Origin of the sequence: Curtobacterium sp. MCPF17_002 (genome assembly GCF_003234115.2) — a bacterium.
GTDB lineage: Bacteria > Actinomycetota > Actinomycetes > Actinomycetales > Microbacteriaceae > Curtobacterium.
Genome location: NZ_CP126251.1, coordinates 3593699 through 3704526, shown reverse-complemented (window position 1 = coordinate 3704526; position 110828 = coordinate 3593699). Strand labels below are relative to the sequence as shown.

The window sequence follows — 110828 nt, the reverse complement described above, 5'->3', positions numbered from 1 at the left end:
GACGCCGGGCGACAGGCAGGCCCTGCCAGTGCCACGTCGTTCAGTGCACCGAGAACCCGCCGTCGACCGCGATGGACTGCCCGGTGACGTACGCCGAACCGTCCCCGGCGAGGAACACCGCAGCCGCGGCGAAGTCGGACGCGACACCGTTCCGGCCGACCAGGGTCCGCGCGGCGAGCGCCGACACCGTTGCCGGGTCGGCGCTGAGGCGCCGGTTCAGCGGCGTCTGGACGAAACCGGGGACGAGGACGTTGGAGGTGACCCCCTGCCCGGACCAGGCCTCTGCCTGGGAGCGGGCCAGTGCCTCCAGGCCCGCCTTGGAGACCCCGTACGCGCCGCTGGCCGCGAACGGGCGGTGGGCCTGCTGCGAACTGATCGAGACGATGCGGCCGTGGCCGCGTGCCGCCATGCCCGGCGCGAGTCGCTGCCCGAGGACGAACGGGGCGTCGAGGTTCACGGCCATCGTCGCGTCCCAGGTGTCCTCGTCGAGTTCGGCCATCGGCGGCCGGAGGTTGATCCCCGCGGAGTTGACGAGCACGTCGACCTGTCCCGCGGCGTCGGCGAGGGCGTGCGCGCCGGCACGTGTGGCGAGGTCCGCGACGATGCCGTCCGCGGATCCACCGGTCGCTCGGACCGACGCGACCGTCTCGTCGATCGTGGCTCGTGTGCGGGCGGCGACGAGCACGTGGGCACCCGCATCGGCGAGCGCGACGACGATGGCCTGCCCGATGCCGGAACTGCCCCCGGTCACGAGCGCGGTACGGCCGTCGAGTCCGAAGAGCTGTTGCAGCGACATCCGGCCAGGCTACCGACGCCCGTACGCTGGGACCGTGCGCGACGACCTGCTCCCCGTGCTCGCCTGCCCCGTGTGCGCCGAGCCGCTCGGTCGTACCGGCTCCGGCCAGGTCGGTTGCGCGACCGGCCACCGGTTCGACGAGGCGAAGCAGGGGCATCTGACCCTCCTGCCGGCGAAACGACGCGCGCTCACCGCCGACACCCCGGAGATGGTCGACGCGCGACTGCGGTTCCTCGGGCGCGGGCACTACGCGCCCGTCGAGCGGGCGCTCGCCGCGGTCGTCGCCGAGGCGACGGCGCCGGGCATCGTCCTCGACGTCGGTTCCGGCCCGGGCACGTACCTGGCCCACGCACTGGACGCAGCAGACGGGAGGCACGGGGCCGCCCCCGGCGCATCAGCCTCGGTCGACGGCGACGCGGATCCACGGCTCGGGGTCGCGTTGGACCTGTCGGCCGTCGCGATCCGGCGGGCTGCACGGGCCCACGAGCGTGCCGGTGCGGTCGTCGGGGACGTGACCGAGCGCCTCCCGGTCGTCGACGGCGCCGCAGCCGTCGTGCTCGACGTCTTCGCGCCGCGCAACCAGACGGAGTACGCCCGGGTGCTGCACCCGGACGGTGTGCTCGTCGTGGTGACCCCGCGGACCGGCCACCTGGCGGAGCTGGCGGCGGCGACGATCACGGTGGACCCGGAGAAGGAGCGACGCCTGCGCGACTCGTTGACGCCGGCGTTCGTGCTGCGGAGCTCGGACGACCTCACGTGGACGATGGACCTGTCCGCCGAGGACGTCCACGACGTCGTGCACATGGGTCCGAGCCACCACCACGTCGACGCGGACACGGTGTTCGCGCCCGCCGCGGTCACCGCTGCCGTGACGGTCAGCACCTGGACGCCCGCGCGCTGACTAGGCTCGTTCCCATGCGGGTCCGGGGGTTCGTGGCGGTGAGCCTGAAGCTGGTGTTCGGCATCGGCGCGCTGGCCGGCTGCTCGTACTCGTCGAGTGGTGGGGACCGCGGCGGATGTGTCCCGCGCATGACGGCAGCTCCCCGGACGGTGCACCCGGGCGACCGGGTGACGGTGTCCTCGTCGGACGTCTGCGACGTGCCCGTCCCGGACGGCGGGTGGGTGGTCACGGCGCGACAGCCGCTCGAGGACGGCCGCCAGGTGAGCGCGCGGACGGACGAGGCGCTCGACGGGTCCTGGTCGGTGACGGTGGACAGGTTCGAGGACAGCCGCTCGAGGACGGCCGCCAGGTGAGCGCGCGGACGGACGAGGCGCTCGACGGGTCCTGGTCGGTGACGGTGACGCTCCCGGTGGACTTCCCACCGGGCGAGGTCTCGTTCGGCATCGAGAACTGGGACTACTCGACCTGCGCCGACGGCGGGAGCTGCGCCGGACCGTTGGGGGGCTTCACGGTCGAGGCGATGCCGACGGCGATGCCGACGGCGATGCCGACGGCGATGCCGACGGCGATGCCGACGGCGTCGCCCTCGCCCTAGGCTCTGGTGCCCATGAGTGTGATCGCTGACCGGCTCGCCGCACAGCCGACCCTGACGACCGACCGGCTGACGCTCGTGCAGCTCGGGCCGGACCACCTCGACGAGACCATGGCCGCGCTCGGCGACCACGACGCGATGCGCCTCACCGGCACGCGCGGCACGTTCACCCGGGAGCAGGTCCGAGCCCACCTCGATCGGCTGCCCGGCGCCGAGGACCGCGCGGACTTCGCGATCGCGGACGCCGACGGCACGTACCTCGGCGAGGTCGTCCTCAACGAACTCGAGGAGGACGACCTCGCGGTGAACTACCGGATCGCCCTCGCCGGGCCCTCGCTGCGGGGGCACGGCTACGGCACCGAGGCCGGGCGCGCGGTGGTCGACTGGGCCTTCGACGAGGTCGGGCTGCACCGGATCTCACTCGAGGTCTACGCGTTCAACCCCGTCGCACGGCGCTCGTACGAGAAGATCGGCTTCGTCGTCGAGGGCCGTGCGCGTGACGCCCTGCGCTGGGGTGGCGCGTGGATCGATGCCGTGCGGATGGCGATGCTCGACAGCGATCCCCGGCCGCGCTGACACGGGCGCCGAGTCGCGGCGGCCTGGAGCTGACCTACCCCTGCGGCGCGGCTTCCTCCTGCGGTGCTGCTTCCTCCTGGGGCGCTGCGACGTCGAGCGCCCAGATGACGCCGAACCGGTCGCGGAGCTGGCCGGCGAGCGGCGCCCACGCCGACGGTGCCAGCGGCTGCCGGATCTCGGCGCCCTCGGACAGCGCCGCCCAGTACCGCTCGACCTCGGCCGTGTCGTCCCCGTGCACGTACAGGTAGAAGGCGTTCGCACCCTGGTCGTGGGGCTGCCCCGGCCAGACGTCGAAGGCCATCACGCGGAGGCCGGCGTCGGTGGCGACCTGGCCCCAGACGATGCGGTCGGCCCAGGCCGGGTCGTCCGAGGCGCCCATCTGCCCGTAGGTCATGGCGGCGACCTGCCCGCCGAACGCGGCGGCGTAGAAGTCGAGGGCCTCGCGGGCCTGTCCGTCGAAGTTGATGTGTGTGGTCGTCTCGATGCTCATGGGTCGAGCATGTCGAGCGATGCGGTCAGATCCTGTCCGCTTCTCGGACGATACTGATCGACATGGCCGGACCGTCCTCGCGCATGCTCGCCCTGCTCTCACTGCTGCAGGTGCACCGCGACTGGCCCGGCGACGAGCTCGCCGGACGGCTCGACGTCAGCCCCCGCACGGTGCGACGCGACGTGGACCGCCTGCGTGCACTCGGCTACCGGGTCGAGTCACTCCGCGGCCCGGCCGGCGGGTACCGACTCGCGGCGGGTTCCGACCTGCCGCCGCTGCTCTTCGACGACGACCAGGCGGTCGCCATCGGTCTGGCGCTCGCCGTTGCCCCGGCATCCGGAGCGGACATCGCCGAGTCCGCCGCACGGGCACTCGCGACGGTCCGGCAGGTCATGCCAGCGCGGCTCCGTGCGCGGATCGACGCCGTGCAGGCCGTCACGACGACCGGACCGACTCGCACCGACCCGGACGTGCTCGTGGCGGTGGCCGAAGCCGTGCACCTCGGCGAGGTCCTGCGCTTCGGGTACGGGGTCGACGACGCGTCCCGCCATGTGGAGCCGCACGCCATCGTCGCCCGGAACGGCCGCTGGTACCTCCTCGACTGGGACCTCGACCGACAGGACTGGCGCACCCACCGGATCGACCGCATCACCCCGAGGACGCGGACGCGTGTGCGGTTCGCGCCCCGGCCGATCCCGGGCGGTGACGCTGCGACGTTCGTGTCCGCCCGCTTCAAGGGGTCCGACCGGGACGACGTGTGGCCCTGCGTCGGGACCGCGGTGCTCGATGCGCAGGCGGCGACGGTCGCCCCGTACCTCCCACCGGAGGCGGAGCTCGAGGACCTCGGGTCCGGCCGGTGCCGGGCGACACTCGGCTCCTGGTCGTGGGCGGGACTCGCGGCGCGGTTCGCCGGGTTCGCGGCGGACTTCACAGTCGAGGGCCCCGAGGACCTCCGCCAGGCGACGCTCGCCCTGGCCGAGCGGCTGCGGGGAGCGGGAGTCCGTTAGCAGGGCGCATGCGTCCGGCAGGGCGGCGTCAGGGAACCGTTAGGAGCGGCCTGGAGGCGCGGCGCAGGATCCACCATCGGCTCGGCACCACAAGTGGTGCCGGTCCGCGTCGCCCGGCGCGGACACCGCAGATCCTTCTGGAGTTCCTCGTGTTCGACGTCTTCGTCGTCGCCGGTGTCCTCGCCGTGTTCGGCGTGGTGGCACTGATCGCCAAGGGGGTGGAACGGCTGTGATCGGCATCACCATCGCGGCCGCCGTCCTCGGCATCGCAGCAGTCGTGTACCTCGTCTGGGCGCTCGTGCGTCCCGAGCGGTTCTGATGGGGGCCGCAGACGTCTGGGCGGGCATCGTCCAGGTCGCCACCGTCGTCCTGCTCCTCGTCGTCGCCTACCGTCCGGTGGGCGACTGGATGGCGCACGTGTTCACGCCCGTCCGGCACAACCGGGTCGAGCGCGGCGTGTACCGGCTCATCGGCGTCGACCCCGACGCCGAGCAGTCGTGGCCCGCGTACCTCCGCGGCGTGCTGCTGTTCAGCGTTGTCGGGCTCCTCGTCGTCTACCTGCTGCAGCGGATCCAGGTCGTGCTGCCGGGTGACCTCGGGCTGCCGGGGGTCGGACCGTCGTTGGCGTTCAACACGGCGGCCTCGTTCGTGACGAACACGAACTGGCAGTCGTACTCGCCCGAGGTCACGCTGGGCTACAGCGTGCAGATGGCGGGCCTGGCGGTGCAGAACTTCCTGTCCGCCGCCGTCGGCCTGGCCGTCGCCGTGGCACTCGTCCGCGGGTTCGCCCGCCGGCGCACCGGCACGCTCGGCAACATCTGGGTGGACGTCGTCCGGGGGACCGGTCGGCTGCTCCTGCCCGGGGCGTTCGTCTTCGCGATCGTCCTCGTCGCCGGCGGTGTGATCCAGTCGTGGGGCGCCGGTACGGACGTCACCACGCTGGTCGGCGGGACGCAGCACATCCCGGACGGGTTCGTCGCCTCGCAGGAGGCCATCAAGGAACTCGGCACGAACGGCGGCGGGTACTTCAACGTCAACTCGGCGCACCCGTTCGAGAACCCGCAGGCGTGGACGAACCTCGTCGAGGTCTTCCTCATGCTCGTCATCCCGTTCTCACTGCCGCGCACCTTCGGCCGGCTCGTCGACGACGACCGCCAGGGCTACGCGATCCTCGCCGTGATGGGGGCGATCTTCCTCGTGTCGCTCTCGGTGATGTCCATCGCCGAACTCGGAGCGGGCGGTGTCGCCACCCACGCTGCAGGGGCCGCGATGGAGGGCAAGGAGGTCCGCTTCGGGATCCTCGGCACGACGCTCTTCGGCACCACCTCGACCGCGACCTCCACCGGCGCCGTGAACGGGATGTTCGACAGCTTCACCCCGATCGGCGGGATGATGGCGCTCGTCAACATGATGCTCGGCGAGATCTCGCCCGGCGGCGTCGGCTCCGGGCTCTACGGGATGCTCGTGCTCGCCGTCATCACGGTCTTCATCGGCGGCCTGCTGGTCGGCCGGACGCCGGAGTACCTCGGCAAGAAGATCCGTGCCCGCGAGATGACCTTCGCGTCGCTCTACGTCCTCGTCACGCCGACGCTCGCCCTGCTCGGCACCGGCCTGTCCCTCCTCATCCCCGGCGTCCGGGAGCAGGTCCTCGGCACGTCGATCTTCAACCCGGGCAACCACGGGCTGTCCGAGCTGCTCTACGCGTTCACCTCCGGCGCGAACAACAACGGCTCGGCGTTCGGCGGACTGACGGCGAACACGACGTGGATGAACTCCGCGCTCGGCGTCGTCATGCTGCTCGGCCGGTTCGTGCCGATGGTGTTCGTCCTGGCGCTCGCCGGGTCCCTCGCGTCGCAGGACCGGGTCCCGGAGACGGTCGGCACGCTGCCGACCCACCGACCGCTGTTCGTGGTGCTGCTCGGCGGCGTCGCGATCGTCGTCACCGCTCTCACCTACTTCCCGGTGCTCGCACTGGGTCCGCTCGCAGAAGCCCTCGCCCGATGAAAGCCGACACCATGACCACCGCGACCTCCGCGCACGAGGCGACCACCGCCTCCAGGCCGGCCACACGCTCGTCCGCATTCGGGCCCCGTCAACTGGTGGCGGGCCTCCCGGGCGCCCTCCGCAAACTCGATCCGCGACTCATGTGGCGGAACCCGGTGATGTTCATCGTCGAGATCGGGGCCGCGCTCACCACGGCGACCGCGATCGTCGAACCGTCCGTCTTCACGACCGCGATCGCGGTCTGGTTGTGGCTCACCGTCGTCTTCGCGAACCTGGCCGAGGCCGTGGCCGAGGGCCGTGGCAAGGCCCAGGCCGACACGCTGCGGAAGACCCGGTCGACGACCAGCGCGCGCCGCGTCGTGGCCTACGACGGCGCGGACCCGGCCGCGCTGTCCGCCGCGACCGAGGACATCGCGTCCGTCGACCTGGCGAAGGGCGACGTCGTCCTCGTGGTGGCCGGCGAGGTCGTCCCCGGCGACGGCGACGTGATCGACGGCATCGCGTCGATCGACGAGTCCGCCGTGACGGGGGAGTCCGCACCCGTGATCCGCGAGTCGGGCGGCGACCGGAGCGCCGTCACCGGTGGCACCCGTGTGCTCTCCGACCGGATCGTCGTCCGCATCACCTCGACGCCCGGCGAGACGTTCATCGACCGGATGATCCGCCTGGTCGAGGGCGCCGCCCGACAGAAGACGCCGAACGAGATCGCGCTGAACATCCTGCTCGCGTCGCTGTCGATCGTCTTCGTCATCGTCTGCCTGACGATGCAGCCGATCGCGGGGCTCGTCGGAGCGACCGTCAGCGTGCCCGTCCTCATCGCCCTGCTCGTCTGCCTCATCCCGACCACCATCGGCGCCCTGCTCTCCGCGATCGGCATCGCCGGCATGGACCGCCTCGTCCAGCACAACGTCCTCACGATGTCCGGGCGTGCGGTCGAGGCAGCCGGGGACATCACCACCCTGCTGCTCGACAAGACCGGCACGATCACGTACGGCAACCGCCGGGCGTCCCGCGTCGTGCCCGTTCCCGGAGTCACGGTCGACGCGCTGATGGAGGCCGCGGCGCTGTCGTCGGCCGCCGACGGCACGCCGGAGGGGCGCTCCATCGTGGAGCTCGCGGCGGCCTCGGACATCGCTCCGGGCCTGCCGTCCGGCGCCCTGGAGGTGCCGTTCACGGCGCAGACCCGGATGTCGGGCGTCGACCTGGTCGACGGCACCGAAGTCCGGAAGGGTGCCGCCGCTGCAGTGCTGGCATGGGCTGGAACCACCTCGGCCGGTGTGGCAGAGGCGATCGACGCCACCGTCGCCGAGATCTCCGACGCCGGTGGGACCCCGCTGGTGGTCGCTCGACGCTCGCCCTCGGGCGAGGCCTCCCTGCTCGGCGTCGTGCACCTCAAGGACGTCGTCAAGGACGGCATCGCCGAGCGCTTCGCCGAGCTCCGGAGCATGGGCATCCGCACCGTGATGATCACCGGCGACAACCCCCGCACCGCGGCGGCCATCGCGGCCGAGGCCGGCGTCGACGACTTCCTCGCCGAGGCCACGCCGGAGGACAAGCTCGCCCTCATCCGCAAGGAGCAGGAGGGCGGCAACCTCGTCGCGATGACCGGGGACGGCACGAACGACGCCCCGGCCCTTGCCCAGGCGGACGTCGGCGTGGCGATGAACACCGGGACGACCGCGGCGAAGGAGGCCGGCAACATGGTCGACCTCGACTCCGACCCGACGAAGCTCATCGACGTCGTCCGGATCGGGAAGCAGCTGCTCATCACCCGCGGCGCGCTCACCACCTTCTCGATCGCGAACGACATCGCCAAGTACTTCGCGATCATCCCCGCGATGTTCCAGGTGGCGTTCCCCGGGCTCGCGGCGCTCAACGTGATGGGGCTGCACAGTCCGTCGTCCGCGATCCTCAGCGCCGTCGTCTTCAACGCGCTCGTCATCGTGGCGCTCATCCCGCTGTCCCTGCGCGGCGTGCAGTACCGCGCCGCCTCGGCCTCGTCGATCCTCGGCCGCAACCTGCTCGTCTACGGGCTCGGCGGCGTCATCGTCCCCTTCATCGGCATCAAGCTCATCGACCTCGTCGTCGGTCTCATCCCGGGATTCTGATCATGTCTGTTCGCTCCTCTGTCCGTTCCGCCGGTGTGGCCGTCCGCCTCACCCTGCTCGCCACGGTGGTGCTCGGCATCGCCTACCCGCTCGCCGTCTGGGGTGTCGGGCAGGCCGCGTTCCCCGCGCAGGCATCGGGCTCGATCATCCGCTCCTCGGACGGCACGGCCGTCGGCTCCTCGCTCATCGGGCAGTCCTTCGCCGGTCGCGGCTCGGACCGCTGGTTCCAGTCACGGCCGAGTGCCGCGGGTGAGCAGGGCTACGACGCCGGTGCGTCGTCCGGCTCGAACCTCGGGCCGACCAACCCCGACCTCGTCAAGGCGGTCGAGGAGCGCCGCGCCGCCGTCGCGAAGGCGGACGGGGTGTCGCCCTCGGACGTGCCGGCGGACGCCGTGACGGCGTCGGGCTCCGGCCTCGACCCGGACATCAGCCCGGACTACGCGGAGCAGCAGGTCGCACGGGTGGCGTCGGCGCGGGGCCTGTCCGAGGCGACGGTGCGCTCGCTCGTCGCGGAGCACACCGAGTCGCGGCAGCTCGGGTTCCTGGGCGAGCCCGTCGTGAACGTCCTCGAGCTGAACCTCGCCCTGGCGAAGCGGTCCTGACCGTGCCGAGGCTGGTGCGTCTGCGCGGCGCACAACCGAAGTCGCGTCGAACCGCGGAATCGCGCGGCGCGAGTCCGCTTCGGTTGTGCACCGCGACGACACCCGCCGGACGCGAGAGGATGAGCACGTGAAGCGCGGGAAGCTGCGGGTCCTGCTCGGTGCGGCGCCCGGTGTCGGCAAGACGTTCACGATGCTCGAAGAGGGCCGTCGCCTGCTCGACGAGGGCCGCGACGTGGTCGTCGCCGTCGTGGAGACCCACGGGCGCGCCGCCACCGCGGCACTCGTGGACGGCCTCGAGGTGGTCCCGCGCCGCACGGTCACGCACCGCGGCGTGGAGCTCGACGACCTGGACCTCGACGCGGTGGTCGCCCGGGCGCCCGAGGTCGCACTGGTCGACGAGCTCGCGCACACGAACGCCCCCGACGGCCCGCACGAGAAGCGCTGGCAGGACGTCGAAGCACTGCTCGCCGCGGGCATCGACGTCATCTCGACCGTGAACGTGCAGCACATGCAGTCCCTCGGCGACGTCGTGCGCGAGATCACGGGGACCGTGCAGCGCGAGACGGTGCCGGACGCCGTGGTGCGGGCGGCCGACCAGATCGAGGTGGTGGACCTCGCGCCGGCGGCACTCCGCGAGCGGCTCTCGGACGGTGTGGTGTACCCGGCGGCGCGGATCGACGCGGCCCTGTCGAACTACTTCCGCCTCGGCAACCTCACCGCCCTGCGGGAGATCGCCCTGCTCTGGCTCGCCGACGAGGTCGACGACGCCCTGAAGGCCTACCGTGCCGAGCACGGCATCGACCACCGCTGGGAGACCCGCGAGCGCGTGCTCGTGGCGCTGACCGGCGGTCCGGAGGGCGAGACACTGCTCCGTCGCGGTGCGCGGATCGCCGCCCGGAGTGCCGGTGGTGAGCTCGCCGCGGTGCACGTCACGACGAACGACGGCCTGCGCGAGCGACACCCCGGCGCCCTCGGCAAGCAGCGCGCCCTGCTCGAGCAGCTCGGTGGGACCTACCACCAGGTGGTCGGCGACGGCGTGCCCACGACGCTCGTGCGGTTCGCGAAGTCGATCGACGCGACGCAGATCGTCATCGGGGTGAGCCGGCGCACGCGAGTGGCGGCCGCGCTCACGGGACCGGGCATCGGCAACACGGTGATCCGCGAGTCCGGGGACATCGACGTGCACGTCGTCACGCACGAGCGTGCCGGCGGCGGGTTCGCCCTGCCCAAGCTCGGCGGCAGCCTGTCGCGCGGACGCATCGTCGCCGCGTTCGTGCTCTCGGTGGTCGCCGGTCCGCTGCTGACCTGGCTGCTGTCGTTCACCACGGACCCGGACGCGATCACGGTCGACGTGCTCGCGTACCAACTGCTCGTGCTCGTCGTCGCCCTGGTCGGCGGGATGTGGCCGGCCGTGTTCGCCGCGGTGCTGTCCGGGCTGAGCCTCGACTTCTTCTTCGTCCAACCCCTGCACATGGTGACGGTGCAGCAGCCCTGGCACCTGGTCGCCCTCGTCATGTACGTCATCAGCGCGGTGCTCGTCAGCTTCGTCGTGGACCGCTCGGCCCGCCGTTCCCGGGCCGCACGCCGAGCGGCCGCCGAGTCGGGGCTCCTCGTCGGGATCGCCGGCAGCGTGCTCCGCGGCGACGACGCCCTGCAGGCGCTCCTCGACCGCACCCGGGAGGCCTTCGGCTTCGCCGGCGTCCGGATCCGCCAGGGCGACGAGGTCCCGGCCGCGTCGGGGACGTTCGGCGAGACGCCGGACGCGGCCACGCGCCTCCCGTCCGGTGCCGTCCTGGAGTTCGCGGGCGCACCCGACGACCCGACCCAGCGACGGCTGCTGCGCGTCGTCGAGCAGCAGCTCGACGCCGCCGTCGAACACCGCGAGCTCACCCGCACCGCCGTCGACGCGGAACGGATCGCGGCGGCGGACCGGGTCCGCAGTGCGATCCTCGCGGCCGTCGGCCACGACGTGCGGCGGCCGATCGCCGCCGCTTCAGCGGCTGTGCAGACGCTCCGTGCGTCCGACATCGAGCTGTCGCAGACCGACCGGGAGGCGCTGCTCGCGACCGCCGACGAGAGCTTGCGACAACTGGCGGTGCTGTTGGCAGACCTGCTGGACGTCAGCCGCGTGCAGGCCGGGGTGCTCGCGGTCACGCCCGTGGCCATCGCCCTCGAGACGGTGGTCGCCCCGGCACTCGACGAGCTCGAGCTCGGACCGGACGACGTCGACCTCGACCTTCCCGCCGAGCTGCCGCCGGTCCTCGCCGACGCCGTGCTGCTGCAGCGGGTCGTCGTGAACCTGCTCGCGAACGCCGCCCGGTACGCCCCGGACGGCACCCGGGTCCGCGTGGCCGCGAGCGCGTTCGGCGGCGGCGTCGAACTGCGCGTCGCCGACCACGGCCCCGGCATCCCCGAGGACCGCCGCGGCGAGGTCTTCCAGCCGTTCCAGCGACTCGGTGACACCGACAACGACACCGGACTCGGCCTCGGGCTGGCGCTCGCACGCGGCTTCACCGAGGGGATGGGCGGCACGATCGAGGTCGACGACACCCCCGGCGGTGGCCTCACCGTCGTGGTGCGGCTGCCGATCGCCGGGCACGTGGGAGTGGACGTCCGATGAAGGGCAGTGCTCGATGAAGGTCCTGATCGCCGACGACGACGCCCAGCTCGTCCGGGCGCTCGCCGTGACGCTCGCCGCCCGCGGCTACGACGTCGTCACCGCCCGGGACGGCCGTGCCGCGATCGACTCGGTCATCACCGAACGGCCCGACCTGGTGCTCCTCGACCTCGGGATGCCGCGGCTCGACGGCATCGGGGTGCTCGAGGGTGTCCGGGCGTGGTCGCAGGTACCCGTGCTGGTGCTGTCGGGGCGCACGGACTCGTCCGACAAGGTCGACGCCCTCGACGCCGGTGCGGACGACTACGTGACGAAGCCGTTCCAGATGGACGAGCTGCTCGCACGGCTCCGGGCACTCGGGCGTCGTCGGCAGGCCGTGGTCGACGAGGCCCCGACGATCCGGGTCGGGTCGCTCGTCGTCGACCTCGTCGCGAAGCAGGTGACCCCCGAGGAGGGCCCGGCGATCCGCCTGACGCCGACCGAGTGGCGGCTGCTCGAGGTCCTCGTCACGAACCCGGACCGGCTGATGACCCGCGAGATGCTCCTCACCGAGGTGTGGGGGCCGTCGCACGGCAACGACTCCGGGTACCTGCGGCTGTACATGGCGCAGCTCCGCCGGAAGCTGGAGCCGGACCCCGCGCACCCGCGCTACCTCGTCACCGAGTCCGGCATGGGCTACCGCTTCACGCCGGGCGGCTGACGGCGGCTGAAACTGCTGTCGTGTCGCTGTCGTGGCACTGTCATCCCCGTGTCGTGGTGCGGGCGAGCGCCGTTCCCTAGGGTTCGGGACATGAACGACATGCGGATCACGGAGCTGCGCCGACTGCGCGGCTGGACCCAGGAGCGACTTGCCGAGGAGAGCGGTGTCGCCGCGCGGACCGTGCAGCGCATCGAGGGCGGCAACGACGGGAGCCTCGAGTCGCTGTCCGCCATCGCGCGAGCCCTCGGGGTGCCGGTCCGCGACCTGTTCGCGGAGACCGACGCGGCCGTGTTGCAGCCGGAGGTCCGAGGGCACGACGAGCGTGCGGCGGTGGAGCAGGAGCGCCGCGACGCGTTCCGGCGCGCATGGCGGTACCTGTTCTCCGGCACCGGGGTCGGAGTGTCGATCCTCACCGTCGTCCTCATCAGCGCACACGTCTGGCCCGGAGTCGCCGTCCTCGTCGTCGGCGCGTACTGGGCCGGAGGAGCGCTGGTCGGCCGGTTCGTGATGTCGACGGTCATCGAGCCGTGGCTGGACCGACGGTACCCGCTCTCCCGCGCGTGGCCATCGGCCTGAGGCGTACAGGACCGTCACACTTCGGGGCACCCGCCGAGCGTCACGCCGGGCGGCTGACGGCGGCGAGCTCCGCCCGGGTGCGGGCACCGTGCTTCCGGAGCAGGTTCGCCACGTGGTACTTCACCGTGTTGAGGCTGATCCCGAGCCCGTCCGCGATCTCCCGGTTGCCGACGCCCGTCGCCACGAGCCGCAGCACGTCCTGCTCGCGCGGGGTCAGGTCCGAGGCGTCGGCCACGGCCGGGGTGCTCGGCGGCGGGTCGAGCGGGATCGTGATGTCGAGCACGGACCCCCACCCGGCCGTGGAGTCGACGTGGAGTCCGCCGTCGAGCGCGACGACCCGCTCGGCGATCGGCCGCATCGCGTCGTCGTGGGCGTCGAGCGTGCCGGCGCCGTCGTCCCGCAACTGCATGAGGAGGTTCCGGCCGTCGCAGTCCCACTGGATGCGCACCCGTCGTGCGGCGCCTTCATCGACGAGGGCGAGCACCGCCGTCCGGACGATGGCGCGGGCACTGTGCGCGACGTCGCCGGGCAGCGCGCGACCGGTCGCCGGCGGCTCGACGAACTGCACGTCGAGGTCGCCGAAGCGGACCAACGGGCGGAGGTCGGCCCGCAGTCGCGAGAAGGCACCCGTGACGGGTTCGAGGAGCGCACCGCGCTGCCGGTCCGTCACGGTCCGCAGGTCGACGAGCGCCGCCGATGCGATCTCGACCGCCTCGGCACGTGACGCGGCGTCGCCGACCCGGGGCGACCGGAGGACGGCGAGCACCGACTCCAACGTGAGCGCATGGCGGTCGGCCTGCTCGGCCACGGTCCGGACGTGGTCCGCCAGCGCGAGCCGTCCTGCGGGGTCGAGCCGCGCCTCCAGGCCGTCGTCGTCCCTGGTGTCGCTCGATGCGTCGGTCACGCGATCCACCGTACGACGCCCACCCGACCGGGTGGGGCCACCCGATCGGACGGGACTCCCGCCGTGTCGGGTAGCGGCGCGGGATGCCCGACCGGACCAGGATCGACCCCATGCCCGAAGCGCCCGTCTCCGTCACCGACGCCCTCGCCCTGATCGTCGGCGAGGCCGACGGACTCGACTCCCGTGTCCAGGGCGACACCGCCGCCGCAATCGACCTGGTCGAGCGGGCCGGACGCGTGTTCGTCCACGGTGCCGGCCGCTCCGGACTCGCCCTCCGGATGACCGCCATGCGGCTCATGCACCTCGGGCTCGACGTGCACGTCGTCGGCGAGGTGACCACACCCGCGATCCACGAGGGCGACCTCCTGCTCGTCGCGAGCGGCTCGGGGACGACGGGCAGCATCGTGCAGGCCGCACGGACGGCGACGGAGGTCGGTGCCTCGGTGCTCGCCGTGTCCACCACGGACGACTCCCCGCTGGCAGAACTCGCCACGGTGACCCTCGTGATCCCCGCCGCGACGAAGACCGACCGTTCGGGATCCGCCTCCGGCCAGTACGCCGGCAGCCGGTTCGAGCAAGCGCTCGTGCTGCTCGGCGACGCACTCTTCCACGCCCTGTGGACGCGGAGCGGGCACTCCGCGGACGACCTGTGGCCCAGCCACGCCAACCTCGAATGACAAGGAACACCATGCAGCTGCAGTTCGCCATCGACACCCTCACCACCGAAGCCGCCCTCGAACTCGCCGCCCAGGCAGCACCGAGCGTCGACGTCCTCGAGCTCGGCACCCCGCTCATCAAGAGCGCCGGCGTCTCCGCGATCACCGCCATCAAGGAGGCGCACCCGGACAAGACGGTGTTCGCCGACCTCAAGACGATGGACGCCGGCGAGCTCGAGGCCGACATGGCCTTCGCCGCCGGTGCCGACCTGGTGACCGTGCTCGGCGTCGCCGGGGACTCGACCATCGTCGGGGCCGTCGCCGCCGCCGAGAAGCACGGCAAGGGCGTCGTCGTCGACCTCATCGGTGTCGCCGACAAGCCCGCCCGTGCCCGCGAGGTCGTCGCCCTCGGCGCCGTGTTCGTCGAGGTGCACGCCGGCCTCGACGAGCAGGCGGAGGACGGGTTCACGTTCGAGACGCTGCTCGAGGCCGGGAAGGCCTCCGGGGTGCCGTTCTCCATCGCGGGTGGCGTGAAGGCGTCGTCGATCGCGGCGGTGCAGGCCTCCGGTGCGATCGTCGCCGTGGCCGGCAGTGCGATCTACAGCGCGTCCGACGTCGCCGCTGCGGCCGCCGAGCTGCGCGCTGCGATCACGGAGCCTGCGGCGGTCTGAGGCCGGGCGCCGCGCTCTTGGTGAGCAGAAATGGTCGGGTGCCCTGGCGGCACTCGACCATTTCTGCTCACGAACGCACGGTGGCGTCCCCACGAACGAGCGGTAGCGTCGAGACGTGACGATCGAGCTGCGCCGCGTGACCGCGGACGACTGGGAAGCCTGGCGCGCCGTGCGGCTCGCGGCACTCGCCGAGGCACCCACCGCGTTCGGGTCGACCCACGCCGACTGGGCCGAGGCGCCCGAGCACCGCTGGCGGACCCGGTTGTCGATCCCGGGAGCGCTCGACCTGGTGGCGTACGAGGACGGCGCGCGGCCCGTCGGACTCGCCACCGGCGTGCCGAACCCCGACGGCCCGGACCCCGACGGGCGGGACCACGCCGAACTCATCTCGATGTGGGTCGACCCCGCAGCACGGGGGCGGGGCATCGCACGGTCGCTCATCACCGCGATCGCCGACTGGGCCGCAGCTTCGGGAGCGTCAGCCCTGGAGCTCTCCGTGATGCCGGACAACGCCCACGCCCGCCGCACCTACGAACGCGCCGGCTTCACCGTGGCCGACACCCTCGGCGACGCTCTGCCGGACGGTCGCCACGAGGTCGTCATGCGCCGAGACCTCACCCCAGGACGCACGGCCGACGTGCCGCAGGAAGCAGGACGACCGTGAACCGTGCACTCCGCTGGACCGCGTGGGTCGTCGCCGTGATCGTGCTGCTCGCCGTGGTGTTCCTCGTGTGGGCGAACATCGTCATGCAGGGCACACGGAGCGCAGCGCTGCAGGTCTGGCGCGACGACCGGGTGGCGGTCCGTGACGCGGGGGACTCCGTGGTGATGACCCCGACCGGCTCCGCGAACGGCAAGGGCATCGTCTTCATCCCGGGTGCGAAGGTCGATGCGTACGCCTACATGGCGACGTTCCGGCAGGTGGTCGCGTCCGGCACGACCGTGGTCATCACGAAGCCGACGCTGCACCTCGCGTTCTTCGACACGCGTGGGCTGTCGACCTTCGAGGCGCACGCCCCGTCGGTCGCCACGTGGGCGGTCGGCGGGCACTCGCTCGGCGGGGTGCGAGCGTGCCAGCTCGCGCAGGACGCCGACGGGCTCCTGCTGCTGGGCAGCTACTGCGCGAACGACATCCGACGCTCGTACATCGACGTGCTGAGCGTGTCGGGTTCGCGGGACGGCCTCTCGACGCCGGTCAAGGTCGCGGCTGCCCGGCACCTCCTGCCGACGACCGCGACGATGACCGAGATCGAGGGCGCGAACCACGCCGACTTCGGGGCCTACGGCGACCAGCCGGGGGACCGGACGGCGACCATCAGCCGGTCCGAGGCCCGTCAGCAGATCGGCGACGCCGTCGACGAGTGGGTGCGCGGCCTGGGCTGAGATCACGTGTGGTCGCGTGACGGGGGCGGGTCGCGCCTCCAGTCGGATCGCCGGCTTGGTCACGCGACGTGACGGCCTGGAGGCGCGACTCGCGTCCGGTCAGCGGATGACGCCCGCCTCGTGGTCGTGCCCGGATCGGCGTCCCGTGAACCGGGCGACGAAGTACAGCACGACCCCCACGGCCAGCAGGATGGCGGCGTAGAGCCAGACCTGCCCGCTCTGCTGCGTGAGCAGCAGGATGCAGGACGCGACGCCGAGCACCGGGACGAACGTCCAGACCCGGAAGTGGTCGTGCTCGACCCGGTCCTTCCGCAGCACGAGCACGGCGACGTTCGTGCTGATGAACACGAACAGCAGCAGGAGCACGACGGTCTCGGCGAGGACCCCGACGTCGCCCACCAGGGTCAGGAGCATCGCGACGACGGTCGTCGCGATGATCGCCGTCCACGGGGTCTTCCGGTTCGGCAGGACCTTGCTGAGGACGGCGGGCAGGAGCCGCTGCTCGGCCATGCCGTACGTCACGCGGCTCGACATGATCATCGTCAGGAGTGCGCCGTTGGCCACCGCGACCAGGGCGATGAGGCTGAACACCCAGTCCGGGATCGGGACGCCGGTCGCGGAGACCACGGCGAGGAGCGGGCCGCTCGACTCGGAGAGCTCCGAGGCGGGCAGGGCGATCGAGCTCGCGAGGGCGACCAGCACGTACACGACGCCGGCGGTGGCGAGGGCGCCGAACAGGGCCTTCGGGTAGACCCGGCGGGGTTCGCGGACCTCCTCCGCGATGTTCGCCGACGTCTCGAACCCGACGAACGAGTAGTAGGCGACGATGGCGGCGCTGAGGGTCGCGAGGGCGGGGTTCGCCTCGGCGGGGAACGCTCCGATCCGGGAGACGTCGCCGCCTCCGCCGCCGAGCATGACGGCGACGACCACGATGACGATCACCAGACCGGAGACCTCGATGATCGTCATCACGACGTTGCTCTTGAGCGAGTCCGAGATGCCGCGGGCGTTGAGGCACGCGATCAGTGCGAGGAAGACGATCGCGGTGGGCACCGGGGGCAGGTCGACGAACGTACCGAGGTAGTCGCCCGCGAAGGCCAACGAGAGCCCTGCGGCGCTCGTGACGCCTGCGGCCAGCATGCTGAAGCCGACGAGGAACGACACGATCGGTGCCTTGTACGCCCGCTCCGCGAACACGGCGGCACCGCCTGCCTTCGGGTACTTCGTGACGAGTTCCGCGTAGGACCCGGCGGTCAGCAGCGCCAACAGGAGCGCGAGGACGAGCGGTGCCCAGAGTGCGCCGCCGACGTCCTTCGAGAGGGTGCCCATCAGGGCGTAGATCCCGGCGCCGAGGACGTCGCCGAGGATGAAGAGGTAGAGGAGCGGGCCGGTGATCGCCTGCTTGAGCTTCGAGCCGTCGGTGCGCTGGCCCTCGGCGGCTACGGTGTCGCTGGTCATGGTGGTGCCTTCCGTCCCGGCCAGGGTGTCCGACCCTTCCTCAGAACCCTCTCAGGCCGGTGCTCGCAGGCTGTCCCCTCCACAGGGAACGTGCGTGTGAACTCTTTCCACACCTGCCGCGGCGTGCCTGAGCACCGCTCCTGGAGCGGTCCTAGACTCGTCCGGAAGGAACGCCGAAGCCCGCCCTAGGAAGGCCGCACATGACCACGCCGGACCGGCGCACCCCCGCGCGACTCGCTGACCAGCGAGCGCTCCTGTTCGACCTCGATGGTGTCCTCACCCCGACCGCCGACGTCCACATGCGCGCGTGGAGCCGGCTGTTCACGCCGTACCTGGCGGCGCACGGCGTCGCCCCGTACACGGAGCAGGACTACTTCGCCTCCATCGACGGCAAGCCGCGCTACGACGGCGTGCGGTCCCTGCTCGAGTCCCGCGGCATCGACCTGCCGCAGGGCACCCCCGACGACCCGCCCGACGCCGACACCGTGTGCGGACTCGGCAACCGGAAGAACGCCGAGTTCACCGCGGAGCTGACGGAGCACGGCGTGGAGCCGTACCCCGGCTCGCTCCGGTTCCTCGTCGCCGCGATCGACGCCGGCCTGTCCGTCGCGGTGGTCTCCAGCTCCGCGAACGCCACCCAGGTGCTGCGCACGGCGGGCATCCTCGAGCGCTTCCCGGTGGTCGTCGACGGTCTCGTCGCGCGTGAAGACGGTCTCGCCGGCAAGCCCGCACCCGACACCTACCTCGACGCCGCCGGCCGGTTCGGGCTCACCCCGGCCGAGTGCGTCGTGGTCGAGGACGCCACGAGCGGGGTCGCGGCGGGCCGGAACGGCGCCTTCGGGCTCGTCATCGGCGTCGACCGCGGTGCCGGGGCCGATGCCCTGCGCGAGCACGGCGCCGACGTCGTCGTGCGCGACCTCGACGAACTGGTCGGCGAGCTGCCCCGGCCGACCACCAGCGCGACGTAGGCCGCACGGCCGAGGCGATCCGCGCCTCCAGGCCGACCACGCGCACCCGAACGCGCGCACCCACGCACCCCACTTCCTCCCTCCCTCCCCACGGAGCAGCATGAACCCCCTCACCTCGGACCCCCTCGACCGCGTCCGGTACCCCATCGACGAGTGGGCGCTCGTCGAGACCGAGTACTCGCCCGACGAACAGGGCGTCGCGGAGACGAACTTCGCCGTCGGCAACGGGTACCTCGGCCTCCGCGGGAACCTCGACGAGGGCCGCGGCGGCGTGCAGTACGGCACGTACATCAACGGCTTCCACGAGACGTGGCCGATCCGTCACGCCGAGGACGCCTTCGGGTTCGCGAAGACCGGCCAGACGATCATCAACGCGCCCGACGCCAAGGTCATCCGGCTGTACGTCGACGACGAGCCGCTCGTCCTGGCCGAGGCGGACATCCTCCGGCACCACCGGCGGCTCGACTTCCGCGGCGGGTACCTGTTCCGCGAGACCGAGTGGTCGACGCCCTCGGGCAAGCGGGTCCTCATCCGCGCACGCCGACTGGTGTCCTTCACCGACCGGCACCTCGCCGTCATCGACTACGAGGTGACCGTGCTCGACGCGGACGCCTCGATCCTGCTGTCCAGCCAGATCCTCAACCGGCAGGACGTGCAGGACGAGTACCACGCCGGCATGCGCGCCGCCGCGAACGCCTTCGACCCGCGCAAGGCCGAGGCGTTCACCGAACGCGTGCTCGAGCCGAAGCTGAAGCGCAGCACCGGCGGTCGCTCCCTGCTCGGGTACCAGGCGGCGAGCTCCGGCATGACGATCTGCGTCGGGGTCGAGCACCACCTCGAGACCGAGAACAGCTGGGACGAGTCCTCGTCGATCGAGGACGACCTCGCGAAGCACGTCTACCGGGTGCAGGCCCGTGCCGGCAAGCCGATCCGGCTGACCAAGCACGTGGTGTACCACACGTCCCGTGGGGTGCCGGCGCGTGAACTGGCCGACCGCTGCGACCGCACCCTCGACCGGTCCCGCGCAGAATCCGTCGACGCCGTGTTCGCGCGGCAGGCCGAGTGGATGGACGACTTCTGGGCCCGCAGCGACGTCGAGATCGCCGGGCAGCCGGCGCTCCAGCAGGCGGTGCGCTGGAACCTCTTCATGCTCGCGCAGGCCACCGCCCGCACGGACGGGCACGGCATCGCGGCGAAGGGCGTCACCGGCTCGGGCTACGGCGGGCACTACTTCTGGGACATGGAGATCTACGTCCTGCCGTTCCTGTCGTACACGGCGCCGATCGTCGCCCGGAACGCGCTGCGGTTCCGCTACAACATGCTCGACGCCGCCCGTGCCCGCGCCCGTGAGCTCAACCAGCACGGCGCACTGTTCCCGTGGCGGACCATCAACGGCGAGGAGTCCAGCGCCTACTACGCGGCGGGCACGGCGCAGTACCACATCGACGCCGACATCGCCCATGCGCTGATGCAGTACGTCCGGGCCTCGGACGACCGCGAGTTCCTCAAGCGCGGTGCGATCGACATCCTCGTCGAGACCGCCCGCCTGTGGGAGGACCTCGGGTTCTGGCGCTCCAACGGCGACCAGAAGTTCCACATCGACGGCGTCACCGGTCCGGACGAGTACACGACCGTCGTCGACGACAACCTCTACACGAACGTGATGGCCCGGGCGAACCTGTGGTTCGCGGTGAACGCCTGCCGCGAGCTCGCCGCCGACGACCCGGAGGAGTACGACCGCATGGTGCGGCGCACCGGGCTGCAGGCGCAGGAGATCGCCGACTGGGAGCACGCGGCCGAGTCGATGGAGATCCCGTTCGACCCGCACCGCGGCATCCACCCGCAGGACGCGCAGTTCCTCGACAAGGAACTCTGGGACCTCGAAAACACGCCCGAGAGCAAGCGCCCACTGCTCCTGCACTACCACCCGCTGGTCATCTACCGGTTCCAGGTGCTCAAGCAGGCCGACGTCGTGCTCGCGCTGTTCCTGCAGGGGCACGAGTTCACGGCTGCCGAGAAGCGTCGCGACTTCGACTACTACGACGCGCTCACCACCGGCGACTCGACGCTCTCCGCCGTCGTGCAGTCGATCATGGCTGCCGAGGTCGGCTACCACGACCTCGCCCAGCAGTACTTCCAGACGGCGCTCTACGTCGACCTGGCGGACCTGCACGGCAACACCACGGACGGCGTGCACATCGCGTCAACGGGCGGCATCTGGGGCGGCCTCGTCAACGGGTTCGGCGGCATGCGGGACCACGGCGGTCGGATGACCTTCAACCCGCGCCTGCCGAAGGACTGGGAGCGCCTGACCTACCGCCTGACGGTGCGCGGCTCCCGGGTCCGCGTCGACGTCGAGGAGACGCAGATGACCTTCACGGTCGAGACCGGCTCCGGCTTCACGGTGTGGGTGCACAACCAGCAGTGGGACATCACCGTCGGCGAGCCGACCGTCGTCCCGCTGCCGCACCACGGGCCGCGGATGACCGGCCGCGCCCCGACGACGAGCGACATCCAGGGCACGCTCCGCGCGGACGGGTCGGTGGTCACGGCCTCCATCCCGACGATCTCCCTCGACCGCGATCTCGACGCCGACGACACCACAGCCTGACACCGTCGCGGCTGCGGCTGCGGCTGCGGCTGCGGCTGCGGGCGCGGGTGCGTCGCGGGTGCGGGTGCGGGTGCGCCGCGGGTGCGGCGTGGTGCACCTCCGAACGCATCCAGCCGAGTGCGGGCACCGTGGTGCGCCGTGCCTCTCGGGCCGATGGCGACTCTCCGGGCACGACCGTGCAACGAGAGGAGACATCATGGGCAACCGGTTCGAGGGCAAGGTCGCGATCGTCACGGGAGCGGGGTCCGGCATCGGCGAGGCCACCGCGCGGGCGTTCATCGACGAGGGCGCATCCGTCGTGCTGACGGACAGCGTGGACGAGAAGGTGCGCGCGGTGGGGGACTCCCTGCCGACCGACCGCACGGTGGTGCTGCAGGCCGACGTCGCGAGTCCCGACGACTGGGAGACGGTGGTCTCCGCGGCGGTGGACCGGTTCGACCGCGTCGACGTGCTCGTGAACAACGCAGGCACGTTCAGCTCGGGCGACATCACGGACATCAGCACGGACGAGTGGCGTCGGGTGATCGAGACCGACCTCTCCGGAGTCTTCTACGGCACCCGTGCAGCGCTGCCCTTCCTCCGTGAGACGAAGGGCTCGATCGTGAACACCTCGTCGGTCTCCGGCGAGGACGCGGACTGGCGGATGAGCCCGTACAACGCGGCCAAGGGCGGCGTGACCAACTTCACGAAGGCCGCCGCGCTCGACAACGGACAGTTCGGTGTGCGGGTGAACGCGGTCGCGCCGGGGCTCATCTGGACCGACCTCACGCAGGAGCAGGCGGAGGACGACGAGCTCAGGGAGCAGTTCGCCGAGCGGATCGCGCTCGGCCGTGGTGGCCGTTCAGAGGAGGTCGCTGCCGCGGTGCTCTTCCTGGCGAGCGACGCGGCGTCGTTCATCACGGGTGCGATCCTGCCCGTCGACGGCGGCACGACCGCGAGCAACGGGCAGCCGCCGCAGTCCTGACGTGCCGTTCAGCCAGCGACGAGCTCGACCTTGAAGCGCTCGGCGTCCTCCAGGAACGCGGCGTGGTGGTCGGGTCCGCCGGCGTTCGGGTGCCGGTCCTCGTACAGGCGGACCCAGCCGTGGTCGGGTGCCGCGTCCCACATCCGCGCGACGTCGCTGCGGTCACCGGCGTGGAAGGCGACGTGGCTCAACCCCGGCCGTCGACGGTCGTTCGCCCCGTCGAGCGGGGCGGACTCGAGCACGATGTACCCGTCGCCGAGTCGCCAGCTCCGGCCGTGGTCCCACTGCTGGAACGGCTCGTAGCCGAGCTCGCCGAGGAGCCATGCCCAGGCGGTTCCGGCCGACTCGAGGTCGGCGGTCCGGAGTTCGACGTGGTGGACGCGTCCCCGCGTCACAGGAGCTTCCGGAGCGTGTTCGCGTTCCGGGTCGTCGTCGTCCGCTTGAAGCGTGCGGCGCCGGCCCGCTTCGCGAAGACCGTGTCCGTGCTGGAGCCCTTCGGGCACGACCAGTAGACGACCCCGGAGCCGCGGGCGACCCGTTCGACGGACTCGTCGAGCTGGAGGTCGGCGAGCAGCTCGTCGAGTGCGTCCTCGTCGGAGCCGAAGAGGACGTAGTCGTGGCGGTCCTCGGCGGAGTCGAACGGGAAGCCGTCGAGGATCTCCGACAGGGTGTCGTGCGGGACGAGCACGATCCACGCGTCGTAGCCGAACCGGTCGCGGAGCGCCGACTCGATCGTCGTCTTCACGGCCGACGACGGGCCGCCGTCCGCCGTGAACACGACGTTCCCCGACGCGAGCACCGTCCGGACATCACCGAACCCGAGTTCGCGGAAGAGCGAGGCGAGCGCCGCACTCGTGATGGTGATCCCGTTGACGTTCACTCCGCGCAGCAGCGCGACCCACCTGGCCATTCCGGCACCGTACCGCGCCCGTCCGAAGGGGGCGCGCCTCCCGTCCCCCTCTTGCGTTCAAAACACGTTCTGAATACGCTCGACCCATGACGCTCCTCGCCCCGTGCCGCTCACGGCGTTCCGTGCAGTCCTCGGACCTCTCGCGCCATGCGAAGGACGTCTTCGCTGCTGCCGAGCAGGAGCCGCTCGAGGTCACGCGGCGGGATGGGAAACCGCTGGTCCTGACGACGAAGGAACGCTCCGACGACGACGAAGCGGTGCTGGAGATCGCGGCACAGTTGCTCGCGGCGGTGACGGTGAACGAGCAGCTCCCGCTGCACGATCGCCTCGCGATCCCGTACCCGTGGCTGAAGCTCCTGAGCCGAGCGGACCAGCAGCGCTTCGCGAAGGAGATCGTCGACGTTGCGCGTGGGTCGTTCTCACTCCGGCAGCCTCGCCGCCTGCTGCTCGAGATGCAGGCCTGGCGGAACTCCGCCGAAGCGATCGCCGCCGGGTGGGACTCGACCGAGCCGGACATGCTCGAGAACCCTGCTCCCGTCGAGAAGCCCTGATCGATGGCCGGGCGACGCGCAGGTGTCGCGCGCCCCGTGCGCACGCCGCACAACCGAAGTCACTCCGAACCGGACGATCGCGTGGTTCAGACGCACTTGCGTTGTGCGAAGCGCACTCCGAGCGCACAGGGAAGCGCGCAGCGAAGCGCACTCCGACGCACACCTCGGAGCAGCAGCAGCGCCGATCCGGTAGACGGGACGCATGACGAACGACGACGCCCAGGGACCGGACGACCAGCACCAGGTGCCCGAGGGGGTGTCCGAGGCGACCGTCGAGGCCCTCGGCACGCTGTCGGCCGCCGTCGAGGTCATCGAGCACGCCCGCGGTCTGCTGTACGGGTTCCACCGGCTCACCGGCACCGCTGACCTCAACCTCGGCGAGGCCGTCGAACAGCTCCGGAAGGCGGGGCACACGGAGCTCGCCGACCGGATCGACACCGAGCTGGTCGGGCGGAACGTCATCGCCGGACGGTGGACGTTCCAGGTCGTCGAGGACTACGACGACGGGTACTACGCCCTCGCGAAGGAGCTCGAGCGGACCGCGCGCGACGAACTCGTGCAGGGGCGTCGGCACCTGTTCGAGGCGGGCATGAAGGAGGACCGGCGCACCGAGGGTCGGCGTCACCACGAGGCGACGCCGAGCGACCTGCCGGACTGACCACGGGCCTCCCGGCCGACGCGGCCGACCGCGGCCCCGCGCGCCCGCCGTCGCACAACCAAGGACGGCTCGCGCCACGGAATCCCGTGGCGCGAGCCGTCTTTGGTTGTGCCGGGCCGAACCGGACCGGGCCAAACCGGACCGAGACGAGCCCGCCCGAGACGAGCCGAGCCGAACCGAGACGAGCCGAAGCGCGCCCCGCCCGAGCAAGCCTCAGCCGACGCCGAGCACGGACTCCAACGGCCCGCGCGCGAAGTAGAGCAGGAAGCCCGCGGCGACCACGTAGAGCAGCCACGACACCTGGCGCCCGCGGCCGGACAGCAGCTTGATGAGCACCCAGCTGATGAAGCCCGCCCCGATGCCGTTCGCGATCGAGTAGGTCAGCGGCATGATCACGATCGTCAGGAACGCGGGGAGCGCTGCGCCGAAGTCGGTCCAGTCGATGTCCTTCACCTGCGCGACCATGAGCGCACCGACGACGACGAGTCCGGCGGCGGCGACCTCGAGCGGGACGACCTGGGTCAGCGGCGTGAGGAACATCGACGCCAGGAACAGCAGGCCGGTGACGACCGAGGCCATGCCGGTCCGGGCGCCTTCACCGATGCCGGCGGCGGAGTCGATGAACACGGTGTTCGACGAGACCGAGGCGCCACCTCCGGCGATCGCGCCGGCACCCTCGACGACGAGCGCCGACTTCAGCCGCGGGAAGGTGCCGTCGGGGTTCGCGACGCCGGCGGCCTTGGCGAGACCGGTCATCGTGCCCATGGCGTCGAAGAAGTTCGTGAAGACGAGCGTGAAGACGAGCATCGACGCGGCGATCGGGCCGATGCGGGTGAAGGCGCCGAAGACGTCGGCGTGGCCGACGAGCGACAGGTCGGGGACGGCGAACAGCGCACTCGGCAGGCCGGGGGCGTTGAGGTTCCAGCCGGTGGGGGAGTCGACCGAGGTCGGCACCTTGAAGATCGCCTGCAGGATGATCGCGATGATGGTGGTCGCGACGATGCCGATGAGCAGCGCGCCCTTCACCTTGCGGGCCATCAGCGTGCCGATGATGACGAGACCGATGAGGAACACGATCGTCGGGAGCGCCGACACGGAGCCGTCCTCACCGAGCTGCAGCGGCGGCGAGGCGTTCTTCGTGGTGCGCACGAACCCGGAGTCGACGAGCCCGATGAAGGCGATGAACAGACCGATGCCGACGGTGATCGCGGCCTTGAGCTGCGGCGGCACCGCGGTGAAGATCATCGTCCGGATGCCGGTGAGTGCGAGGATCACGATCACGACGCCGTTGATGACGACGAGGCCCATCGCCTCCGCCCAGGTCACCTGGTGGACGACGCTCACGGCGAGGAACGAGTTGATCCCGAGCCCCGCGGCGATGCCGAACGGCAGGTTCGCGATGAGTCCCATCGCGATCGTCATGAGACCGGCGACGAGTCCGGTGGCCGCGGCGACCTGCGCGTTCTGCAGCCAGCCGCCGAGGACGTCCTGCGGCGCCTGGTCCTGGCTGAACCCGCCGAGGATGAGCGGGTTGAGGATGACGATGTAGGCCATCGTCACGAAGGAGACGAGACCACCGCGGACCTCGCGGGGAATCGTCGACCCGCGGTGCGTGATCGAGAAGAAACGGTCGAGGCCGGTCGCGAAGCGGTTCCGGGGTGTGGTGTCGGTCTGCGGGGCGCTCACCGATGAAGTTTAAAGGACGCTGGGTTTCCGGCGTGTCACAGCGGTCCCGCAGGCGTCGGCCTGGAGGCGCGACTCGCCTGATCGGGGGACATCACGCCGTGTGCGCGCTCCCGTTCGCGGGCCGTGGCTGGTGTTGGATGGTCGGGTGACGTCACGCATGGACCGTGCCCGCGTCGAGGCCGCCGTGCGCGAACTCCTGCTGGGCATCGGTGAGGACCCGGACCGGCCCGAACTCGAGCGCACCCCCTCCCGGGTCGCCGACGCGTACGCGGAGTTCTTCGCCGGGATCGGCACGGACGCGGTCGAGATCGCCCGCGCCGGCACCGTGCACGCCGAGGACGGCGACCGCGGGCAGCTCGTCATCGTGCGCGACGTCCGCTTCCGGTCGGTGTGCGAGCACCACCTGCTGCCCTTCACCGGCGTCGCGCACATGGCGTATGCCCCGGGCGACCGGTTGATCGGGCTCGGGACCCTGTCCCGGGTGCTCGACACCGTCGCATCGCGTCCGCAGCTGCAGGAACGGCTCGGGGAGCAGGTCGCGGCGACGATCGCCGAGGGGCTCGGAGCGGCCGGTGTCCTCGTGGTGCTCGACGCGCAGCACCAGTGCGTGACGACCCGCGGTGAGCGGCAGACGGCGTCGACGACCGTGACCGTGGCGGCGACCGGCACCCTGGCGGACGCCGCCGGACGTGCCGAGGCGATCGCCCTCATCGGCGCAGGAGCCGCAGCCGCAGCCAGCGCCGGGTCGGCACCCGACGCGGCCCCGTCCGCCGGAGCCGACCACGAGGCGGACGCATGACGACCGAACGAGCGGAGCGCCGCCTCCAGGCCCCGACGACACCCGGCTGGGTGGTGCCGGACCTGCGCGACCCGGTCCGCACCATCGGCCGACGCACGTTCGACTTCGACCACCGCATCGCGGTGATGGCCATCGTGAACCGCACCCCGGACTCGTTCCACGACCGCGGCGCGACCTTCGCACTCGACCGCGCGGTCGAGGCCGCCGTGCGTGCCGCCGAGCAGGGTGCCGACTGGGTGGACATCGGCGGCGTGAAGTTCGCCCCGGGGCCCGAGCTGCCGGCCTCCGACGAGATCGAACGCGTCGTCCCCGTCGTGCGGCAGCTCGCCGAGGAGTCCGACGTGACGATCAGCGTCGACACCTTCCGTCCCGAGGTCGCGGCAGCCGCGATCGAGGCCGGCGCGAGCGTGATCAACGACACCACCGGGCTGTCCGACCCGCGGATGGTCGAGGTCGTCGCGGACTCCGAGGCGACGATCGTCATCACGCACTCGCTCGCCGAACCCCGACGACCGCTGCCGGCACCCCCGCGGTACGCCGACGTCACCACCGAGGTCGTCGACTTCCTGCGCGACCGGGTCGACCGGGCGCTCGCCGCGGGGATCCCGGACCGGCGGGTCATCGTCGACCCGGGCCACGACCTCAACAAGACGACGGTGCACACCCTCGAGCTCACCCGGCGGCTGCCCGAGGTCGTGGCGCTCGGGTACCCGGTGCTCGCGGCGGTGTCGAACAAGGACTTCGTGGGGGAGTCGCTCGGACGGCCCCGGGGCGAACGGCTGGCCGGCTCGATCGCGGCGGCGACCGTGAGCGCGATGCTCGGTGCCCGGATCGTCCGGATGCACGACGTCGTGGAGAGCGTCGACGCCATGCGCATGGTCGAGGCGACGCTCGGCTGGCGCGACCCGGTGGAAGCGCGGCACAACACGTGAACGTCCTGCCGCCCTCGGTCGCGGACCTGTCCGACGACGACCTGCTCGCGCTGTACGCGGCGGACGTGCCGCCGGGAGCCTGGCTCCGCGTCAACTTCGTCACCACGCTCGACGGCTCGGCCTCGGCCGCGGGGACCACGGCGTCGCTCGGGGGAGCCGACGACCTGCGGGTGTTCGACCTCCTCCGCCGCGTCGCGGACGTCGTGCTCGTCGCCGCTGGGACCGTGCGCGACGAGGGCTACGGGCCGATGGTCCTGCACGACGACGACGTCGCCTGGCGCCGTGCGCACGGGAAGCCCGACCACCCGGTGTTCGCGATCGTCTCGGGGTCGCTGTCGCTCGACCCGGGTTCGCGGGTGTTCACGGAGGCGCCGGTGCGACCGCTCGTGCTGACGTCCGCGGCTGCTGCTGGCGCTGCTGCTGCTGCTGCAGCTTCCGGCGGGGCCGGGTCGGGTTCGGGTTCGGCCTCGGCGCTCGCCGCGGTGGCCGACGTGGTGGCCTGCAGCTCGGACGACGACGACTCGGTCGACATGCTGCGCATCCGTGACGCCCTGGTGTCCCGCGGGCTGGAGACGATCCACTGCGAGGGCGGCCCGTCCTTCCTCGGGGCCCTGATCGCGGCGGACCTCGTCGACGAGCTGACCCTCACGATCGACCCGTCGCTCGAGGGCGGCACCGGACCCCGGATCACGCGCGGGTCCTCGCCCGACCTCCGGCGGATGCGGCCGGCCCACGTGTTACGGGGCGACGGCGACGTGCTGCTCACCCGGTACATCCGGGCACGCTAGGGTCGCCAGCGTGATCGACATCGTGGCGTCCGGGGTCCTCTTCGACATGGACGGGACGCTCGTCGACTCGACCGCGGTGGTCGAGGCCACCTGGACCCGGTTCGGGCGCGCGCGCGGCATCGACCCGGACGAGATCCTCGCGTTCTCCCACGGCCGCCAGGCGATCAGCACGGTGCAGCGGTTCCTGCCGGACCTCGACCTCGACGAACAGCTGCGGATCGCCGCGTCCCTCGTCGCCGAGGAGAGCGCGAGCACCGAGGGAATCTCCGCGATCCCCGGTGCCGTTGCCTTCGTGGATCGACTCGTCGACGCCGGTGTCCCGGTGGCGCTCGTCACGAGTGCACCGCGCGACCTCGCCGCGAGCCGGATGGCGGGTGCCGGACTGTCCGTCCCCGCAGCGTTCGTGCCCTCGGAGGACGTCGAGCACGGCAAGCCGCACCCGGACGGCTTCCTCCGCGGAGCAGCGCTGATCGGGGTCGACGCCGCCGACTGTGTGGCGTTCGAGGACGCTCCCGCGGGGCTCGCGGCCGCCGTCGCGTCCGGGGCCACCACGGTCGTCGTCGGCACGCTCGAGGACGAGGTCACGGTCGGGCTCGCACGGATCACGACCTACGACGGCATCACGGTCGAGCGCGAGGGCGCCGCCTTCCGCATCCGCGGCTGACGCGGCCTGCACACGCGTCCAGCGCCCCCCGACGAGCCTGGTCCCTGCGGCCGGAACGCCCGGGCCGCGGAAGGAGTGATCATGGCAAGCCTCGACGGCAAGAACGTCCTCGTCATCTCGACGAACTACGGCGTGGAGCAGGACGAGATCGTCGTCCCGATCGAGCAGCTCCGGAAGCGTGGCGCCACGGTGACGGTGGCGGCGCAGGAGACCGACGCGATCCAGAGCCTCGTCGGCGACAAGGACCCCGGGAAGACCGTGGACCCCGACACGACGATCGGCGACGTCGACGCCGGCGGCTTCGACGCGCTCGTGGTGCCCGGCGGCACGATCAACGCCGACAACCTCCGCACCGACCAGCAGGCCGTCGCCCTCGTGCAGGCCTTCGCCGGCGCCGGCAAGCCCGTCGCCGCGATCTGCCACGGCCCGTGGACCCTCGTCGAGGCCGGGGTGCTGCCGGGGAAGACGATCACGTCCTACCCGTCGTTGCAGACCGACGTGCGGAACGCCGGAGCCGAGTGGGTCGACCAGGAGGTCCAGGTCGACGGGGGCTTCATCACCTCGCGGAACCCGGGCGACCTGCCGGCGTTCGTCGATGCGATCGAGCAGGCCCTGACGGCCTAGTCGACAGCGGGCAGCGCGACGGGGCGGGCCGTCCGGAGCACTGCGGGGCCGAGGGTGAGCACACCGTCGGACTCCGGGTCGCACCGCACTCCGCCCCGTCCGCGCATCGCCCGGAACGCCCCCGGTGCCACCTCGTGGTCCATCCAGGCGCACGGGTTCGCCGGCCGGTAGCCGCGGAACAGCACGGGAGCGCCCGAGCCGACGCTCTCGAGCGAGAACGGTTCGCCCCGCAGCGCCTCGACGTCGGCACCGCGCAGCACGACGTTCCGCCGGGTGGCGACCGGGTCCACCGGCACGCCGAGCTCCGCGCCGACGGCCTCGAGCGACTCCAGCCCGATGATCGTCACCGACGCGTGCACGTGCGCCCGTGACGCGAAGTACCGGTCCCCGACGATGCCGAGCCCCGCCCGCAGCTCGACGCGGTCCGGCAGCTCCGATCCCTCGGCGGGCAGCGCCCCGTCCGCCGGCCGTCCCGCGTACCGGTGCCGCCGGGACACCAGCAGCACCGCGATCTCGACGTCGGTCCGGTAGGGGAGGTCGCCGGAACCGGCCACGTCGTCCACGGAGGTCACCCGGCCCACGCTAGCCGTGCCTCCAGGCCGTGGCTCCGAGCCGTGTCTCCGAGCCGAGCCGGCGCACCGTCTGCTGCGCTGTCTGATTCCCGCCAGTGACGCGTCGGTGGCGCGTGTCAGGCTGGACCCATGACCACCCCCGGAACCGACGCGCTGCACGCCGAACGCCACCGCGCCGTCGCCTCCCGCGACGCGCGGTTCGACGGGCAGTTCGTCACCGCCGTGCACTCCACCGGCATCTACTGCCGGCCGAGCTGCCCCGCGCGCACGCCGCGCGTGAGCGGCGTCACGTTCTACCGGACGAGCGCCGCGGCGCACCTCGCCGGCTTCCGCGCGTGCAAGCGCTGCCTGCCCGAAGCGACCCCCGGCAGCCCGGAGTGGGACCTCCGCGAGGACGTCGCCGGCCGCGCGATGCGCCTCGTCCTCGACGGCGTCGTCGAACGCGACGGCGTCCCCGGACTCGCCGAACGGGTCGGGTACTCGGAGCGGCAGCTGAACCGCATCATGACCACCGAGCTCGGCGCCGGACCGAAGGCGCTCAGCCGGGCGCACCGTGCGCAGACCGCACGGACGCTGCTGACCTCGTCGGACCTGCCGATCGCGGACGTCGCGTTCGCCGCCGGGTTCGCGAGCGTCCGACAGTTCAACGACACCGTGCGCGAGGTCTTCGCCGTCACGCCGTCCGAGCTCCGCGCGCGACGGACCATCCGTCCGGTCGCCGACGGCGCGCTGCACGTGCACCTGCCGGCCCGAGCGCCGTTCGACGTGCAGGGTCTGCTCGACTGGCACGCGCTGCACGCCCTGCCCGGGCTGGAGCAGGTGCAGCTCGACTCCGCGGGGCGGGTCACGTCCTACGGGCGGTTGCTCGACCTGCCTGGAGGCGCGGCGCACTTCACTGCATCGGCCTCCGCCCCAGGGGTGGCCGGCCGGGGCCCGGCGGGCGGCGTGGCCGGCCGGGGCACGGGGATCGACCTGCGGGTGCGGGTCACGGACCTGTCCGACCTGCCGACGCTCGTGGCACGGGTGCGCTCCTTCTTCGACCTCGACGCCGACCCGGTCGCCGTCGACGCCGTCCTCGGGGCGGTGCCCGCGCTGTCCGACGCCGTCGCCCGGGTGCCCGGCATCCGCCTGCCGGGCGCGGTGGACCCGCACGAGACCGTGTTCCGGACGCTCATCGGCCAGCAGGTGTCGGTCGCCGCGGCCCGCACCGCGCAGACCCGGCTCGTCGCGGCCCTCGGTCGGACGGTGTCGTCGGCCCTGGTCGACGGCGGACGACTGTTCCCCGACGCGGCGACCATCGCCGAGCGCGGCCACGAGGTCCTGCGCGGGCCGGCCGCCCGCGTCGACACGATCACCCGGGTGGCAGCGGCGCTCGCCGACGGGTCGCTCGTCGTCGACGGCGGCCAGTCCCTCGGCGACCTACGGGCGGGGCTCCTCGCCGTGAAGGGCATCGGACCGTGGACGGCCGACTACGTCGCGCTCCGGGTCCGGCACCACCCGGACCTCTTCCTCCACAGCGACCTCGCCGTCCGCAACGGTGCACAGGAACTCGGGTTGCCCGGTGCGGTGCGTGAGCTCTCCCTATGGTCGGAGCAGGTGGCCCCCTGGCGGAGCTACCTGACGATGCACTGCTGGCGACCGATCATCGACCGCGCCATCGCGGCCGGTGCCACGGCGGGCGCGCTCGTGACGGGTGCGCCCGTGACGGGCGCGCTCGTGACGGGCGCCAGTGCCCCCACAGACCTCCGGAAGGAAGAACGATGACCGACGCGACCATCCAGACCCTGGACACCCCAGACGGACCCTTCACCGTGCTCGAGGACGCCGAGGGCCGTGTCCTCGCCTCGGGCTGGACCGACACCGTCGAGCAGATCCTCGGACGGATCGCCGACAAGCACCGACCTGAACGCATCGTCGACGGACGAGTCGCCTCGGCCGACGCCGTGGACGCCTTCTACGCGGGCGAGGTCGAGCACGCCATGCAGGTGCCCGTCCGCCAGTTCGGCACCGAGCTCTTCACCGAGGGGTGGCGACAGCTCCGGCTCATCCCGGCCGGGGCGGTGCTCACCTACACCGAGCTCGCGACGTCGATGGGTCGGCCCGACGCCGTCCGGGCGGCGGCGAGCGTGTGTGCCCGGAACGCCCCGGCGCTGTTCGTGCCGTGTCACCGGGTCCTCCGCACCGACGGCACGCTCGGCGGCTTCGCGTGGGGGCTCGACGTGAAGCGGGCACTCCTCGAGCGGGAGTCGGTCGGCACGACGGCACTCGTCTGAGCCGTATCGGCCGAGTTGTACAAAACGCTCTAGAATGTACAGGTGAGCGAAGTGTCGATCTCCGAAGCACGCAGCCGCCTGGCGTCGATCATCGATGACGCCAGGCACGAACCCGTCTACCTCACGCGCCGCAACAAGCGGGTCGCGGCAGTGGTGGACGCCGACGTCCTCGATCGTCTCCTCGAGGCGGCGGAGGACCTGGACGACCTGCAGGCCCTCGAAGAGTCCCGGCTCGAGAGCGAGCGGCTCGGCGGCGAGAACATCAAGTGGGACGACCTCAAGCGCGAACTCGGGATGGGATGACCTACGAGATCGAGTTCGAGCCGAGTGCCGGCCGGGCCATCCGGAAGCTCCCGCCGCACGCCCGACGACTCGTCGAAGGTGTCCTGACGATCCTCGCCGAGCAGCCGCGACCACCAGCGGCACGGAAGCTCGTGAACAGCCCGGAGTGGCGCGTCCGTGTCGGTGACTACCGGGTCATCTACCTGATCGACGACGGCCGACTCGTCGTCGTCGTGGTTCGCGCCGGACACCGGCGCGAGGTCTACCGAGAGCGCTGAGCGTCGCCGGGGGGTCACGGGGCGGGTGGCCGCGCCGCCGTTCTCCCCCTGGTTGCGGGTGTCGACGCGGACCCGTCCGGCTGTCATGCTCAGGAGACCGACCCGCCAGGACCGTTCCCGAAGGACCCGACGCAGCTTGCGATGCCGCGCGGTCGCCCCGACTCCGAGGAACCCATGGACCAGCACGTCGACCGCACGGTCGTCTCCGCGGACGGAACGGTGATCGCCGTGTCCGACGTGGGAACCGGTCCCGCGCTCGTCGTCGTCGCCGGCGCCTTCGACCACCACGGGACCCCCTTCCCGACCGGACACGCCGGAGCCCTGAGCGGCCGGTACCGGGTCATCACGTACGACCGACGCGGCCGTGGGGCGAGCGGCGACACCGAACCGTGGGCGATCGAGCGCGAGGTCGAGGACCTCGCCGCGGTCGTCGCCGACGTCGAGGGTCCGGTCACCGCGCTCGGGGTGTGCGTCGGGGCAGGGGTCGTGCTGCACGGTCTCGCGGCCGGCGTGCCGATCGACGCCGCGGTCCTCTACGAGCCGCCCTACCGCGCCACCGTGGACCCGCACGCCGACGACGTCGTGTTCGCCGACATCCTCGACGAGCACGTCGCCGCCGGCCGTCGCGCCCAGGCGGTGCGCGCCTTCCTCGCGCACGTGCTCGGCTTGCCGATGGGGCAGATCACGGCACTCCGGCTGAAGGGCGCGCTCTGGCGGTCCCTGGTGGTCGACGCGCACGTGCTCAGCCGCGACGTCCGCATGCTCAACCTGCTGGCGGTCCCCGATCGTGTGGCCGCCGCGATCGGGGTCCCCGTGCTCGTCGCCGCCGGCGGCACCGGTCTGGAGTGGATGCGGCAGGCGGCCCGTGCGGTCGTCGAGGCCGTCCCGGGGTCCGAGTACACCGAACTGCCCGGGCAGGGGCACGTCCCCGACCCCGAGGCGATCGGGCAGGTGCTCGACCGCGTCACCGCCCGGGCCGCCGCACGCGGCTGAGCGGACGGTTCTCCTGCGAGGATGGTCGGCGTGAACGCACCTCGCCTCGGACTCCTCCTGGACGTCGACGGACCCATCGCCAGCCCCGTCTCGCGCACCATCGCGATCCCGAGCATCATCGAGGACCTCGTGGCCCTCGCCGCCGAGGGCATCCCCGTCGTGTTCAACACCGGGCGCAGTGACGCCTTCATCCGGAACGAGGTCGTGGGCCCGCTCCTCGCCGGCGGTCTCGCCGCCGGCGGTCGGGTGCACGCCGTGTGCGAGAAGGGTGCGGTCTGGTGCTCGATCGGCCCGCAGTACGAGGGCGGCATGGGCGAGCTCACCGTCGCCGAGGACCTCGCGCTGCCCCGTGACTACGCGGACGAGATGCGCGACCTGGTCCGCGACGAGTACGCCGACCTGGTGTTCTTCGACGAGACCAAGCGCGCCATGGTGTCGATCGAGCAGCGCGTCGAGGTGCCGAACGCGACGTACCTCGCCCGGCAGCCGGAGTTCGACGCGAAGGCGATGGCCGCACTCGAGCGCCGCGGCCTCGGCGTCCGACGTCTCGACGACGTCCGTCCCGACGCCGACGGTGCGGTCGCGTGGCGGATCGACCCGACGATCATCTCCACCGACGTGGAGTCGGACCGGAGCGGCAAGGACCTCGGCGCCGAGCGTTCCCTCGAGCTCCTCGCGCTCGACGGCGAGCTGCCGTTGACATGGCGGACGATGGGCGACTCCCGGAGCGACTACGCGATGGCGGACTGGCTGCACGCGCACGGGCACGACGTGGCGCACGTCGACGTCCGGCCCGCCGACGGGGTCCCGGCGACGCCGTACCCGGTGCTCACCGCACCCGACGGCGTGATCCACGACGATGCCGGAGCACGGTTCCTGTCGGACTGGCGCCGGTCCGCCTGAGGCGACCCGCGCCTCCAGGCCGTCGGCGACCTGCGCGCCCGTGCGCCGTCCATCCAGACTGTTTGCGTGCCGGGGTGGGACACCAGTAACCTCGCGTGGTCCGCCGCCAGCCGATGACGGGAACCACCCCATGGCACCGAAGCTCCGCATCAAGTCCATCGAGGCCTCACTGGCCGACTCCGAGGAGAAGGGGCGCTCGCTCAAGCGGTCGCTCCGGACGTTCGACATCGCGGCGATGGGCATCGCGGTCGCGGTCGGCGCCGGCATCTTCTCGGTCGGTGCGAACGCCGCCGCGAACTTCGCCGGACCGGGCGTCATCGTCTCGTTCCTGCTCGCCGCCGTCACCTGCGGCCTGGCGATCATGTGCTACGCCGAGTTCGCGTCGACGATCCCCGTCGCCGGCTCCGCGTACACGTTCACCTACGCCACGATGGGCGAGCTCCTCGCCTGGATCGTCGGGTGGGACCTCATCCTCGAGACCCTCACCGCGAGCGCCGTCATCGCGAAGTACTGGGGCATCTACCTCAGCACCGCGTTCGACGTGTTCGGCGTGAGCCTGCCGAGCACGATCCAGCTCGGTCCGATCGGTTTCACCTGGGGCCCGGTGCTCATCGTCGGCATCTTCACGGTGCTGCTGGCGTTCGGCACGCGCCTGTCGTCGCGGGTGTCCGCCGTGATCACGATCATCAAGGTAGCGATCGTCGTCTTCGTCATCGTCGCCGGGGCGTTCTTCGTCAAGGCCGCGAACTTCTCGCCGTTCATCCCCCCGGCCCAGCCGGCCAAGGGTGCCGAGGGCAGCGTCTGGACCCAGTCGCTCGTGTCCTGGTTCACGGGGTCCGAGCCGGCGCAGTACGGCGTGTTCGGCCTGCTCGCCGCGGCGTCGCTCGTGTTCTTCGCGTTCATCGGCTTCGACGTCGTCGCGACCAGCGCGGAGGAGACCGAGAACCCGCAGAAGACCCTGCCCCGGGGCATCTTCATCGGTCTCGGCATCGTCACGCTGCTCTACGTCGGCGTCAGCATCGTCATCACCGGCATGGTCTCGTACCAGCGCCTCGCGGAGGAGAAGGCCCCGTCCCTGGCGTCGGCGTTCGACATCGTCGGTCTGCCGTGGGCGGCGGGCATCATCGCGATCGGCTCCCTCATCGGCTTGACCACGGTCGTCATGGTGCTGCTCCTCGGCCTCTCCCGCATCGTCTTCTCGATGAGCCGCGACGGCCTGCTGCCGCGCTGGTTCTCCCAGACGAACCCGAAGACACAGACCCCCGTGCGGGTGCAGGTCGTCGCCGGCGTCGTCGTGGCCCTGCTCGCCGGGTTCACCGCGGTCGACAAGCTCGAGGGCATGATCAACATCGGCACCCTGTCCGCGTTCGTCCTCGTGTCGATCGGCATCGTCGTGCTGCGTCGTTCACGGCCCGACGCCCCGCGGGCCTTCCGGGTGCCGTGGTCGCCGGTGCTGCCGATCGTCTCGGCGGTGCTGTGCTTCTGGCTGATGCTGAACCTCGAGGTCGAGACCTGGCTGCGGTTCGTCATCTGGCTCGTGATCGGCTTCGCGATCTACTTCGGGTACAGCCGCCGGAACAGCCGGGTGGGCAAGAGCCTGCAGTAGGGCCGCGGCGCGGTCGGTCGCGGTCGGTCGCGGTCAGGCGCCGAGGGCCAGCGCCGCGCCGAAGCCGAGCATCACCAGGGCGACGAGCCCGTCGAACACCCGCCACGTCAACGGCTTCTCGAACAGCGGCCGGAGGAGCCGCCCACCGAACCCGAGCGCTCCGAACCACAGGCAGCTCGCCGCCACCGCCCCGGCGGTCCACCACCAGCGGTCGTCGATCCCCTGCTGGTTCCCGACCGACCCGAGGAACACCAGGGTGTCGAGGTAGACGTGCGGGTTGGCCCACGTGAAGACGAGCATGGTGGCCACCGCCGCGCCCATGGTCACGTCGCGCTGCCGGCCTGGAGGCACGGTGCCGGTCCGCCCCGCCGGCACACCCGTCCGCGTGGCCGTCTCCACCGCCGTCGGGTCGCCTGCGGCGTCGCGCCCGCCTGAGGCGTCGCGGGCGCTTTCCGCGTCGCACCCCGCCACGTACGTCGCGCCCGCGTGTGCAGGGGCGCGATGTCCGCCAGGGGGTGCGACCACGGCGACCCCGTCATCGGCGGCTTCCGCGTCGACCCGGATCGCGTCACCCGAGGGCCGGAGTGCCCGACGCGCGGCGAGCACCCCGTACGTCACGAGGAACGCCGCCCCGACGAACCGGACGACGACGAGCGCCACCGGGAACCGCTCGACCACGACGCCGACACCGAGCACCCCCGCCAGGATGAGCACCGCGTCCGAGACGGCGCACACCACGACCGCCACCGCGACCACCCGGAGCCGCGCACTCACCGCGAGCCGGAGCAGGTAGGTGTTCTGCACGCCGATCGCGACGATGAGGGCGAGCCCGGTGCCGAGGCCGGAGAGCAGGGGGAGGAGCGCGGTCACGATCCGACGGTACGGTCGACCGTCGATTCAGTACAGCTCACGTTCCTGATGCCGCGTAAGCTCAGCTGCATGGCTCGTCTGCAGCGCGAACACCTCGAGACCCTGCTCGCCGCGGTCGACCACGGCACGCTCGACGCCGCCGCCCGGGCGTTGGCGATCACGCCGTCCGCGGTGTCGCAGCGGATCAAGTCGATGGAACAACAGGTCGGGCGGGTCCTGCTGCAGCGCACGACCCCGGTCCGTCCGACGGCCGACGGCGAGGTGCTCCTCCGCCATGCCCGTCAGGCGCAGCTGTTGGACGAGGAGACTTCGCGGGCGCTCGGCGGCGGCGACTCGGTCGTGCCGTCCATCCCGCTCGCGGTGAACGCCGACTCGCTCGGCACCTGGTTCCTCGACGCGCTCGCCCGGGTCCGCGCGGACACCGAGGTGGTGTTCGACCTGCACCGCGAGGACCAGGACCGCACTGCAGAGCTGCTCCGCGCCGGCACGGTGATGGGCGCCGTCACGGCCGAGGCAGATCCGGTGCAGGGCTGCTCGTCGGTCCCCCTGGGCATCGACCGCTACCGGGCGGTGGCGTCCCCCGCGTTCGTCGACCGGTACCTGTCGGGCACCGACACCGAGCGTCGCATGCTGGGGCGGCTCGACCGGGTGCCGCTCGTGGACTACGACCGCGCCGACGACCTGCAGCAGGGCTACCTCCGGCGGGTGCTCGGGCACGCTCCGTCCGGCCCGCGGCACTTCGTCCCGACCTCGGCCGACTTCGCCCGGGCGGTCTCGCTCGGCTTCGGGTGGGGGATGTTGCCGGAGGCGCAGTGCCTCGATGCCCTCGACCGGGTTGACCTCGTCGAGCTCACGCCGGGGCGCAGGGCCGACGTCGCGTTGTGGTGGCAGCGGTGGAACCTGGCGTCGCCGCTGCTCGAGCGGGTGACGGAGGCGGTCCGTGCCGTCGCGGCGGAGCGCCTCCACCCGGCGCGCTGAGTCGTCCACGAGGCGACCCGGGTCTCGGGAGTCAGACCGTCGCGCGGTACCGGAGCCCGTCGACGAGCAGGCCGACCATGAGCTGACTCTGCTCCGGCGTCGGTGCCCCGTGGCAGAGGTCCGCGACCGCGTGCAACAGCTGCTGGGCGTCGACGTCGGGCCGGATCGTGCCGGCGGCGTCGGCGGCGTCGAGCAGACCGCCGAGGGCTCCGCCGAGCCGATCGAGGAAGTAGGCGGGCAGTGCCTCGAACGCCGGGTCGCCGGAGTGCAGCGCAGCTGCCAGCCCGCGCTTCGTCGCGACGAACTCGGTGAACCGCTGCAGCCAGCGCGCGAGGGCCTCGTCCGGGGCATGGGCGGCAGCGAGTTCGTCCGCGGCGTCGGCGCAGGCCTCGACCGCGTTCCGGAACACCGCGACGACCAGGTCCGAACGCTGGGGGAAGTGCCGGTAGAGCGTGCCGACGCCGACGCCTGCCCGGTCGGCGATGACCTTGGCGGGAGCGTCGACGCCCTCGGTCGCGAAGACCGACTTCGCGGCGTCGGTGAGGGAGTCGAGGTTGCGGCGGGCGTCGGCGCGCACGGGGCCTCCTGGTTCGGGATGAGCGCAGCGCGCCGATCCGGGGTTGCGGAAACGGAAAGCCGTTCCGTATGCTTCCGGAAGAGCGTTCCACTTCGGACCACGATACGGCACCGGAGCGCAGCACGCCATCGACAGGAGGCACTCCCATGCAGTACCGCACCCTCGGCCGGACCGGCATCCAGGTCAGCCCGTTCGCCCTCGGCGCCATGATGCTCGGCACCGACGGCAGCATCGGCAACGGCGACGAGCAGGACTCGATCCGCATCGTGCACCGCGCTCTCGACGCCGGCATCAACGTCATCGACACCGCCGACCGCTACTCGCAGGGCGGGTCCGAGACCCTCGTCGGCAAGGCGCTCAAGGGCCGCCGGGACGACGTCGTCATCGCCACGAAGTTCAACGGGCCGATGGGCGACGACCCGAACCGCCGCGGCAACTCCCGACGCTGGATCACGACCGCCGTCGAGGACTCCCTCCGGCGCCTGCAGACCGACCACATCGACCTGTACCAGGCACACCGCCCCGACGACACCGTCGACCTCGAGGAGACGCTCTCGGCGCTCACCGACCTGGTCCGCAGCGGCAAGGTGCGGGCGATCGGCAGCTCGGACTTCCCCGCGTCGATGCAGGTCGAGGCGCAGTGGACGGCCGAACGCCGGGGCCTCGAGCGCTTCCGGACGGAGCAGCCGACGTACTCGATCCTCAACCGCGGCATCGAGCGGGAGGTCCTGCCGGTCGTGCAGCGCTACGGCATGGGTGCCCTCGTCTGGAGCCCCCTCGCCGGTGGCATGCTCACCGGCCGGTTCCGGAAGGGGCAGCAGAGTGACCTCGCCCGCGTCGGGATGTTCCGGCACAACCAGGACGAGCGCCGCATCGACGCCGTCGAACAGGTCGTCCAGCTGTCCGAGGAGACCGGCATCCGGATGACCCACCTCGCGATGGCCTTCGCGATCGCCCATCCCGGTGTCACGAGCGCGCTCATCGGACCGCGGTCGATGGAGCAGCTCGACGACCTGCTCGAGGGGGCCGACGTGGTCCTCTCCGACGAGGTGCTCGACCGGATCGACCAGATCGTCCCGCCGGGGACCGACGTCGGTCGGCTCGACCAGCAGTACAACCCGCCGGCCGTCCTCGACGCCGCGCTGCGACGCCGTCCAGTCAGGGCTCGCGCCGCCCGGGCCGCCAGCTGACGGCGCTGCGGCCGGTCGTGCCACCAGCCTGGGGAGCCGTGGCGCCGCGACGTCCGCGGTGCCGCGCCCCCCGGATCGTCTGGGACGGCGCACACCGGCCGTCGCCTACCGTCCCGGTCATGTCCACGCGAGCGAAGACCGCCACGGCGCTGCTCGGCGCCGCCACCATCGCCCTGCTGCTCACCGCCTGCGACCCCGGCGGGGCACAGAACATCAACCCGGTCGGCAAGGTCCCCGGCTCGGAGGAGAAGTCGCAGTCCGCGCAGTGCGACGTCGCCTCGAGTGCCGCGGTCGACTTGATCGACAAGGCCGTCGGGCGCCACGACACCGCCGAGTTCGCGAACATCCAGAAGGGTGACGGCGGCTGGTACCTCGGCGCGACGATCGTGCCGGCGGACAGCAACGACCCGAACGACGACGAGGTCACGGTCTGGGCGACCACCGACGACCCCACCGCGGACGACTTCGACGGCCCGCTCTACGCGGTGAACCAGCCCGCGAAGGACGCGACGGCGGACGAGTCCAGCTCGGCCTCGCCGGCCCCGAGTTCGTTCAGCGCGGACTCGAAGCTCGCGCGGCAGGTGAAGAGCTGCGTGATCAACGCCTCCGATCGCTGAGGCCGGCGCCCAGCGCCCGCCCCGTCAGGTCTGACAGCGCGGACACCAGTACGTGTCGCGCAGCGTGAGTTCGGAGTCGCCGAGCTCGCCGTACCGGATCGGCGTCCCGCACCGGAGGCACGGCTTGCCCGCCCGTCCGTAGACCCAGAACCGACGACCCGGGCGGTCGATGCCGGTCGTCACGCGGGCGCTGCGGTCGCGGTTGGCCAGGATGAGCCTGCTCGCGAGGGCGACCGTGCGCGCCGGGTCGTGCACCTCGCTCACCGGCCGGGTCGGCAGCACCCCGCGCAGGAAGCACAGCTCGTTCCGGTACACGTTGCCGAGCCCCGCGAGGACGCGCTGGTCGAGCAGCGCGAGGCCCACCGGACGCGACGGGTCGCGCAGGAGGTTCTCGAGCGCGAGGTCGGCGTCCCAGTCCGGTCCGAGCAGGTCCGGGCCGAGGTACCCGACCACCTCGTTCTCCTGGTCACGGGGGACGACCTCGAGGACGCCGAGCGCGAAGCCGACCGTCGACACGTCGTCGGCGTCGAGGATCGCGCGGGCCTGGTGGGCTGGTCGTCGCCAGCGGTCGCCCGGCGCGTAGACGTCCCACCGCCCCTCCATCTTGAGGTGCGAGTGCACGGTCAGGTCGCCGATGCGGTGCAGCAGGTGCTTGCCACGCGGGACGACCTCGTCGACGGTGCGGCCGACGAGGTCGAGGGTGGCGAAGGCCGGCACCCGGAAGTTGCTCCGGGTGAGGACCTTCCCCGCGAGCGCCGCGTGCAGCCGACGGGCCGCTCGGTAGACGGTGTCGCCCTCAGGCACGGAGTCGCAGTCCCTGCGGGGTGGCCGTGAACCCGGCTGCACGCAGGGCCTCCGCGAGCGGCGTCTCGAGCACGAAGTCCCCGTCGACCCGCTCGACCGCGAGCTTCCGGAGTCCGGTCCGGACGATCGCGGCGATTGAGGCCGCGGCGACCGACAGGTCGGCCGGGTCGTCGGTGAAGGTCAGCACCGACTTCCCGCCGCGTTCGACGTACACGGCGAGCTTCCCGTCGACGATCGTCACGAGGGCGCCCGCCTTCCGTCCGGGTCGGTGACCGCGGCCGGTGGTCTTCGCGGTGCTCTCCGATGTGTCCGTGTCGTCGTCGCCGGCGTCCGCGGTCGGCCAGGGCAGCGACGCCCCGTACGGGTTCGCGGGGTCGGTCGCGGCGAGGGTCAGGGCCTCGCGCTTCCGGTCCGGGTCGGCGCGCTCGTCGTCGTCGAGGTCCCGGGCGTACGTGCGCAGCCGGTCGATCGTCGGTCCGGTCGCGAACTGCGCGGCGCCGAGGCCCTCGATGAAGTACCCGCGACGCGCTCGGCCGGACTCCTCGAAGCGCGAGAGCACCCGGTAGACGCCCGCGAACCCGCCGCGGACCCCTTCGACCTGGACGGCTCCGCGGGTGACGACGCCGTAGCGCTCGAGCAGCTGCTCCGCCGTCGCGGCGGCCCGCACGGTGGAGTCGGACTCGGCCAGGGGCAGGAGCGACCAGCGCCCGCCGACGGAGGGCGGACCGGACTGCGTCGGCATCGTCGGTCGGCGACGCCCGCGGTAGGCACGGGCTCGGGGCGTGCTGGAGGTCTTCGCCTTGCCGCCGAGCATCGCGCGGAGCGGCGCGAAGGTGTCGTTCGTGATCTGCCCTGCCCAGACGAGGTCCCAGAGCGCGGTCGTCAGCGCCGGGTCGTCGGTGCTGCCGACGGCCTGTCCGAGCTGCCGGAAGAAGTACGCACCGCCCCCGGCGAGGGCGGTCAGGACGTCACGCTGGAGCTCGGTCGTGTCGTCGCCCGCCGGTTCGGCGAGCGTGGTCGCCGCGGTGTCGGCGAGGTGCAGGCGGACCCAGCCGTCGTTGCCGGGCAGCGTGCCGCCGCCGGACCAGAGGACCTCGCCCGTCGCGGTGAGTTCGTCGAGCATGCTCGGGGCGTAGTCGCTCACCCGTGCGGGCAGCACGAGGGTCTCCCACGCGCTGGCGGGCAGGGCGACGCCGGCGAGCTGGTCGATCACCTGCAGCACGCCGTCGACCCCGCGGAGCCCGCCCCGGACCCCCGGCGTCTGCACGTGCTGCCAGGCCGGCAGGAACCGCGCGAGGGTGTCCGGCGTGACCGGCTCGACCTCGTGCCGGAGCGCCGCGAGCGACTTCGTGCGGATGCGGCGGAGCACCTCGGCGTCGCACCACTCCGCGCCCTGGCGATCGGGTCGGAACTCGCCCTCGACCACCCGCCGGTCGGCCACCAGCCGACGCAGGGTGTCCTGCACGACGGCGATCCCGAGCCCCAGGCGCGCGGCGGCGTCGTGCGCCGAGAACGGCCCGTGCGACCGGGCGTACCGGCCGATGAGGTCGCCCAGCGGGTCGGCGACCGGCTCGACGAACGCGGTCGGCACCCCGATCGGCAGCGGCACGCCGAGGGCGTCCCGGAGGCGTGCGGCGTCTTCGATGACGGCCCACCGGGTCGCGCCCGCGTGCGAGAACGAGAGCACCCGACGCTCCCGCTCGAGCCCGGTGACGAGCCCCCGGACGGTCTCGAGCGATCCGGGCCGGTCTGCCGCCTCGGCCAACCAGCTCCGGTCGACGATCTCGTCGAGATCGAGCGCGCCCACCAACCGCAACACGTCGACGATCCCCTCGGCGTCCCGTGCGCGACGGTCCGGCGAGAGCCGTTGCAGGTCGCGTTCGACGGACGTGATGACCGACGGGTCGAGGAGTTCGCGCAGTTCGGCGCGTCCGAGCAGCTCGCCGAGCAGGGTCGAGTCGAGGGAGAGCGCCGCTGCCCGTCGTTCGGCGAGCGGGGTGTCGCCCTCGTACATGAACGCCGCGACGTACCCGAAGAGCAGTGAGCGGGCGAACGGCGACGGCGTCTCCGTCTCGGTCTCGACGAGCCGGATGCGTCGGCCGGCGATGTCGTCCGCGATCCCGAGCAGCGAGGGCACGTCGTACACGTCCTGCAGGACCTCGCGCACGGTCTCGAGCACGATCGGGAACGACGGGTACTTCTGCGCGACCTCGAGCAGCTGTGAAGCCCGCTGCCGCTGCTGCCACAGGGGCGACCGCTGCCCGGGGTTCCGGCGGGGGAGCAGGAGCGCACGCGCCGCGCACTCGCGGAACCGCGCCGCGAACAGGGCGGACGCCCCGACCGCGTCGGTGACGAGGGCTTCGAGGTCGTCGCGCTCGAACACGAACAGGTCCGCGCCCGGGGGTTCGGCATCGGTCTCGGGGATCCGGACGACGATGCCGTCGTCGGCGGCCATCGCGTCGCCGTCGATCCCGTGGCGCTCCCGCAGCCGCGCGGCCACGGCGAGGGCCCACGGCGCGTGCACCTGCATGCCGTACGGCGAGTGCAGGATGAGCCGCCAGTCGCCGAGTTCGTCGCGGAAGCGCTCGATGACGAGGGTGGTGTCGTTCGGCACGTGCCCGGTGGCGGCGCGCTGGTCGCGGAGGAAGGTGAGCAGGTTCGTCACCGCTCGCTCGTCGAGTCCGCCGGCGGAGACCCGGGCGCGCGCGTCCTCGTCGGAGGCGCCCTCGACCTCGCGCACGAAGGCGCCGGTGGCACGGCCGAGCTCGGCGGGTCGGCCGATGCCGTCGCCCTTCCAGAACGGCACGCGACCCGGCTGACCGAAGGCCGGGCTGACGATGACCCGGTCGTGCGTGATCTCCTCGATGCGCCAACTGGTCGCGCCGAGCGCGAAGACGTCCCCGACACGGGACTCGTAGACCATCTCCTCGTCGAGCTCGCCGACGCGCGACGCCTTCTCGCCGACCATGAAGACGCCGAACATGCCGCGGTCGGGGATGGTCCCGCCGCTGGTCACGGCGAGCCGCTGGGCCCCCGGACGCCCGGTGAGGGTGCCGTGCACGCGGTCCCAGACCAGGCGCGGCCGGAGCTCGGCGAACTCGTCGCTCGGGTAGCGCCCGGTGACGAGGTCGAGCGTGGCCTCGAACGCGGAGCGGGGCAGGCCGCTGAACGGCGCGCTCCGCCGGACGAGCTCGAACCAGTGCTCGACGTCGACGGTGTCGATCGCGCCCGCGGCGACGGTGTGCTGCGCGAGGACGTCGAGCGGGTTCGCCGGGACCGAGATCGCCTCGATCTGCCCGGAGACCATCCGCTCGACGGTCACCGCGCTGTTCACCAGGTCGGCGCGGTGCTTCGGGAACAGGACGCCTCGGGAGATCTCGCCGACCTGGTGCCCCGCGCGTCCGACCCGCTGCAGCCCGCTCGCGACCGAGGGCGGTGCCTCGACCTGCACGACGAGGTCGACCTCGCCCATGTCGATGCCGAGCTCGAGCGAACTCGTCGCGACGACGCACCGGAGTCGCCCGGACTTGAGGTCGTCCTCGATGATCGCCCGCTGGTCCTTGGACACCGACCCGTGGTGGGCGCGTGCGAGCACCGGCACCGCCGCGTCGGAACCGCCACCGCCCGTCTGCCCGGAGCCGCCGATCATCTGTGCCGGCGGCCGTCGTGCGGGCGACTTCGCCCCGGCGACCGGCAGACCGTCGTCCGCCGGCGAGGCCCCGGCGGGCACGAGGACCCCGTCGCCGGCCGCCGCCAGGACCCGTTCCTCGTGGATCTCGTTGAGCCGGGCGGTCAACCGCTCGGCCAGCCGCCGGGAGTTCGCGAACACGATCGTCGACCGGTGTTCCTCGATGAGGTCGACGACGCGCTCTTCGACGTGCGGCCAGATCGACCCGTTCGACGGGGCATCGGAGGCGTCGGCGCCGACCGGGGGCGCGCCGAGCTCGGCCATGTCGTCGACCGGCACGACGACCCGGAGGTCGAAGGTCTTCTGCGCGGGCGGCGCGATGACCGTCACGGGGGCGCGACCGCCGAGGAAGCGAGCGACCTCTTCCGGGGGGCGCACGGTGGCGGAGAGGCCGATGCGTTGCACGGGCTTCTCGAGCAGGTCGTCGAGTCGTTCGAGCGACACCGCGAGGTGCGCTCCCCGCTTGGTCGACGCGACCGCGTGCACCTCGTCCACGATGACGGTGTCCACGTTGACGAGGGTCTCCCGCGCCTGCGACGTCAGCATGAGGTACAGCGACTCGGGCGTCGTGATGAGGATGTCCGGCGGCTGGCGGAGCAGACGCTGCCGGTCGGACGACGGGGTGTCCCCGCTCCGGACCCCGACCGTGACCTCGGGCGGTTCGAGCCCGAGCCGCCGCGCGGTCTGCGTGATCCCGACGAGCGGGCTGCGCAGGTTCCGCTCGACGTCGACACCGAGTGCCTTGAGCGGCGACACGTACAGCACCCGGGTGCGCTGCTTCGCGGGTGGTCGATCGGCGGCGCTGATCAGCCGGTCGATCGACCACAGGAACGAGGCCAGCGTCTTGCCGGACCCGGTCGGCGCGATGACGAGCGCGTGCTGCCCGGTGGAGATGGCGTCCCACGCGCCGGCCTGCGCGGCGGTCGGTGCGTCGAAGGCGCCGCGGAACCACTCCGCGGTCGCGGGGGAGAAGCGCTCGAACACGTCGGTCATGTCCGTCCCATCCTGCCCGCCACCACCGACAGACGCCCGAGCGCACCCGACCGACGCCCGAGCGCACCCGACAGACCCCCAGCACGAAGGTCGCGCTTGACAATCCGATAGTTACCGATCTATCGTTAACCCATCGCGACAGTGCCGGAACAGTCTGGAACACATCGCGAGCCAACTTCGAACAGACACCAGGAAGGAGTCATCATGCGCCCCATGGATGACTACGACAACAGCAACCACGACCACGGCCGACGCGACCAGCGCGGCTTCGGACCGCGCGGCCCCCGCTTCGGCGGCGCGCGGCAGCACCACGGCGCCGGCTTCCCCGGCCGCGACCGCGGTGACGACCACGGACGGGGCTTCGGCGGCCCCGGCTTCGGTCGGGGCTTCGGACCCGGCATGGGCTTCGGCCCCGGCTTCGGCGGACCCGGCTTCGGCCGTGAGCGTCGGCGTCGCGGCGACGTCCGCCTCGCCATCCTCGGCCTGCTGGCCGAGGGCCCCCAGAACGGCTACGCCGTGATCAAGACGATCGCCGAGCGCACCGGCGGCGCCTGGAAGCCGAGCCCCGGCTCGGTCTACCCGACGCTCCAGCAGCTCGTCGACGAAGACCTCGTCGTCTCCACGGGCGACGGTCGCAAGACGCTCTTCGAGCTCACCGACGCCGGCAAGGCCGAGGCCGAGGCGAAGGCGGACGAGATCGCCGCCGCGTGGGAGTCCACGCCGGGCCTCCCGGACTCGCAGCGCGAGTTCGTCGAAGCGCTCCGGAAGACCATGGGCGTCCTGCACATGTACCGGACGAGCGCGACCGAGGACCAGACCAAGGCCGCAACGGCCAAGGTCGACCAGCTCCGCAAGGACCTCCTGCAGATCCTCGCCGACTAGCGCGACCACACGACGGACGGGAGGCACGGTGCCAGCTGGCACCGTGCCTCCCGTCCGTCGTCTGGTGGACCCCAGGGCCGTCAGCCGCCGATGAACGCGGCCACGTCCGCCAGCTCCGCTGCCGACACCGCGTGTCGCAGCCCGTCGTACGAACGGTCGGTCACGTCGGTGTTCGCGGCGGCCCACGCCTGCGTCCGTGCGGTGGCCTCGGCCGCGATCACCGGGTCGAGGTCACCGTGCCCGAGGAACACCCGCGGACGGACGGCCGCGACCGCCTCGTCCCGTGAGTCCGTGGCCCCCGGCACCACGAAGCCGGACAGCGACACCGCGAAGGCGAACCCCGCCGGCCGTGCCCGCAGCAGCTGCAGGGCCATCGAGCCGCCCTGGGAGAACCCGAGCAGCCCGACCCGCGGGTGGTCCGCCGCGACCGAGTCGATCCAGTCGAGCACGTCCGCGACCGCTGCGTCGACCGGCTCGATCGCGGGGGAGCCCGGCGTGCCGAGCGGGTACCAGCTGTACCCCTGCCCCCACGGCATCGGTGCCCGGAGCGACGCCATCGTCCACGCCGCGGGCAGCGCGGGGGCCAGGCCGAGCAGGTCGTGCTCGTTCGACCCCACCCCGTGCATCGTCACGAGCAGCGGTGTGCCCGCCCGCTCGGAGGAGGGCCGGGTCCACTGCACGTGCTCCGCGTCGATCATGTGGACAACGCTAACCATCCCCAACTCCCGCGCCGTGCGCCGAACTCGCCGCAGCGCCTGGTAGACACGGTGCATGGCCTCGCTTCGCACCCCCGACCCCGATTCCGGCTGGCTGTCCGACGAGGAACTCGCCAACGTCCGTCGTCGACTGCCGATCTGCTACGTCGAGGCGGTCCCCGTCCGGACCGACGGCCTCGGCGTCGTCACCGAGGTGGGCGTGCTGCTGCGCGTCTCCCCGAGCGGCTTGATCGCCCGCACCCTCGTCTCCGGGCGGGTGATGTTCGGCGAATCGATCCGCACGGCACTGTTCCGACACCTCGAGAAGGACCTCGGTCCGATGGCGTTCCCGCAGCTGCCGTCGAGCCCGACGCCGTTCACCGTGGCGGAGTACTTCCCGCTGCCCGGGGCCTCGGTCTACACCGACGAGCGGCAGCACGCGATCTCCCTCGCGTACGTCGTCCCCGTGACCGGCACCTGCGAACCCCGCCAGGATGCCCTCGAGCTCACGTGGATGAGCCCGGCGGAAGCCGCCTCGGACGCCGTCGCCGACGAGATGGAGGGCGGCCGCGGAGCGCTCCTGCGCGCCGGCCTCGCGTCGGTCGGCGCCCTCATGTAGCGCCTCGCCCCGCACGGCCCCACCCGAACACGACGAAGCCCCCGGATCCGAATTGGACCCGGGGGCTTCGCAGCGCGGTACGAGACCGGCTTACTTTTTGTCGTGGTTCAAGCTGTCGGCGACACCGTGAACGGTGTCCTTCGCGTCCGTACCTGCCTGCTTGGTGTCGGCCTTGACCTGATCGGTCTTGCCCTCAGCCTTGAGGCGGTCGTTGCCGGTCGTGTTGCCGACGGCTTCCTTGGCCTTGCCTGCTGCCTTCGCAGCGGCGTTCTTGACGTCTTCGATCCCAGCCATAGGCACTCCTCTCAACGCGGACGTTTTCCCCATCAGCCGCTCTCGCGGCATCCGGTGAGACAGAACCTACGCGTCGGTGTCGTGACCCTTGCAGGAGGCGTCAAGGTTCCCCGAGGGGATCGTCGACTCAGCGCGCGGAACCAGCCGGACGGGAGGCACGGCGCGAGCCACCACGACGGCCGGCGCCCGACTCGGACTCGGCCCCACGGCCGGCGGCGTAGCCGCCCTCCGAGGACCAGACCGGAGCGGAGCCACCGCGGACGGTGTCGGTCGAGGCGCGGCGGCTGCCGCCCGCGCGGCGCTGGCCGCCACCGGCGGAACCGGCCGAACGCCCACCGGCGGAACCGCCGGAACGTCCACCGGCCGAGCCGGCCGATGCGCCGACGCCGGCCTCGGCGGCACGGCCGCCGCGACGCCCTGCACCGGAGGACCCGGTGGCCGAGCCGGTGCGCGCGGGCTGCGCCGCGCCTCCCGAACGACCGCCGCGACCACGACGACGACCGCCGCCCGCGTTGTCGGACTCGTCCGTCCGCTGGCGGGGCTGACGCTGCTGCTGGGCCGGCTGCTCCGGAGCGACGTGGCGGACCGGAGCGACCTCGCCGACGAGCGTGGTGACGGCCAGCGACGACGCGGTGACCTGCTGCGGGGTCACCTTGATCGCGGCGGCGCGCATCATCTGCGCGACGTCGCGACGCTCGGCGGGCATCGTCACCGTGACGACGTCACCGGACGAACCGGCACGGGCGGTACGGCCCGAGCGGTGCAGGTACGCCTTGTGCTCGGTGGGCGGGTCGACGTGCACGACGAGCTCGACGTTGTCGACGTGCACGCCACGGGCGGCGACGTCGGTGGCGACGAGGACGAGGGCCTCGCCCGACGAGAACTTCGCCAGGTTCCGCTCACGGGCGCCCTGCGACAGGTTGCCCTGCAGGTCGACGGCCGGGATCCCCTGGCTGCTGAGCTGCTTGGCGAGGCGCTTGGCGTGGTGCTTCGTGCGCATGAAGAGGATGCGGCGACCGTTGCCCGAGGCGAGGGTGCTCACGAGGTGCTTCTTCGCGTCGGCGTCGGCGACCTCGAACAGGTGGTGGGTCATCGCCTCGACGGGGCTGTTCGCTTCGTCGACGGAGTGCATCACCGGGTTGTGCAGGAACTTCTTGACGAGCTTGTCCACGCCGTTGTCGAGCGTGGCGGAGAACAGCATGCGTTGCCCCTGCTCGGGCGTCGCCTGCATGATCTTCGTCACACCGGGCAGGAAGCCCATGTCGGCCATGTGGTCGGCCTCGTCGAGGACGGTGACCTCGATGCCGTCGAGCTTCACGTGGCCCTGCTGCATGAGGTCGGCGAGGCGACCCGGGCAGGCGACGACCACGTCGACGCCGCCGCGGAGCGCGTCGACCTGACGGCCCTGCGAGACGCCACCGAAGATCGTCGTCGTGGTGAGGCCCATCGCCTTGGCGAGGGGGGCGAGCGTCGCGTCGATCTGCGTCGCGAGCTCACGGGTCGGGGCGAGCACCAGCGCACGGGGGCGGCCGGCGCGACGCGCACGGGGGTTGGCGGCGAGGCGAGCGGCGAGCGGGATCGCGAAGGCGATCGTCTTGCCGGAGCCGGTGCGGCCACGACCGAGCACGTCCTTGCCCTTGAGGGAGTCGGGGAGCGTGTCGGCCTGGATCGGGAAGGCGTTCTCCTTGCCCTGGGAGACCAGGACGTCGACCATCGGCGCGGGGACGCCGAGGTCGGAGAAGCGGATGTCGGAGTTCGTGTCGGTCATCGTGACCTTTCGAGCCGGCGTGTGCCGGCCGTGGGCGCGCTCTGAGGCAGCGCGCGGGCGGGATGCGCGCCAACGGATGTGGCTGGCGCAGTCGCCGCAGCAGAGAAGCCTGGCACCTTCACGAGGTGCTCGATCATCGACCGCGCATTCGGTTTCACGCGGTCGGGAGTTCGGGGGCGTCCGTACGACGCACGAGGCGATCGGCGCCTCGAGTACCTCCATCATAGCGTGCGAGGATTCCGGAGTGCGAGACCGGACCCTGCTGCTGACCATCGCGACCGTCGCGGCGGCGGTGATCGGGCTGAGTGGCTGCGCCGCCGGGGCCCCGTCGTCGTCTTCTTCTTCGTCCTCGTCGTCGGACGCCGCGTACGCGAACCTGCCGACGTCCGGCATCCCGGACTACCAGCTCGGCGGCGGCTACACCCCGCCGTCCGGCGTGACGATCGTCGAGCGGGACAGCACCGACCGTCCGGCCGCCGGGAAGTACGGCATCTGCTACGTCAACGGGTTCCAGACGCAGCCCGAGGACGCCGACGCGTGGCTCGACGACCACCCCTCCGCGGTGTTGCGGGACAGCGACGGCGATCCGGTCTCGGACCCGGGGTGGCCGGACGAGATGCTCCTCGACACCCGGACGGCGGCGACGCGTGCCGAGGTCGTCGGGGTGCTCACGAAGTCGATCGCACGGTGCGCGGACCGGGGGTTCGACGCGGTGGAGTTCGACAACCTCGACTCGTGGACCCGCTCCCACGGGGTGCTCACGCGTGCGGGCAACCTCGCACTCGCGGCGTCGCTCGTGCGGGTCGGGCACGAGCACGGGCTCGCCGTCGGGCAGAAGAACACCCCGCAGCTCGGGGCGTCAGGCCGGAAGACCACGGGGTTCGACTTCGTCGTCGCCGAGGAGTGCGTGCACTACCAGGAGTGCGCGGCGTACACGAAGGCGTACGGCGAGCACGTCATCGACGTCGAGTACTCGGACAACACCGACCGGTCGTGGTCGTCCGTGTGCGCCGACGACGACCGTCCGGCGATGACGATCCTGCGCGATCGCGACCTCGTGACGCCGTCGCACGACGACTACGTGTTCGAGCACTGCTGAGCGTGCGGCGCCGCCGGCGGACGCCGCCCGGCGGGCGCCGCCCGGCGGACGACGCGGTCGGTGCGAGGATGCGTCCTCGGTGCGTCCCGCGGGACTCCGCACGACGTCCGGAACCTCGCACCAGGAGCGGCGCCAGCGCCCCGGCAGCGCCCCGGCAGCGCCCCGGCGGCGCCGCGGCGTCGCGCCCGCGTCAGGCGGGCCAGGCGTCCCGGAGCGCCGCGGCGGCCTGGTCGGCCGACAGTCCCGCTGCGCGGGCAGCCGCCGCCAGGGCACGAGCCGCGTCGGCCACCGGCTCGGGGACCTCGGCTGGACGGATCACCCGCGTGCCGGCACCCCGCGCCGTGTGCACGAGCCCGGACTCCTCGAGCAGCTGGTAGGCCTTCGCGACCGTCCCCGCGGCCAGCCCGAGTTCGTCGGCGAGCCCACGGACACTCGGCAGCCGCTCCCCGTCCACGAGGTACCCGGCCGTGATCTGCGCGGCGATCTGCGACCGCACCTGCTCGAACGGCGGGATCCGTCCTCCGGTGTCGATCGCCACGAGGCTCGTCGATGTCATGCGTTCCGCCCTAGAAGTCGTACTGCTCGCCGACGGGGATCGGCACGGCGACGGTGTTGCCGGGGGGCGCGAGCGGGCACGCCCACGCCGGGTCGTACGCGCACGAGGGGTTGTAGGCGAAGTTGAAGTCGAGGACGATCTCGCCGTCGTCCCCACCGAGGTCGGCGCCCTTGATCGTGTCGACCAGGTAGCGTCCACCGCCGTAGGTACCGCGGGCCTTGCCGGCGCTGGCGTCCTTCACCGGGATGAAGACACCGCCGGCGTAGCCGCCGTGCGACCACACGTCGAGCGATCCGACACCGGGCAGGGTGACGACCCCGAGCCGGTCGAAGTGCACGATGCCGTCGGTGCCGGTCTCGACGTCCATCGCGACCGCCTCGGCCGGCTCGATGTGTGCCAGGAACCGCCAGGCCGGGTCGTAGTCCGGCACGGGGAGCGATTCGAAGTCGCGTGCGTCCTCGTCGAGGAGCGGACTCGCCGGGTGCTCACCGAACATCGCGTCGCGGGTCTCCCGCCACATCACGTGTGCGGTCTCGGGATCGTTGGTGGCCCGCACACGGCGGTACAGGTCGAACGTCATCCGACGCCAGTCCACGGTGGCCAGCGTGCTGTGCACACGGTCATCGGTCGTCGGCTCCTGGGGGCGCGTCTGGCTCACGTGGTCGAGGCTACGCCCGCTGCGCGTCGGACGGGAGGCCCGGATCGCCTTCGTCGCGTTGGTCGCCGGCGTGCCGTGGTCGCGCCCACGGCGTCGATCGCCGAGGAACGGCTCGTCCGGCCCGGCAGACCCCGGCGTCGGCGTGGTCGGGCAGGCGCGTCAGGCGGCGGCGCGGCGGTGCCGCCGCCACTGCGGCGCGAGCGCGCGCATCCGCAGCGCGCGCCACTGCCAGATGACCCACATCCCGGGCCACAGCAGGGCGCCGAGCACCGCGGGGCGCATCCGGTAGTCGAGCCGGTCGACGAGCAGGGTCGTGCCGTCCGGCAGTTCCGTCGCGGCCATCCGGTGCCGCATCGTCATGCGCCCGAAGAGGCCGGAGACCCCGCCACCGTTGTCGCGCTGCACCGGGATGCCCTGCACCTCGTAGAGGTCGAGGTCCACGTGCGTGTCGCCGCTCGGGACCACCCCGAACGCGCTCGCCGTGATCGGGTGCGGTTCACCGGGGACCCATCGCACCGGGAACCCCTGCGGGTCCCGGGACCGGTACACGAGGAACGGCTTCGTCACTGCGACCATCACGGCCGGCGACAGCAGGGCGTCGCGCACGGCGTCGACCGGCGCGTCGAGGACGATACGGAGACCGACGTGCATGTCCCGGACAGTACGCGGCGACCCGGAAGGCGGGCTGCCAGCACTCTTGGATATGTGAAATGTCAACATGTGAGCATGTTCAGCTCCCCACGCATCGCACCCCGCCGCGCCACCGCATCGCTCCTCGTCGTCCCCGCGGCGCTCCTCGTCCTCGCCGGCTGCGCCACCGCCCCGGCTTCCGACACCGACTCCGGCGCTCGCGCCGACCGTGCGCACGGCGATGACCCCGGGTCGTCGTGGGCGTACTCGGGCGCCGAGGGCCCCGAGCACTGGGGTGGGCTGTCGGACGCGTTCGGCACCTGCTCGTCCGGCTCGGAACAGTCCCCGGTGGACCTCCCGGCCGCGCGGCACGGATCCGCGCTCGACCTCACCGCGGGCGGACCCGTGACGGGGCAGACCGCCGACAACGGGCACACCGTCCAGTTCACCGCCGAGGACGGCGCCGAGACCCGCATCGGCGGCGACGCCCTGCAGCTCGTGCAGATGCACTTCCACGCCGGTTCGGAGCACACCGTCGACGGCGAGGCCGCCGCTGCGGAGTTCCACTTCGTCCACGCCGACGCGGAGGGCGGGCTCACCGTCGTCGGGGTCCTCGCCGACCGAGGCGGGCACAACACCGCGTACGACAGCTACATCGCCGGTGCCACCGCCACCGCCGACGCGGCGCGCAAGAGCACCGTCGACGTCGGGGCGATGCTGCCCGAGAGCCGTTCGTACTCGACGTACGCGGGCTCCCTCACGACGCCGCCGTGCAGCGAGGGCGTGCGCTGGATCGTGCTCGAGGACCGGGTCGAGCTGGGCAGCGACCAGCTCGCGGACCTCGAGGCCGCCCACGACCACAACGCCCGTCCGGTCCAGCCGCTCGGTGAGCGCACGGTGACGAACGACCTGCGCTGACCCCCGGCCGCCCGCCCGCCCGGTGCGCTAGGTGTACTGCCCAGGGACGTTGGTCAATCGTGTGATGGGTGACCGGTTCCCGATGGCGGTGTGGGGCCGGTGGTGATTGTAGTGATGCAGCCATCCCGGGAGCGCGTTCCTGCGTGCAGCTTCGGTCGGGTAGTGGCGTGAGAATGCCCATCCGTCGGCGAGTGTGCGGTGGAATCGCTCGATCTTGCCGTTCGTTTGTGGCCGGTATGGGCGGGTCTTTTTCGGAGTGATCCCGAGCTCGGTGCAAGCATCACGCCAGGCGTGGGATTTGTAAGCCGACCCGTTGTCGGAGAGAACGCGTTCGACTCGGACGCCGCGAGCTGCGAACCACGACACCGCGCGGCGGAGCACCCCGATCGCGGTGACCGCTTTCTCGTCTTCGTGGATCTCGGCGTAGGCGACGCGGGAGTGGTCGTCGATGACGGTGTGCACGAACGCAGTTCCGACGAGGACTCCGCGGTACTTGCTGCGGCCTGTCCCTGGAGTCGCTGCTCGGTTCTTCCCGCCCTGGGCTCGGCCGACGAAGCGCCATCCGCCGCCGTCAGGGATGTTGCCGAGCTTCTTCACGTCGACGTGGATCATCGAGCCGGGATACTCGTGCTCGTATCGGCGCACCTGCTCCCCGGTCCGGACGTCGATGTGGTGCAGCCGGTTGACCCGGCACCGTGTCAGCACGGCATGCACCGTGGACGCCGGCATGCCCAGGCGTCCGCCGATAGCGACAGGCCCCAGCCGTTTGCGCCAGCGGAGTCCGACGATCTGTTTCACGAGCGCTTGTTGGGTGCGGTTCGGCGATCGGTGTGGTCGAGAGGACCGGTCCTGCATGCCGGCCTCGCCCATTGCCGCGTACCGATCGGCCCACCGCTTCGCCGTCGGCCAGGACACGTGGAAGAACACGGCTGCGTGTCGGATGGGCCAGCCATCCTCGACGATGAGGCGCGCGAGCCGGAGACGCGCGCGCGGTGTCAGCGCAGCGTTAGCGTGGGACATGAGGACCTCCTGCGGAGAGTGCGTGAACTAAGCAGCTCCACTCCACCGCAGGAGGTCCTTCTCACGCTGCTATGACAACCGCGAGTCCCCGCAGATCAACCAACGTCCCTGGGCAGTACAGCTAGGCGTGCCGGGCGGAGCGGCGCCGCGCGCCGTCGGCCCGGTCGTGCCGGCGGAGACGCTCGGTCAGCGACAACCGGACGGCGGGCCACTCCGACGCGATGACGGAGAACACCACGGTGTCCCGCAGCGTGCCGTCGCGACCGATCGCGTGGTTCCGGAGGACGCCGTCCTGCTTCGCCCCGAGTGCCGCGATCGCCGTCCGTGACTGCAGGTTGTGCCAGTGCGTCCGGAACTCGACCGCGATGCACTGCCACACGTCGAACGCGTGCGAGAGCATGAGCAGCTTCGACTCGGTGTTGATGCCCGAGCGCTGCGCCGACCGTGCGAGGAACGTGCTGCCGATCTCGACCCGGCGGTTCGCGGTGTCGAGGTTCATGAACGTCGTCGCCCCCACCACGCGGCCGGTCGGCCGATCGCGCACCGCGAAGGGCACCATCCGGCCCGCGGCGTGCTCGGCCAGGCGTCGCTCGATGTCGCCGTCGATCTGCGCCGGGGAGGGGATCGAGGTGTACCAGGTGCGCCACAGGTCGCCGTCCGCGACCGCCGCCCGGAGGTCGTCCGCGTGCTCCGACCCGAGGGGCTCGAGTGTCACGCGGTCGCCGGTCAGGGTGGGTGCGGGGGCGATCTCCATGGCACCCGATCCTACGGTCGCGACCCGACACGGAGCGCCGACGGCCGTCCACCTGTGGAAAAGATCAGGGTCCTCCCGGCGGCTATCGTGGCCGGGTGGCAGCACGCACGCAGGAGAAGTACCAGGTCCGGTTCGCATGGGGGGCCGGCGGTGCCGCACGCATCGCCCACGACACCCACCTGCTGGTCTGGGTCGACGTGCTCCCGGCGCCCGCGACGCACGGCGACCGCGAGCGGCAGCGAGCACTGCACTCCCTGGCCGCGCAGCTGCCGGAGGGTCCGGAGGTCGTCCTCGGCACCCTCGCCAACGCGACGGCGATCGCCGGACGCGTGACGCGCCTCCAGGCCGAACGCGGTGACCGATGCGTCGTCGCGATCGTCGCTGCCGGACGCCACCACGCACCCGGTGACGACGCGGCGGAGGCGGCGGGCGAAGCGACCGACGTGCCCGACGCACCGGACTTCGCCGTCGAGGACCTGCTCGCCGCCGGATCCGTCGTCGACGCGCTCGCCGAGGTCGGCATCGACCACACCTCACCGGAGGCGGCAGCGGCCTGCGCGGCCTACACCGGACTCCGTCGCGCGGTGAAGCACCTCGTCAGCGCCTCCGAGTCAGCGACCGCCCTCGAGCCCTCCGACGTGCACGCGGCGCTCGCCGCGCAGGACGGCCTCGTCACCCTGCGGGAATCGACCTCGCGCGCGTAGCGTTCCGGACGACATCCGAAGAGCAAGCGAAGGAGCAGCCATGAAGGCAGTCGTCGGAGAAACCGTGATCGCAGAGGCCCCGCAGGAGGACCTCATCCAGATCGAGGGCAACTGGTACTTCCCGCCGTCGAGCGTGAAGTCCGAGCTGTTCACCGAGAGCCCCACCCAGTACCACTGCCCGTGGAAGGGCGACACGCAGTACTTCACCGTGAACGTCGACGGACAGGCGCTGCAGGACAACGCCTGGTCGTACCCGACGCCGATCCCGTCGTCGTTCGACCGCGTCGGCAAGGACTACAGCGGCTACGTGGCGTTCTGGAAGGGCGTGCGCGTCGTCGACTGACGCGTGCGTCGACCCGCGTCAGGCGCCCAGTGTCAGCACGATGAGCGCGACGTTGAGCGCGACGATGACCAACGCGATGACCCCCGCCACGACGCGGGTGGTCATCGCGTTGACGTCGTCCCCCATCACGCTGCGCCGTGACGTGTAGACGACCAGCGGCACGATCGCGAAGGCGATCCCGAAGCTCAGGACCACCTGGCTCACCACGAGCAGCATCGTCGCGTCGGCGTTCACCGCGAGCAGGACGATCGCCGGCACGAGCGTGGCCAGCCGCCGCACGACGAGCGGGATCCGCACGTGCAGCAGCCCCTTCATGATCTCCGCGCCGGCCATGCAGCCAACCGAGGTCGAGGCCAGGCCGGACGCGAGCAGCCCGACCGCGAACAGCACCCCGACGACCGGTCCGACGTGGTCCGCGATCGCACGTTGCGCGCCCGGGATGGAGTCGGTGCCGGGCACCCCGGGGAGCGTCGCCGCGGCGAGCACGAGCATGCAGATGTTGACGCCGCCGGCCACGATGAGCGCCAGCGCGACGTCCCACCTCGTGGCGACGAGCACCCGGCGGCGCTCCGGTCCGGCCGGGACGTCCCCGTGCCGGTCTCGGGCCAGGGCGGAGTGCAGGTACACCGCGTGCGGCATGACCGTCGCGCCGAGCATCGAGGCCGCGAGCATCACCGACTCCGCACCCGCGAAACGGGGCGCCAGCCCGGCGACGAGCTCACCGGGAGCGACCTGCGCGAACAGCAGCCCCGCGCAGAACCCGACGGTGAGGACGGCCAGCATCGCGGTGACGACGGCCTCGAACGCGCGGGTCCCGCGACGGCTGTGCAGGCTGAGGATGATCATCGAGACGACCCCGGTGATGAGCCCGCCCGCGACCAGCGGCAGTCCGAACAGCAGGTAGAGCGCGAGCGCCCCGCCGATCACCTCGGCGATGTCCGTCGCTGCCGCCACGATCTCCGCCTGTGCCCAGAACAGCAGCCGGGGCGTGCGCTTCATCCGCAGGCCGAGGTGCTCCGGCAGGGACTTGCCGGTGACGACGCCGAGCTTCGCGGAGAGGTACTGCACGACGACGGCGCTGGCGTTCGCGGCGACGAGCACCCAGAGGAGCAGGTAGCCGTACTTCGCACCGGCCGTGAGGTTCGCGGCGACGTTCCCCGGGTCGACGTAGGCGATGGCGGCGACGAACGCCGGGCCGAGCAGGGTGAGGCCGGCACCACGCCGGCGCGGGCTGCGCTCGGGGGTGCGCGGCGGCGCTGCGGTGTCGGTCATGCCTTCCAGCATGCCAGAGAATTCGGCATGCCGAATCCTTGTTTTCGGGATCGCGTACTGCGCTGTCAGGCCGTTGCGCGGCGTGCGCGGTGCGCCCGCACCTTCGCCCGGTTCCCGCAGCGTTGCATCGAGCACCACCGTCGGGTCCCGCCGCGCGAGGAGTCGTAGAACACCAGTCCACAGTCCTCGGCTGAGCAGCGACTCAGCCGCGTCGGCTGCCCGTCCGCCGCGACGTCGTCGAAGCCGACCTCGGTGAAGAGGGACACCGCGTCGCGAGCGACGCTCGAGAGCGCCTGCGCGAGCCGCACACGGTTCGCTCCGGCACGGCGTCGGCCGCCCGGGAGGCTCGGGGGCACGTCCGGCAGGGCGGCGAACAGGTTGACGGTGTCGATGTCGTCGGGCGCGGGGCGCGTACGGCCGGTCCCGGCACGGAGGCCCGCCGCCACCGCGGTGCGTTCCGCCGCCGTCGACGCCGGTGCGGGGGCAGCGGCGACCGCGAGACGGGCGATCGCGGCGCGGAGTGCGCGGGCGTCCTGCAGCTCACGCGCCGTCGCACCGACGTCGATCGGCTCGGTGTGGTCGGTCAGCCACTCGTCCAGGTCGGCCGGGGTCATCAGGAGCTCGCCCAGCTGCGCCCGGGGACGACGTCCGTCCGGGTCGTCGGCGAACCCGCCGGTGTGCGCGAAGTCGAGGGCGATCCGTCCGGCGTCGAAGAACCAGGTGGAACCGGCGTCCGTGCGGATGTGCTGCCCCGTGTGCATCCGCCCAGGCTAACGGGTTACCGGCGCGCCTCCGAGCGCTCCGGTCGTCATGCGGTAGCCCGGCGGTCCTCCGCGGGTCGTCGGTTCCAGGTGATGACGTTCCGGGCGTCGAACCGTCGCGAGCACCGCGCGCAGGCCAGGGGTCGGGTCGGGGTGCGGTAGCGGAAGTGCTCGTGGCCAGCCGGGCAGGAACCGATCCACGGTGCGAGTTCGCTCGCCACCGGACCGTCGTACAGCCGTGAGCCCGTGTAGCCGAGGCCCTCCGCCGTCCGCCGCCACGTCGGTCCGTGTGCCGCTCGGGCCCCGGCCAGCGCGTGCGCGATCTCGTGCAGGAGCACCTGGTCGACGTCGTCCTCGGAGAACCGGACGGCCAGGTGCCGGCTCACTGTGATGCGCTTCCGGGCGAAGTCGCACTGCCCGGCACGGGTCTTGGCGTGGTCGAACCCGAACGACCATCCGCTCACGCCGAGGTGCACCGTCATGAGGTGTTCGGCTCGGGCGCGGACCGCCTCGAGGGTGGTCACCGGAGGTCGTCGTCCGGTTCGTCCCGGCCGGCCTGGCCCTTCTGCGCGGCGCGTGTGGCGATGCGGCCCCAGAGGTCGTCCGCCTCGGTGCGTGCGGCGTCGGGCGCACCGAGCACCCGGCGGCGGATCGGCGGCACCTGCTTCACGGGCTCGGCGACCCGGGTCGTCGGTTCGTCCTCCTCGGCGCGGCGGGCAGCGATGTCGCGTGCCGTGCGGGGACGGTCCTCGGCCGGCTTCGGCTGCGCCACCGATGCACGGAGGGCGGCTTCGACGGCGGTGCGGAGCGCCTCGGTGCGCTCGGACGGTGCGCCGGCCTTCCGGAAGGCCTGGTAGGCGCGGGACAGGGCCGAGCGGGCCTCCTCGAAGCGGGAGAGCTCGAACAGCGACCACCCCTCGAGCTCGGCTGCGGCGCCCTCGAGCTCCGGCCACTCCTCGGTGCGTGCGGTGTCCCGTGCGAGGCCGGACTCGGTCGCGGCACGCTCGTACCGGCCCAGGTCGTGCAGCACGTGCGCGCGGCGGATCCGGGCGGCGACCTTGTCCGAGCGCTCGCCCGTGAACATGGTGAGGCGGAAGACCTCTTCCGCGATGACGAGCGACTCGTCGAGCCGTCCGAGCAGGCGGAGGAGCTCGGCCCGTTCGGCGAGGGCCTCGGTGCTGCGGCTCTGCCCGAGGTCGCGGAGGCGCTGCTGGATCGCGTCGGCGTCCACGGCGGGCCGGAGGCTGATCGGGGCGAACGTGCTGCCCGGGCTGACGCCGGCGGTCACGGGCGCGGCATGACGGGGCTCCCGAGCGCGGTCGTCACGGTCGGGCTGCTGGCGGTCATCGGGCGGGAGGGACATCGGTTCGAGGGTAGCCGCGCTGCCCCGGGAGCGGGCGGTGCCACGCGCACGGGGGTCACCCGCCGCGCCGAGAACGCGGACGCCGCACCGAGCACGCGAACGCCCGCCGAGCACGCGAACGGCCCGCCGTGCTGGTGCACGACGGGCCGCTCATGGTGCCGGACGGTCAGGAACCGGCGCCGGCCGCCGCCGCGGCAGCGACACCGATGTACGTGCCGAAGGTGGCGATCGTCGCGACCACCGCCAGGACGATCGCGAAGACCCCCCAGCCGCGACCGCGCTTGGTGACGACGGCGATGATGCCCTGGACGAGCGCCCACAGGCCGAGGATCGCGGCGATCCCGGCCACCACGGCGCCGCCGGCCAGCTGGGACACGACCGCGGGGTCGTTCATGAGGTCGCGCGTCGCGTCCTCCTGGTTGAAGGAGGTCGTCCCGCCGTTCTGCACGATGCTGCCGAGGGCGTCGCTGTTGGCGAGCGCCGAGCCCATGATGTACCCGCCGATGACGCCGAGCACGAGTGCCAGGAGCCCGAGGATGAACGCCACCACACCGACGGTCTTCTTCTTGCGCTTCGGCTCCTCGTAGCCCTGCCACGACGGAGCGCCCGCGCTCGCGGGTGCCGACGATGCGGCGTACGGCTGCTGCTGCCCGTACTGGCCCTGCTGCTGGCTGTCCTGCGCCTGCCCGTACTGCTGCTGCCCGTACTGCGGCGTCTCGTGCTCGGGGGCGCGCTCGCCGTAGCGAGGAGCCTCGGCCCGCTCGCCGTACCGCGGCTCGTCGGCCGCGGCGGAGGGCTGCTGCGGGGCGTCGCCCCAGCGCGGCACCTGGCCGTCGCCCGTCCGGTCCTCGTTGCTCCGGTCGTCGTTCGTCATCGGGGATTCCCATCGCTCGGTCGCGCGGCTGCACGGTCGTTCAGACCATCCTGGCAGTCGCGCCCCCGCGCCGCCCGAATGCGCGGTCGCGGCACAGGCGGTGGCGTCCGCTGCGCACGAACACACGCCCGCGCCCACGCGCAGCGCGTCAGCCGCCGAACACGCTCCGGTTCGGCTCCGGCGACGCCACCGCGGTCTGGTCCGTGACGATCGGCGCCCCGGCGATGAACGCCTTGAGCTCCGCCCCGTGCACGACCTTCGCCGGCATCGGGTCGGACGAGTACCGACGCGGCATGTCCGCCACCGGCAGGTCCGTGAGCGACCCGAGCAGCACGATGTTCCCGAAGCGCCGACCCTTGAGCATCCCGGTGTCCGCGACGGCCGCCACCGAGGGCAGCACCGCCTGCAGCGTCGACGCCTGCCCACGGGCGAACGCGAGCCCCGCCCCGTCGGCGACGTTCACCGCGACGATCCCGGTCGGCGACAGGAACGCCGCGACCTCGCGGTAGAACTCGATGCTCGTCACGTGCGCGGGGATCTGCGAGCCGCCGAACACGTCCACGACGGCGAGGTCCACGGTGCCGCGCAGTCCGGCGGGCAGCTTCGTCAGGACCTCGCGGGCGTCGCCGTACCGCACCCGGATCGAGGCCCCGCGCGGGAACGGCAGCGCGTCCCGCACCTGGTCGACGAGGTCGCGCTCGAGCTCGATCACCTGCTGCCGGGAGCCCGGCCGGGTCACCGCGACGTACCGCGGGAGCGTCAGGGCACCCGCGCCGAGGTGCAGCGCGGTGATCGGCCCGTCGGGGAGCAGGTCGATCGCGTGCCCGATCCGCCGGATGTACTCGAACGCCAGGTGCGTCGGGTCCTCGAGGTCGACGTGGGACTGCGGGGTGCCGTCCACCACGAGCGTGAACGACCCGGGACGGTGCCGGTCCGGCTCGACGACCGCGTAGCCCGCACCGATCCGGAACCCGTCGAACGCATCAGCCATGACGTCAATCGAACACCACCCCGCAGGCCGGAGCGAACGAGCGATCACCACCCGCGTCCCCACCCCTGGTTGGTGTGCCCGTCGACGCCCGCGAACGAGGCTGGTGTCACCGGTCGGGAACACCCGCCGAACCGCTCCGAAAGGCACACACCATGTCCGTCCAGCTCGCCGCGAACATCCTCATCGGGGTCGCCCTCGTCGCCTTCCTCGCGTACCGCCAGGCGACCTGGCAGTACCTCGACCCGGCGCGGATCTGGCGCGGCCCGCTCGTCATGGCCGTCATCGGCGTCGTGGTCCTCGCCCAGACGACGGCCACGATCACCACCGCCGACGTCGTCTTCCTCGGCATCGAGGCCCTCATCACGATCGGCGTCGGCCTGACGATGGGCAGCATCACCCGCTTCCGCACGGTCGGCACCCCGGACGACAAGGGCCGCACGATCCAGTCCCGCACCGGGTGGCTCGGCGCCGGCCTCTGGCTCGTCCTCATCGTCGTCCGCGTCGGCCTCGACGTCGTCGGCGGCCACTTCGGCGCCCACCTGCTCACCTCGACCGGCACGATCCTGCTCGTCCTCGCGCTGAACCGTGCGGCCCGTGCCGTGGTCCTCGACCAGCGGATCCCCCGCGGCGACCGTCAGGCGCGCGGCATGATGGTCCGGTGACCCTGCTGACCGGCCAGGACCCGACCGACCTCCCCGGGGGTCGGTCCCGTTCCGGTGCCGCGTGGGGGCTCAACGCCCTCGGCATCGCGATCGTCGCGTTCTGGTTCGTGAAGAACGGCCTGGAGATCCAGCCCCCGGCGTGGGTGTGGGTGGTCGGCGCGGTGGCGCTCGCCGCGTGGGCGCTCCGCGAGTTCGGTCGGACGTCGCGGACCCTGGTCGTCGCCGGGGTCGTCATGATCGCCGCCGGTGCCGTGACGACGGTGCCGACCGACTCGCTGATGATCATCCCGGTGATCGTCGGCATCGTGCTCCTCGGCGCGAACCTCCGGCTGCCGATCTGGACGTCGTCGGTCGCCGGGCTGGCGGCGATCGTGGTGATCGCGGTGTCCGCGTCCGTCGAGCACGCGTCCGTCCAGTTCGTCCTCGGCACGAGCGGAGGGGTGCTGCTCGGGGTCCTCATCGGCTTCAGCCGACGGCAGTTCCGGGTCGCCGCTGAACACGCCCGAGAGGCCGAGCGGGAGCAGCAGCGCGCTGAGCTCCTGGCGGACCGGTCCCGTGCTGCGCGGGACATCCACGACGTGCTCGCGCACTCGCTCGGTGGCCTGGTGCTCCAGCTCGACGCGGTCGAGGCCCTCCTCGAGGCCGGTCGGGTCGAGGACGCGACGAAGCGTGCCCGTGACGCCCGCGCCCTCGCAGCGGACGGGCTCGCCGAGGCCCGGCGTGCGGTGCACGCCCTCCGCGACGACGCGGACACCCTTGCGCCCGAGTCGGCCACAGCGGCCCCGCCGACCGGACCGGCCACGTCGACCGACGCGACCGATCCCGGGGAGGCGATCCGTTCCTCCAGGCCCGCTGCGGACCACGGGACGGGCCTGACGGCCCTCGTCGACGCGCACCGTTCCTTCGGTGGCTCGGTCGTGACGCAGGGGGACACGACGTTGTCCGTCCTCGACGCGGCCCACCGTGCCGCCGTGGTCCAGGTCGTCCGGGAGGCGCTGAGCAACGCCCGCAAGCACGCTCCCGGCCGCCCCGTGTCCCTGTCCGTCATCCGGGACGGCGACGCCGTGGACGTCGTCGTGGCGAACCCGCTGTCCGGCGGCGGGCACGGCCTGATCGGGATGCGCGAGCGGTTCGCGGAGCTCGGGAGCGGCGCCACGGTCGAGGCGGAGCGGTCCGACGGCGAGTTCGTCGTGGCGATGCACCTGCCGACCGATGCCCGGGTCGAGGGGGAGCGCTCGTGAGCATCCGGGTGCTCGTCGTCGACGACCAGGCCATCGTGCGCGACGGCCTCGTGACGGTGCTCTCCCTCGTCCCCGACCTGCAGGTGGTCGGCGAGGCGTCGGACGGCGCCGAGGCGATCGCGGCCGTCGGACGGGACGCACCGGACGTCGTCCTGATGGACCTGCGGATGCCGGGCGTCGACGGACCGACCGCGACCGCGGCCATCGCCGCAACCCACCCCGAGGTCGCCGTGCTCGTCCTGACGACCTTCGCCGACGACGAGTCGATCGTCACGGCGCTCCGCGCCGGAGCACGCGGGTACCTCACGAAGGACGCCGGACGAGCGGAGATCGCGACCGCGATCCGTGCCGTCGCCTCCGGACAGTCGACGTTCGACGCGACGGTCGGCGCACGCCTGGTGGCGCAGTTCGCCGGCGGCGGGACGGCCACCCCGGCCACCCCGGCCGCTGCGGTCCCCGGTCCCGAGCCGGTGGCCGGGCTGCGCGTGCGGTTCCCGGACCTCACCCCGCGTGAGGCGGACGTCCTCGAGCGGATCGCCGAGGGCCGGTCGAACCCGGAGATCGCCGCCGAGCTGTTCCTGACGGTGCCGACCGTGAAGTCCTACGTGAACCAGGTGTTCACGAAGCTCGGTGTCCGGACCCGTGCGGAGGCCGTGGCTCGCGTCCTCCGCTGACCACGCGTGTCCGCTGTGCGCCGTGCGCCTGCGCCGTGCGCTGTGCGCTGTGCGCTGTGCGCTGTTCACCGTGCACAGCGCGCTCACTGACTCCAGATGAATGCGTACACATGAACGGCCAGCGGACGTCAAGGGTCGGTGTCTATCGTGCTCACGTCGTCACCTCGGTGCGTCGATCCGCGCAGTGCCCCACACCTCGCGCTTCCGCATCCGTCCTGACCGCGGCGTGACCGCCCGGCAACCCCCACTGCCGTGTCCGTGTGCGCGCCGTCGGCGTGCGCCGGGCCTCCCCGCTCTCCTGCGCGCCGCCTGTGGCCGAACCCTGCGCTCGGCCATTGAACACATCGTATGCGTCATGTAAAATACGACGTCGTACCGGACCACGAATCCGCAGGAGCCCCACGCCATGACCGACACCATGAGTGTCCCCACGCACCGCCTCGCCCCGTCGACCCGAGGGGCCGCGACCCGGGGGGTCGCTCGCGCCGTTCGTCGTGCGCCGCACACCGACCTCGAGTCCGCACCCGTGTGGATGCGCGCGATCGGCGCGGTCCTGCTGCTCGGCGGACTCGGCCTCACCGCGGCGGTCCTCGGCTGGCCCGGGGACGCTCCGGAGACCGCGCTCATCGTGCCGGCGCTCGTCGCGATCGCGATCGGGGTGCTGCTCCTCGTCGCGCGGTCCGGGTTCACCGTGACGGACACGGACGTCGTCCTGCACTTCCGCCCCCTGCCCGCGCGTCGGATCGCCCGACGCCGGATCGCCGACGTCCGCCTCGTCGAAGCGGACGCGTCGACCTACGGCGGGATCGGGCTGCGACTGCGCCGGGGCGTCCGCGCACTCATCCTCACGCCGGGGCTCGGGATCGAGTTCACGGACGACCGCGGGCGCGTGACGTTCGTGCGGACGCGGCAGCCCGAGGAGGCGTTCCGGGCGCTCGGCTCGGTGCGCTGACGGAGCGGCAGCGGCGGGAATACCGGGTCGGTCCACCGGCTTATACACGTCACTGCCGAATTCGGTCAAGCCAGGACTGGACAGTGCGGTCCGGCGCGACCTATGATGGCAGTTCGCGCTCCCTGGCATCAGTGTCGTCATATTGCGGTCGACGCAACGTTCTCAAGAACGTGCCCTGGTGATGCCGGTCCCGTATATGTCGGCGGGTCCCGCTCACCCAGATCATCGCACATGTCCATGCCACACCGGCCTGCCACATGGTGCGTGTCTTCAAGGGGTGCGCCGAGCGATCAATCCACTCACCTACGTGCTGCTCGTCAGTACCGGCCCGACGGGGCCTACCGGAGGTCAAACCCTTGGCTGCTGCGCCCAACGCATCCACCAACCCCAAGAACGGTCGCAACCACTCGCGACTCTCGTTCGCCAAGATCACGGACACCCTCACGGTTCCTGATCTGCTCGCACTCCAGACGGAGAGCTTCGACTGGCTCGTCGGCAACGACGCCTGGAAGGCCCGCCTCGCCGAAGGGCAGGAGCAGGGTCGTACCGACCTCGCACTGCACTCCGGGCTCGAGGAGATCTTCGAGGAGATCTCCCCGATCGAGGACCTCGGCGAGACCATGCAGCTCGGCTTCACGTCGCCGGAGCTCGAGGACCCGAAGTACTCGATCGACGAGTGCAAGGAGCGTGGCAAGACCTACGCTGCCCCGCTCTACGTCAACGCCGAGTTCATGAACCACATGACCGGTGAGATCAAGACGCAGACCGTGTTCATGGGCGACTTCCCGCTCATGACCGAGCGCGGCACGTTCATCATCAACGGCACCGAGCGTGTCGTCGTCTCGCAGCTCGTCCGTTCCCCGGGCGTGTACTTCGAGCGCCAGCAGGAGAAGACGTCCGACAAGGACATCTACTCCGCTCGCGTGATCCCGTCGCGCGGTGCGTGGCTCGAGTTCGAGATCGACAAGCGCGACCAGGTGGGCGTGCGCATCGACCGCAAGCGCAAGCAGTCGGTCACGGTCTTCCTCAAGGCGCTCGGCATGACGAGCGAAGAGATCATGGAGGAGTTCCAGGGCTTCGCCTCGATCGAGTCGACCCTCGAGAAGGACGCCATCCTCACCAAGGAAGAGGCGCTCAAGGACATCTACCGCAAGCTGCGTCCGGGCGAGCAGGTCGCTGCCGAGGCCGCGCGTGCGCTGCTCGACAACTTCTACTTCAACTCGAAGCGCTACGACCTCGCGAAGGTCGGCCGCTACAAGGTCAACCGCAAGCTCGGCATCGACGCGCCGCTCAGCGACTCGGTCCTGACCGTGCAGGACATCGTCCGCACGATCAAGTACCTGGTCTCGCTGCACGCCGAGAAGACCACGCTGAACGGTGTCCGTGACGGCGAGCCGGTGCAGCTGCGCCTCGACGTGGACGACATCGACCACTTCGGCAACCGTCGCATCCGCGCCGTCGGCGAGCTCATCCAGAACCAGGTCCGCACGGGTCTGTCCCGCATGGAGCGCGTCGTCCGCGAGCGCATGACCACGCAGGACATCGAGGCGATCACCCCGCAGACGCTCATCAACGTGCGTCCGGTCGTCGCCGCGATCAAGGAGTTCTTCGGAACGTCCCAGCTGTCGCAGTTCATGGACCAGAACAACCCACTCGCGGGCCTGACGCACAAGCGGCGTCTCTCGGCCCTCGGCCCGGGTGGTCTGTCCCGTGAGCGTGCCGGCGTCGAGGTCCGCGACGTCCACCCGTCGCACTACGGCCGCATGTGCCCGATCGAGACCCCGGAAGGCCCGAACATCGGCCTGATCGGTTCGCTCGCGTCGTTCGGTCGGATCAACTCCTTCGGCTTCATCGAGACGCCCTACCGTCGCGTCGTGAAGGGCGAGGTCACGAAGACCATCGACTACCTCACGGCTTCGGAAGAGGACGAGTTCGTCGTCGCCCAGGCCAACGCGCCGCTCACCGCCGACTTCCACTTCCAGGACGACAAGGTCCTCGTGCGGAAGAAGGGCGGAGAGGTCGAGCTCGTCGGCAAGGACGAGGTCGACTACATGGACGTCTCGCCGCGCCAGATGGTGTCGGTCGCGACCTCGCTCATCCCGTTCCTCGAGCACGACGACGCGAACCGCGCCCTCATGGGTGCGAACATGCAGCGTCAGGCTGTCCCGCTGCTCCGTTCCGAGTCGCCGCTCGTCGGCACCGGCATGGAGGGCTACACCGCCATCGACGCCGGCGACGTCGTCACCGCCGACAAGGCCGGTGTCGTCTCCGAGGTCTCGGCCGACGCCGTGACCCTGCAGCTCGACGAGGGTGGCACGCAGACCTTCTACCTGCGCAAGTTCGACCGCTCCAACCAGGGCACGAGCTACAACCACCGCGTGGTCGTCTCGGCCGGCGAGCGTGTGGAGCAGGGCGAAGTCATCGCCGACGGCCCCGCGACGGAGAACGGCGAGCTCGCGCTCGGCAAGAACCTCCTCGTCGCGTTCATGCCGTGGGAGGGCTACAACTACGAGGACGCGATGATCCTGTCGCAGAACCTCGTGAAGGACGACACGCTCTCCTCGATCCACATCGAGGAGTACGAGGTCGACGCCCGCGACACCAAGCTCGGCAAGGAAGAGATCACCCGCGACCTCCCGAACGTCAGCCCGGACCTCCTGGCCGACCTCGACGAGCGCGGCATCATCCGGATCGGTGCCGAGGTCCGCCCCGGCGACATCCTGGTCGGCAAGGTCACGCCGAAGGGCGAGACCGAGCTCTCCGCTGAAGAGCGCCTCCTCCGCGCCATCTTCAACGAGAAGTCGCGCGAAGTGCGCGACACCTCGCTGAAGGTGCCCCACGGTGAAGAGGGCACGATCATCGGCGTCAAGGTGTTCGACTCGCAGGACGGCGACGACGAGCTCGGCTCGGGCGTCAACCAGCGCGTGGTCGTCTACATCGCCCAGAAGCGCAAGATCACCGCGGGTGACAAGCTCGCCGGTCGTCACGGCAACAAGGGCGTCATCTCGACCATCCTCCCGGTCGAGGACATGCCGTTCCTGGCGGACGGCACCCCGGTCGACATCGTGCTCAACCCGCTCGGCGTTCCCGGCCGCATGAACTTCGGCCAGGTCCTCGAGATCCACCTCGGGTGGCTCGCGAAGCAGGGCTGGAACGTGGACGGCATCCAGGAGTGGGCTTCGGCTCTCCCCGAGGCCGCCCACAGCGCCGAGCCCGGCACGAAGGTCGCGACCCCGGTGTTCGACGGTGCGTACGAGCGTGAGATCGAGGGCCTCCTCGACTCCACCCTCCCGAACCGCGACGGCGAGCGTCTGATCGGTTCGTCCGGCAAGGCGCAGCTCTTCGACGGCCGCTCCGGCGAGCCGTTCCCGGAGCCCGTGTCGGTCGGCTACATGTACATCCTGAAGCTGCACCACCTGGTCGACGACAAGATCCACGCCCGTTCGACCGGTCCGTACTCGATGATCACGCAGCAGCCGCTGGGTGGTAAGGCGCAGTTCGGTGGCCAGCGCTTCGGTGAGATGGAGGTGTGGGCGCTCGAGGCATACGGTGCCGCGTACGCCCTCCAGGAGCTCCTGACGATCAAGTCCGACGACATCCTCGGCCGCGTGAAGGTCTACGAGGCGATCGTCAAGGGCGAGAACATCCAGGAGCCCGGCATCCCGGAATCGTTCAAGGTCCTCATGAAGGAGATGCAGTCGCTCTGCCTGAACGTCGAGGTCCTCTCGGCCGACGGCCAGGCGGTCAGCCTCCGCGACACGGACGACGAGGTCTTCCGTGCCGCTGAAGAGCTCGGCATCAACATCTCCTCGCGGTTCGAGTCGTCGTCCGTAGACGACATCTGATCCCGCCCGTACTCGTAACGAATCCAGCTAGAGAGAAGAACATTGCTCGAAGCAACTTCATTTGACGCACTGCGGATCGGCCTCGCCACGGCCGAGGACATCCGCCAGTGGTCGTACGGCGAGGTCAAGAAGCCGGAGACCATCAACTACCGCACCCTCAAGCCCGAGAAGGACGGTCTGTTCGGCGAGCAGATCTTCGGTCCTTCCCGCGACTGGGAGTGCGCCTGCGGCAAGTACAAGCGTGTCCGGTTCAAGGGCATCGTCTGCGAGCGCTGCGGCGTCGAGGTCACCAAGTCCTCGGTCCGTCGTGAGCGCATGGGCCACATCGAGCTCGCCGCACCCGTCACGCACATCTGGTACTTCAAGGGCGTCCCCTCGCGCCTCGGGTACCTCCTCGACATGGCGCCGAAGGACCTCGAGAAGGTCATCTACTTCGCGGCGTACATGATCATCGACATCGATGAAGAGGGCCGCCACGCGGACATGCCGGGTCTCGAGAACGAGATGCGCCTCGAGATCAAGACCCTCGAGGGTCAGCGCGACTCGATCATCGCCGACCGCCTCAAGAAGCTCGAGGACGACCTCGCAGCGCTCGAAGAGGAAGGTGCGAAGGCCGACGTCAAGCGGCGCACCAAGGACACCGCCGAGAAGGAGATGTCCCAGGTCCGCAAGTCGTTCGACGAGGACATCACCCGTCTCGAGCGTGTGTGGGAGGACTTCCGCAACCTCAAGGTGGGCGACCTCAAGCCCGAGGACGCCGTCTTCCACGAGCTCCAGGACCGCTTCGGGATCTACTTCGACGCCTACATGGGCGCCGAGGCGATCAAGCTGCGGCTCGAGGCGTTCGACCTGGCTGCCGAGGCCGAGGCACTGCGTCTGCAGATCGCCGAGGGCAAGGGCCAGAAGAAGATCCGCGCGATCAAGCGTCTGCGCGTCGTCAGCTCCTTCCTCGCCACCGGCAACTCGCCGGCAGCGATGGTGCTCGGCGTCGTGCCGGTCATCCCGCCGGAGCTGCGCCCGATGGTGCAGCTCGACGGTGGCCGTTTCGCCACCTCGGACCTCAACGACCTCTACCGTCGTGTGATCAACCGCAACAACCGTCTCCGCCGCCTGCTCGACCTCGGTGCCCCCGAGATCATCGTGAACAACGAGAAGCGCATGCTGCAGGAAGCGGTCGACGCGCTGTTCGACAACGGTCGTCGTGGACGTCCGGTCACGGGTACCGGCAACCGCGCCCTGAAGTCCCTGAGCGACATGCTCAAGGGCAAGCAGGGTCGTTTCCGCCAGAACCTGCTCGGCAAGCGCGTCGACTACTCGGGCCGTTCTGTCATCATCGTCGGCCCGCAGCTGAAGCTGCACCAGTGTGGTCTGCCCAAGCAGATGGCGCTGGAGCTCTTCAAGCCGTTCGTGATCAAGCGCCTCATCGACCTGTCGCACGCGCAGAACATCAAGTCGGCGAAGCGCATGGTCGAGCGTTCGCGTCCGCAGGTGTGGGACGTGCTCGAGGAGATCATCCGCGAGCGCCCCGTGCTGCTGAACCGTGCGCCGACGCTGCACCGTCTGGGCATCCAGGCGTTCGAACCGCAGCTCGTCGAGGGCAAGGCCATCCAGCTCCACCCGCTCGTGTGTGCTGCGTTCAACGCGGACTTCGACGGTGACCAGATGGCTGTGCACCTGCCGCTGTCGGTCGAGGCCCAGGCCGAGGCACGCATCCTGATGCTCGCCTCGAACAACATCCTGAAGCCGTCGGACGGCCGTCCGGTGACCCTGCCCGCACAGGACATGATCATCGGTCTGCACCACCTGACGACCGTCCGCGAGGGCGCCGTGGGTGAGGGCCGTGCGTTCTCGTCGGTCGCCGAGGCGATCCTGGCGAACGACCAGCACACGCTGCACCTCAACGCGATGGCGAAGATCCGCATGACGGGTGTCCACTTCGCCGAGGGTGAAGCACCCGAGGGCTACGAGCAGGGCGACACCGTGCTGCTCGAGACGACCCTGGGCCGTGCGCTCTTCAACGAGACCCTCCCGGCGAACTACCCGTTCGTCCAGAAGGTCACGGACAAGGGCGTGCTCTCCGCGATCGTCAACGACCTCGCCGAGCGCTACTCCAAGACCGAGACGGCCGCCGCGCTGGACCGGATCAAGGACGCCGGCTTCTACTGGGGCACGCGCTCCGGTGTGACCGTCGCGCTCTCGGACGTCGTGACGCCTCCTCGCAAGAAGGAGATCATCGCGGGCTACGAGATCCAGGCAGCCAAGGTGCAGGGCGAGTTCGACAAGGGTCTGATCACCGACGCGGAACGTCGCGCCGACCTGATCAAGATCTGGACCGAGGCGACCAACGAGATCGCGCAGGAGATGCGGGACAACTTCCCGATCGACAACACGATCAACCGCATGGTGTCGTCGGGTGCTCGTGGTAACTGGCTGCAGGTGCGCAACATCGCCGGTATGCGTGGTCTGGTGAACAACCCGAAGGGTGAGATCATCGCCCGCCCGATCATCAACTCGTACCGCGAGGGCCTGACCGTGGCGGAGTACTTCATCGCCACGCACGGTGCTCGTAAGGGCCTGGCCGACACGGCGCTCCGTACGGCTGACTCCGGTTACCTGACGCGTCGACTCGTCGACGTCTCGCAGGACGTCATCATCCGTGAGGACGACTGCGGCACGAGCCGGGGCCTCGAGCTCCCGATCGCGACCGTGGGTGCCGACGGCAAGCTGGTCCGCGACCCGCGTGTCGAGAACACCGTGTACTCCCGCACCCTGGCCACCGAGGCCGTGGACGCGAAGGGCACGGTCGTCGCCGAGGCTCGTGAGGACGTCGGTGACGTGCTCATCGACAAGCTGCTCGCTGCCGGTGTCGAGAGCATCAAGGTGCGCTCGGTCCTGACCTGCGAGTCGGCCGTCGGTGTCTGCGCGAACTGCTACGGCCGTTCGCTCGCCACGGGCAACCTCGTCGACATCGGCGAGGCGGTCGGCATCATCGCCGCCCAGTCCATCGGTGAGCCCGGTACCCAGCTGACGATGCGTACCTTCCACACGGGTGGTTCGGCCTCTGCGGACGACATCACCCAGGGTCTGCCGCGTGTCACCGAGCTGTTCGAGGCGCGTACCCCGAAGGGCGCGTCCCCGATCGCCGAGGCCCCCGGCCGCGCCACGATCGAGGACACCGACAAGGGTCGTCGCATCATCCTCACGCCGGACAACGGCGACGAGCCGTTCATCTACCCGGTGCTCAAGCGTGCGACCCTCCTCATCGAGGACGGGCAGCACGTCGAACTCGGCGAGCAGTTCATCGCCGGCACCGTCGACCCGAAGGAAGTCCTCCGGGTCAAGGGTGTCCGTGAGGTCCAGAAGCACCTCGTCAACGGTGTGCAGGACGTGTACGGCTCGCAGGGCGTGCCGATCCACGACAAGCACATCGAGGTCATCGTGCGTCAGATGCTCCGCAAGGTCACCGTCGTCGACCACGGCGACACCGACCTCCTCCCGGGTGAGCTCGTCGACCGTTCGCGGTACAACATGCTCAACCGTGCGGCGCTGCAGGAGGGTCGCAAGACCGCTTCCGCTCGCCAGGAGGTCATGGGCATCACCAAGGCGTCCCTCGCGACCGAGTCGTGGCTGTCCGCCGCGTCCTTCCAGGAGACCACCCGCGTCCTGACGCAGGCGGCCATGGAGGGCAAGCAGGACCACCTCGTCGGCCTCAAGGAGAACGTCATCATCGGAAAGCTCATCCCCGCGGGGACGGGCCTCAGCCGGTACCGCGACGTGGACGTGAACGCGACGGAAGAAGCGAAGGCCGAGCGGTACCCCAACCGCATCTTCGCGGACGACTCGTCGTTCTCGGACGCCGACCTGAGCTTCGTCGACTTCGACAGCTTCTCGTCGGATGACTTCACGCCGGGTACGTACAACTAGCAAGCAGCGTCGACGCCATCTGCGTTGACGGCAACGGCCCCCGCATCCTCGGATGCGGGGGCCGTTCTGCGTTCCGTCCCGGGACAGGATGACGGCGCTGTCCCGGGACGGGACCGGATGACGGCCTGGAGGCGCGGTGCGGGCCCGCCACGCGCCTCCAGGCCGTCGTCCTGGGCGTCTAGATCGCGCGACCCGCGTCGCTGTCGCGGCCGCCGGACCCACGGCCGGTCTCGTCGACCAGCGAAAACAGGCTGAGGACGTTGCCGTCGGGGTCACGGACGTCGAACCAGTCGACGGCTCCGTCGACGCACTCGACGGGGCCGATGTCGATGCCGAGTGCGCCGATGCGGGCGTGCTGGGCGGCGGCGTCGTCGACGCCGAAGCGGACGCTGACCGGGTTCTCCTCGGCGCTCTCGTCCTCGTAGAGCTGGACCCAGATGCCGCCGACCTCGTACTCGGCGATGCCCTCGTCCGGTTCGAGGTCGGGCTCGGCGCGTTCGAAGACGGCGCCGTACCAGAGGCAGGACGCCTCGATGTCGGTGACGGGCAGCCCCACGGTCACGCTCGTGATCTCCATGACTCATCATGTCCCGGGTGGTGCCTGCGCGTCGAGGGGTTCGTCGCCGCAGCCGCGTGATGCGGCGAGTCCCTGCGGTGCAACCGGTCTGGCAGGCTGGTGGGATGGCGACGCTGCGCGAACGGATCACGGCCCCGACCCACCTCGAGCCCCCGGTACCGGTCGGTGGACTCACGTTCCGGCCCGGTTCGCGGCAGGACCTCGCGGCCGTGCACGCCGTGGCGGTCGCGGCGGCCGCCGTGGACGATCCGCACGCCCATCCCTCCACAGCGGACTTCGAGCGGACCCTGTCCACCGAAGGGCTCGACGTCCCGCGGGACACCCTCGTGGGCGTCGATGCTGATGGGCATGTGCAGGCCTACGGCATCGTCATCGACGTCCCCTCCCGGGTCACCGCTGCCCGGGTGGTCCTCGACGGAGCGGTGCACCCCGATCTGCGCGGACACGGCATCGGGCGGCGGGTGTTCGCCTGGCAGGTCGAGCGTGCCCGCCAGCGGCTGGCGGCGCTCGACCTCGACGTCCCGGCGACCATCGAGGTCGGGGCGCCGCAGGGTGCGGCGACGCTCGGGCTCGCGGCACACTTCGGCTTCGAGCCGACCCGGAACTGGGTCGACATGCAGGTCGTGCTCGACGGACGCGCGGAGCCCGACGTGCCGGCGCTGCCCGAGGGCTCCGTCGTGCGTGCGGCCACCGTCGACGACATCGAACCGCTCCGGCTCGCGAAGAACGACGCCTTCCGGGACCACTGGGGGTCGCAGCCGATGGTCGAGTCGGACTGGCGCGGGTTCCTCACGGCGGGCAAGAGCCGGCTCGACCTCTCGCGGGTGGTGCTCGACGCCGACGGTGGGATCGCCGCGTTCGGCATCGTCGAGGTGGACCCGGACGGGTTCGCTGCCCGCGGTCGGTCGTACGGGTACGTGCACTGGGTCGGCGTGGTGCGCGCCGCCCGTGGCCGTGGTCTCGCGCCGATCGTCACGGACGCGGTGCTGCAGGCGATCCAGGCCGACGGGCTGTCCGCCGCGGTGCTGCACGTCGACGCCGAGAACCCGAGCGGAGCGGGACGGATCTACGAGCGCCTCGGCTTCGTCGCGGGCGAGGTCCACGTCACGGCGTCGACACCCCTCTGACGAGGGACCGGCCGGCGCTCGACACCTTCCGGCACCCCTGCACTGGGGACACCCCGGACCCCCTCGCCCCCTCGTTGTGGGACTGCGGGCGTCGTTCGGCGCCGACGTAGCGTGGTCGGGCGTCGAATCCCTGCGACGCTCGTCCCGACGAACCGCGCGCGACCCGAAGGAGGCTCCGGGGCACATGGCCACGCTGTCCGAGATCCTCATCCTCAACGGAGCCCTGCCGATCGAGCACCTCGACTCGATGACCGGCGACGAGGAGATCGACGACCGTTCGATCCGCTCGCTCGTCGACCAGGGGCTCGTCAGCGAGGCGCAGTACATCACCGCCCGCGCCGCGTCGAACAACTCCAAGACGGTGCCGCTGACCGACTACCCGGTCGACGGCACCGCGGTGTCGATGCTGCCCGCGGCCCTCTGCCGTCGCCACGGCGTCCTGGGCATCGGGTTCGAGGGCGAGGTCCTCGTGCTCGCCATGGTGAACCCGACCAACGTCCTCGCGATCGACGACGCCCGCACCGCCTCCGGCCGCCCGGTGAAGCCCCTGCAGGTCGACGAGCGCGACCTCGCGTCCGCCCTCGACCGCTACCTGCGCGCCGACGACGAGCTCAACGACCTGACCTCGTCCCTCGGTGAAGAAGCATCGGCGCAGGCGCAGCAGCAGAACGACCTGACCGACGGCGCCCTCGACGACGTGCCGATCGTCCGCTTCGTGAACCTGCTCGTCTCGCAGGCCATCCAGGACCACGCATCCGACATCCACATCGAGCCCGGCGAGCACGAGGTCCGGGTCCGCTACCGCATCGACGGCGTGCTGCACGAGATGGCGCCGGCGCCGAAGAACATCCAGAACGGTGTCATCAGCCGTCTGAAGATCATGAGCGACATCGACATCGCCGAGCGTCGGAAGCCGCAGGACGGCCGCATGTCGGTGCGGCACGGCGGTCGGCAGATCGACCTCCGCGTCGCGACGCTCCCCACGGTGTGGGGCGAGAAGGTCGTCATGCGGATCCTCGACAACACGAACACGTCGATGTCCCTCAAGGACCTCAACCTGCTCGAGCAGAACTTCCAGGCGTACCAGCGCTCCTACTCGAAGCCGTACGGCATGATCCTCGTCACCGGTCCGACCGGTTCCGGCAAGTCGACGACGCTCTACACGACGCTCAACGCCGTGGCCAAGCCCGAGATCAACGTCATCACGGTCGAGGACCCGGTCGAGTACCGGATGGCCGGCGTCAACCAGGTGCAGGTCAACCCGAAGGCCGGCCTGACGTTCGCGTCGGCGCTGCGATCGATCTTGCGCTCCGACCCGGACGTCGTGCTCCTCGGTGAGATCCGTGACCACGAGACCGCGCAGATCGCGATCGAGGCCTCGCTCACCGGTCACCTCGTGCTCTCGACCCTGCACACGAACGACGCCCCGTCGGCGATCACCCGGCTGACCGAGATGGACATCGAGCCGTTCCTGGTCGGGTCGGCGCTCGACGCGGTCGTCGCCCAGCGGCTCGCCCGCCGGCTCTGCGACCGCTGCAAGGCACCGGCGCAGTACACACCCGCACAGCTCGTGGCCCTCGGCTTCGAGTCGACCGAGGACACCGCCGTGCCGGAGTTCTTCGGCCCGGTCGGCTGCGCGGTGTGCTCGAGCACCGGGTACCGCGGCCGGATCGCCCTGCACGAGGTCATGACCGTGACCGAGGAGATCGAGCGACTCGCGGTCTCGCGTGCCTCGAGCGCCGAGATCAGCCGTGTCGCCCAGCAGCAGGGCATGCTCACCCTCCGTCAGGACGGGTGGGAGAAGGTCAAGCTCGGCATGACGAGCATCGACGAGATCCTGCGCGTGGTCGCGTAGGCGTGGGAGTGGAACGATGACTGACTCCGTCTACGACATCTCCGTGCCCGGGGACGAGCCCGTCGCGGGCTGGCACCCGGGCCGGCCCGGCACCGAGGTCGGTGGCCGCCGTGCGGCACGACTCGCTGCCGCAGCGGCGCAACAGCCGACCTCACCCAGCCTGGAGGCACGGATCACCCCCGCCCCGTCGGGCCCCGTGCACGACCTGTCTAGTGACACCGCCGCGTGGCCGGCACCGTCCGGGGAGCCGGTTGCCGTGCCCGTCGCGCAGCCGCAGGCTGCGCCCGCGACGCCGTCCGCAGCCGTGCCGCCGTCGACCGCGTCCTACGGGTACGCCGACGCCGTGACCCAGCACCTGCCGGTCGTGCCCGCGGACCCGACCACGATCCTCCAGGCCGTCCACGCCCCCACCTACGCGCCCGCACCCGAGGGACAGGCCGAGATCCACTTCACACGCCACGCGCGTGAGGTCGCGGACCCGGACCTCATCACGGCGCTCGCGCAGGTGGTCTACCAGGGTGCGTCCGACCTGCACCTGACCGCCGATGCCGCACCCACCGTGCGGGTCGACGGGGCCCTGCGCCCGGCCGTGCCCGGCGGGCCGTGGGCTCGCAACAAGGTGATCGCGGCCCTCAAGACGCTGCTGTCCGTCGAGCAGGCCGGTCAGTTCGACCACGAACAGGAACTGGACTTCGCGTACTCGCTGTCGCCCGAGTTCCGCTTCCGCGTGAACTACTACCAGCAGCGCGGCAACTGGGGCGCGGCCTTCCGCATCATCCCCACGAAGATCAAGACCCTGAAGCAGCTCGGCATCCCCGAGTACGTGGGGGAGTTCGCGAAGCTGCCCCGCGGCCTCGTGCTCGTCACCGGGCCCACCGGGTCCGGCAAGTCGACCACCCTCGCCGCGCTCATCGACCTCGTCAACGAGACCCGCTCGGACCACATCGTGACGATCGAGGACCCGATCGAGTTCATGCACGACCACAAGAAGGCGATCATCAACCAGCGTGAGGTCGGTGCGGACACGCACTCCTTCGCCGCTGCCCTCAAGCACGTGCTGCGCCAGGACCCCGATGTCATCCTCATCGGTGAGCTCCGCGACCTCGAGACGATCTCCGTCGCCCTCACCGCAGCGGAGACCGGCCACCTCGTGTTCGCGACCCTGCACACGCAGAGCGCTCCCGGCACGATCGATCGCGTCATCGACGTCTTCCCGCCGCACCAGCAGGGGCAGATCCGCACGCAGCTCGCCTCGACGCTCGAGGGTGTCGTCTGCCAGACGCTCGTGCCGAAGGCCAACGGTGCCGGCCGTGTCGTCGCCACCGAGATCATGAAGACCACCCCGGCCATCGGGAACCTCGTGCGCGAGGGCAAGACCTACCAGATCACCTCGGCCATGCAGGCCGGGCGTGACATGGGCATGCACACGATGGACCAGGACCTCGCCGAGCTCGTCAACGTCGGCACCATCACGCGGAAGGCCGCGATGGAGAAGGTGCACGACATCGAGGGCTTCGACCGGCTCGTCCAGCGCGTCGAATCGCCGTCCGACTCCTCTGCCGCGGCCATCGCCGCGTCCGAGATCGACTTCGGCGACAAGTACTCAGGAGGCCACTGATGTCGCTCGCCTACGACTACCGGGGGCGCGACGGCGCCGGCAAGCTCGTGAAGGGGCGGCTCGACGCGTCCTCCGAAGGTGCTGTCGTCCAGCGGCTGCGGGGGATGGGGGTCTCGCCGATCGCCATCACCGAGGCGAAGGCCGGCAGCGGCCTGCAGACCGAGATCAAGATCCCCGGGTTCGAGAAGGGCGTCGGGCTCAAGGACCTCGCGATCATGGCGCGGCAGGCGTCGACGATGCTGTCGTCCGGGCTCTCGCTGCTCCGTGCGCTGTCGATCCTCGCCGACCAGACGGACAACAAGAAGCTCAAGGACATCCTCGGCAAGGTCCGGGACGACGTCGAGCGTGGTGTCTCGTTCTCGGACGCCGTGGCGAAGTACCCCGTCGACTTCCCGCCGATCATGATCAACATGATCCGGGCCGGCGAGACCGGCGGGTTCCTCGACCAGGCCATGGACTCGATCGCGACGAACTTCGAGAAGGAGCACAAGCTCCGGGCGACGATCAAGTCGGCGATGACGTACCCGGTGGTCGTGCTGTGCATGTCCTTGGTCGCCGTCGTGGTGATGCTCGTGTTCATCGTGCCGATCTTCCAGAAGATGTTCTCTTCACTCGGCGGCCAACTGCCGCTCCCCACGATGCTGCTGGTCTACGCCTCGCACGCGATGGTCTGGGTGGGACCGATCCTGCTCGTCGCGATCGTGCTCGGGTGGCTGTGGTGGCGAGCGAACAAGAACACCGATCGCGTGCGCGCGATCGTGGATCCGATCAGATTGCGCCTGCCGGTCTTCGGCCAGCTCAATCAGAAGATCGTCATCGCACGATTCGCGCGAAACTTCTCGAACATGATCGGTGCGGGAGTCCCAATATTGCAGGCGTTGCAGATCGTCGGGGAAGTGTCGAACAACTTCGTCGTTCAGAGTGCATTGCAACGTGTCGCCGAATCGGTTCGGAAAGGTCAATCCATCGCGGAGCCGCTCGGGGTGGAAAAAGTCTTCCCCGAAATGGTTTCGCAAATGGTCGCTGTCGGCGAGGATGCCGGTTCGCTCGAAGTGATGCTCGAGAAGATCGCCGAGTTCTACGACAACGAGGTCGAGACGACGACCGAAGCGCTCACCTCGCTCATCGAGCCGCTGCTCATCGCCTTCCTCGGCGTGGTCGTGGGCGGGATGATCGTCGCGCTCTACCTTCCTATCTTCAAGATCACCTCGTTGATTCACTGACCGGTCTCTCGTCAGAAGATGCCCCGCAGTCGGGGGTATCTCGGTCGAAACTGCCCCCGATACTGGGGGCATTTTCATGCCCATTGCCCCCCGTTCTCGGGATTATGCCCCGAAAGTGCTCTCCATACGCTTGACGTCGGCGGCAGAGCACAGCCCCAACACCGTTTCCAATCACATTCCCGAAAGAATGGATGAAGTCATGTACTTCACGCTCATGGGCAAGCTGAACGCTCGCCGCAACGAAATTGTCAAGGACTCCGAGAAGGGCTTCACCCTCATCGAGCTCCTCGTCGTCGTCATCATCATCGGCATCCTCGCCGCGATCGCCATTCCGGTGTACCTGGGTGTCCAGAACAACGCGAAGGACTCCGGCGTTCAGAACGACGTGTCGAACTTCAAGACCGCAGTCGTCAGCTCCTCGACGCAGAACAGCAACAACCTCCCCAACTCCGCGACCCTCAGCACGTCGGGTGACATCGCGAACACCGCCGCCTTCGGCGCGACGGGTGCCACGACTGCTGGCCAAAAGTGGAGCGACGCAGGCGTGACCTGGTCCGACGCGGAGAAGAAGCTCACCTACGTCAAGGGCACCGCGTCGAACACCTTCTGCGTGCAGGGCGAGAGCACCACTGGCAAGACCTTCGCCGCCACCGACACCAACGGCGTGAAGTCGGGCACCTGCTCGACCGCCGGTGCATTCGTAGCCGGCTGATCCGGCACGCCATGAAGAGGGGGTCGGCTCGCCCGGCCCCCTCCTTGTTCCAGGTCCGTGACGAGGAGGTGAGAACCGTGCTGCACGCGCTACGAGAGAGACCGCGGCCGAGCGATGACGGTTTCACGCTCATCGAGGTCATCGTCGCTATCACCGTCTTCGGGATCATCATCGCCGGGGCCTTGGTCGGTGTGGTCTCGGTCATGCGGATCACCTCGGATAACTCTGCTCGATCCCAGGCAGTTAACCTCGCTGCCGGTGCCATCGACACCGCGCGCATCGACGCGCAGAACAACATCACCGGCATGGCCGGCACGACCACGCAGCCGACAGTCGACGGCCGTCAGTACACGGTCAAGCGCACGTTGGACTGGCAGTACACCAACGGCACGACGAACCGGTGCTCGGCCGCTGCGACCGGAACGGCCGCACAGCTCCTCTTCCTGAACGTGCACATCACGGTCACCTGGCCGGGTATGGGCTCCGCGGCTCCGGTCACGCAGGAGACGGTGTTCTCGCCGTCCACGAAGATCAACGACCCGTCCCTCGGCACGATCCTCGTCCAGGTGCAATCGATCACCGGGAGCGGTGGCGTGAACGGCGTGACAGCGACGATCGCCCCGTCGACCTCCGTCTCGCCCAACACAGCCAGATCGCCCGCGACCCAGCCCGATGCCACGAACCAGGACGGTTGCACGGTCGCCGTCAAGGTGACGCCCGGTACCTACACGGTCACCCTCGGCCCACCGTCCGGCCAGTACCGCGACCAGGAACAGTCTGCAGCCCCGTCGAAGACCGTCGTGGTCAAGGAAGGGCAGTCGAGCGGGGCCTCGTTCAACTACGACCCAGCGATCGCGGTCTCGATGAACTACGCCAGCAACGCTGCCGGCGCGCTCCTGCCCACGAACCTCACCACGTCGTTCGTCAGCACGTACGGGACCTACAAGGCGACCGGTACCGCAGCGACGCAGTACCTCAGCCCGATCGGCTCCGGCTACGTCGTCTACCCCGGCGTCTACGACTCGAACGTCACGAACGCCGACACCACGACGAACCCGAACAGCTGCTTGTCGACCGACCCCACCATGTGGCCGCGCGCGAGCGACGGTCGCATCGGGAAGACCCCGACCCCGTCGGTGTCGAAGGACCAGCTCACCGCGAACGTGCCCATGGGGCTCGTCACGGTGACCATCAACAAGTCCGACACCATACTGACCGCGAAGACGGCCGCTGCGGCGAACGGTGACCCGGGATGCAAGGTGACACAGTCGTACTCGTTCGCACGAACGTCCACGGGAAGCTCGGGCACCGTCGACGTCACGCTCGCCCTGCCGTACGGCACGTGGTCGGTCACGAGCCAGAAGTCCTCCTCTTCGGCGGCGGTGAACGTGACGGCCAAGGGGCTGCTCGGTGTCCTGCTGAACGCCGGCTCGGTGACCCTCGACCCGCGGGTCGCACCGTGATGCAGCGCATCCGCTCCGCCGTCAGCGGTGAGCGCAGGGAAGACGGGCTCACCCTGATCGAGCTCCTCGTCGCGATGGGGCTGTTCGCGGTCCTTCTCGCCATCGTCGGAGGCACGTTCTACTCGATCACGCGGGCGACGACCTTCGCGGCGGCTCGCGACCAGAACAGCCGGAACGCCTCCAACGCGATGAACGAGATCGTGCGCAAGGTCCGCGCTGCAGCGGACAACCCTCGCGTCGGCGCGAGCGACTCCCCGGCCTTCATCTCCGCGGGTCGCTCGTCGGTCCAGTTCACGACGCTCGTCGCGACCGGCCGCGACGCCGTGCCGCAGCAGGTCACATTCTCGGTCAGCTCAGACGGCTTCCTCACGGAGAAGGTCGTCGCCGGAACCACGACCGACAACGCGTACTACACGTTCAGCGGCTCTGGTGCGACCTCCACGATCGCGTCGTCGATCGAGGTGCCGGACGGCTCGGGGACGCCGGTCTTCCAGTACCTCGACGTCTCGAACAACGTGTTGCCGCTGAACGCGGCTGGCGTGATCCCAGCCGACCAGATCGGTCAGATCGCGTTCGTGCAGGTCACCCTCCGCTTGTCGTCGACGGCGAGCACCCTCAAGAACGGCATCACCCTGCAGAACACGATCGGGCTGCCGAACCTCCTCGAGCCGACGGGAGACTCCACGTGATCCGCCTCCGGAAGTGGTTCCATCTCGATGCGCTCCGCGATGACCGCGGGATGGCCTTGGCCATCGCGGTGATCTTCGGAACCGTCGTGGTGTTCATGATCGCGACCGCGACCTCGGTCGCCGTCGCGGGCATCAAGAAGTCCTCGACGGATGCTGACTGGAACGCCGCCCTGAGCGCCGCGTACGCCGGTGTGCAGGACTACGAGGCGCGGCTGTCCAACGACACCGGGTACACCCAGTACGGCAACTCGTCGGCCCCGTTCTCCTCGACGAGCACCGCACTCACGATGCCCACCGGCGGAGCCACCAATCCGGCGTTCGGAACCGGCACTGCGGGTACCTGGGCGACCGTTCCCGGCGGCGACGGGAAGTCGCTCTACCGGTACGAGGTCGACACTTCCAAGTACTACGACACCGGTGTGATCCGAGTTCGTTCGACCGGCAAGGTCGGCACGTCCGTGCGGTCGGTCGTCGCGAGCATCCGGCAGCAGGGGTTCATCGACTTCCTCTACTTCACGGACTACGAGATCCAGGACCCGGTCATGACGAACGTCGATCCCGCGACCTGCGTGAAGCACGCTTGGGAGGGACGTCCGACGTCGAGCTCTCGCAACGTCTGTGGCGAGATCGCGTTCAGTGGTGGAGACACCATCGACGGACCCGCCCATTCGAACGACACGATGCGCATCTGCCAAGCGACGTTCACGAGTCAGATCACGACCTCGAACCCGGCCTCCGGCCTCCGGTACAGCCGGGTCGACTCGAACGGCTCGAGCTGCACTGGCCAGCGGTTCCCCGCGGGCGTCACGCAGCCGGCGTTCACATCGACGATCGGCATGCCGTCGACCAACGCCCAGCAGAAGGCTGCGACGCAGTACAACACGACCGCGACGTCGACGCGAAGCCCGGGCTGCCTCTACACGGGCCCGACGGACATCACCTTCAACGCTGACGGCACGATGACGGTGAAGTCACCGCGGTCCATCAAGACCCAGACGGACGCGACAGACCCCACCAGCGGTCGGACCCCGGCAGCGTGCGGGATCCCGGGTACCGGAGCCGGGCAGCTCGGGTCCGCTTCGGGGGCGACCGTACCGGTTCCGGAGAACAACCTCGTCTACGTGCAGAACGTGCCGCAGGCAGGCGATGCGAACGCAACGACGACCGCGAAGCTCCCGGACGCGTGCAACCCGACCTCGGGCAACGGCGTCGGGTACCCTCGCGCCGGGGAGACTCAGCTGAGCACGACGCCGTGCAGTTACGGCGCGCGATCCGGTGACGCGTTCGTGCACGGCGTGCTGGACGGTCAGGTGACCGTCGCCGCGGAGAACTACCTCTACGTGACCGGCGACATGACCTACGAGGACCGAGGCGCGGACATGCTGGGCCTCACCGCGACGAACGCCGTGATGGTCTGGAACCCCGTGAAGGCGGTCTCCTGCGGCTACAGCACGTGTTACTCGTCGATCCTCGGCGACTCTGACCGTGAAATCGACGCTGCCATCATCTCCGCGGCACACACCTTCCAGGTGCAGAACTACGCCTACGGGGGCGACCGCGGGACCCTCACGGTCTACGGCGCGATCGCACAGAAGTTCCGAGGTGTGGTGCGGCAGGGGTCGAACGGCTACGTGAAGGCGTACGAGTACGACGCCCGGCTCAAGCACTCCGCGCCGCCGAGCTTCCTGAACCCGGTGACGACGACCTACGGCGTGACGACCATGGCGGAGGTCTCGCCGGCGTACGTGACGTCGGGAGACTGCGCGAAGAAGGCTGGTGCCTGCGTATGAGCGCGTTGCAGCAGATCGCCGTCGGCGTAGCCAGCCTGGCGGGCGCGTTCGGCCTCCTGATCGGTTCGTTCCTCAACGTCGTCGTGTACCGCGTCCCGGCGGGGCTGTCGGTGGTGAACCCGCCGAGCGCCTGTCCGGAGTGCGGCCACGCGATCCGCGGGTTCGACAACGTCCCGGTGCTGTCCTGGCTCGTTCTTCGCGGCCAGTGTCGCGACTGCGGCGCTCGCATCTCCGCTCGGTACCCGCTTGTGGAGGCGGCCACGGCGGCCCTGTTCGCGGTGGTCGCCAGCATCGTCCTCACCCGTGCCGCAGGCGCCGGGGCAACCCTCGTCCCGACCATCGGAATGCTCGTGGTGCTCCTGTACCTGATGGGGATCACCGTCGCGCTCGCACTGATCGATCTGGACACGCACAGGCTGCCGGACAAGATCGTCCTTCCGGCCTACGTGATCCTCGGCGTCCTCCTCGCGGGGGTCTCAGCAGCGTCCGGTGACTGGTGGGCACTGGGTCGTGCGGCGATCGGCATGGTCGTGCTCGTCGCGGTCTACTTCGGCTTGGCCGTTGCGGTCCCCGGAGGTATGGGGATGGGCGACGTGAAGCTCGCCGGCGTACTCGGCCTGGTCCTCGCGTACCTCGGATGGGGACCCCTCGCAGTGGGAGCTTTCGGCGGGTTCGCGCTCGGGGCTATCTTCGCCATCGGTCTCCTGGCCGCCCGACGCGCGAAGCGTGGGAGCGGAATCCCGTTCGGACCGTGGATGCTCGCCGGCGCCTGGCTGGGCATCCTCTGCGGCGGTCCGTTGTGGGACGCCTACCTCGGCCTTATCGGCCTCACCTGAACCGTCGGAGAAAGCGATCACCATGACGAGCAACGTCGTCGGCATCGACATCGGCAGCGTGTCCATCCGCGCCGTCGAGGTCGCACGCTCCAGGAAGGGCGTCGCCTCCATCGAACGAATCGCGGAAGTGCCGCTCCCCGAGGGATCAACCCAGCGGGGTGAGGTCCTGGAGACCAACACGATCGCGGGCGTCCTCCGCCAGCTGTGGTCGATCGGAAAGTTCAAGACGAAGGACGTCGCGCTCGGCATGGGGAACCAGCGCGTGCTGTCACGTGACCTCTCCGTTCCGAAGGCACCTCTCGCGCAGATCCGTGAATCGCTGCCGTTCCAGGTGCAGGATCTACTTCCGGTGCCGGTCGGCGACGCGATCCTCGACTTCTACCCCACCGGCGAGGGGATGGGCGAGTCCGGCCCGGTGGTGCACGGTCTGCTCGTTGCCGCAGTGAAGGACGCGGTCCTCGCGAACGTCCGAGCCGCGCAGCTCGCCGGCCTCAACCCGGTCGGCGTCGACCTGATCCCGTTCGCACTGAGTCGTGTGCTCACCCCCATCGGCGAATCGGCGGGCACCGTTGCGCTCGTCGAGGTCGGGGGCAACACCAGCACTGTCGTGATCAGTGTCGACGGTGTCCCGCAGTTCGTGCGTATCATCCCGACCGGTGGGGACGAGACGACGAAGCAGATCGCGCTCCGGCTCGAGATCCCCGTCGAACAGGCCGAAGCCGTGAAGCGGTACATCGGCATGGGCGCACGGGCTCATACACCTGACGACCAGCGCGCGGCCGCCGTCATCCGAGAAGCCGCCAACGAGCTCATCGCCAGCGTCCGGAACACTCTGAACTACTTCGCGAACACCAAGGACGAGGGGCGCTCGGTGGGACGGATCGTCCTCGCGGGTGCGGGGGGAGAGCTCGCGGGTTTCCGGGAGGCACTCTCTGAGTCGACCAACGTGCAGGTGGTGTTCGGTGATGCCTTCGCGGGTGTGCGACGAGCTCGAGGCGTGGAAGCCGACGTGTTCGACCAGCGAGGGTCGTCCCTCGCTGTGGCGTGGGGACTCGCAGCAGGAGGACGAGCAGCATGACCGAGACCCTCGACAAGCCAGCGGCTGCGTCACGCATCCGCAAGGCGAGGCCCGCGAAGAGCGCTCCGGACGCCCCCAGCGGGCGGGTGCGGACCCCTGGCAAGGCGGTCCTCATCGTCGGTGGGATTCCGCGAGCCGATCTACTCCCGGTGGAGGTCCTCGTTCACCGTCGCCAGCGGGCAACGGTACGGCGAGCATGGCTCGGGGTAGTCGTGGTCGCTGCCGTCGTCGCACTGGGTGTCGCCGTGTCCGCAATGGACAGTGCGTCCTCGGCGACGCAGCTCAGGAGTGCGCAGGACGAGGGTACGGCTCTGCTCCAGCAGCAGGGGCAGTACTCGGAGGTCCGGAAGGTCGAATCTCGCACCGCGCTCGCCGAGGCAGCGCAAACCGTCGGCGGCGCTCCGGAAATCGACTGGAGTACGTATCTGACGAAGGCGCAGGGCTCGCTGCCCGAGGGGGTGAGCATCGTGGGTGTGACGGTCGACTCCGCTTCGCCACTCGAGAGCTACGACCAGCCGACGACACCGTTGCAGGGTGCCCGCGTGGCGACCCTCACGTTCGAGGCCGACAGCCCGACTCTCCCTTCGATCCCCGACTGGCTGGACCGCGTCCGTGGTCTGCCCGGGTTCGTCGACGCCAATGCGAACTCCGTGACGCTCGACTCGAACACGGGTCACTACACGGTGGACATGACGGTGCACATCAACCAGCAGGCGTTCGACGGCAAGTACTCGGAGAAGACCAAATGACCAAGAACCGGCTGCAACTCGTGATCGCGTTGGCGATCGGGGCCATCGTGCTCGTCGGCGGGTTCTTCCTCGGCGTGCAACCCCAGCTCGCGTCGGCTGCAGCGAACCGCACGCAACAACAGTCCATCGACGCGAGGAACGACACGTACCGAACCGAGCTCGCGAGGTTGGCTGCCCAATCTGCGAAGCTCCCTGCCATGCGTCGGGAGGCTGCCGCACTCGACCGTTCGATCCCGGCGGCGGCCAACACCTCGGCCTTCTACAAGGAGGTCAACGCGGTCGCTGCTTCCACCGGTGTGACGGTGAGCGGGATCACCACTTCGTGGGCCGCGGCGTACACCCCGCCTGTCGCCGAAGCCGCGACCACGGGTCCGACCGGAACATCGACCTCCGCGGCGGCGACTCCGACGGCATCGGCTTCGACGCCTTCTGTCACCGCGCCCGTGACCGACCCGCAGATCACGGCGTCCAACTTCTCGACGATCGCTCTGAGCATCCAGGTGACGGGGTCCTTCGAGCAGGCCCTCGCGTTCACCTCCGGAGTCCAGAACGGGGAGCGGCTGTTCCTCGTGAACGACATCAAGTCCGACCGTGCCGAGACGACGGACGACTCCACCACCGAGACCTCTGGAGACGCAGGCACGACGGGGTGGACCCTGTCCGGCTTCATCTACGTGCTCTCAGACGCGGCGTCCGCACAGGACTCGCAGGCATCCGAAGGGGGCTCGGGAACGTCAGCCACCGACTCGTCGACCACGACCGCGAGTGGCGCTGTCAACGGCTGATCCGACCCCCGCGGAACGCCCCTCTCACTGGGGTGTGACGCGCCACGCCGAGCCCTCTTCCGCGACGCCTGTCGCTGTGCTTACGATGCTCCTGACGCCGCGCTCGTGGCTGCTCACACCCCTCTCGAACGGTCGGCTCGAATCGGCCGTTCCTCGTCGTGCCCGGAGTCGCGCGTGTTGTCTGGAATCGTGGAATTCCTCGGCTGGTTCGGAGCCGTAACCGTCCTTGCTGGTTACATCTTGTTCTCCACGGGCAAGCTCCCGAACGGCCCCGTCTACCAGTTGTTCAACCTCGTCGGCGGGCTCGCCGTCGCGGTCAACGTCGCGGCGCACCACGCCCTGCCGTCGACGATCGTGAACGGCATCTGGGCGATCGTCGCCGTGGTGGTCCTGGTGAAGATGATGAACGCACGCCGTGCTGCGAAGCGTGGCGTTCCGGTCGACTCCGAGCTGCCGGTGCTGCACATAGAACCGCCGGCGACCACGGCGGTCCTGCCGATCATCGGACCGGCGCTGCGCGACCACGAGCCGGAGGCGACGGACGAGGCGGCCGCAGCCCCGCGCCTCCAGACAGAAACCACCGGAACCACCGCGACCACCGGAACCACCGCGACCGCCGCTGCCAACGTGACCCGCGCGACGGAGACCCAGACCGCCGCCGCCCCCATGACGGAGTCGATCCCGGTCATCACCGCGACCATCGCGCTCGCCCTCGTCGCGGCAGCCCAGCAGCACGCCGACCAGCAGGCCGCTCCCGCGCCCATGCCGGCAACCGACCAGCCGCGCCACGCGGACTCCACCCGCGCCTGACCCTCCCAGCGATACGATCACCGCATGTCCCGGTGGTTGATCGCGACGATGACGTCGGTCCTCTTCATCGCGCTCGTGATCGCGGTGACGGGCTTCGAAGCCCTGCTCGCCGACGTCGAGGTCATCTCCCAGCCCGACGCCACCCCCTACCTCGGGCCGGCGATGGTGATCGGCGGCGCGGCGGTGGTGTTCCTCGCAACGGCGGTCGGTGCCCGCGAGGGCAACCCCGGCGTCACGGGCCTGGTCGCCGCTGCAACCGCGTACCTGGTGATGCTCGGTGTCGGGGCGGTCGGCTACGCCCTGGTCCGGTCGGACCTCACGGAGCTGCTGGTCTTCCCGGCCGGCTACGCGCTGGGGCCGTTCGTCGTCGGCTCGGTCGTGGTGGCGCTCCTCTGCGTGGTGGGTGGCATCACGATGGCCCGTCACCAGGCGAAGACACCGCAGGCGCAGGTCCCGTCCACGAGCGATGACGGCGCCCGGCGATAGGATCCCGGCAACACAGCACGCAGCACCAGCGCAACACAGCACGCAGCACCAGCACGGCAACACCAGCACGACGGGGGACCGATGACCGACCAGCACGAGGCCGACGGCTGGGGAGCCGTCCCCACCGTCGACACGATCAGCGGCACCCGCGGAGCACCCCTCGACACCGTCGCACCGACGAACGGGCCGGCGAATGCACCGACGAACGCGCCCGTGGGCCCAACCGCGCCCGTGGGCACGCCCGCGCCCGCAGCGGCGCCTGCCCGCCCACGCCGCAAGCTCGGCCGTGGTGCCCTCATCAGCATCATCGCCGGCGGCGCCGCGATCGTGCTGCTCGCCGTTGCCGGGGTGGTCGGCTACTCGGTCGGCACGGCCTCGCATTCCGCGGACCGTCCGGTGCGGGCGTTCCTCGACGACCTCTCGGCCGGCAAGGTCGACGCGGCCCTGAAGGCGGCGGGGATCAAGCACGACGCGGACGACGTCCTGCTGACGGACGCCGCGTACGCGAAGGCGACGGGTCGCATCACCGGGTACCGGATCGCGGCGACCCGCGACGACGGCGACACCGCGACGGTGACGGCGTACCTCAAGCAGGACGGACGTGACGTCTCGTCGACGTTCACGCTCGACAAGACGGGGACCGAGTGGGGCGTGTTCCCGATCTGGGAGCTCCAGGCGCCGACGCTCGGCGCGGTGGACGTCAGCGTCCGTGGCCCGTCCGGCGCGAAGGTGCTCGTCGGCGGGCAGTCGGTCACGACGTCGAAGGACGGCACGGCGGAGCTCACGGCCCTGCCCGGCACGTACGGCGTCACGCTCGACGGCGGCAAGTGGTACTCGGCGGACGCCTCGACGGCGACCGTCGCGGGCTTCGGCGGCGCGGCCGCCGTCCCGGCGCCCATGACGACGAAGCTCACTGCGGCGGGCGAGCAGTCCGCGAAGGCAGCGGTGGACGCCTGGGTGAACGGCTGCATCGCCTCGACCGACGCGTCGCCGAAGGGCTGCAGCTTCTACGCCTACGGCGAGGACCCCGCCTACACGTACACGAACCAGAAGTGGACGCTCGAGACCCGCCCGGCGGTGTCGGTCGGCGGGTGGGTCTCGTCGGGCTGGCTCGTCACGACGACGACGTTCGGTCGCGCGACGTTCACGGCGAACATCTCGGGTCCGGGCGGCGTGGGCACGGCCTCCGCCGGTCCGATGAACGTCAACGCCGGCGGTTACATCACCGGCTTCACCGACGCCGGTGCGACATTCCGCTCCGCGGTCGGCAACGGCTCGTCCGACACCGGGTCCTGACCCGGCTCGCGTCCGGCGGTCTCCGCCTGACCACCGGCCTGGAGGCGCGGCTCGCCCCCGCCACGCGCGCCCGCCGGTGCGCACGGTCGCGGCCCGATCCGGCGGCTTCCGGGCTCCGCAGGCGTGCGGAATCCGCACCTGGCTGGCGCCCCGCGCGCAGGGTGACCAGGCTGGTCACGGGTGTTCGCCCAGGGCGGTCCGCACGGGCCTCCAGGGCGACGCGCCCGGATTGATTTCGCGAGGTTACGCGGGTAGTCTCTTCTGGGTGTGCGCCTTGAGGCGTGCCCGAAAAACCGGTTCGGCCCTCGGTCGACCGGACTCCGTCCCCCACTCATCGGCCGCCGTCAGGCGGTGATCAGCGTGGGACGAGGAAGCCGGCGGTCCGCGTCGGCCAGAGAACACGAGCAGGACCAGGAGAACAGTTGCCTACTATTCAGCAGCTCGTTCGCAAGGGTCGTTCGCCGAAGGTCACCAAGACCAAGGCGCCCGCCCTGAAGGCGAACCCCCAGCAGCGTGGTGTGTGCACCCGCGTCTACACCACCACCCCCAAGAAGCCGAACTCGGCACTGCGCAAGGTCGCTCGTGTGAAGCTCTCGAACGGTACCGAGGTCACGGCCTACATCCCCGGTGAGGGCCACAACCTCCAGGAGCACTCGATGGTGCTCGTGCGCGGCGGTCGTGTGAAGGACCTCCCCGGTGTCCGCTACAAGATCATCCGCGGCGCGCTCGACACGCAGGCCGTGAAGAACCGTAAGCAGGCTCGTAGCCGCTACGGCGCGAAGAAGGGTTGAGCCAATGCCTCGTAAGGGTCCCGCCCCCAAGCGTCCCGTCGTCGCAGATCCGGTCTACGGCGCGCCGATCGTCTCGCAGCTCGTGAACAAGATCCTGCTGGACGGCAAGAAGGGCCTCGCCGAGCGCATCGTCTACGACGCACTCGAAGGGGTCACCGCCAAGAACCAGCAGGATGCCGTCGTGACGCTCAAGAAGGCGCTCGACAACGTCCGTCCGACCCTCGAGGTCCGCAGCCGCCGTGTCGGTGGCTCGACCTACCAGGTGCCGGTCGAGGTCAAGCCGCACCGCGCGAACACCCTCGCGCTCCGCTGGCTCACCTCGTACGCCAAGGCCCGTCGCGAGAAGACGATGACCGAGCGTCTCATGAACGAGATCCTCGACGCGTCGAACGGTCTCGGTGCCGCGGTCAAGCGCCGTGAGGACACGCACAAGATGGCCGAGTCGAACAAGGCCTTCGCCCACTACCGCTGGTAGGTCTGACACTCGTCAGGCTGGCCTGGTAGTCCCGGCACCGTCCGGGCGTCGGTGGTCAAGAACTCCGGCGCCCGGACGGACGCCAACCTCTCCTACAACTCTTCCGGAGGAACCCTGTGGCACAGGACGTGCTCACCGACCTGAACAAGGTCCGCAACATCGGCATCATGGCGCACATCGATGCCGGCAAGACCACGACGACCGAGCGCATCCTGTTCTACACGGGCATCACGCACAAGATCGGTGAGGTCCACGACGGCGCTGCGACGATGGACTGGATGGCGCAGGAGCAGGAGCGCGGCATCACGATCACGTCGGCCGCGACGACCTGCTTCTGGGACAACAACCAGATCAACATCATCGACACCCCCGGTCACGTCGACTTCACGGTCGAGGTGGAGCGCTCGCTCCGCGTCCTCGACGGTGCCGTCGCCGTCTTCGACGGGAAAGAGGGCGTCGAGCCCCAGTCCGAGACCGTGTGGCGTCAGGCCGACAAGTACGACGTCCCCCGCATCTGCTTCGTCAACAAGATGGACAAGCTCGGCGCGGACTTCTACTACACCGTCGACACGATCGTGAACCGCCTCGGCGCGGAGCCGCTCGTGCTCCAGCTGCCGATCGGTGCCGAGAGCTCCTTCGAGGGTGTCGTCGACCTGGTCCAGATGCGTGCGCTCACCTGGCGCGGCGACGCCAAGGGTGACGTCGAGATGGGTGCCAAGTACACCATCGAGGAGATCCCGGCCGACCTGCAGGACCGTGCCGCCGAGTACCGCGAGAAGCTCATCGAGCGCGTGGCCGAGGCTGACGACGTCCTCATGGAGCGGTACCTCGACGGCGACACCGACTTCTCGGTAGCCGAGATCAAGGCCGCGATCCGTGCCCTCACGGTGAGCAGCACGCTCTACCCGGTCCTCTGCGGTTCTGCGTTCAAGAACCGTGGCGTCCAGCCGATGCTCGACGCGGTCATCGACTACCTCCCGTCCCCGCTCGACGTGCCGCCGATGATCGGCCACGACGTCAAGGACGAGGAGAAGGAGATCATCCGCAAGCCGGATGCCTCCGAGCCGTTCTCCGCCCTCGCGTTCAAGGTCGCGGTGCACCCGTTCTTCGGTCGCCTCACCTACGTCCGCGTGTACTCCGGCTCGATCGAGTCCGGTGCACAGGTCATCAACTCGACCAAGGGCAAGAAGGAGCGCATCGGCAAGATCTTCCAGATGCACTCCAACAAGGAGAACCCGGTCGGCAACGTGACCGCTGGGCACATCTACGCGGTCATCGGCCTCAAGGACACCACCACCGGTGACACCCTGTGCGACCCGACCAACCAGGTCGTCCTCGAGTCGATGACGTTCCCGGAGCCGGTCATCGAGGTCGCCATCGAGCCGAACACGAAGGCCGACCAGGAGAAGCTCTCCACGGCCATCCAGAAGCTCGCCGAAGAGGACCCGACGTTCCGCGTCGAGCTCAACGCCGAGACCGGTCAGACGACGATCAAGGGCATGGGCGAGCTCCACCTCGACATCCTCGTCGACCGCATGAAGCGCGAGTTCCACGTCGAGGCCAGCGTCGGCAAGCCCCAGGTGGCCTACCGCGAGACGCTGACCAAGGTCGTCGAGCGCTACGACTACACCCACAAGAAGCAGACCGGTGGCTCCGGTCAGTTCGCGAAGGTGCAGATCGCGCTCGAGCCGATGGAGGTCACGAGCGAGAAGGTCTACGAGTTCGTCAACGCGACCTCCGGTGGCCGTGTCCCGCGCGAGTACATCCCGTCGGTGGACGCCGGTATCCAGGACGCCATGCAGGTCGGCATCCTCGCGGGCTACCCGACGGTCGGCGTAAAGGCCACCCTCAAGGACGGCGCGGCGCACGACGTCGACTCGTCCGAGATGGCGTTCAAGATCGCCGGCTCGATCGCCTACAAGGAAGCGGCTCGCAAGGCCGGTCCGGCGATCCTCGAGCCGATCATGGCCGTCGAGGTCCGCACGCCCGAGGAGTACATGGGCGACGTCATCGGTGACCTGAACTCCCGTCGTGGCCAGATCGCCTCGATGGAGGACGCTTCCGGCGTCAAGGTGGTCCGCGCGAGCGTGCCGCTGTCCGAGATGTTCGGCTACGTCGGCGACCTGCGGTCGAAGACCTCTGGTCGTGCCGTCTACTCGATGACCTTCGAGACCTACAGCCAGGTCCCGGCCAAGGTCGCCGAGGAGATCATCGCGAAGAACGCGGGGGAGTAACGCTCCAGCGTTTCTCCACAGGCGGGGGAGCCCGGCGACGGGCCCCTCGCCACCAAGTAAAGTAAAGACACAAACCGCGCACCAACGATCCCGAGCCCATCTGGGCCGGCCGGGGGTGTCGCTTCCGAGTCCTGAGGAGGACCCCAGTGGCCAAGGCCAAGTTCGAGCGCACCAAGCCGCACGTCAACATCGGAACCATCGGTCACGTCGACCACGGCAAGACCACGCTCACGGCGGCGATCACCAAGGTTCTGCACGACCAGTACCCGGACCTCAACGAGGCCCGTGACTTCGCGCAGATCGACAGCGCTCCCGAGGAGCGCGACCGCGGTATCACGATCAACATCTCGCACGTCGAGTACCAGACCGAGAAGCGTCACTACGCGCACGTCGACGCTCCGGGTCACGCCGACTACGTGAAGAACATGATCACGGGTGCGGCGCAGATGGACGGCGCGATCCTCGTGGTCGCCGCCACCGACGGCCCGATGCCCCAGACGCGTGAGCACGTGCTGCTCGCCCGTCAGGTCGGCGTCCCGTACATCGTCGTCGCGCTGAACAAGTCCGACATGGTGGACGACGAGGAGATCCTGGAGCTCGTCGAGCTCGAGGTCCGCGAGCTGCTCGGCTCGCAGGAGTTCGACGAGGACGCTCCCGTCGTGCAGGTCTCGGCGCTCAAGGCGCTCGAGGGCGACGAGAAGTGGGTCAAGTCCGTCCAGGACCTGATGGCCGCCGTCGACGAGTCCGTTCCGGACCCGGTGCGCTCCACCGACCAGCCGTTCCTGATGCCGATCGAGGACGTCTTCACGATCACCGGTCGTGGCACGGTCGTCACCGGTCGTGTCGAGCGTGGCACGCTCGACCTCAACTCCGAGGTCGAGATCGTCGGTATCCGCGCGACGCAGAAGACCACGGTCACGGGCATCGAGATGTTCCGCAAGCTGCTCGACAAGGCTGTGGCTGGTGACAACACCGGTCTGCTCATCCGTGGCCTCAAGCGCGAGGACGTGGAGCGCGGCCAGGTCGTCGTCAAGCCGGGTTCGGTCACGCCGCACACGGACTTCAAGGCGAACGCGTACATCCTGACCAAGGACGAGGGTGGGCGTCACAACCCGTTCTACGCGAACTACCGCCCGCAGTTCTACTTCCGCACCACGGACGTCACCGGCGTCATCACGCTGCCCGAGGGCACCGAGATGGTCATGCCCGGCGACACCGTCTCCATGAGCGTCGAGCTGATCCAGCCGATCGCCATGGAGCCGGGCCTCCGTTTCGCCATCCGTGAGGGTGGTCGTACGGTCGGTGCCGGTACGGTCGAGGAGATCACCAAGTAACTCCGGTTACCTGCTGAAGCGGGGTCGGGCCTTCGGGCTCGGCCCCGCTTTCTCGTTGCGCCGCCCGCACCGTCCGGACCGGAGTCCTCACGGCGTCGTGCACGCCCCCGGAGGGCTCCGCGGACGCCGTCGTACCAGGGGGACCGCCCGGGCCGTCAGCGCAGCCCTGAGGGACGTGACCGGGCCCGTCACGCTGCTCCGGCGCCGAGACCGTCTCCGATCACAGGCGTCAGCGTGTTGCATCGACGGCGTGACACGTCTCCGCCGCTCCGCGACCAACGGTCGCGGCTACCACCGCGTCCGCAGCGGCCGCGGGTTCTCGTACCGCGACCCGGACGGCAAGACCGTCACCGACCCGGAGGTCCGGCAGCGCCTCGAGGACTTCGTCATCCCGCCCGCGTGGGACGACGTCTGGATCTCGCCGTACGAGAACGGCCACATCCTCGCCACCGGCATCGACGGCGCCGGCCGGCGGCAGTACATGTACCACCCGGGCTGGCGCGAGCGGATGGACCGGATCAAGTACGACCGTGCCCTCGCCCTCGCCGAGTCCCTGCCGGCCGCACGCCGGATGGTCACGCAGGACCTCCGTCGGCCGGAGCCGGACCGGCAGCGCGCGCTCGCTGCGGCGTTCCGGATGCTCGACCAGGGATCGCTGCGGGTCGGGTCGGAACGGTACGCGTCCGAGCACGGCAGCCGGGGGCTCTCCACGCTCCTCTGCGCCCACGCCCACGTCTCGGGCGACGACATCGAGCTCGACTTCCCCGGCAAGAGCGGCCAGGAGTGGTCCTCGTCGATCCACGACCCGGACCTCGCTCCCGTCATCGCGGGCATGAAGCGCCGCGGACCGAACGCCCGCCTGCTCTCGTTCCGGGAACGTCGCGGCGCCGAGTGGGAGCCGCTCTCCGCCGAGGACATCAACGCCTACGTCAAGGAGCGTGCCGGCGAGGAGTTCACCGCGAAGGACTTCCGGACCCTGCACGGCACCGTCGCCGCGGCCGTCGACCTCGCCCAGACGGGGCCGCAGTCGTCACAGGCGAAGCGGAAGAAGGCGGTCTCGCACGCCGTGAAGGTCGCCAGCGACGAACTCGGCAACACCCCGACGGTGTGTCGCCAGAGCTACATCGACCCGCGCCTCCTCGACGCGTACGACCACGGCGAGACCATCGACCCGCGCCGGATCCACGCCGCGGAGTCCGAGGTCCGTGCCCTCCTGTACCGACAGTGACCCCGAACTCGCTGAGATGACGTACCGTTGGATATCGTGCCCGACCACCCCCACACGGGCACGGAAGGACCCCCACCAGTCGTGACTGACGAGTGCATCCACGGATTCGAGACCGAGCTCTGCGACATCTGCGCCCCGCGCCAGCGAGCGGCGTCCGAGATCCCCACCCCGACGCCCCGGCGTACCCGGATCACCACCTCGCTCCGGACGGTCCCCGGCCAGGCCGCCACCCCCGCGTCCTCGCTGCGGTCACCGGTGCCCGACCTCCCCGAGGCGCGTGACTTCGCGTCGCTCCGGGCCCACCACGTGACCCACGTGGACAACCTCGACGACATCGTCGGGTCCGGCGCGATCCTCGCGTCCGACGCCGTCACACCGGTCGTCGACGTCGCGTCGCCAGCCGCCCGCACGGCCCGCGCCGAGGCCACCGCGCCCGACGGCTCCCCGGTCGCCTCGCACGTGCCGTTCACGCTCTCGCCCGACGCCACCCGCTGGGACGAGCTCCGCAGCGGTGCCGAGGGCGAGCGCTGGTCCGACGCCGCACGTCGGACCAAGGCGACCGAGTACATCATGCTCGTCGTGCCCGTCTCGGCCTTCGGGGAGTCGGTGATCGTCGCCGACCAGGACGCCGAGGCCGAGGACGTCCGGTTCGCCGTCGGTCCCGGGGCCGCGACGAACCTCATCCGCAGGACGGACTTCACGGACCCGGAGATGCTCGGCCTCGAGCTGCTCGCCGGGCCGAGCGTCCCGTTCTCCGCCGTCGCGGTGATCGGCGTGCCGAACGACCGCGTCCGACAGACCGTCAAGGCGGTGCTGCAGGACCACGGCGGACACGCTCCCCGGGTCGCGGTCTTCCCCCCGTGGTTCGTCCCGCCGGTGGTCGCCGAGTAGCGCGCTCACCGCACCCACGACATGCCCTCCGGACCATCTCCGGGGGGCATGTCGCGTACCGGGGCCGGCCCGCGCCTCCAGGCCCGCCGATCCCCGTGGATCCGGGGAAGCGAGCCGATCCCGACACGCCCGTGGATCGCGACACGCCCGGGTTGCACGGAAGCGGTGCCTATGCGAGACTTGTCCGGTTCCGAATTCCGCGCACCTGTGTGCGCAGGATCACTGCTCTGGCAGTGCACAACCCCCCTGTTCAGCAGGGCTGGGTTGGGCCGCAGGCAGCAGAACACGATCGAATCCCTCGAGAGCGCCCGGCCACAGCTGTGTCCGGACGTGGGGGAAACGACATGCCCACGCTGGACGGCCATGGTCGCCCCGCGCGGTTGACAGGTGAACAGCGGTCATCCCCAGCGGATGCGTCCGGTTGGTTCAGGAAAACAGCCAAGCCCTGCAGGAATGCACGGTGGCGGCGGCGTCAGGCGGCCCGAGGGTGCGCGGCGCAGAGAGGACAAGAGACACATGGCGGGACAGAAGATCCGCATCCGGCTCAAGTCGTATGACCACGAGGTCATCGACACGTCGGCCCGGAAGATCGTCGACACGGTGACCCGTGCCGGTGCAACCGTGGTCGGCCCGGTGCCGCTCCCCACCGAGAAGAACGTGGTCACCGTGATCCGTTCTCCTCACAAGTACAAGGACTCGCGCGAGCACTTCGAGAAGCGCACGCACAAGCGGGTCATCGACATCGTGGACCCGACGCCGAAGGCCGTCGACTCGCTCATGCGACTCGACCTCCCGGCGGACGTCAACATCGAGATCAAGCTGTAAGGGGGCTGGACTGATGGCGAATTCAACCAAGTCCGTCAAGGGCCTCCTCGGCAAGAAGCTCGGGATGACCCAGGTGTGGGACGAGAACAACAAGTTCATCCCCGTCACCGTGATCGAGGTCGGCCCGAACGTGGTCACCCAGATCCGCAACGTCGAGCGCGACGGCTACGAGGCGATCCAGATCGCCGCCGGCGCCATCGACCCGCGCAAGGTGAACAAGCCCGCCGCTGGTCACTTCGAGGCCGCCGGGGTCACCCCGCGTCGCACCCTCACCGAGATCCGCACCAACGACTCCGCCGAGTACACGCTCGGCCAGGAGCTCACCGTGGACACGTTCGAGGCCGGCCAGAAGGTCGACGTCGTCGGAACGTCCAAGGGCAAGGGCTTCGCGGGTGTCATGAAGCGCCACGGCTTCCACGGCGTCGGCGCCTCGCACGGTGCGCACCGCAACCACCGCAAGCCCGGCTCGATCGGTGCTTCCTCGACCCCGTCGCGTGTCTTCAAGGGCATGCGCATGGCTGGTCGTATGGGTGGCGACCGCGTCACCGTCCTCAACCTCACGGTGCACGCCGTCGACGCCGAGAAGGGTCTGCTGCTCGTCAAGGGCGCGATCCCCGGTGCCCGCGGCCGCTCCGTCTTCGTCCGCACCGCCGTGAAGGGTAAGTGATCATGGCCACCACGACCGCAACCACGATCGACGTCCTCGACGCATCGGGCACCAAGTCCGGCTCGGTCGAGCTCCCCGCCGAGCTCTTCGACGTCGAGACCAACGTCCCGCTGATCCACCAGGTCGTCACCGCGCAGCTCGCAGCCGCGCGTCAGGGCACCCACAAGACCAAGAACCGCGGCGAAGTCCGCGGTGCCGGTCGCAAGCCGTTCAAGCAGAAGGGCACCGGCCGCGCCCGTCAGGGTTCGGTCCGTGCTCCGGAGCACACCGGCGGTGGCGTCGTCCACGGACCGACCCCGCGCGACTACTCGCAGCGCACCCCGAAGAAGATGATCGCCGCTGCTCTGCTCGGCTCGCTCTCGGACCGCGCCCGCGGTGGCCGCATCTCCGCTGTGGAGGGCTTCGTCGAGGCCGAGGTGCCGTCGACCAAGACCGCCCGCACGCTGCTCGAGAAGGTCGCGCCCGTCAAGCACGTGCTCGTCGTGCTCGAGTCGGACGACGAGCTGACGCTCAAGTCGATCCGCAACCTGCCGAACGTCCACGCGCTCTCGTACGGCCAGCTCAACGCCTACGACGTGCTCAAGGCCGACGCGCTCGTCTTCAGCAAGAGCGCACTCGACGCCTTCATCGCGTCGAAGACCGCGAAGGAGATCTCCGCATGAGCGGCTTCAACAAGGACCCGCGCGACATCATCATCTCGCCGGTCGTCTCGGAGAAGAGCTACGGCCTGATCGACCAGGGCAAGTACACGTTCATCGTGGACCCCCGCTCGAACAAGACCGAGATCAAGCTCGCCATCGAGAAGATCTTCGACGTCAAGGTCGCGAGCATCAACACGCTGAACCGTCCGGGCAAGACCCGTCGCACGCGCTTCGGCCTGGGCAAGCGCAAGGACACCAAGCGTGCCATCGTGACGCTCAAGTCCGGTTCGATCGACATCTTCACGGCTGTCGGCTGAGGACCAGAGGGATAAATCATGGCTATTCGTAACTACAAGCCGACGACCCCCGGTCGTCGCGGCTCGTCGGTCGCCGACTTCGCTGAGATCACCCGTTCGACGCCGGAGAAGTCGCTGCTTCGTCCGCTGCCGAAGACCGGTGGCCGCAACAGCTCCGGCCGCATCACCACCCGTCACATCGGTGGTGGCCACAAGCGCCAGTACCGCGTGATCGACTTCCGTCGTCACGACAAGGACGGCGTGGACGCCAAGGTCGCACACATCGAGTACGACCCGAACCGCACCGCGCGCATCGCGCTCCTGCACTACGTGGACGGCACGAAGCGGTACATCATCGCGCCGAACAAGCTCAAGCAGGGCGACGTCATCGAGCAGGGCGCCGGCGCCGACATCAAGCCCGGCAACAACCTGCCGCTCCGCAACATCCCCGTCGGTACCGTCGTGCACGCGATCGAGCTCCGCCCCGGTGGCGGCGCCAAGCTCGCACGTTCGGCCGGCGCCTCGGTTCGTCTCGTCGCCAAGGACGGCCCCTACGCGCAGCTCCGTCTGCCGTCGGGCGAGGTCCGCAACGTCGACGCACGCTGCCGCGCCACGATCGGCGAGGTCGGCAACGCCGAGCAGTCGAACATCAACTGGGGCAAGGCCGGCCGCATGCGCTGGAAGGGCGTCCGCCCGACCGTCCGTGGTGTCGCGATGAACCCGGTCGACCACCCGCACGGTGGTGGCGAGGGCAAGACCTCCGGTGGCCGTCACCCGGTCAGCCCGTGGGGTCAGTCCGAGGGCCGCACGCGCAAGCCGAACAAGCCGAGCGACAAGCTCATCGTCCGTCGCCGTAACGCCGGCAAGAAGCGCAAGTAGGAGTTCAGAAGATGCCACGCAGTCTGAAGAAGGGCCCCTTCGTCGACGAGCACCTGCTCCGCAAGGTCGTCACGCAGAACGAGGCCAACACCAAGAACGTGATCCGTACCTGGTCGCGTCGCTCGATGATCATCCCGAACATGCTCGGGCACACGATCGCCGTGCACGACGGCCGCAAGCACATCCCGGTGTTCGTCACCGAGTCGATGGTCGGTCACAAGCTCGGCGAGTTCGCGCCGACCCGCACCTTCCGTGGTCACGTGAAGGACGACAAGAAGGGCCGTCGCCGCTAAGGCGGCGACGCAGAGGAGGAACGAAATGGTGGAGTCGATCGCACGCGTGCGACACATCCGCGTCACGCCTCAGAAGGCCCGTCGCGTCATCGAGCTGATCCGCGGCAAGCAGGCCCACGAGGCGCTCGCCATCCTGAAGTTCGCCCCCCAGGGCGCTTCGGAGCCCGTGTACAAGCTGGTCGCCTCGGCGATCGCGAACGCCCGGGTGAAGGCGGACTCGACGAACAGCTTCCTCGACGAGCGCGACCTCTACGTGAGCCGCGTCTTCGTCGACGAGGGCACGACCCTGAAGCGGTTCCAGCCGCGCGCCCAGGGCCGCGCCTTCCGCATCAACAAGCGCACCTCCCACATCACGGTCGTCCTCGCGACGCCTGATGAGGTCGAGGCTGCGGCGACGAGCAAGAAGGCGAGCAAGTAATGGGCCAGAAGGTCAACCCCTACGGCTTCCGCCTCGGGATCACGACGGACCACGTCTCGCACTGGTTCACCGACAGCACCAAGCCGGGTCAGCGCTACGCCGACTACGTGGCCGAGGACATCAAGGTGCGCGAGTACCTGAAGAAGACCCTCGACCGCGCCGGCGTCGCCCGCATCGAACTCGAGCGCACCCGTGACCGTGTCCGCGTGGACATCCACACGGCGCGTCCGGGAATCGTCATCGGTCGCCGCGGCGCCGAGGCGGAGCGCGTTCGTGGTGAGCTCGAGAAGCTCACCAAGAAGCAGATCCAGCTGAACATCCTCGAGGTCAAGAACCCCGAGACCGAGGCCCAGCTCGTCGCGCAGGGCATCGCCGAGCAGCTCTCCGCTCGTGTCGCGTTCCGTCGCGCCATGCGCAAGGGCCTGCAGGGTGCACAGCGCGCCGGCGCCAAGGGTGTCCGCATCCAGGTGTCGGGTCGTCTCGGCGGCGCCGAGATGTCGCGTTCGGAGTTCTACCGCGAGGGCCGCGTGCCCCTGCACACGCTCCGCGCGAACATCGACTACGGCTTCTACGAGGCCCGGACCACGTTCGGCCGCATCGGCGTGAAGGTCTGGATCTACAAGGGCGACATCACCAACAAGGAGCTCGCTCGCGAGCAGGCGAACCAGCGTTCGTCGCGCCCCGAGCGTCGTGGCGGCCCCCGTGGTGGCGAGCGCGGCGACCGCCGTGGCGGCGACCGTGGCGGCGACCGTGGCGGCCGTCAGCAGCAGGCCCCGCAGGACGCGCCGGCCGGCGCAGGAGTTGAGGCGTAACAATGCTTATTCCCCGTCGAGTCAAGCACCGTAAGCAGCACCACCCGAAGCGTTCGGGCCAGGCCACCGGTGGCACCAAGGTGTCGTTCGGTGACTACGGCATCCAGGCGCTGACCCCCGCTTACGTGACCAACCGTCAGATCGAGTCCGCTCGTATCGCCATGACGCGTCACATCAAGCGTGGCGGCAAGGTGTGGATCAACATCTACCCGGACCGTCCGCTCACCAAGAAGCCGGCTGAGACCCGCATGGGTTCCGGTAAGGGCTCGCCCGAGTGGTGGGTCGCCAACGTCAAGCCGGGTCGCGTGCTCTTCGAGCTCTCCGGCGTCAGCGAGGACATCGCCCGTGAGGCGCTGACTCGTGCAATCCACAAGCTGCCCCTCAAGGCACGCATCATCAAGCGCGAGGAGGGCGACGCATAATGGCGATCGGTTCCAAGGAGCTCCGTCCGACGGAGCTCGACACGTTCGAGAACGAGCGTCTTGCTGACGAGCTGAAGAAGGCCAAGGAGGAACTCTTCAACCTCCGCTTCCAGTCGGCCACCGGCCAGCTGGAGAGCCACGGTCGTCTCCGTGCCGTCAAGCGCGACATCGCCCGTATCTACACCGTCCTCCGCGAGCGCGAGCTCGGCATCCGTGCCACTCCCGCGCCCGTCGAGACCGCCACCAAGGCCAAGAAGACGACGAAGAAGGCTGAGAAGCCGGCCGAGTCGACCGAGGCCGAGACCGCCGAGGAGAACTGATGGCGAACGAAGAGAAGAACTCCGCCGCCTCTGCTCGCGGCTACCGCAAGACGCGTCGTGGCTACGTCACGAGCGACAAGATGGACAAGACCATCGTGGTCGAGGTCGAGGACCGCGTGAAGCACGCGCTCTACGGCAAGATCATCCGTCGCACCTCCAAGGTGAAGGCCCACGACGAGCTCGGCACCGCTGGTGTCGGCGACCTCGTCGTGATCAGCGAGACCCGTCCCCTCAGCGCCTCCAAGCGCTGGCGCCTGGTCGAGATCCTCGAGAAGGCCAAGTAGGCCCCGGCCTGCTTCGGAATAGGAGACAGCAGTGATTCAGCAGGAATCCCGCCTCAAGATCGCCGACAACACGGGTGCCAAGGAGATCTTGACCATCCGCGTGCTCGGTGGCTCGGGTCGTCGCTACGCCGGTCTCGGTGACGTCATCGTCGCCACGGTGAAGGACGCCATCCCCGGCGGCAACGTGAAGAAGGGTGACGTCGTCAAGGCGGTCATCGTTCGCACCAAGAAGGAGACCCGTCGTCAGGACGGCTCCTACATCAAGTTCGACGAGAACGCGGCAGTGATCCTCAAGCCCGACGGCGACCCGCGCGGCACGCGCATCTTCGGTCCGGTCGGTCGCGAGCTCCGTGACAAGAAGTTCATGAAGATCATCTCGCTCGCGCCGGAGGTGCTGTAAGCCATGGCGAACATCAAGAAGGGTGACCTCGTCGAGGTCATCGCGGGTGCCACGCAGGAGCGTGGCGGCGACCGCGGCAAGCAGGGCAAGGTCATCGAGGTGCTCCGCGACAAGGAGCGCGTCGTCGTCGAGGGCGTGAACTTCGTCACGAAGCACGTCCGCGTCGGCCAGACCCAGCGCGGTTCGAAGACCGGTGGCATCGAGCAGCACGAAGCTCCGATCCACGTCTCGAACGTCGCCATCGTCGACCCGAAGACCAAGAAGCCGACCCGCGTCGGTTTCCGCAACGAAGAGGTGGAGAAGGACGGCGTCAAGAAGACCGTCCGCGTCCGCTACGCCAAGAAGTCGGGTGAGAAGCTCTGATGACCGACACGACTGCCGCGCCGGCGACGAAGGTCGACCCGCGCCTCAAGCAGAAGTACAAGAACGAGATCAAGGCTGCCCTCACCGAGCAGTTCGGGTACGCGAACGTCAACCAGGTCCCCGGCCTGGTCAAGGTCGTCGTGAACACCGGCGTCGGTGAAGCGGCTCGTGACTCGAAGATCATCGAGGGGGCCATCAAGGACCTCACGGCGATCACGGGTCAGAAGCCCCAGGTCACGAAGGCCCGCAAGTCCATCGCGCAGTTCAAGCTGCGTGAGGGCCAGGCCATCGGCGCGCACGTCACCCTCCGTGGTGACCGCGCGTGGGAGTTCATCGACCGCCTGGTGACCCTCGCACTGCCCCGCATCCGCGACTTCCGCGGGCTCAGCGACAAGCAGTTCGACGGCAACGGCAACTACACGTTCGGTCTCACGGAGCAGTCCGTGTTCCACGAGATCGACCAGGACCGCATCGACCGCGTGCGTGGCTTCGACATCACCGTCGTGACCACCGCGAAGTCGGACGACGAGGGTCGCGCGCTGCTCCGCCAGCTCGGGTTCCCGTTCCGTTCTGCCGAGCAGACGGTCTAAGATACTTCGGGCGGTGCGGGCCGGAGGATTCACGTCCTCCGGCCCGCACGCACGAACACACCGATCCAGGGGAATCGCCCCCGGATCACCCGATCGCTCAGGTCGGCATTCGTGGAACGGGTGTCGAAACCAGGCGAAGAATGGACGACCATCATGACGATGACCGATCCGGTCGCAGACATGCTGACCAGATTGCGGAACGCGAACTCGGCGCACCACGACGACGTCTCGCTTCCCAGCTCCAAGTTGAAGAAGAACATCGCTGAGATCCTCAAGCGCGAGGGTTACATCAGCGAGTGGAAGATCGAGGACGCCCGCGTCGGGCAGACCCTCACGATCGACCTGAAGTACGGCCCCGAGCGCGAGCGTTCGATCGCCGGCATCAAGCGCGTCTCGAAGCCCGGCCTCCGGGTGTACGCGAAGTCGACGGAGATCCCCCAGGTCCTCGGTGGCCTCGGCGTGGCGATCCTCTCGACCTCGTCGGGACTGCTCACTGACCGCGAAGCCGAGCAGAAGGGCGTGGGTGGGGAAGTCCTCGCCTACGTGTGGTGATCGACAATGTCTCGTATCGGACGTCTTCCCATTGACATCCCCGCCGGCGTGACCGTCTCCATCGACGGTCAGAACGTGGCGGTCAAGGGCCCGAAGGGCGAGCTCGCGCTCGTCGTCGCAGAGCCCATCCAGGCCAAGGTCGAGGAGAACCAGGTCCTCGTCACCCGTCCGGACGACGAGCGCAGCTCGCGTGCGCTGCACGGCCTGACCCGGACCCTCATCGCGAACAACATCGTCGGCGTCACCGAGGGCTACACCAAGGGCCTCGAGGTCGTCGGCACCGGTTACCGCGTGCAGGCGAAGGGCAACAACGTCGAGTTCGCGCTCGGGTACTCCCACCCGATCACGGTCGAGCCGCCCGCGGGCATCAGCTTCGCCGTCGAGGGCAACAACAAGCTCACCGTCATCGGCATCGACAAGCAGTCCGTCGGCGAGGTCGCTGCCAACATCCGCAAGCTGCGCAAGCCCGAGCCCTACAAGGGCAAGGGCGTCCGCTACGCGGGCGAGATCGTGCGCCGCAAGGCCGGAAAGTCAGGTAAGTGATCATGGCCATCGGAATCCGAGGCAAGAGCAAGTCGGCCGCCAAGGCGCGTCGTCACAACCGTCTCCGCAAGAAGATCAGCGGCACCGAGATGCGTCCGCGTCTCGCCGTCACCCGCTCGTCGCGCCACGTGTTCGTCCAGGTCATCGACGACGCCAAGGGTCACACCCTCGCCAGCGCGTCGACGATGGAGGCCGACCTCCGTACGTTCGACGGCGACAAGACGGCTAAGGCCCGTCGCGTCGGCGAGCTCCTCGCCGAGCGCGCGAAGGCTGCCGGCGTCGAGGCCGTGGTCTTCGACCGCGGTGGTAGCAAGTACGCCGGTCGCGTCGCCGCGATCGCCGATGGTGCCCGTGAAGGAGGGCTGAACCTGTGAGCGACATCGCGAACACGAACGAAGACGCCAACGTCGAGTCGACCGAGGCCACGGACGCCGCTGCGTCGACCGGGACCACGGAGTCGACCGAGGCCACCGCCTCGACCGAGACCACCGAGTCGACCGAGGCAACCGACGCCGAGTCCACGAGCACCGAGGCCCCCGCGGCCAAGGAGCCCGAGGTCCCGGTCGTCGAGCGTCCCGTCGAGACCGCCGCAGGTTCGGCATCGAACAACCGCGACTCCGCGGACAACCGTGGCCGCCGTGGTGGCGGGCGCGACCGTCAGCAGAGTGGCGGCCGTGGCAACGACCGCAACGGGCGGGGTGGGGACAGCCAGTTCCTCGAGCGCGTCGTGACCATCAACCGCGTCTCCAAGGTCGTCAAGGGTGGTCGTCGCTTCAGCTTCACCGCGCTCGTCGTCGTCGGTGACGGCAACGGTCTGGTGGGCGTCGGCTACGGCAAGGCCCGCGAGGTCCCGACCGCCATCTCGAAGGGTGTCGAGGAAGCGAAGAAGAACTTCTTCCGCGTCCCCCGCGTCGGCAACACCATCCCGCACCCCGTGCAGGGTGAGGCCGCTGCCGGTGTCGTGCTCCTCCGTCCGGCTGCTGCCGGTACCGGTGTCATCGCCGGTGGTCCGGTCCGCGCCGTCCTCGAGTGCGCCGGCATCCACGACGTGCTGAGCAAGTCGCTCGGTTCGTCGAACACGATCAACATCGTGCACGCGACCGTCACGGCGCTGAAGCAGCTCGAGGAGCCCCGCGCGGTCGCAAGCCGCCGCGGTCTCCCCGTCGACCGGGTCGTCCCGGATCGTCTGCTCCAGGCCGAGGCCGCTGCTCTGCGTGCCGCGTCCGAGAAGGCAGGTGCGTGATGGCGATGCTGAAGATCACGCAGACGAAGTCCGTTATCAGCGAGAAGCAGTACCAGCGCGACACGCTCCGCAGCCTGGGTCTCAAGCGCATCGGCCGTACGGTCCTGCGTGAGGACAACGCCCAGAACCGCGGGTACGTCGCAACGGTGGCGCACCTCGTGAAGGTCGAGGAGGTCGACGCATGAGCGACGAGAAGAACGAGCGCGTGCAGGTCCTGAAGCTGCACCACCTCCGTCCCGCCGAGGGTGCCAAGAAGGCTCGCACCCGCGTCGGCCGTGGTGAGGGCTCCAAGGGCAAGACCGCCGGCCGTGGTACCAAGGGCCAGAAGGCTCGTTACCAGGTCAAGGTCGGCTTCGAGGGTGGGCAGATGCCGCTGCACATGCGCACCCCGAAGCTCCGCGGGTTCAAGAACCCGTTCCGTGTCGAGTACCAGGTCGTGAACCTGGACAAGATCGCGGAGCTCTACCCCAACGGTGGCGACGTCACCGTCGCGGACCTGGTCGCCAAGGGCGCCGTCCGCAAGAACGAGAAGGTCAAGGTTCTCGGTCAGGGTGACATCAGCGTGAAGCTCACGGTCGCGGTCGACAAGGTCTCGGCGTCCGCCGCCGAGAAGATCGCGGCTGCTGGCGGCACCGTCTCCCAGTAACCCCCGTCGGCGGCCCGTGCGTTTGCGCACGGGCCGCCGTTACGGTTTCCTTGACAGTGGTCGGCGTCCGCCGGCCAGGTCGGTCCTGCCGACCACACCGGTGACGGCCCTCGATCGGGTCGCCGGTCCCAGAAGTTCGGAGTCCTCGTGTTCAGAGCGGTCGCGCGCATCATGCGCACCCCAGATCTTCGCAAGAAGATCGGCTTCACCCTCGCGATCATCGCGCTGTTCCGCCTGGGGTCGTACATCCCGGCACCGTTCGTCGACTACTCGGCCGTGCAGACCTGCCTTGCCAGCGCTTCGTCGTCCGGCGGTCTCTACGACCTCATCAACCTGTTCTCCGGCGGCGCGCTGCTGAAGCTCTCGGTCTTCGCGCTCGGGATCATGCCGTACATCACGTCGTCGATCATCGTGCAGCTCCTGCGCGTGGTCATCCCGCACTTCGACGCCCTCTACAAGGAGGGTCAGTCCGGTCAGGCCAAGCTGACGCAGTACACGCGCTACCTCACCATCGCGCTGGGCGTGCTGCAGTCCACCACCCTGATCACGGTCGCACGCTCCGGTGCCCTCTTCGGCACCAACGCGTCGTCCTCCTGCTCGTCGATCATCTCGAACGACAGCTGGTACGCGATCATGCTCATGGTCGTCACCCTGACCGCCGGTACCGGCCTCATCATGTGGATGGGCGAGCTCGTCACCGAGCGCGGCATCGGCAACGGCATGTCGCTCCTCATCTTCACGTCGATCGCGGCGCAGTTCCCGTCGGCGCTCTGGGCCATCGAGCAGTCGCAGTCGTTCGAGCTCTTCCTCTTCGTGATCCTCGTCGGCCTGGTCATCATGATGGCCGTCGTGTTCGTGGAGCAGTCGCAGCGGCGCATCCCCGTCCAGTACGCCAAGCGCATGGTCGGTCGACGCACCTACGGCGGCAACAACACGTACATCCCGATCAAGGTGAACATGGCCGGCGTCGTGCCCGTCATCTTCGCCTCGTCGCTGCTGTACCTGCCGGCCCTGGTCGCGCAGTTCAACCAGCCCTCCGACGGCACCGAGCCGGCCGCCTGGGTGACCTGGGTCCAGTCCAACCTGACCTCGGGTGACAACTGGTTCTACATGGTCCTGTACTTCCTGCTCATCGTCGGGTTCACGTACTTCTACGTCGCGATCACCTTCAACCCCGAAGAGGTCGCCGACAACATGAAGAAGTACGGCGGCTTCATCCCGGGCATCCGGGCCGGCCGTCCGACGGCCGAGTACCTCGACTACGTCCTGACCCGGGTGACGTTGCCCGGCTCGCTCTACCTCGGTCTCATCGCGCTCATCCCGCTGGCAGCACTGGCGCTGTTCGGCGCGAACCAGAACTTCCCGTTCGGTGGCGCGAGCATCCTCATCATCGTGGGTGTCGGTCTCGAGACCGTGAAGCAGATCGACTCGCAGCTGCAGCAACGTCACTACGAAGGGCTTCTCCGTTGAGCGCACGTCTCATCATCGTCGGACCCCCCGGAGCAGGGAAGGGCACGCAGGCCGGCCGCATCGCCGAGTCCTTCGGGATCCCCGCCGTCTCCACGGGCGACATCTTCCGCAAGAACGTCACCGACGGCACTCCGCTCGGCGTCCAGGCGAAGGCGATCATGGACGCGGGCGACTACGTCCCGGACTCCCTCACGAACGAGCTCGTGAAGTCACGTCTCGAGGAACCGGACGCGCGGGACGGGTTCCTGCTCGACGGGTACCCGCGCACGGTGGGGCAGGTCGAGTACCTCGACGCGCTGCTCGCCGAGCAGGGCACCGCGATCGACGCGGTCATCCAGCTCGTGGCCGACCAGGACGAGCTCGTGGGCCGTCTCCTGAAGCGTGCCGAGCAGCAGGGTCGGAGCGACGACAACGAGGAGACTATCCGTCGTCGTCAGCAGGTCTACGCGGAGCAGACCGCCCCGATCGTGAACGCGTACGGCGAGCGTGGGCTCGTGGTCGACGTCGACGGTCTCGGTGGCATCGACGAGGTGGGCGACCGCATCCAGGCCGCCCTGTCCTCGCGCGGGCTGACCGCGGGCGTCTGACGCCACGTGGTCCGGCTCCGGAAACCCTCGATCTACAAGACGCCTGAGGAGCTCCGCGCCATGGTGCGCCCGGGGCTCCTGACCGAGGCGGCACTGAACGCGGTCCGCGACGCGATCCGTCCGGGCATCTCGACGGGCGAGCTCGACACGATCGCCGAGGCCGTCATCCGTGACGGTGGCGGCATCCCCAACTTCCAGCTCGTCCCGGGCT

121 protein-coding genes (1 of these 121 cut by a window edge) are annotated in these 110828 nt (G+C 70.3%); 93 read left to right on the top strand and 28 right to left on the bottom strand.

Translation table 11 applies throughout. The features are described from left to right. Positions 1-40: 40 nt before the first annotated feature. Entirely contained in the window at positions 41-796 is a 756-nt protein-coding gene (locus DEJ28_RS17395; protein ID WP_111114445.1) for an SDR family NAD(P)-dependent oxidoreductase, read from the bottom strand. Between the two features lie 34 nt (positions 797-830). On the opposite strand from DEJ28_RS17395, the gene DEJ28_RS17390 reads away from it, so the two are divergent. Genes DEJ28_RS17390 through DEJ28_RS17375 form a run of 4 tightly spaced genes read left to right on the top strand, consistent with a single transcriptional unit; the run spans position 831 to position 2865 of the window. Continuing rightward, positions 831-1697, top strand: a complete 867-nt coding sequence (locus DEJ28_RS17390) for a putative RNA methyltransferase (RefSeq protein WP_111114444.1) — start codon at positions 831-833, stop codon at positions 1695-1697. 14 nt (positions 1698-1711) lie between these two features. Beyond that, positions 1712-2050 (top strand): hypothetical protein, encoded by a 339-nt coding sequence (locus DEJ28_RS17385; protein ID WP_284180759.1) that lies wholly within the window; start codon positions 1712-1714, stop codon positions 2048-2050. Beyond that, the gene (locus tag DEJ28_RS17380; RefSeq protein ID WP_284180758.1) at positions 2047-2292 is read left to right on the top strand and encodes a hypothetical protein; all 246 of its coding nucleotides are present in this window, start codon (positions 2047-2049) and stop codon (positions 2290-2292) included. Before DEJ28_RS17385 ends, DEJ28_RS17380 begins: the two co-directional genes overlap by 4 nt. Before the next feature lie 12 nt (positions 2293-2304). Then, complete coding sequence (locus DEJ28_RS17375) at positions 2305-2865, top strand: GNAT family N-acetyltransferase (protein ID WP_111114442.1); 561 nt, start codon at positions 2305-2307, stop codon at positions 2863-2865. 34 nt (positions 2866-2899) lie between these two features. On the opposite strand, the gene DEJ28_RS17370 is transcribed toward DEJ28_RS17375, so the two are convergent. Beyond that, positions 2900-3355: a VOC family protein gene (locus tag DEJ28_RS17370; protein ID WP_111114441.1), complete on the bottom strand. Its 456-nt coding sequence runs from the start codon at positions 3353-3355 to the stop codon at positions 2900-2902. A 62-nt stretch (positions 3356-3417) separates the two neighbouring features. Between DEJ28_RS17370 and DEJ28_RS17365 the strand changes: the two genes are divergently transcribed. From DEJ28_RS17365 to DEJ28_RS17325, 9 genes are all read left to right on the top strand, one after another. After that, positions 3418-4362 (top strand): helix-turn-helix transcriptional regulator, encoded by a 945-nt coding sequence (locus DEJ28_RS17365; RefSeq protein ID WP_111114440.1) that lies wholly within the window; start codon positions 3418-3420, stop codon positions 4360-4362. An 8-nt stretch (positions 4363-4370) separates the two neighbouring features. Further along, positions 4371-4595: a hypothetical protein gene (locus tag DEJ28_RS17360; protein WP_146248795.1), complete on the top strand. Its 225-nt coding sequence runs from the start codon at positions 4371-4373 to the stop codon at positions 4593-4595. Continuing rightward, positions 4592-4681 carry a potassium-transporting ATPase subunit F gene (locus DEJ28_RS17355; protein WP_017887940.1) on the top strand — a complete coding sequence of 30 codons (90 nt, stop codon included), beginning with the start codon at positions 4592-4594 and terminating at the stop codon, positions 4679-4681. The genes DEJ28_RS17360 and DEJ28_RS17355 overlap by 4 nt, the downstream gene beginning before the upstream one ends. Continuing rightward, positions 4681-6366 (top strand): potassium-transporting ATPase subunit KdpA, encoded by a 1686-nt coding sequence (gene kdpA / locus DEJ28_RS17350; protein ID WP_111114439.1) that lies wholly within the window; start codon positions 4681-4683, stop codon positions 6364-6366. Before DEJ28_RS17355 ends, kdpA begins: the two co-directional genes overlap by 1 nt. 11 nt (positions 6367-6377) lie before the next feature. Beyond that, positions 6378-8474 carry a potassium-transporting ATPase subunit KdpB gene (gene kdpB / locus DEJ28_RS17345; protein ID WP_111114438.1) on the top strand — a complete coding sequence of 699 codons (2097 nt, stop codon included), beginning with the start codon at positions 6378-6380 and terminating at the stop codon, positions 8472-8474. Positions 8475-8476: 2 nt separating this feature from the next. Then, the gene (gene kdpC, locus DEJ28_RS17340; RefSeq protein ID WP_111114437.1) at positions 8477-9076 is read left to right on the top strand and encodes a potassium-transporting ATPase subunit KdpC; all 600 of its coding nucleotides are present in this window, start codon (positions 8477-8479) and stop codon (positions 9074-9076) included. Between the two features lie 127 nt (positions 9077-9203). Then, on the top strand, positions 9204-11696 hold the full coding sequence (locus tag DEJ28_RS17335; protein WP_111114436.1) for an ATP-binding protein: 2493 nt from the start codon (positions 9204-9206) through the stop codon (positions 11694-11696). A 13-nt stretch (positions 11697-11709) separates the two neighbouring features. Further along, positions 11710-12393, top strand: coding sequence for a response regulator (locus DEJ28_RS17330; protein WP_111114435.1), 684 nt, complete (start codon positions 11710-11712; stop codon positions 12391-12393). Between the two features lie 90 nt (positions 12394-12483). Then, a complete protein-coding gene (locus tag DEJ28_RS17325; RefSeq protein ID WP_111114434.1) occupies positions 12484-12969 on the top strand; it encodes a helix-turn-helix domain-containing protein in 486 nt (161 codons plus the stop codon). Positions 12970-13009: 40 nt separating this feature from the next. Here the strand turns inward: DEJ28_RS17325 and DEJ28_RS17320 are convergent, their stop codons facing one another. Beyond that, positions 13010-13873: a helix-turn-helix transcriptional regulator gene (locus DEJ28_RS17320; protein WP_258367906.1), complete on the bottom strand. Its 864-nt coding sequence runs from the start codon at positions 13871-13873 to the stop codon at positions 13010-13012. A 110-nt stretch (positions 13874-13983) separates the two neighbouring features. Between DEJ28_RS17320 and hxlB the strand changes: the two genes are divergently transcribed. From hxlB to DEJ28_RS17300, 4 genes are all read left to right on the top strand, one after another. Then, positions 13984-14550, top strand: a complete 567-nt coding sequence (gene hxlB / locus DEJ28_RS17315) for a 6-phospho-3-hexuloisomerase (RefSeq protein WP_258367905.1) — start codon at positions 13984-13986, stop codon at positions 14548-14550. An 11-nt stretch (positions 14551-14561) separates the two neighbouring features. Beyond that, positions 14562-15200 carry a 3-hexulose-6-phosphate synthase gene (hxlA, locus tag DEJ28_RS17310; RefSeq protein ID WP_111114432.1) on the top strand — a complete coding sequence of 213 codons (639 nt, stop codon included), beginning with the start codon at positions 14562-14564 and terminating at the stop codon, positions 15198-15200. Between the two features lie 115 nt (positions 15201-15315). After that, positions 15316-15864, top strand: a complete 549-nt coding sequence (locus DEJ28_RS17305; RefSeq protein ID WP_111114431.1) for a GNAT family N-acetyltransferase — start codon at positions 15316-15318, stop codon at positions 15862-15864. Continuing rightward, positions 15861-16583, top strand: coding sequence for an alpha/beta hydrolase (locus tag DEJ28_RS17300; RefSeq protein WP_181433606.1), 723 nt, complete (start codon positions 15861-15863; stop codon positions 16581-16583). Before DEJ28_RS17305 ends, DEJ28_RS17300 begins: the two co-directional genes overlap by 4 nt. A 99-nt stretch (positions 16584-16682) precedes the next feature. Here DEJ28_RS17300 and DEJ28_RS17295 read toward each other — a convergent pair whose 3' ends face one another. Then, entirely contained in the window at positions 16683-18041 is a 1359-nt protein-coding gene (locus tag DEJ28_RS17295; protein ID WP_111114430.1) for an APC family permease, read from the bottom strand. Positions 18042-18241: 200 nt separating this feature from the next. Here DEJ28_RS17295 and DEJ28_RS17290 point away from each other — a divergent pair, with 200 nt between their 5' ends. The 3 genes from DEJ28_RS17290 (at position 18242) to budC (ending at position 22584) form a co-directional block, all read left to right on the top strand. Beyond that, the gene (locus DEJ28_RS17290; protein ID WP_111114429.1) at positions 18242-19009 is read left to right on the top strand and encodes an HAD family hydrolase; all 768 of its coding nucleotides are present in this window, start codon (positions 18242-18244) and stop codon (positions 19007-19009) included. 100 nt (positions 19010-19109) lie between these two features. Continuing rightward, positions 19110-21620: a glycoside hydrolase family 65 protein gene (locus DEJ28_RS17285; RefSeq protein ID WP_111114428.1), complete on the top strand. Its 2511-nt coding sequence runs from the start codon at positions 19110-19112 to the stop codon at positions 21618-21620. A gap of 196 nt (positions 21621-21816) precedes the next feature. Continuing rightward, positions 21817-22584, top strand: a complete 768-nt coding sequence (gene budC, locus DEJ28_RS17280; RefSeq protein WP_111114427.1) for a meso-2,3-butanediol dehydrogenase — start codon at positions 21817-21819, stop codon at positions 22582-22584. 8 nt (positions 22585-22592) lie between these two features. Here budC and DEJ28_RS17275 read toward each other — a convergent pair whose 3' ends face one another. Both DEJ28_RS17275 and DEJ28_RS17270 read right to left on the bottom strand, forming a co-directional pair. Continuing rightward, complete coding sequence (locus DEJ28_RS17275) at positions 22593-22979, bottom strand: VOC family protein (protein ID WP_111114426.1); 387 nt, start codon at positions 22977-22979, stop codon at positions 22593-22595. Then, positions 22976-23494, bottom strand: a complete 519-nt coding sequence (locus tag DEJ28_RS17270; protein ID WP_111114425.1) for a DUF1697 domain-containing protein — start codon at positions 23492-23494, stop codon at positions 22976-22978. The genes DEJ28_RS17275 and DEJ28_RS17270 overlap by 4 nt, the downstream gene beginning before the upstream one ends. Positions 23495-23580: 86 nt before the next feature. On the opposite strand from DEJ28_RS17270, the gene DEJ28_RS17265 reads away from it, so the two are divergent. Both DEJ28_RS17265 and DEJ28_RS17260 read left to right on the top strand, forming a co-directional pair. Further along, positions 23581-24045 carry a prevent-host-death protein gene (locus DEJ28_RS17265; RefSeq protein ID WP_111114424.1) on the top strand — a complete coding sequence of 155 codons (465 nt, stop codon included), beginning with the start codon at positions 23581-23583 and terminating at the stop codon, positions 24043-24045. A 202-nt stretch (positions 24046-24247) separates the two neighbouring features. Then, entirely contained in the window at positions 24248-24703 is a 456-nt protein-coding gene (locus DEJ28_RS17260) for a hypothetical protein (RefSeq protein WP_111114423.1), read from the top strand. Between the two features lie 213 nt (positions 24704-24916). Here DEJ28_RS17260 and DEJ28_RS17255 read toward each other — a convergent pair whose 3' ends face one another. Next, on the bottom strand, positions 24917-26389 hold the full coding sequence (locus tag DEJ28_RS17255; RefSeq protein WP_111114422.1) for an NCS2 family permease: 1473 nt from the start codon (positions 26387-26389) through the stop codon (positions 24917-24919). Between the two features lie 157 nt (positions 26390-26546). On the opposite strand from DEJ28_RS17255, the gene folE reads away from it, so the two are divergent. The 5 genes from folE to DEJ28_RS17230 all read left to right on the top strand — a co-directional run bounded on the left by folE (position 26547) and on the right by DEJ28_RS17230 (position 30196). After that, on the top strand, positions 26547-27188 hold the full coding sequence (gene folE, locus DEJ28_RS17250) for a GTP cyclohydrolase I (protein ID WP_111114421.1): 642 nt from the start codon (positions 26547-26549) through the stop codon (positions 27186-27188). Further along, the gene (gene folP, locus DEJ28_RS17245) at positions 27185-28120 is read left to right on the top strand and encodes a dihydropteroate synthase (RefSeq protein ID WP_111114420.1); all 936 of its coding nucleotides are present in this window, start codon (positions 27185-27187) and stop codon (positions 28118-28120) included. Before folE ends, folP begins: the two co-directional genes overlap by 4 nt. Then, on the top strand, positions 28117-28908 hold the full coding sequence (locus DEJ28_RS17240; protein WP_258367900.1) for a dihydrofolate reductase family protein: 792 nt from the start codon (positions 28117-28119) through the stop codon (positions 28906-28908). The genes folP and DEJ28_RS17240 overlap by 4 nt, the downstream gene beginning before the upstream one ends. 10 nt (positions 28909-28918) lie before the next feature. Next, positions 28919-29572, top strand: a complete 654-nt coding sequence (locus DEJ28_RS17235) for an HAD-IA family hydrolase (RefSeq protein ID WP_111114419.1) — start codon at positions 28919-28921, stop codon at positions 29570-29572. 81 nt (positions 29573-29653) lie between these two features. After that, positions 29654-30196, top strand: a complete 543-nt coding sequence (locus DEJ28_RS17230) for a type 1 glutamine amidotransferase domain-containing protein (RefSeq protein WP_111114418.1) — start codon at positions 29654-29656, stop codon at positions 30194-30196. Here the strand turns inward: DEJ28_RS17230 and DEJ28_RS17225 are convergent. Next, the gene (locus DEJ28_RS17225) at positions 30193-30768 is read right to left on the bottom strand and encodes an MOSC domain-containing protein (protein WP_258367899.1); all 576 of its coding nucleotides are present in this window, start codon (positions 30766-30768) and stop codon (positions 30193-30195) included. The two genes, DEJ28_RS17230 and DEJ28_RS17225, sit on opposite strands and share 4 nt — an antisense overlap. A gap of 129 nt (positions 30769-30897) precedes the next feature. Here DEJ28_RS17225 and DEJ28_RS17220 point away from each other — a divergent pair, with 129 nt between their 5' ends. From DEJ28_RS17220 to DEJ28_RS17190, 7 genes are all read left to right on the top strand, one after another. After that, entirely contained in the window at positions 30898-32532 is a 1635-nt protein-coding gene (locus DEJ28_RS17220; RefSeq protein ID WP_111114417.1) for a DNA-3-methyladenine glycosylase 2 family protein, read from the top strand. Further along, the gene (locus tag DEJ28_RS17215) at positions 32529-33041 is read left to right on the top strand and encodes a methylated-DNA--[protein]-cysteine S-methyltransferase (RefSeq protein WP_111114416.1); all 513 of its coding nucleotides are present in this window, start codon (positions 32529-32531) and stop codon (positions 33039-33041) included. The genes DEJ28_RS17220 and DEJ28_RS17215 overlap by 4 nt, the downstream gene beginning before the upstream one ends. A gap of 42 nt (positions 33042-33083) precedes the next feature. Next, entirely contained in the window at positions 33084-33344 is a 261-nt protein-coding gene (locus DEJ28_RS17210) for a type II toxin-antitoxin system Phd/YefM family antitoxin (RefSeq protein ID WP_258367898.1), read from the top strand. Further along, complete coding sequence (locus DEJ28_RS17205) at positions 33341-33601, top strand: type II toxin-antitoxin system RelE family toxin (protein ID WP_111114414.1); 261 nt, start codon at positions 33341-33343, stop codon at positions 33599-33601. Before DEJ28_RS17210 ends, DEJ28_RS17205 begins: the two co-directional genes overlap by 4 nt. Before the next feature lie 174 nt (positions 33602-33775). Beyond that, a complete protein-coding gene (locus tag DEJ28_RS17200) occupies positions 33776-34594 on the top strand; it encodes an alpha/beta fold hydrolase (RefSeq protein WP_181433605.1) in 819 nt (272 codons plus the stop codon). 21 nt (positions 34595-34615) lie between these two features. Further along, positions 34616-35497: a hypothetical protein gene (locus DEJ28_RS17195; RefSeq protein WP_111114412.1), complete on the top strand. Its 882-nt coding sequence runs from the start codon at positions 34616-34618 to the stop codon at positions 35495-35497. A gap of 130 nt (positions 35498-35627) precedes the next feature. After that, a complete protein-coding gene (locus DEJ28_RS17190) occupies positions 35628-37103 on the top strand; it encodes an APC family permease (protein WP_111114411.1) in 1476 nt (491 codons plus the stop codon). A 33-nt stretch (positions 37104-37136) separates the two neighbouring features. On the opposite strand, the gene DEJ28_RS17185 is transcribed toward DEJ28_RS17190, so the two are convergent. Next, on the bottom strand, positions 37137-37973 hold the full coding sequence (locus DEJ28_RS17185) for a LysE/ArgO family amino acid transporter (RefSeq protein WP_111114410.1): 837 nt from the start codon (positions 37971-37973) through the stop codon (positions 37137-37139). Positions 37974-38042: 69 nt separating this feature from the next. On the opposite strand from DEJ28_RS17185, the gene DEJ28_RS17180 reads away from it, so the two are divergent. After that, positions 38043-38951, top strand: a complete 909-nt coding sequence (locus tag DEJ28_RS17180; RefSeq protein WP_111114409.1) for a LysR family transcriptional regulator ArgP — start codon at positions 38043-38045, stop codon at positions 38949-38951. Positions 38952-38982: 31 nt separating this feature from the next. On the opposite strand, the gene DEJ28_RS17175 is transcribed toward DEJ28_RS17180, so the two are convergent. After that, positions 38983-39528, bottom strand: coding sequence for a TetR/AcrR family transcriptional regulator (locus DEJ28_RS17175; RefSeq protein WP_258367894.1), 546 nt, complete (start codon positions 39526-39528; stop codon positions 38983-38985). Positions 39529-39674: 146 nt separating this feature from the next. On the opposite strand from DEJ28_RS17175, the gene DEJ28_RS17170 reads away from it, so the two are divergent. After that, complete coding sequence (locus DEJ28_RS17170) at positions 39675-40718, top strand: aldo/keto reductase (protein WP_111114407.1); 1044 nt, start codon at positions 39675-39677, stop codon at positions 40716-40718. Between the two features lie 119 nt (positions 40719-40837). Continuing rightward, positions 40838-41335, top strand: coding sequence for a hypothetical protein (locus DEJ28_RS17165; protein ID WP_111114406.1), 498 nt, complete (start codon positions 40838-40840; stop codon positions 41333-41335). A 24-nt stretch (positions 41336-41359) separates the two neighbouring features. Here DEJ28_RS17165 and DEJ28_RS17160 read toward each other — a convergent pair whose 3' ends face one another. Then, positions 41360-42139, bottom strand: coding sequence for a DNA-formamidopyrimidine glycosylase family protein (locus DEJ28_RS17160; RefSeq protein ID WP_111114405.1), 780 nt, complete (start codon positions 42137-42139; stop codon positions 41360-41362). After that, the gene (locus DEJ28_RS17155) at positions 42132-46820 is read right to left on the bottom strand and encodes an ATP-dependent helicase (protein ID WP_111114404.1); all 4689 of its coding nucleotides are present in this window, start codon (positions 46818-46820) and stop codon (positions 42132-42134) included. The genes DEJ28_RS17160 and DEJ28_RS17155 overlap by 8 nt, the downstream gene beginning before the upstream one ends. A 213-nt stretch (positions 46821-47033) precedes the next feature. Between DEJ28_RS17155 and DEJ28_RS17150 the strand changes: the two genes are divergently transcribed. Then, positions 47034-47702, top strand: a complete 669-nt coding sequence (locus DEJ28_RS17150; protein ID WP_349774938.1) for a PadR family transcriptional regulator — start codon at positions 47034-47036, stop codon at positions 47700-47702. Positions 47703-47782: 80 nt separating this feature from the next. Here DEJ28_RS17150 and DEJ28_RS17145 read toward each other — a convergent pair whose 3' ends face one another. After that, positions 47783-48400 carry an alpha/beta hydrolase gene (locus DEJ28_RS17145; RefSeq protein WP_181433604.1) on the bottom strand — a complete coding sequence of 206 codons (618 nt, stop codon included), beginning with the start codon at positions 48398-48400 and terminating at the stop codon, positions 47783-47785. A 73-nt stretch (positions 48401-48473) separates the two neighbouring features. Between DEJ28_RS17145 and DEJ28_RS17140 the strand changes: the two genes are divergently transcribed. Further along, positions 48474-49016: an NUDIX hydrolase family protein gene (locus DEJ28_RS17140; protein ID WP_111114401.1), complete on the top strand. Its 543-nt coding sequence runs from the start codon at positions 48474-48476 to the stop codon at positions 49014-49016. A 90-nt stretch (positions 49017-49106) separates the two neighbouring features. On the opposite strand, the gene DEJ28_RS17135 is transcribed toward DEJ28_RS17140, so the two are convergent. Beyond that, positions 49107-49310, bottom strand: coding sequence for a CsbD family protein (locus tag DEJ28_RS17135; RefSeq protein WP_111114400.1), 204 nt, complete (start codon positions 49308-49310; stop codon positions 49107-49109). 127 nt (positions 49311-49437) lie between these two features. Next, the gene (locus DEJ28_RS17130; RefSeq protein ID WP_111114399.1) at positions 49438-51078 is read right to left on the bottom strand and encodes a DEAD/DEAH box helicase; all 1641 of its coding nucleotides are present in this window, start codon (positions 51076-51078) and stop codon (positions 49438-49440) included. A 244-nt stretch (positions 51079-51322) separates the two neighbouring features. On the opposite strand from DEJ28_RS17130, the gene DEJ28_RS17125 reads away from it, so the two are divergent. Continuing rightward, entirely contained in the window at positions 51323-52177 is an 855-nt protein-coding gene (locus DEJ28_RS17125; RefSeq protein ID WP_111114398.1) for an endo alpha-1,4 polygalactosaminidase, read from the top strand. A gap of 190 nt (positions 52178-52367) precedes the next feature. On the opposite strand, the gene DEJ28_RS17120 is transcribed toward DEJ28_RS17125, so the two are convergent. From DEJ28_RS17120 to DEJ28_RS17110, 3 genes are all read right to left on the bottom strand, one after another. Further along, a complete protein-coding gene (locus DEJ28_RS17120) occupies positions 52368-52733 on the bottom strand; it encodes a GntR family transcriptional regulator (protein WP_111114397.1) in 366 nt (121 codons plus the stop codon). 10 nt (positions 52734-52743) lie between these two features. Further along, entirely contained in the window at positions 52744-53313 is a 570-nt protein-coding gene (locus tag DEJ28_RS17115; protein ID WP_111114588.1) for a DUF1684 domain-containing protein, read from the bottom strand. A 237-nt stretch (positions 53314-53550) separates the two neighbouring features. Then, entirely contained in the window at positions 53551-54042 is a 492-nt protein-coding gene (locus DEJ28_RS17110) for a hypothetical protein (protein WP_111114396.1), read from the bottom strand. A gap of 75 nt (positions 54043-54117) precedes the next feature. On the opposite strand from DEJ28_RS17110, the gene DEJ28_RS17105 reads away from it, so the two are divergent. Continuing rightward, positions 54118-54939 carry a carbonic anhydrase gene (locus tag DEJ28_RS17105; protein ID WP_111114395.1) on the top strand — a complete coding sequence of 274 codons (822 nt, stop codon included), beginning with the start codon at positions 54118-54120 and terminating at the stop codon, positions 54937-54939. Between the two features lie 27 nt (positions 54940-54966). Here DEJ28_RS17105 and DEJ28_RS17100 read toward each other — a convergent pair whose 3' ends face one another. Then, entirely contained in the window at positions 54967-55959 is a 993-nt protein-coding gene (locus tag DEJ28_RS17100) for an IS481 family transposase (protein ID WP_284180745.1), read from the bottom strand. Positions 55960-56080: 121 nt separating this feature from the next. Beyond that, a complete protein-coding gene (locus tag DEJ28_RS17095; RefSeq protein ID WP_111116979.1) occupies positions 56081-56713 on the bottom strand; it encodes a GNAT family N-acetyltransferase in 633 nt (210 codons plus the stop codon). A 95-nt stretch (positions 56714-56808) separates the two neighbouring features. Here DEJ28_RS17095 and DEJ28_RS17090 point away from each other — a divergent pair, with 95 nt between their 5' ends. Together DEJ28_RS17090 and DEJ28_RS17085 are read left to right on the top strand one after the other, a co-directional pair. Next, positions 56809-57417: a 2-phosphosulfolactate phosphatase gene (locus tag DEJ28_RS17090; protein WP_181433830.1), complete on the top strand. Its 609-nt coding sequence runs from the start codon at positions 56809-56811 to the stop codon at positions 57415-57417. 40 nt (positions 57418-57457) lie between these two features. After that, positions 57458-57760, top strand: a complete 303-nt coding sequence (locus DEJ28_RS17085; protein WP_111116978.1) for a DUF427 domain-containing protein — start codon at positions 57458-57460, stop codon at positions 57758-57760. A gap of 18 nt (positions 57761-57778) precedes the next feature. Here DEJ28_RS17085 and DEJ28_RS17080 read toward each other — a convergent pair whose 3' ends face one another. The 6 genes from DEJ28_RS17080 to DEJ28_RS17055 all read right to left on the bottom strand — a co-directional run bounded on the left by DEJ28_RS17080 (position 57779) and on the right by DEJ28_RS17055 (position 63021). Continuing rightward, complete coding sequence (locus DEJ28_RS17080; RefSeq protein ID WP_111116986.1) at positions 57779-59032, bottom strand: Nramp family divalent metal transporter; 1254 nt, start codon at positions 59030-59032, stop codon at positions 57779-57781. A gap of 65 nt (positions 59033-59097) precedes the next feature. After that, the gene (locus DEJ28_RS17075) at positions 59098-59793 is read right to left on the bottom strand and encodes a CGNR zinc finger domain-containing protein (protein ID WP_111116977.1); all 696 of its coding nucleotides are present in this window, start codon (positions 59791-59793) and stop codon (positions 59098-59100) included. Between the two features lie 47 nt (positions 59794-59840). Beyond that, the gene (locus tag DEJ28_RS17070; RefSeq protein WP_111116976.1) at positions 59841-60317 is read right to left on the bottom strand and encodes a SprT-like domain-containing protein; all 477 of its coding nucleotides are present in this window, start codon (positions 60315-60317) and stop codon (positions 59841-59843) included. Continuing rightward, complete coding sequence (locus DEJ28_RS17065) at positions 60314-61156, bottom strand: hypothetical protein (protein ID WP_146248912.1); 843 nt, start codon at positions 61154-61156, stop codon at positions 60314-60316. Before DEJ28_RS17065 ends, DEJ28_RS17070 begins: the two co-directional genes overlap by 4 nt. 166 nt (positions 61157-61322) lie before the next feature. Beyond that, complete coding sequence (locus tag DEJ28_RS17060) at positions 61323-62030, bottom strand: DUF4064 domain-containing protein (protein ID WP_111116974.1); 708 nt, start codon at positions 62028-62030, stop codon at positions 61323-61325. A gap of 148 nt (positions 62031-62178) precedes the next feature. Then, the gene (locus tag DEJ28_RS17055; RefSeq protein ID WP_111116973.1) at positions 62179-63021 is read right to left on the bottom strand and encodes a spermidine synthase; all 843 of its coding nucleotides are present in this window, start codon (positions 63019-63021) and stop codon (positions 62179-62181) included. A gap of 152 nt (positions 63022-63173) precedes the next feature. Here DEJ28_RS17055 and DEJ28_RS17050 point away from each other — a divergent pair, with 152 nt between their 5' ends. From DEJ28_RS17050 to rpoC, 6 genes are all read left to right on the top strand, one after another. Beyond that, entirely contained in the window at positions 63174-63683 is a 510-nt protein-coding gene (locus DEJ28_RS17050; protein WP_111116972.1) for a hypothetical protein, read from the top strand. After that, positions 63680-64924, top strand: coding sequence for a sensor histidine kinase (locus DEJ28_RS17045; RefSeq protein WP_111116971.1), 1245 nt, complete (start codon positions 63680-63682; stop codon positions 64922-64924). The genes DEJ28_RS17050 and DEJ28_RS17045 overlap by 4 nt, the downstream gene beginning before the upstream one ends. Further along, complete coding sequence (locus DEJ28_RS17040; protein ID WP_111116970.1) at positions 64921-65598, top strand: response regulator transcription factor; 678 nt, start codon at positions 64921-64923, stop codon at positions 65596-65598. The genes DEJ28_RS17045 and DEJ28_RS17040 overlap by 4 nt, the downstream gene beginning before the upstream one ends. Before the next feature lie 406 nt (positions 65599-66004). Beyond that, complete coding sequence (locus DEJ28_RS17035; RefSeq protein WP_111116969.1) at positions 66005-66550, top strand: hypothetical protein; 546 nt, start codon at positions 66005-66007, stop codon at positions 66548-66550. Between the two features lie 356 nt (positions 66551-66906). Beyond that, on the top strand, positions 66907-70395 hold the full coding sequence (gene rpoB / locus DEJ28_RS17030) for a DNA-directed RNA polymerase subunit beta (protein WP_111116968.1): 3489 nt from the start codon (positions 66907-66909) through the stop codon (positions 70393-70395). A gap of 42 nt (positions 70396-70437) precedes the next feature. Continuing rightward, positions 70438-74319: a DNA-directed RNA polymerase subunit beta' gene (gene rpoC / locus DEJ28_RS17025; RefSeq protein WP_111116967.1), complete on the top strand. Its 3882-nt coding sequence runs from the start codon at positions 70438-70440 to the stop codon at positions 74317-74319. Between the two features lie 178 nt (positions 74320-74497). Here the strand turns inward: rpoC and DEJ28_RS17020 are convergent, their stop codons facing one another. Further along, a complete protein-coding gene (locus DEJ28_RS17020; protein ID WP_181433829.1) occupies positions 74498-74896 on the bottom strand; it encodes a VOC family protein in 399 nt (132 codons plus the stop codon). A 104-nt stretch (positions 74897-75000) separates the two neighbouring features. On the opposite strand from DEJ28_RS17020, the gene DEJ28_RS17015 reads away from it, so the two are divergent. The 35 genes from DEJ28_RS17015 to rplE all read left to right on the top strand — a co-directional run bounded on the left by DEJ28_RS17015 (position 75001) and on the right by rplE (position 105576). Then, complete coding sequence (locus DEJ28_RS17015; RefSeq protein ID WP_181433828.1) at positions 75001-76023, top strand: GNAT family N-acetyltransferase; 1023 nt, start codon at positions 75001-75003, stop codon at positions 76021-76023. Between the two features lie 184 nt (positions 76024-76207). After that, positions 76208-77878: a GspE/PulE family protein gene (locus DEJ28_RS17010; RefSeq protein ID WP_111116965.1), complete on the top strand. Its 1671-nt coding sequence runs from the start codon at positions 76208-76210 to the stop codon at positions 77876-77878. Between the two features lie 16 nt (positions 77879-77894). Further along, a complete protein-coding gene (locus DEJ28_RS17005; protein ID WP_111116964.1) occupies positions 77895-79496 on the top strand; it encodes a type IV pilus twitching motility protein PilT in 1602 nt (533 codons plus the stop codon). Further along, positions 79496-80719 (top strand): type II secretion system F family protein, encoded by a 1224-nt coding sequence (locus tag DEJ28_RS17000; protein ID WP_111116963.1) that lies wholly within the window; start codon positions 79496-79498, stop codon positions 80717-80719. Before DEJ28_RS17005 ends, DEJ28_RS17000 begins: the two co-directional genes overlap by 1 nt. Positions 80720-80918: 199 nt before the next feature. Continuing rightward, positions 80919-81431, top strand: a complete 513-nt coding sequence (locus DEJ28_RS18035; RefSeq protein ID WP_111116962.1) for a prepilin-type N-terminal cleavage/methylation domain-containing protein — start codon at positions 80919-80921, stop codon at positions 81429-81431. 77 nt (positions 81432-81508) lie between these two features. Next, positions 81509-82894 carry a type IV pilus modification PilV family protein gene (locus DEJ28_RS16990; RefSeq protein WP_181433827.1) on the top strand — a complete coding sequence of 462 codons (1386 nt, stop codon included), beginning with the start codon at positions 81509-81511 and terminating at the stop codon, positions 82892-82894. Beyond that, a complete protein-coding gene (locus DEJ28_RS16985) occupies positions 82894-83583 on the top strand; it encodes a PulJ/GspJ family protein (RefSeq protein WP_349774954.1) in 690 nt (229 codons plus the stop codon). The genes DEJ28_RS16990 and DEJ28_RS16985 overlap by 1 nt, the downstream gene beginning before the upstream one ends. A 50-nt stretch (positions 83584-83633) precedes the next feature. Beyond that, positions 83634-85373: a hypothetical protein gene (locus tag DEJ28_RS16980; RefSeq protein ID WP_111116985.1), complete on the top strand. Its 1740-nt coding sequence runs from the start codon at positions 83634-83636 to the stop codon at positions 85371-85373. Continuing rightward, on the top strand, positions 85370-86209 hold the full coding sequence (locus DEJ28_RS16975) for a prepilin peptidase (RefSeq protein ID WP_111116959.1): 840 nt from the start codon (positions 85370-85372) through the stop codon (positions 86207-86209). Before DEJ28_RS16980 ends, DEJ28_RS16975 begins: the two co-directional genes overlap by 4 nt. 22 nt (positions 86210-86231) lie before the next feature. Next, complete coding sequence (gene pilM / locus DEJ28_RS16970) at positions 86232-87287, top strand: type IV pilus assembly protein PilM (RefSeq protein ID WP_111116958.1); 1056 nt, start codon at positions 86232-86234, stop codon at positions 87285-87287. Further along, the gene (locus tag DEJ28_RS16965; protein WP_284180757.1) at positions 87284-88036 is read left to right on the top strand and encodes a hypothetical protein; all 753 of its coding nucleotides are present in this window, start codon (positions 87284-87286) and stop codon (positions 88034-88036) included. Before pilM ends, DEJ28_RS16965 begins: the two co-directional genes overlap by 4 nt. Next, positions 88033-88821: a hypothetical protein gene (locus DEJ28_RS16960; RefSeq protein ID WP_111116956.1), complete on the top strand. Its 789-nt coding sequence runs from the start codon at positions 88033-88035 to the stop codon at positions 88819-88821. The genes DEJ28_RS16965 and DEJ28_RS16960 overlap by 4 nt, the downstream gene beginning before the upstream one ends. Before the next feature lie 189 nt (positions 88822-89010). Next, complete coding sequence (locus DEJ28_RS16955) at positions 89011-89631, top strand: CBU_0592 family membrane protein (RefSeq protein ID WP_146248910.1); 621 nt, start codon at positions 89011-89013, stop codon at positions 89629-89631. A gap of 24 nt (positions 89632-89655) precedes the next feature. Next, complete coding sequence (locus DEJ28_RS16950) at positions 89656-90117, top strand: DUF6121 family protein (protein WP_111116954.1); 462 nt, start codon at positions 89656-89658, stop codon at positions 90115-90117. 81 nt (positions 90118-90198) lie between these two features. After that, positions 90199-91413 carry a hypothetical protein gene (locus DEJ28_RS16945; RefSeq protein ID WP_111116953.1) on the top strand — a complete coding sequence of 405 codons (1215 nt, stop codon included), beginning with the start codon at positions 90199-90201 and terminating at the stop codon, positions 91411-91413. Between the two features lie 422 nt (positions 91414-91835). Beyond that, the gene (gene rpsL, locus DEJ28_RS16940) at positions 91836-92204 is read left to right on the top strand and encodes a 30S ribosomal protein S12 (protein WP_071292552.1); all 369 of its coding nucleotides are present in this window, start codon (positions 91836-91838) and stop codon (positions 92202-92204) included. A 4-nt stretch (positions 92205-92208) separates the two neighbouring features. Then, positions 92209-92679 carry a 30S ribosomal protein S7 gene (gene rpsG, locus DEJ28_RS16935; RefSeq protein ID WP_056121395.1) on the top strand — a complete coding sequence of 157 codons (471 nt, stop codon included), beginning with the start codon at positions 92209-92211 and terminating at the stop codon, positions 92677-92679. Positions 92680-92795: 116 nt separating this feature from the next. Further along, on the top strand, positions 92796-94913 hold the full coding sequence (fusA, locus tag DEJ28_RS16930; protein ID WP_111116952.1) for an elongation factor G: 2118 nt from the start codon (positions 92796-92798) through the stop codon (positions 94911-94913). A 146-nt stretch (positions 94914-95059) separates the two neighbouring features. Next, positions 95060-96247: an elongation factor Tu gene (tuf, locus tag DEJ28_RS16925; RefSeq protein WP_111116951.1), complete on the top strand. Its 1188-nt coding sequence runs from the start codon at positions 95060-95062 to the stop codon at positions 96245-96247. Between the two features lie 250 nt (positions 96248-96497). Next, positions 96498-97475 (top strand): DNA topoisomerase IB, encoded by a 978-nt coding sequence (locus tag DEJ28_RS16920; RefSeq protein WP_111116950.1) that lies wholly within the window; start codon positions 96498-96500, stop codon positions 97473-97475. 81 nt (positions 97476-97556) lie between these two features. Continuing rightward, positions 97557-98366, top strand: a complete 810-nt coding sequence (locus tag DEJ28_RS16915; RefSeq protein WP_181433825.1) for a DarT ssDNA thymidine ADP-ribosyltransferase family protein — start codon at positions 97557-97559, stop codon at positions 98364-98366. Between the two features lie 516 nt (positions 98367-98882). Next, on the top strand, positions 98883-99191 hold the full coding sequence (gene rpsJ, locus DEJ28_RS16910) for a 30S ribosomal protein S10 (RefSeq protein ID WP_022903286.1): 309 nt from the start codon (positions 98883-98885) through the stop codon (positions 99189-99191). Between the two features lie 13 nt (positions 99192-99204). Next, complete coding sequence (gene rplC / locus DEJ28_RS16905) at positions 99205-99858, top strand: 50S ribosomal protein L3 (RefSeq protein ID WP_111116948.1); 654 nt, start codon at positions 99205-99207, stop codon at positions 99856-99858. A 2-nt stretch (positions 99859-99860) separates the two neighbouring features. Then, positions 99861-100520 carry a 50S ribosomal protein L4 gene (gene rplD / locus DEJ28_RS16900; RefSeq protein WP_111116947.1) on the top strand — a complete coding sequence of 220 codons (660 nt, stop codon included), beginning with the start codon at positions 99861-99863 and terminating at the stop codon, positions 100518-100520. Further along, a complete protein-coding gene (gene rplW, locus DEJ28_RS16895) occupies positions 100517-100816 on the top strand; it encodes a 50S ribosomal protein L23 (protein ID WP_097181256.1) in 300 nt (99 codons plus the stop codon). Before rplD ends, rplW begins: the two co-directional genes overlap by 4 nt. A gap of 18 nt (positions 100817-100834) precedes the next feature. Next, a complete protein-coding gene (gene rplB, locus DEJ28_RS16890) occupies positions 100835-101674 on the top strand; it encodes a 50S ribosomal protein L2 (RefSeq protein WP_111116946.1) in 840 nt (279 codons plus the stop codon). 11 nt (positions 101675-101685) lie between these two features. After that, positions 101686-101967 (top strand): 30S ribosomal protein S19, encoded by a 282-nt coding sequence (rpsS, locus tag DEJ28_RS16885; protein WP_022906343.1) that lies wholly within the window; start codon positions 101686-101688, stop codon positions 101965-101967. Between the two features lie 25 nt (positions 101968-101992). Next, on the top strand, positions 101993-102385 hold the full coding sequence (gene rplV / locus DEJ28_RS16880) for a 50S ribosomal protein L22 (RefSeq protein WP_022906344.1): 393 nt from the start codon (positions 101993-101995) through the stop codon (positions 102383-102385). After that, positions 102385-103197 (top strand): 30S ribosomal protein S3, encoded by an 813-nt coding sequence (gene rpsC, locus DEJ28_RS16875; RefSeq protein ID WP_111116945.1) that lies wholly within the window; start codon positions 102385-102387, stop codon positions 103195-103197. The genes rplV and rpsC overlap by 1 nt, the downstream gene beginning before the upstream one ends. A gap of 2 nt (positions 103198-103199) precedes the next feature. Then, positions 103200-103619, top strand: a complete 420-nt coding sequence (rplP, locus tag DEJ28_RS16870; RefSeq protein WP_065960031.1) for a 50S ribosomal protein L16 — start codon at positions 103200-103202, stop codon at positions 103617-103619. Further along, positions 103619-103939 (top strand): 50S ribosomal protein L29, encoded by a 321-nt coding sequence (gene rpmC / locus DEJ28_RS16865; RefSeq protein WP_111116944.1) that lies wholly within the window; start codon positions 103619-103621, stop codon positions 103937-103939. Before rplP ends, rpmC begins: the two co-directional genes overlap by 1 nt. Next, on the top strand, positions 103939-104223 hold the full coding sequence (gene rpsQ, locus DEJ28_RS16860) for a 30S ribosomal protein S17 (RefSeq protein WP_111116943.1): 285 nt from the start codon (positions 103939-103941) through the stop codon (positions 104221-104223). The genes rpmC and rpsQ overlap by 1 nt, the downstream gene beginning before the upstream one ends. Before the next feature lie 31 nt (positions 104224-104254). Then, positions 104255-104623, top strand: a complete 369-nt coding sequence (rplN, locus tag DEJ28_RS16855) for a 50S ribosomal protein L14 (RefSeq protein WP_111116942.1) — start codon at positions 104255-104257, stop codon at positions 104621-104623. Between the two features lie 3 nt (positions 104624-104626). Further along, a complete protein-coding gene (rplX, locus tag DEJ28_RS16850; RefSeq protein ID WP_111116941.1) occupies positions 104627-104986 on the top strand; it encodes a 50S ribosomal protein L24 in 360 nt (119 codons plus the stop codon). Next, on the top strand, positions 104986-105576 hold the full coding sequence (rplE, locus tag DEJ28_RS16845; RefSeq protein ID WP_111116940.1) for a 50S ribosomal protein L5: 591 nt from the start codon (positions 104986-104988) through the stop codon (positions 105574-105576). The genes rplX and rplE overlap by 1 nt, the downstream gene beginning before the upstream one ends. A 29-nt stretch (positions 105577-105605) precedes the next feature. On the opposite strand, the gene DEJ28_RS16840 is transcribed toward rplE, so the two are convergent. Next, entirely contained in the window at positions 105606-105836 is a 231-nt protein-coding gene (locus tag DEJ28_RS16840; protein ID WP_166645607.1) for a hypothetical protein, read from the bottom strand. On the opposite strand from DEJ28_RS16840, the gene rpsH reads away from it, so the two are divergent. The 9 genes from rpsH to map all read left to right on the top strand — a co-directional run. Further along, positions 105730-106128: a 30S ribosomal protein S8 gene (rpsH, locus tag DEJ28_RS16835; protein ID WP_111116939.1), complete on the top strand. Its 399-nt coding sequence runs from the start codon at positions 105730-105732 to the stop codon at positions 106126-106128. The two genes, DEJ28_RS16840 and rpsH, sit on opposite strands and share 107 nt — an antisense overlap. A 6-nt stretch (positions 106129-106134) precedes the next feature. Further along, on the top strand, positions 106135-106671 hold the full coding sequence (rplF, locus tag DEJ28_RS16830; RefSeq protein ID WP_111116938.1) for a 50S ribosomal protein L6: 537 nt from the start codon (positions 106135-106137) through the stop codon (positions 106669-106671). 2 nt (positions 106672-106673) lie between these two features. Continuing rightward, a complete protein-coding gene (gene rplR, locus DEJ28_RS16825) occupies positions 106674-107045 on the top strand; it encodes a 50S ribosomal protein L18 (protein WP_111116937.1) in 372 nt (123 codons plus the stop codon). 5 nt (positions 107046-107050) lie between these two features. Next, on the top strand, positions 107051-107914 hold the full coding sequence (gene rpsE / locus DEJ28_RS16820; RefSeq protein WP_111116984.1) for a 30S ribosomal protein S5: 864 nt from the start codon (positions 107051-107053) through the stop codon (positions 107912-107914). Beyond that, positions 107914-108099, top strand: coding sequence for a 50S ribosomal protein L30 (rpmD, locus tag DEJ28_RS16815; RefSeq protein WP_022906355.1), 186 nt, complete (start codon positions 107914-107916; stop codon positions 108097-108099). The genes rpsE and rpmD overlap by 1 nt, the downstream gene beginning before the upstream one ends. Beyond that, a complete protein-coding gene (gene rplO / locus DEJ28_RS16810) occupies positions 108096-108560 on the top strand; it encodes a 50S ribosomal protein L15 (protein ID WP_071292534.1) in 465 nt (154 codons plus the stop codon). Before rpmD ends, rplO begins: the two co-directional genes overlap by 4 nt. 147 nt (positions 108561-108707) lie before the next feature. Continuing rightward, complete coding sequence (gene secY, locus DEJ28_RS16805; protein WP_111116936.1) at positions 108708-110030, top strand: preprotein translocase subunit SecY; 1323 nt, start codon at positions 108708-108710, stop codon at positions 110028-110030. Further along, entirely contained in the window at positions 110027-110617 is a 591-nt protein-coding gene (locus tag DEJ28_RS16800; RefSeq protein WP_111116935.1) for an adenylate kinase, read from the top strand. Before secY ends, DEJ28_RS16800 begins: the two co-directional genes overlap by 4 nt. A 60-nt stretch (positions 110618-110677) precedes the next feature. Further along, positions 110678-110828, top strand: the 5' portion of a protein-coding gene (gene map, locus DEJ28_RS16795) for a type I methionyl aminopeptidase (protein WP_502866936.1). Its footprint extends 629 nt past the window's final position; 151 of the gene's 780 nt are visible here — the first part of the coding sequence; its start codon is at positions 110678-110680; its stop codon lies beyond the right edge, outside the window.

Coding starts and splice junctions, on each gene's coding strand:
- DEJ28_RS17265 (WP_111114424.1), top strand. CDS start 23,581: ATGACGCTCCTCGCCCCGTGCCGCTCACGGCGTTCCGTGCAGTCCTCG.
- DEJ28_RS16985 (WP_349774954.1), top strand. CDS start 82,894: ATGCAGCGCATCCGCTCCGCCGTCAGCGGTGAGCGCAGGGAAGACGGG.
- rplO (WP_071292534.1), top strand. CDS start 108,096: ATGAGCGACGAGAAGAACGAGCGCGTGCAGGTCCTGAAGCTGCACCAC.
- DEJ28_RS17065 (WP_146248912.1), bottom strand. CDS start 61,156: ATGTCCCTCCCGCCCGATGACCGCCAGCAGCCCGACCGTGACGACCGC.
- DEJ28_RS17120 (WP_111114397.1), bottom strand. CDS start 52,733: ATGACATCGACGAGCCTCGTGGCGATCGACACCGGAGGACGGATCCCG.
- DEJ28_RS17105 (WP_111114395.1), top strand. CDS start 54,118: ATGTTCAGCTCCCCACGCATCGCACCCCGCCGCGCCACCGCATCGCTC.
- pilM (WP_111116958.1), top strand. CDS start 86,232: ATGACGAGCAACGTCGTCGGCATCGACATCGGCAGCGTGTCCATCCGC.
- DEJ28_RS16975 (WP_111116959.1), top strand. CDS start 85,370: ATGAGCGCGTTGCAGCAGATCGCCGTCGGCGTAGCCAGCCTGGCGGGC.
- folE (WP_111114421.1), top strand. CDS start 26,547: ATGGACCGTGCCCGCGTCGAGGCCGCCGTGCGCGAACTCCTGCTGGGC.
- DEJ28_RS17150 (WP_349774938.1), top strand. CDS start 47,034: ATGGATGACTACGACAACAGCAACCACGACCACGGCCGACGCGACCAG.
- kdpC (WP_111114437.1), top strand. CDS start 8,477: ATGTCTGTTCGCTCCTCTGTCCGTTCCGCCGGTGTGGCCGTCCGCCTC.
- DEJ28_RS17330 (WP_111114435.1), top strand. CDS start 11,710: ATGAAGGTCCTGATCGCCGACGACGACGCCCAGCTCGTCCGGGCGCTC.
- DEJ28_RS17015 (WP_181433828.1), top strand. CDS start 75,001: ATGGCGACGCTGCGCGAACGGATCACGGCCCCGACCCACCTCGAGCCC.
- DEJ28_RS17085 (WP_111116978.1), top strand. CDS start 57,458: ATGAAGGCAGTCGTCGGAGAAACCGTGATCGCAGAGGCCCCGCAGGAG.
- DEJ28_RS17195 (WP_111114412.1), top strand. CDS start 34,616: ATGGTCGGCGTGAACGCACCTCGCCTCGGACTCCTCCTGGACGTCGAC.
- rpsH (WP_111116939.1), top strand. CDS start 105,730: ATGACGATGACCGATCCGGTCGCAGACATGCTGACCAGATTGCGGAAC.
- DEJ28_RS17135 (WP_111114400.1), bottom strand. CDS start 49,310: ATGGCTGGGATCGAAGACGTCAAGAACGCCGCTGCGAAGGCAGCAGGC.
- DEJ28_RS17290 (WP_111114429.1), top strand. CDS start 18,242: ATGACCACGCCGGACCGGCGCACCCCCGCGCGACTCGCTGACCAGCGA.
- rpsJ (WP_022903286.1), top strand. CDS start 98,883: ATGGCGGGACAGAAGATCCGCATCCGGCTCAAGTCGTATGACCACGAG.
- DEJ28_RS17005 (WP_111116964.1), top strand. CDS start 77,895: ATGACTGACTCCGTCTACGACATCTCCGTGCCCGGGGACGAGCCCGTC.
- DEJ28_RS17130 (WP_111114399.1), bottom strand. CDS start 51,078: ATGACCGACACGAACTCCGACATCCGCTTCTCCGACCTCGGCGTCCCC.
- DEJ28_RS17285 (WP_111114428.1), top strand. CDS start 19,110: ATGAACCCCCTCACCTCGGACCCCCTCGACCGCGTCCGGTACCCCATC.
- DEJ28_RS17020 (WP_181433829.1), bottom strand. CDS start 74,896: ATGGAGATCACGAGCGTGACCGTGGGGCTGCCCGTCACCGACATCGAG.
- rplV (WP_022906344.1), top strand. CDS start 101,993: ATGGTGGAGTCGATCGCACGCGTGCGACACATCCGCGTCACGCCTCAG.
- rpsC (WP_111116945.1), top strand. CDS start 102,385: ATGGGCCAGAAGGTCAACCCCTACGGCTTCCGCCTCGGGATCACGACG.
- rplE (WP_111116940.1), top strand. CDS start 104,986: ATGACCGACACGACTGCCGCGCCGGCGACGAAGGTCGACCCGCGCCTC.
- DEJ28_RS17200 (WP_181433605.1), top strand. CDS start 33,776: ATGGACCAGCACGTCGACCGCACGGTCGTCTCCGCGGACGGAACGGTG.
- DEJ28_RS16960 (WP_111116956.1), top strand. CDS start 88,033: ATGACCAAGAACCGGCTGCAACTCGTGATCGCGTTGGCGATCGGGGCC.
- rplW (WP_097181256.1), top strand. CDS start 100,517: ATGAGCGGCTTCAACAAGGACCCGCGCGACATCATCATCTCGCCGGTC.
- DEJ28_RS16945 (WP_111116953.1), top strand. CDS start 90,199: ATGACCGACCAGCACGAGGCCGACGGCTGGGGAGCCGTCCCCACCGTC.
- DEJ28_RS17180 (WP_111114409.1), top strand. CDS start 38,043: ATGGCTCGTCTGCAGCGCGAACACCTCGAGACCCTGCTCGCCGCGGTC.
- DEJ28_RS16965 (WP_284180757.1), top strand. CDS start 87,284: ATGACCGAGACCCTCGACAAGCCAGCGGCTGCGTCACGCATCCGCAAG.
- budC (WP_111114427.1), top strand. CDS start 21,817: ATGGGCAACCGGTTCGAGGGCAAGGTCGCGATCGTCACGGGAGCGGGG.
- DEJ28_RS17080 (WP_111116986.1), bottom strand. CDS start 59,032: ATGACCGACACCGCAGCGCCGCCGCGCACCCCCGAGCGCAGCCCGCGC.
- DEJ28_RS17385 (WP_284180759.1), top strand. CDS start 1,712: ATGCGGGTCCGGGGGTTCGTGGCGGTGAGCCTGAAGCTGGTGTTCGGC.
- rplP (WP_065960031.1), top strand. CDS start 103,200: ATGCTTATTCCCCGTCGAGTCAAGCACCGTAAGCAGCACCACCCGAAG.
- hxlB (WP_258367905.1), top strand. CDS start 13,984: ATGCCCGAAGCGCCCGTCTCCGTCACCGACGCCCTCGCCCTGATCGTC.
- DEJ28_RS17000 (WP_111116963.1), top strand. CDS start 79,496: ATGTCGCTCGCCTACGACTACCGGGGGCGCGACGGCGCCGGCAAGCTC.
- rplR (WP_111116937.1), top strand. CDS start 106,674: ATGGCCATCGGAATCCGAGGCAAGAGCAAGTCGGCCGCCAAGGCGCGT.
- DEJ28_RS17095 (WP_111116979.1), bottom strand. CDS start 56,713: ATGGAGATCGCCCCCGCACCCACCCTGACCGGCGACCGCGTGACACTC.
- folP (WP_111114420.1), top strand. CDS start 27,185: ATGACGACCGAACGAGCGGAGCGCCGCCTCCAGGCCCCGACGACACCC.
- rpmD (WP_022906355.1), top strand. CDS start 107,914: ATGGCGATGCTGAAGATCACGCAGACGAAGTCCGTTATCAGCGAGAAG.
- DEJ28_RS17370 (WP_111114441.1), bottom strand. CDS start 3,355: ATGAGCATCGAGACGACCACACACATCAACTTCGACGGACAGGCCCGC.
- DEJ28_RS16950 (WP_111116954.1), top strand. CDS start 89,656: ATGTCCCGGTGGTTGATCGCGACGATGACGTCGGTCCTCTTCATCGCG.
- DEJ28_RS17170 (WP_111114407.1), top strand. CDS start 39,675: ATGCAGTACCGCACCCTCGGCCGGACCGGCATCCAGGTCAGCCCGTTC.
- DEJ28_RS17325 (WP_111114434.1), top strand. CDS start 12,484: ATGAACGACATGCGGATCACGGAGCTGCGCCGACTGCGCGGCTGGACC.
- DEJ28_RS17060 (WP_111116974.1), bottom strand. CDS start 62,030: ATGACGAACGACGACCGGAGCAACGAGGACCGGACGGGCGACGGCCAG.
- DEJ28_RS17145 (WP_181433604.1), bottom strand. CDS start 48,400: ATGATCGACGCGGAGCACGTGCAGTGGACCCGGCCCTCCTCCGAGCGG.
- DEJ28_RS16840 (WP_166645607.1), bottom strand. CDS start 105,836: ATGTTCTTCTTCAACTTGGAGCTGGGAAGCGAGACGTCGTCGTGGTGC.
- DEJ28_RS17230 (WP_111114418.1), top strand. CDS start 29,654: ATGGCAAGCCTCGACGGCAAGAACGTCCTCGTCATCTCGACGAACTAC.
- DEJ28_RS17190 (WP_111114411.1), top strand. CDS start 35,628: ATGGCACCGAAGCTCCGCATCAAGTCCATCGAGGCCTCACTGGCCGAC.
- rplB (WP_111116946.1), top strand. CDS start 100,835: ATGGCTATTCGTAACTACAAGCCGACGACCCCCGGTCGTCGCGGCTCG.
- DEJ28_RS17375 (WP_111114442.1), top strand. CDS start 2,305: ATGAGTGTGATCGCTGACCGGCTCGCCGCACAGCCGACCCTGACGACC.
- DEJ28_RS17215 (WP_111114416.1), top strand. CDS start 32,529: ATGACCGACGCGACCATCCAGACCCTGGACACCCCAGACGGACCCTTC.
- rpmC (WP_111116944.1), top strand. CDS start 103,619: ATGGCGATCGGTTCCAAGGAGCTCCGTCCGACGGAGCTCGACACGTTC.
- DEJ28_RS17165 (WP_111114406.1), top strand. CDS start 40,838: ATGTCCACGCGAGCGAAGACCGCCACGGCGCTGCTCGGCGCCGCCACC.
- DEJ28_RS17360 (WP_146248795.1), top strand. CDS start 4,371: ATGCGTCCGGCAGGGCGGCGTCAGGGAACCGTTAGGAGCGGCCTGGAG.
- hxlA (WP_111114432.1), top strand. CDS start 14,562: ATGCAGCTGCAGTTCGCCATCGACACCCTCACCACCGAAGCCGCCCTC.
- DEJ28_RS17260 (WP_111114423.1), top strand. CDS start 24,248: ATGACGAACGACGACGCCCAGGGACCGGACGACCAGCACCAGGTGCCC.
- rpsS (WP_022906343.1), top strand. CDS start 101,686: ATGCCACGCAGTCTGAAGAAGGGCCCCTTCGTCGACGAGCACCTGCTC.
- kdpB (WP_111114438.1), top strand. CDS start 6,378: ATGACCACCGCGACCTCCGCGCACGAGGCGACCACCGCCTCCAGGCCG.
- DEJ28_RS17100 (WP_284180745.1), bottom strand. CDS start 55,959: ATGTCCCACGCTAACGCTGCGCTGACACCGCGCGCGCGTCTCCGGCTC.
- DEJ28_RS17220 (WP_111114417.1), top strand. CDS start 30,898: ATGACCACCCCCGGAACCGACGCGCTGCACGCCGAACGCCACCGCGCC.
- DEJ28_RS17050 (WP_111116972.1), top strand. CDS start 63,174: ATGTCCGTCCAGCTCGCCGCGAACATCCTCATCGGGGTCGCCCTCGTC.
- DEJ28_RS17055 (WP_111116973.1), bottom strand. CDS start 63,021: ATGGCTGATGCGTTCGACGGGTTCCGGATCGGTGCGGGCTACGCGGTC.
- rpsQ (WP_111116943.1), top strand. CDS start 103,939: ATGGCGAACGAAGAGAAGAACTCCGCCGCCTCTGCTCGCGGCTACCGC.
- rpsG (WP_056121395.1), top strand. CDS start 92,209: ATGCCTCGTAAGGGTCCCGCCCCCAAGCGTCCCGTCGTCGCAGATCCG.
- DEJ28_RS17295 (WP_111114430.1), bottom strand. CDS start 18,041: ATGACCAGCGACACCGTAGCCGCCGAGGGCCAGCGCACCGACGGCTCG.
- DEJ28_RS17010 (WP_111116965.1), top strand. CDS start 76,208: ATGGCCACGCTGTCCGAGATCCTCATCCTCAACGGAGCCCTGCCGATC.
- DEJ28_RS17270 (WP_111114425.1), bottom strand. CDS start 23,494: ATGGCCAGGTGGGTCGCGCTGCTGCGCGGAGTGAACGTCAACGGGATC.
- DEJ28_RS17035 (WP_111116969.1), top strand. CDS start 66,005: ATGACCGACACCATGAGTGTCCCCACGCACCGCCTCGCCCCGTCGACC.
- rplF (WP_111116938.1), top strand. CDS start 106,135: ATGTCTCGTATCGGACGTCTTCCCATTGACATCCCCGCCGGCGTGACC.
- DEJ28_RS17075 (WP_111116977.1), bottom strand. CDS start 59,793: ATGCACACGGGGCAGCACATCCGCACGGACGCCGGTTCCACCTGGTTC.
- rplC (WP_111116948.1), top strand. CDS start 99,205: ATGGCGAATTCAACCAAGTCCGTCAAGGGCCTCCTCGGCAAGAAGCTC.
- rplD (WP_111116947.1), top strand. CDS start 99,861: ATGGCCACCACGACCGCAACCACGATCGACGTCCTCGACGCATCGGGC.
- DEJ28_RS17365 (WP_111114440.1), top strand. CDS start 3,418: ATGGCCGGACCGTCCTCGCGCATGCTCGCCCTGCTCTCACTGCTGCAG.
- DEJ28_RS17205 (WP_111114414.1), top strand. CDS start 33,341: ATGACCTACGAGATCGAGTTCGAGCCGAGTGCCGGCCGGGCCATCCGG.
- DEJ28_RS17155 (WP_111114404.1), bottom strand. CDS start 46,820: ATGACCGACGTGTTCGAGCGCTTCTCCCCCGCGACCGCGGAGTGGTTC.
- DEJ28_RS18035 (WP_111116962.1), top strand. CDS start 80,919: ATGTACTTCACGCTCATGGGCAAGCTGAACGCTCGCCGCAACGAAATT.
- rplX (WP_111116941.1), top strand. CDS start 104,627: ATGGCGAACATCAAGAAGGGTGACCTCGTCGAGGTCATCGCGGGTGCC.
- kdpA (WP_111114439.1), top strand. CDS start 4,681: ATGGGGGCCGCAGACGTCTGGGCGGGCATCGTCCAGGTCGCCACCGTC.
- DEJ28_RS16980 (WP_111116985.1), top strand. CDS start 83,634: ATGGCCTTGGCCATCGCGGTGATCTTCGGAACCGTCGTGGTGTTCATG.
- DEJ28_RS17110 (WP_111114396.1), bottom strand. CDS start 54,042: ATGCACGTCGGTCTCCGTATCGTCCTCGACGCGCCGGTCGACGCCGTG.
- DEJ28_RS17395 (WP_111114445.1), bottom strand. CDS start 796: ATGTCGCTGCAACAGCTCTTCGGACTCGACGGCCGTACCGCGCTCGTG.
- DEJ28_RS17115 (WP_111114588.1), bottom strand. CDS start 53,313: ATGACGTTCGACCTGTACCGCCGTGTGCGGGCCACCAACGATCCCGAG.
- DEJ28_RS17140 (WP_111114401.1), top strand. CDS start 48,474: ATGGCCTCGCTTCGCACCCCCGACCCCGATTCCGGCTGGCTGTCCGAC.